This window comes from Pseudomonas sp. Irchel s3h17, from assembly GCF_900187505.1.
GTDB lineage: Bacteria > Pseudomonadota > Gammaproteobacteria > Pseudomonadales > Pseudomonadaceae > Aquipseudomonas.
Map to the genome: position 1 here is coordinate 160,794 of NZ_FYDL01000005.1, position 112,268 is coordinate 273,061.

Below are 112,268 nucleotides of genomic sequence, written 5' to 3' on the forward strand. Positions count from 1 at the left end.
CACCGCCCTTTCACGGCGGTAACAGGGGTTCGAGTCCCCTAGGGGACGCCATTGCGGGAATAGCTCAGTTGGTAGAGCACGACCTTGCCAAGGTCGGGGTCGCGAGTTCGAGTCTCGTTTCCCGCTCCATATTTAACGAAAGCGCCGCTGACTGAGCGGCGTTTTTGTTGGACACCGGAACTGTGTTCCGGTTAGCGTTGTCCCCTTCGTCTAGTGGCCTAGGACACCGCCCTTTCACGGCGGTAACAGGGGTTCGAGTCCCCTAGGGGACGCCATTGCGGGAATAGCTCAGTTGGTAGAGCACGACCTTGCCAAGGTCGGGGTCGCGAGTTCGAGTCTCGTTTCCCGCTCCATATTCAACAAAAACGCCGCTCATTGAGCGGCGTTTTTGTGTGCGTGGTTTTTGTGTGTCCGCAAGGCTGGCGGCGGTTCAGTTGCCCAGGCTGTGTATCAGTTGGTCGAGTATTTGAGCGGTTTCAGCATCGAGCGTCGGTTCTATTACACACGGCACCTTGAGCTGGTGTGCCTGGCGGTATTCGCTGGGTGTGCAGTTGGCGAACTGCTTGAAGGCGCGCGCGAAGTAGGACGGGTCCTTGAACCCGGCTTCATAGCCGATGGTGGTGATGGGCATCTGGCTGTTGTCGAGCAAATCCTTGGCGTAGTTCATGCGCTTGTTCAAGACATAATCCATGAAGCCAAGCCCGTTGGCCTCCTTGAACAGGCGGCTGAAGCGAAATGCGGTCATGCTGAAGCGCTTCGCCAAGTCCCTCTGGTCGATGTTCTCGGTAAAGTGCTGGTCGATGTACAGCAGTATGTTGTTCAGCGCCTGGTGTTTCTGGTGTTCTGACGTCAGCCGGATGCTCCCAGGCAAGGTCGGAGCGTGGTCGATCTGCGACGTCTTGCCCTGGCCGTTGCGACGCAACTCACAGAGCTGCAGCAGGGCCGTCAGGTAACGATTCTTCTCGGCACTGGTGAGGGGCAGCACCATGTATTCCCAGACACTGGAGCGCATGGCCCATACGGCCAGCTCTTCCGAGTGCTGCACGGTGAACATGGTGATCGGGATCTTGGGCTGGGTGTGCTTGATTTCCAGCAACAACCGCAGGCCAGCCGTATCGGGGCGATCGAAGTGCATGCAGATCATGTCGGCCTGTTCCCCGATGGAAAACATCGAGTCTTTGGCCGGTCTGCAGTCGCAAGTCCCCACGAACTGGTTGATGAGTTCATGGGTGGACCGATCATGGGTCAGATCGAACCATAACAGAGATGGTCGCTTGCTCGCGTTGGACGTCATATTTCTCGCTCTGAGGTTCGTCTCCCTACGCTCAGTAGTATTGACAATGTGTTATCACTTCGCAGACTAAATCCTGATAAGAGAATCGGTATTTAGTTCTATGGGTGCTATGTGTCGGTGTGTCGGCGCAACGCCGGTGCCGGGTGGCGGATGCTACGTACTTTGGCTGCACCCGGCATCCGCCGCTGGTCGCTTGCGAATCAGTGGCAGTGACATTCGCGAACCATTCTTTCCTCTGTTTATTCTCTCTGCCCATTTGCAAGCGACTTGCACGGCATTTGGCAGTGCCTGCAAAAAAGTCCTAACGAAGTGCAAAAGACTCCTAACGGCTTGGCTGGGACCTGACTAGGGTAGCAACAGGCAGTGCAACAACGTGCTGTCCCCCGGAAGAACAACATACGAAAAATGAGGTGGGCAAAATGACTCTGCAAACAATCAAGGCTTCGGTACTGAAATTCGTCAAAGACGAAGATGGCCTGACCATTGTGGAATACGCGGTGGCGGGTGGGTTGATTACGGTAGCTGTTGCCGCGACGTTCATTCTTTTAGGCGATGCGGTGGAGAAACAGATCGCGGCATTGTGCAAGGCCGTTAACGGTAACGTGGCTTGCGCTGCAGCAGCACCATAACAATCACGCGCGCACGCAGGGGCAGGTCAGGTAGAGACGCGGTGAAGTTCATGGAGTTACCGGTTGTAAGTGTTTCACTAATAGCACGATCGGATAACTCAATGGGCTTCTCGCGATCTCTGTCTGCGGACTTTCTAAGTGGTGTAGTGATGAATCCGTGTAACGCAAAATAACTCTAAAAACCATTAGTACTTCAGTGCTGAAGTTTGCTTAAGACGACGACGGCTTGGCTCGTGGAATACGCGGTGGCAGGTGGGTTGATTGCCCTATTGGTTACTGTAGCGTTCCTGCTACTGGGCAGTATCGTCACTAGCCAAACATGGGCGGTATGCCAGGTCATGAATAGCAACGTAGCGTGCTCACGAAACTTCCCGGTCGGGAGAGACGAGATGTCCACAGAACTGCTGGTATCTACTGCTTTGTTGATCGGACTGCTGGGCATCGCAGTGGTGAGCGACCTGCGACGCCACCGTATTCCCAACCTGCTGATTCTGGTGGGCCTTGCCTTGGGATTGGCCGGTCAGACTTATTCAGGTGGTGCCAGCGGATTGGGCGAAAGCCTGCTGAGCATCCTGATCTGCTTTGGATTCTTTTTGCCCATGTACGCCCTGGGTGGCATGGCCGCCGGCGACGTCAAGCTGATGGCCATGGTCGGCAGCTTTCTACCGATTCATTACGCCTTGTGGGCCGCAATGTTGAGCCTGATAGCCGGTGGAGTCTGCGGCTTCCTGATCGTGCTGGTTCGCGGTCAGTTGGTACAGACCCTGGGCCGCTACTGGCTGATGCTCAAGGCACAGGCCTATCTGGCGCCGGCCTCGGATGAAGTGGCGGGCAAACCTTTTCCTTATTCGGTCGCGATTTTGCTCGGGACCTTGTACAGCGGTTACTGGCAACTCGTTGCCAGCGGACTGGGAGTCTAGTCATGCACGTCATCGTCGATAGTGATGCCTACCCCAGCGAACGGGATGCGGTACAGCGCCTGGCGCCTCAGCCTTGCACGATCCGCGACACGGGCCTGGCAGAGAGTTTTCTCGGTGAACTGGTGTGCAAGCACTTGTATGACGCCGGCGTGCTGGACATGTCCCGGTTGGTGGAACGCCTGGCGTTGACCGGTGCCGTGATGGAAGAGATCCTGAGTTTTCTGCGCAAGGATGGCCGTGTCGAAGTCCTGGGCCAGACGGGTATGCAAACCGGTGGGCAATCGCTGCGTTATGGCCTGACCGAGCGGGGTCGCAGCGCCGCTCGCGATGCCCTGTCCCGTAGCGGTTACATCGGCGCGGCTCCTTTCCCGGTCAGTACCTACCGCTCGCTGCTGAAATTGCAGACCATTCACCATGGTCGCATCAATGCCGACGATATGCGCGCCGCCCTCGCGGGGGTGGTGCTTACGGACCGGATGCTTGATCAGTTGGGTGTGGCCATGAACTCCGGGCGGGCGATCATGATTTATGGTCCCGCAGGCACCGGCAAGACCTATGTCAGCAGTCGCTTGATCCGCTTGTTCGCCGAGGCAATCTGGGTGCCTCACGCCATTGCGATCAATGAGGCGGTGATCGAGATCTATGATCCCCAGGTGCATCAACGCCTGGATGACAAAGGCCAGCAGGGCAACCTGATGCTCAACGAAGGCATCGATCGCCGACTGCTGTGCTGCAAGCGCCCGATCGTCATCACCGGCGGCGAGTTGAGCATGGAGCAGCTGGATGTGCGCTATGACCCCTTCACTCGTCAGTACCAGGCCGCCTTGCAGCTCAAGGCCAGCAACGGCCTGTTCATCATCGACGACATGGGGCGCCAGCGCATGGCGCCGGCCGAACTGCTCAATCGCTGGATCGTACCGATGGAGGAAAAGCGTGACTTCATCAACCTCGGCGGTGGGCGCCATTGCGAGCTGCCCTTTGACCTGATCCTGGTGTTTTCCACCAACCTCAATCCCCTGGAGCTGGCCGACGAGGCGTTCCTGCGGCGCATTGGCTACAAGCTGCAATTCGGTTACCTGAAACCTGAAGAGTACGAACGGATCTGGCAACAGGAAAGCGAGCGCCTGGGCATTCGTCATGATCCCTTGCTGCTGCGTTATGTGCTGCAGCGGCTGTATGCAAGCGAAGGCATGCCCCTGGTGCCTTGCCATCCCCGCGACCTCCTGAACATGGCGCTCGATCGCCAGCGCTACATGGGTGGTTCCGGACCACTGTCACCGCAAGAGTTGGAGTGGGCCTGGCACAACTACTTCGTCCAGCTCGACTTTCTTTGAGGAGATACAGACATGAGCTCTCGTACTCTTAGCCTGATTGGCGTTTCCCTGGTCTTGGGCCTCGGTGCCGCGTGGATGGCCGACAGTTGGCTGAGCAAACGACTCAATGCCAGCCCGGATGATCATTTGCGAAGCGTGGTGGTCGCCGCGGTGGAGATTCCTTTTGGGCAGTTGGTCGAAGCCCAGCACATTTCGACGGTGCGCATGCCGATAGATACGGTGCCAGATGATGCCTTCGATTCCACCGACAAGGTGCTGGGCAAGATTGCAGCATTCGACATCCTGCGCGGCGACATCGTGCGCGGTGCGCGGGTCAGTGAACACTTGGGCGGCAGCACCCTGGCTTCGCTGATTGCACCTGACAAGCGTGCCGTGTCGGTACGGGTGGACGATGTGGTGGGGGTGGGCGGGTTCCTGTTGCCGGGTAACCGCGTCGATGTACTGGCGACCAAAAACGCGGAAGGAGGGGGCACCACCACGGCCAAGACCATCCTCGAAAACCTGCGGGTGCTGGCGGTGGATCAGACCGCGGGTACCGACAAGACGCAACCGGTCGTGGTGCGTGCGGTCACGCTCGAGATGACGACTACCGAGGCCGAGGCCCTGGTCACGGCGCAGACCGGCGGGAGGTTGCAACTGGCACTGCGCAACCCGCTGAACCTCGAGAAAAAAGTCGCGGCTACTGCACCTGCATTGCCGGCCGTGGCCCAGATCACCCCTCCTTTTACGGCGGCGCCAAAAGCCGTGACGCGCCGTAGTAGTCCAGCAGACGTCACCATTATTCGCGGAGTCGAATCCAAGGTCGTCATCGTACGTTGACACAGCGGTGGGCGCGCCTGGGCTATCGGCCATGGTGCGGATCAGTACCGGTAAACGAGGGCTTGATGATGAATCTCCATACTCAGCGGTCGCTCACGGCGACGGCGAAGCGCCAGAAAGGCGCAGTGAGCGTCTTGATGGCGATTGCGTTGGTGGCGATTACCATGATGGCCGCCCTGGCGCTGGATGGTAGTCATATGCTGCTGAACAAGACCCGCCTGCAGAACGCCGTGGATGCGGCTGCACTGAGTGGTGCCAAAACCCTGAGTCAAGTAACGGGCGGGACCAATGTCGCCAGCGCGACGCGAACTGCCGCGCTCAGAACGCTGACACTAAATGCCGGTGCCGAGGGTAACGACGAGTTGGAGGCGAAGGTAGGTGACAGTCCGGAGGACTTTGCGGTAGTGGAATTGGCCACCAAAGTCGACGGACCGTTTGACTACCCCGGGCCGACGGATGCCAAGTTCGTTCGGGTCTCGGTACCTAATTATCAACTGACAGGCTTTTTCTGGGGCGCTGTCCAGGCATTGGGCGCTGGCGGCCTGGGAGACAAAGCGGTGGCGGCGATTGCCACCGCCGGCCCCAGCCCTACCAGCCCCTGTGATCTCGCACCGCTGATGGTGTGTGGCAACTCGGCTGCATACGACCCGGACGCGGGGATGTTCTGGGGTTATCGCTTTGGAGACCCGGTAGTTTTGAAAACGGCAGCGGGCGATAAATCGCCCATTGGCCCGGGCAACTTCCAGTTGCTCGATTTTGGTTCCGGTGGCAAGAGTGTCGAGGATGGCCTGGCCGGAGGAATCAAGGTGTGCCCGGGGGACACTGTGAAGACTGAGCCGGGCAACAAGGTTGGCCCCACCTCCCATGGCTTGAACACCCGCTTTGGCATTTACAAAGGCTCGGTTAATGCTTCGGATTATCCACCGGACCTGGTGACCACTTCCAGCCAGCCCGGGTTGAAAGCCAACGGCTTGGTACCGGAGTACCAGGGACAAACTGTCACCTCAAGCGATGGTAGCCTCTCGGCCGGCGGCATCGGGATACTAGACTACAACGACTGGCGTGCAAGTACGGCCGACTGTGTGGCCGGCGTCGGCAGTTGTCAGAGCGGTGGGGTGTTCGAGCGCCGGATGCTGAAAATCGTGATTGGCAACTGCACCGGGAAAGATGGGGGATCCAGCTCGATTCCCGTCCTGGGCTTTGGCTGTTATTTCGTGGTGCAGCCAGTCGACGACGGTGGGAAGGATTCGGAGATCTTCGGACAGTTCGTGCAAGAGTGCGAAGGTGACAGTGTTGCCGGTCCTGAGCCGTCGACCGATTCCGGTCCGCAGATCATCCAGCTGTATAAAACCTATATCAACGACCCCGATGACCCCAAGAGTGTTATTCCGAGCACTGATTCCTAGGAGGCGTCATGGCACTTCACGCTTTCAAGCGAGCGCAGAACCAGCAAGGCCTGGCCTTGGTGGAGTTCACCCTGGTCCTGCCCTTGTTGTTGCTGCTGTTGCTGGCTCTCGGCGAGTTCGGTCGCATGCTCTACCAGTACAACGTACTGCTGCAGGCCAGCCGTAATGCCGACCGTTTTGTTGCCAGCCAGGCCTGGAACTCGACGCTGGGTGCGGTGGCGCTAAACGACCCGCTGAAGGCCCAGACGAGAAATGTTGCAGTGTACGGTGTGCCCAGTCAGGACGGGGACAAGGTCTTGTCAGAACTGGAAATAGACGATGTGGAAGTCGAGGCCGTGGGGACCGACCATGTGCGGGTCACCATCACCTACAACTTTTGCCCGGTGATCGGCGCAGGCAATTGTACCGGGACGATGCCGGGTTTCTTTGGCAACGCGTTTTCACTGGGTATCCCGCTGGTCGCCACGACTGTCATGAGGGCACTGTGATGAACCGCAAACAGATGCGCGGCACCTATGTCGTTGAGTTCGCTTTCGTTGGCCTGCTGGTCTTCACGCTGTTATTCGCCGTAGTGGAAATGGGTCGCCTGTACTTCACGGTCAATGCACTTGATGAAGCCGCACGGCGTGGTGTGCGTCTGGCGGCGGTCTGCGATATCAGTGACCCGGTGGTGTTGCAGCGAGCAATCTTCAATGCCGCGGACGACGCCGGGACGAGCCAACTGATCAGCAATCTGAGCACTGACAACCTGGCTTTGATCTATCTGGATGAAAACGGTGTAGAGGTGGCCGACCCCTCCGAACCCATCGGCCTCAATGGCTTCCGCGCCATTCGCTATGTCCAGGTGAGCTTGCAGAATTTCGTTTTCGATCTGTTCATTCCAGGGTTCGGCGTGCCGATTACCTTGCCTGTGTTCAGGGCGACCTTGCCGCGCGAAAGCCTCGGACGTCGCTCCGATTCGACGGAGAAAACAAAATGCTGAGTACAAAGGATATCCCGCTATCTACTGCAACCGGCAAATCCGGGCTGCGTTTGCTGATCAGCAGTCGTGATGCCGTGTCGTTGCGCGACTTGCAAAGCGTCTGCCAGCGACTGCCTGGCCTTGAGGTGAGCACGCGTCTGGTGAGCAACGGTCACGTCGACCCGCTCTATGGCCTGGAGCGCCTACCCGACCTGTTGCTGGTGCGTGTCAGCCATTTGTGGCGTGAGGAGTTGTCGGCGCTGCTACAACGTCCTGCCCATGAGCGTCCGCCGATGCTGGTGTGTGGCTCATTGAGTGAGCAGGATGGCATGCGCCTGGCGATGCAGGCCGGCGCCCGTGATGTGTTGCCGGAGCCGCTGGTCGAGACTGAACTGGTCGCGGCCCTGAACCGCTTGGTGATGGAGATTCGGGATGGCAACGAGGGCGAGGGCAAACTGGTCGCCGTGATGGGCGCCAAAGGCGGGTCCGGCACGACCTTGCTGGCCTGCAACCTGGCCCAGCAACTCAGCACCAGGGGTGGCACTACCTTGCTGCTGGACCTGGACCTGCAATTTGGCAGTGTGACCCATTATCTGGATGTGCAGCAGTCGCACAGTCACCTGGAGGTGTTGCAGCAGATCAAGGGCCTGGATGCGGTGGCGCTTCGCGGTTTCTGCAGTCACTACAGCCCGACCCTGCATGTGCTGGGTGGCCGGGCGGGCGAGCTATGCCTGCCGCAGGATGCCCATACCGACCAGCTCGATGCGCTGTTGCAATTGGCTCGCACCAGTTATGACTGGGTAGTGGTCGACTTGCCACGGCAAATCGATCACCTCACCAGCTCCGTACTGGAACAGGCGGATCGTGTGTTTGTGGTGGCACAGCAGAGTGTCAGCCACTTGCGCGATGCCAGTTCCCTGGTGCGGATACTCCGCGATGACCTGGGGGTGCGCGGTGAAAACCTGCAGGTGGTGGTCAATCGCTATGACAAGGCCGCCGCCGTCAGCGTCAAGGACATTGGCGAGGCGCTGCGCTGCGCGAATCTGTTGAAACTGCCTAACGATTTCAATGCGGTCAGCCAGAGCCAGAACACCGGCGTCCCGCTGGGATTGTGTGCGCCACGGTCACCGATCACCGTTGCGCTGAATCAGATGACCGACGAGTTGGTCGGTGTCCAGATGAGCAACAAACGGGGCTTGCTCAACCGCGCCTTCCACCGTCTTTTCAGGGGATGAATCATGCTCAACGACTTTCGTAATCGCTTGCGCAAACAGTCCGGCAAACCGGTCACCTCGCTGCATGGGCAACAGGATGACAACCTGGAAGACCCGGCAGCGGAACTGATGGCGTGGGAGCGTGCAGCCCCGGACATTGTTTATGAGACCCGCAGCCAGGTCACCGCGGTGGAGGGCGAGTGGCGGGAAAAGATCTATCAGCAACTGCTCAAGGTCATGGACCTGTCGTTACTGGATACCCTTGAACAGGCCGATGCCGCCCGACAGATCCGCGAGATTTGCCAGCGCCTGCTCGATGAACATTCCGCGCCGGTAAGCTCCGCCAGCCGCCAGTTGATCATCAAGCAGATCACCGACGAGGTGCTGGGACTTGGCCCGCTGGAGCCGTTGCTGGCTGATCACAGCGTGTCCGACATCCTGGTCAATGGCCACGCCTCGGTCTATGTCGAACGCTTCGGCAAGCTGCAACGCACTGACGTACGTTTCCGGGACGATCAGCATTTGCTGAACATCATCGACCGGATCGTTTCCAGCCTGGGCCGGCGTATCGATGAGTCCTCGCCGTTGGTGGACGCCCGGCTCAAGGACGGTTCGCGGGTCAACGCGATCATCCCGCCGCTGGCCATCGACGGTCCGAGCATGTCGATTCGTCGCTTTGCCGTGGATCTGCTCAACACCGACAGCCTGATCCAGGTCGGGACCTTGACCCCAGCCATTGCCTTGCTGCTCAAGGCGATTGTCCGTGGGCGCTTGAACGTGCTGATTTCCGGAGGGACCGGCAGCGGCAAGACCACGATGCTCAACGTGCTCTCCAGCTTCATTCCGCAGAACGAGCGCATCGTCACGATCGAGGACTCGGCCGAACTGCAACTGCAACAGCCCCACGTGGTACGCCTGGAAACCCGTCCCTCGAACATCGAAGGGCGGGGCGAGGTGAGCCAGCGGGAGTTGGTGCGCAACAGTCTGCGGATGCGCCCGGACCGCATTGTCATCGGCGAAGTGCGGGGCGCCGAGGCACTGGACATGCTGACGGCGATGAACACTGGTCACGATGGTTCGTTGACCACGATCCACGCCAATACCGCACGCGATGCATTGGGGCGTATCGAGAACATGGTGTCGATGACGGGCGCCACGTTCCCGATCAAAGCCATGCGTCAACAGATCGCCTCGGCCATTGATGTGGTGATCCAGTTGGAGCGTCAGGAGGACGGCAAGCGGCGACTGGTCAGCGTGCAAGAGATCAACGGCATGGAAGGTGAGATCATTACCATGACCGAAATATTCTCCTTTGCCCGCCAGGGCATGGGCGAAAACGGCGAAGTGTTGGGCGAGTACCGGCCCAGCGGCATGATCCCGTCATTTCGCGATGTCTTGGCCAAGCGCGGTATCGAACTGCCGCTGACGATGTTCAGGCCTGAGTGGATGGAGGAACGGCAGTCATGAACCAGATTCCCGGTGAATTCATTCTGGTCTTTCTCGGCATGGTGTTCATTGCCGTGTTCCTCCTGTCCCAAGGGGTGGTGGTGCCGGTGTTTGGCGAGGCTGGCAAGATGCGCAAGCGCATCCGCGGCCGTTTGCATGCACTGGAGAAGGTCAACCAGCAGCCGAACATGCAGACGGTGCTGCGGCAAAAGTACCTCACGCGCTTGTCGCCCATGGAGGCCTGGCTCGAACAGCTACCCTTCATGGAGTCCATTACCCAGATGATCGAGCAGTCCGGGCACGAGTACCGGGCTTATCGGGTGCTGCTGCTTGGGCTGGCATTGGGGGGGGGCGCAGGCATCCTGGTATGGATGATCTCTTCAGTCTGGTGGATGGCACTGGCAGTCTGCGTCGGGGTGTTCTGGCTGCCCCTGCTGAAAATTTCCCGTGACCGTGGCAAGCGTTTCGCTGCATTTGAGGAAGGTCTGCCCGATGCGCTGGATGCCATGTGCCGGGCCTTGCGTGCCGGACACCCGTTCAACGAAACCTTGCGCCTGGTGGGTGAGGAGCACAAAGGGCCGGTGGCGCATGAATTCGGCCTGACTTTTTCCGACATCAACTATGGCAACGATGTGCGCCGGGCCATGCTCGGCCTGCTGGAGCGTATGCCGAGCATGACGGTGATGATGCTGGTGACCTCGATTCTCATCCATCGTGAAACCGGCGGCAACCTGACGGAGGTGCTGGAACGTTTGAGCCGGTTGATCCGCGGGCGATTCCGCTTTCAGCGCAAGGTCAAGACCCTGTCGGCCGAGGGGCGCATGTCGGCCTGGGTACTGGTGGCCATTCCCTTCGTGCTGGCGATCGCGATTGTGCTCACCAGTCCCAGCTACATGCCGGTGCTGTTCAATGACCCCATCGGCCACAAACTGATCATCGGCGCGTTCTGCGCCATGCTGGTCGGAATTTTCTGGATACGCAAAATCATCCGGATTCAGGTTTAAGCGCCGGTCGCTACCGGGAGGTACAGGTCATGGATTATTTGCTCGGGTTGTTCAGTCGGGTGACGGGTAACGAGGAGTTGGCGCGCTTTTTGTTCGTCGGCGCCATCGGTACCAGTACGATTCTGGCGGTGGTCACCGTGGCGTTGCTGTTGCTCGGCCTGCAAGATCCGGTGCAGCGTCGCCTGGCGCTGATCAAGCGTGGTGGTGCGTTATCCGGGCAGGAGGCGCCGGGTAACCTGCAACTGCTGCTGGAGCGGGTGGGGCAACGCTTTGGCACGACCGAATCGACCAAGGCCTCCGCGACCCAAATGCTGTTGATACATGCCGGCTACCGTTCGCCTTCGGCGGTGCAGATGTACTGGGCGGCGCGCTTGCTGTTGCCGTTGGTGCTGGTCGGTGTTGCGCTGCTGGTGTTACCGCTGATCAGCGGGGTCTCCCTGGCCCTGGGCATGTTGGTGGTGCTCCTGGTGGCGGGTATCGGATGGCTGGTGCCGGCACTCTATGTCAGCAAACGCAAGCAACTGCGACAAGCTCGCTTGCGGGCTGCGTTTCCGGATGCCCTGGACCTGATGGTGGTGTGTGTGGAGTCGGGCCTGGCCCTGCCCACAACCATCGAGCGGGTGGCCGAGGAAATGACGGTCAGTCAGATTGAGTTGGCGGAAGAACTGGGACTGGTCAATGCGCAAATCCGTGCCGGGGTGACCAGTACCGAGGCGCTGAAACAACTGGCCGAGCGCACTGGGCTCGAGGATGTCCAGGGCCTGGTCAGTCTGTTGGCGCAGAGTATTCGCTTTGGTACCAGCGTGGCTGACACTTTGCGCATCTATGCCGACGAGTTCCGCGACCGGCGTACGCAGGCGGCCGAAGAGATGGGCGCAAAAATCGGTACCAAGCTGATCTTCCCACTGATCTTCTGCTTGTGGCCGAGCTTCTTTCTGGTCGCCATTGGGCCGGCCATGATCGGAGTGTTCAGGGCGTTCGGGAAAATGTGAGGCAGGCGTTGGTGGCTGTTTGAGGGGTGTGCTATCGGAACATGGGGTGGAATAGGGGAGCGGAACATTCAATCCTGTCACCGTTGCCGCCCTGCGGCTGACCCGCATTACCCTGTCCAGTACTGAAACAGACTTACAGCCATTGCACCCTGACGCCCGATGCACAGCATCGGGCGTTTTGTATGTTGAGGACGTGCGCGCTCGTTCCAGGTTGTAAAAGGTGATTGCCTCTCGCTGCATTCTCCGGGGCTGTGGCGATCACTTGCCGCGGGCTTGACTTCAGTAGGCTGGGGGGCAACGAAAGCGATGATGGCTGGCGCAAGCACTGGTGGCAGACCCGCTTCCTGCGAACTCGCCACGGTGCTCACGCAAGACTTCGAACAAAGGATCCAGGTCTGGGCACTCCTGTCTTTAGCGCTGCTCGTACATCAGTGAGAGCGGCTTGCGAGTGCCGATACAGATGTGGTGTCCTCGGATTTCACCCGCGATCGTTATAAGCTTCTCGCCTTTTCCGACCTGATCAACGACCGACCATTTAAACGTCAGCGAGTCATCTCGTTGGCCGAGCTTTGTACCCTTTCCCATTGCACTTTCCTGAGAAAGAAGCCTCAAGCTGAAAACTCAGCCAGCGCAAAAAAGTTGCCCCGGCCTGTTGGCCGGACAACATTGGAGTGCGCTTACATTGAATGACGTCAGAGGCCGGGCAGCCACTGACGTGACTCAGTCGCTGGAAATGGATCCCGCCATATCCTGCTCATAAAACTCCGGAATCTTGTACGTGTAGCTATCGAGCCAGCGCTGCATGGCCAGGTCACGTTCGGTGGCCGAGGCGGCTTGCAGTTTAGGGGACGCCAGTACGCCACGAATCTGCAGTTGCAACCATTGTTCCGTGCCTTGCTGCGGGACGGATGAGGGGCCCGGATCAATCGCCCAGGCGCTCGTGGACAGGCAGGTGATGCACATCAGAGCCAACCGTTTGGTCTTCATGTCAGTTCCTCGTAGGGTCTACTTGATCGCCGCCGTAGAGGCGCCGACCGCCTCTGCTACGCGATTGGGCGCGGGTTCCGTCGATTTACCCGAGGCCTTGAGCTTTTCCGCGCGAGCGTGAGCCTCCGAGACCTGGCTGGAGGTCAGGCTGGCGCGGGTCGCGAGCTCTGCGGCCTGCTTCCATTTATCCTGATAGATCAGCAGCGTGACCATGTTCAGGGCTGCCGGTGAATCTTCCTGCTTGAGCTCCAGGGCAGTCATGAACTCGAAGCGTGCTTCCTCGATCCGTCGTTGATTGAGGTAGACGACCCCCAGGTCATTGCGGATTTTCTCGTCGGTGGGGGACATTTTCGCCGCGTGCTCAAGGTGCGTTGTAGCGACCGCGTAATCACCGCGGGCTGCCGCCAACTGGCCCAGGCCATGTTCCCCTTCAGCGGTCAGGCAGGTGCCGATCAGGCTCTGATACAGCGGCCCGGCCTCGCTACGGCCGAGCATGCGCAGGACCCGTGCCTTGCGCAGGCGAACCTGGACCAGGTCATCCGGCAACCCGTCCAGGTTCGCCAGGCTGGCATACAGGCGGCCATCGTTGGCCATTTCCTCGGCCAGATTCAGCGACAACTCCTGGTCCGAGGTGGGCTTGGCGCAACTGGCGGGTTTCGAAGAGAAGCCGTTCGAGGCGCACCCTACGAGCATCAAGCTCGCCGTTAGTGCAATGACTGCTTTCATCGAGTGTCCTCTGGTGATGCCCACTTGAGTGCTCGGCCAGCGGTAACACGGTTCGCCGGCCAGGCGCTCAAGGTCACTGTCATGATGGGGGAGGGTGAGAAAAGACTGATTCAGGCATCGGCTCATTGCGATAACCCGGTGCGTTTGTCGAAGTCGCCGTTTTCCAGGAAGAACATGCGGTAGAAATTCGGGTCGTAGTTACGCAGTTGTTCGCCTGGCAACGAAGGCAGCTTCGCGTTGGCGGCCAGCGGCTGGACCAGGTGTGGCGTAACGATCATCAGCAGCTCGCGCTCTTCGCGGTTGATGGAGTTGTCACGGAAGAACGCGCCGAGCACTGGAATGTCGCCCAGTCCTGGAAACTTGTTCACTTGAGAGGAGTTGCGACTGCTGATCAAGCCGCTGATCACGAAGCTTTCGCCATCGGCCAGCGAGATGCTGGTGTCGGTGCGTCGTATGGTGAGCGCCGGCACGGCGGTCCCGGCGATCTGCACGGCGTTGCTGAAGTCCAGTTCACTGACTTCCGGCGCCACTTTCAGGGAGATGCGATCACGCCCGATGATGGTGGGGGTCAGGGTCAGGCGGATACCGAACTCCTTGTACTCGATGGACACGTTGTCGCTGCCCGAACTGGGTACCGGGATCGGCACTTCACCACCGGCGAGAAAGCTTGCGCTCTGTCCGCTCAAGGCGACCAGGCTGGGCCGCGCCAGGGTGTAGGCGAAACCGCTGCCTTCCAGGGCGTTGATCATCACCAGGGTTTTGCCACCGAGATAGGAGAGGTTGAACGAATCGTTGTTGAATGGCAGCCTGGGCTGGACGAGGCCGTTGATGGTGGGCACGGTTCTCGGCGAGCCGAACAGGAAGTTGCCGCGTTCTCCGAAAATCGAGGCCGAGGCTTCCTTGAGTTTGGTACGGCTGACTTCAACGAAGCGGATATCGGTCTGCACCTGGCTGGGCAACATTGAGTCGTCGGTAGGTCCCGTCGCCACACTGGTCAGTGCGGCGGTCGCCTTGCCCTTGACGAATATCATGCTTTGGCGTGGTGTGGAGGAGCAGGCGGTCCAGACCATCAGGCTGGTGGCACCCGGGGCGATACCCGTGAGGATGAATGCGCTACTGCTGCTGGTTTGCACGTCGGCGACTTTCGGGTCGCCCACCGCCAATTGCGTCACCGGGACGGGCATGCGCAGCTCACTCTGCAGCCCCTGGCCGACTTCATACACGGCGGGTAAATTGGCCAGTTGCGCGCAATTGCTCGGCGCAGCCTGGGCGGTATCCACACTAAGGCCCACCCACAGCAGGCCATGGAAAACTCGCTTGAAAGCGGGCAGGGTACGATAGTTCATTAAGTGCATCCTCGCTGAATACGTAGATTTTCCTGGGTGCTGTGCATCGCCGAGCTCCGGACACGGGTCGGGCCGACCGGTGAAGTGATCTCGGTGAACGGGTTGAGAGTGAGAGATATTCCTGGAAACGGGAGCCGTGAGACCTGATTCACACGCCCGGTCAAGCCGACGGCAGTCAGGGGGCGAGCCAGGAACAAACGGGCCAGGATCATAGTGTGGTAGTTCCTTATGCCAATCCGCTAATTGATCACTGAACAAAACGTATGCGACTTGCACCAGCAAGACGTTTGCCTTGTTTGAAAGTAGTTCAAACAAGGCAAACCGCCATATTGCAAAGAAAAGCTTTCGTTAAAAAATCAGGAACACTTCTGAAAGCAGGGACTTGGGGAGAGGTGTTGCCACGGTTTCTGGGCCTTAGCGCAACTGCCCCCCCCATTGCGGTAATGCTGTTCAGTTAAGGATAGGGTTGCTCAATACATCCCCCGTGGCGAGCGAGCTTGCTCGCGCTGGGCTGCAGAGCAGCCCCAAAAACTATCGTCGAGCTCGTTCTGAAAGACCGCAGTCGCTTTGTTGGGTGCGCTTCGCGCACCAGCGCGAGCAAGCTCGCTCGCCACGGGTCTCTCACCCGCTTCAAGCCTTTCTTGACTGAACAGCATTGCCCCATTGCGGGGTATTTCTACACGCCGTGCCGTTCCTCAGGTTGTTACCGAATGCACTGAGTCGGTGCAAAACGCGATGGAGGTAACAGTCGCGAACGCGCCGCAGTGCTCCTCGGAAATCGCTTGTCGATGCTTTAGATCCTTATTCCAGAGCCTCTGATCGTGTTTCGTGCGGAGTGAATCGGCCAATGGTTGATGAGTTGGCTGATTGATTGCATATGCTTGTACGTACAAGTAAGTGTATGTGCGTAGGAGTCGTCGGCAGGCATCGACGTACACCACTGCTTAAAGCATGTGCTTGAGATGGGTTCGGGTTCGGAGGCGTTGCGTGCATTCCGGGAGTAGTACCCGCGCGCACAAGCGCCCTAGTGGTTTTCAGGAGTTTCATAATAATGAAAAAAACATTGCTGACCCTCTCTGCGCTGACGTTGTGCATGGCTGCAGGCCTGGCAACGGCCAAGGAATACAAGGAACTGCGTTTTGGTGTCGATCCGTCCTACGCACCGTTCGAATCCAAAGCGGCCGATGGCAGCCTGGTAGGCTTCGATATCGATCTGGGCAATGCAATCTGCGCCGAGCTGAAGGTCAAGTGCAAATGGGTCGAGAGCGATTTCGACGGCACGATTCCGGGTCTGAAAGCCAACAAGTTCGACGGCGTGATCTCCTCGATGACCGTGACGCCGGCCCGCGAGAAGGTTATCGACTTCTCCAGTGAACTGTTCTCCGGCCCGACCGCGCTGGTGTTCAAGAAAGGCGTCAGCCTCAGCACCGACCCGGATTCCCTGAAGGGCAAGAAAGTCGGTTACGAGCAGGGCACTATTCAAGAGGCCTACGCCAAGAAAATACTGGACAAGGCAGGGGTGCAGACCCAGGCCTACGCCAACCAGGACCAGGTCTACGCGGACCTGATTTCCGGTCGCCTCGACGCCTCGATCCAGGACATGCTGCAGGCCGAACTGGGTTTCCTGAAGTCGCCTCAAGGCGTGGGTTTCGAGGTCAGCCCGCCCGTCGACAGCGAACTGTTGCCTGCCAAGACCGCAGTGGGTATCGCCAAAGGCAATACCGAGCTCAAGGCCCTTATCGATAAAGGCATCAAGGCACTGCACGATGACGGCACCTACGCCTCGATCCAGAAGAAACACTTCGGTGATCTGAATCTCTACAGCGGTAAATAACGCCCTGCGCCCGTCCCCGGATGGGCGCTTTTTTATCGCTATAGGTCCTCAATTATGTTCGAAGCTGTGCTACAGACACTCGGGCTTTCCGCATTCAGCTTGCAGGGTTTTGGCCCTCTGCTGCTGGAAGGCACCTGGATGACCGTCAAGTTATCGATACTGTCACTGTTGCTGAGCGTTGTGCTCGGCCTGATCGGTGCCAGCGCGAAACTCTCCAGCGTCAAGCTGTTGCGCATTCCGGCCCAGCTCTACACCACGCTGATTCGCGGTGTGCCGGACCTGGTGCTGATGCTGCTGATTTTCTACAGCCTGCAAACCTGGCTCACCAGCTTCACGGTGGTCATGGACTGGGAATACATCGAGATCAATCCCTTTGGTGCGGGGATCATTACCCTGGGCTTCATTTATGGCGCCTATTTCACCGAGACCTTTCGTGGCGCGATCCTCGCCGTACCCCGTGGGCAGATGGAAGCGGCTACCGCCTATGGCTTGAGCCGTGCCCAGCGTTTTCGCTTCGTGGTCTTCCCGCAAATGATGCGCTTTGCCCTGCCGGGTATCGGCAACAACTGGATGGTGATCCTCAAGGCCACCGCACTGGTGTCGATCATCGGCCTGGCCGACCTGGTCAAGGCCGCCCAGGACGCTGGCAAAAGCACCTATCAGCTGTTCTTTTTCCTGGTGTTGGCGGCACTGATCTACCTGGTGATTACCAGCGCGTCGAACGTTGTCCTGCGCTGGCTTGAACGGCACTACGCGGCAGGCACCCGGGAGGCAGTACGATGATTGAACTCATGCAGGAATACTGGAAGCCGTTCTTCTATAGCGACGGTTACCACATCACCGGCCTGGCCATGACCCTGTGGTTGCTCAGCGCCTCGATCCTGATCGGTTTCCTGGTGTCGATCCCGCTGTCCATCGCCCGGGTTTCCTCCAGGTTCTACGTGCGTCTGCCGGTGCAGTTCTACACCTACCTGTTCCGGGGGACGCCGCTCTATATCCAGCTGCTGATCTGCTACACCGGGATCTACAGCCTGGCCGCGATCCGCGCGCAGCCGGTGCTGGATGCGTTCTTTCGCGATGCGATGAACTGCACCATCCTGGCGTTTGCCCTGAACACCTGTGCCTACACCACGGAGATTTTCGCCGGGGCGATTCGCAGCATGGCCCACGGCGAAGTCGAAGCGGCCAAGGCCTACGGCCTGACCGGCTGGAAGCTGTATGCCTACGTGATCATGCCCTCGGCGTTGCGTCGCTCGCTGCCGTACTACAGCAACGAAGTGATCCTGATGCTGCACTCGACCACCGTGGCCTTTACCGCAACCATCCCGGATATTCTGAAAGTCGCTCGCGACGCCAACTCCGCGACCTTCCTGACCTTCCAGTCGTTCGGCATCGCCGCGTTGATTTACCTGGCGGTCACCTTTGCGCTCGTCGGTCTGTTCCGACTGGCTGAACGCCGCTGGCTGGCCTTTCTCGGCCCGGCTCACTAAGACTTCCCGTTGAGGATGCTTGCGCACATGTACAAATTGACGATTGAAGACCTGCACAAGAGTTACGGTAGCCACGAAGTGCTCAAGGGCGTTTCGCTGAAGGCCAATACCGGTGACGTGATCAGCCTGATCGGCGCCAGCGGTTCGGGCAAGAGTACCTTCCTGCGCTGCATCAATTTTCTCGAGACCCCCAACGACGGCGCCATGAGCATGGACGGCAAGTCGATTCGCATGGTCAAGGATCACCACGGCATGCGCGTGGCGGACGATGCCGAACTGCAACGACTGCGTACCCGACTGGCGATGGTGTTCCAGCATTTCAATCTGTGGGGCCACATGACCGTGCTGGAAAACATCACCATGGCCCCGCGCCGGGTGCTGGGCGTGAGTAAAAAGGACGCTGAAGAGCGGGCTCGCCGTTATCTGGACAAGGTCGGCCTGCCCGCCCGAGTCGCGGACCAGTACCCGGCGTTTCTCTCCGGTGGCCAGCAGCAGCGCGTGGCCATTGCCCGTGCGCTGGCCATGGAGCCGGAAATCATGCTGTTCGACGAGCCGACCTCGGCCCTGGACCCGGAACTGGTGGGCGAAGTGCTCAAGGTGATCCAGGGGCTGGCCGAAGAAGGCCGGACCATGATCATGGTTACCCACGAAATGAGCTTCGCGCGCAAAGTGTCCAACCAGGTGCTGTTCCTGCATCAGGGGCGGGTCGAGGAACAGGGCGCGCCAGAAGCGGTGCTGGGCAATCCGAAGAGCGAGCGTTTGCAGCAGTTCCTCAGCGGTAACCTCAAGTAACAGGCCGCGCTGTCAGGCCGGAGAGCAACTGCCCGTTGCTCACCGGCCCGAGGATTCACAGCGAGAGCATCAAGCGCCCGGCAAACAGGATCAGGATCACGCCCATGGTCCGTTCGAACCAGTGGCCCATGCGCATGAACAACACCCGCACCCGGTTGCTTGAAAAGAACAACGCCACAATCACGAACCACAGGGCATTGACGAAGCACATCCACAGCCCGTACAGCGCCTGCACCTGCAAGGGCGTCGTGGCGCTGATGAGGGTGGTGAATATCGCCAGGAAGAACAGCGTTGCCTTGGGGTTGGTGGCGTTGGTCAGGAAACCCGTGGTGAATGCCTTGAACAGGGTCTGCTGTTCCAGCGATGGCGCTTGCGCGTTCTCGCCTTCGACCGTCGACTTGGGTTTGCTGCGCAGCAGGCTCACGCCGAGGTACAGAATGTAGGCGCCCCCCACCACCTTGGCCACTGTCAACAGCCAGGGCGTGGTGTGCATCAATGCGCCCACTCCCAGCAAGGTATAGAGCACATGCACCGAAATGCCGGCGCCAATGCCCAGCGCCGTGCAGATCCCGACCACGCGCCCGAACCGCACGCTCTGGCGGATGGTTACCGCAAAATCAGGTCCCGGTGCGACGACGGCCAGAAAATGAATGGTCGCCAGCGCCAGGAATTCGCCTAGGTAATTCGAAAGCATTTCAACTCCAAAAGGTCAGGGGGGAGGCATTGCCGCGATAGCCGACAAAGAACGACAGGCTCAATCGTGGATCGGCCAGTCCCGGTGTCACCGCGTGCATGCGGCGTGAATTGAACATGATGAAATCGCCGGGCCGCGGAACGATCTCCAGGGTGGGCGGGCCTAGCAGGGCCGGGTCGATGCCGTAGCTGTCGCCGCGCATTTCATCGAACCGTTCGGGTGAGATGTCGTGGTCCCAGATCTGCAGGGCGCCTCCTGCGGTGGGCATATTCAGGTAGAGGTTGCAGGCAAATTGCGCTTCCAGGCTGCGGGCCTGAAAACTGTCGGGTGCGTCCTTGGCGAAAATGTCGTGGTGAGCCAGGAAGCACACCCCGGGCTTGACCACTCGGGACAGGCCGGCATACATCTTGCGACCGTACAGGGTTTCCAGGTGTGCGCCGGCTGGCCATGCCTCGTCGAGCAGGCAGCGCAGGGTGTCGATGGGGGAGGAGTAGGGCGCGCACCGGGCACGCAGTTCGGCGGTGTTGGCACTGGCGCGCTCGAAATAGTCTTCGACCAGCGGTGGCTGGTTTTGCGCTTCGTAGAACGCCATGCCGATGCGTCCGATACTGGGGGCATTGATGTAGCCCTCGAAACCGGGGGCGAGAATCTTGTTGCCGATCTGGAGGGCGAGCGGTCCGGGGAGAAAGTGCTTGAGCCGGATGGCGAGCACCTCTTCGTTGGCCAGTTTTTGTAGGCAGGTCTCATCGAGACATCCGACGTCGAGCATCATGTCTTAGGTCCATCTAGCAGAGAGTCATCAAGCCTGCGAGTGCAGGCCCACCGGCTTCAGGCAATGACGCTGGCTCGAGCGCAGCACCGCGTCATCGCCGAATGACTCAGCTCACGTCGTAGCGAACTGAAAGCGCGCCTTTCTTTTGCGAAAGGGAAGCGATAGTGACCGTGCCTAATTCCTGCAGGCGCCGTACATGGGTGCCGCCACAGCCATAGGCGGGCAGCTCGCCGAAACCGATTTCCCGCGCGCCTTCGCGTAGCGAGGTCAAGCGCGGCAGATCATTGGCAATCCACTGGGCCAGGGTGTTCTGGAGTGTCTCGACGTTGAGTTCCTGTGGCGTCTGGCCCGGCATGAACGTCACGCGACCCTCGCCAGGCCAGTGATGGGCCTTGACGGGAATCCAGCCCAGGGATTCGGCACAGTGACCAATCAAGTGCCCGGCCGAATGCAGGCGGGTATTGAGTTGTCGACGCGGCTCGTCGACCCGTATCCGGGTCATTCCCGGGGCAACCGGCTGGTCGACATAGTGCACGATCCGGTCCGCTTCCTGGGTGACGCGCATGACCTGGCTGTCGCCGATCCACCCGGTGTCACAGGGTTGACCTCCACCCTGGGGATGGAACAGCGTCGCTCGCAGCTCGACGGCAAACTCGTTTTCGCAGGGCGTACATTCCAGGACTTCCACGTTGGCCTTGAGGTCATCACTATGGAAAAAGAGGCGAAGCGTCATATTCCACGGCCTTACTAAAAATTCTGGTTTTTATTATATGTATCGCCGAATTACGTGATAATCCGTTTAAACATCAAAGGACTGTTGTGCTGTGAGCATAAATCTACCGCTGCCGTTGCTGGGTGAAATGGCGATTTTCGTCAAGGTCGTCGAGACCGGCAGCTTCTCCGAAGCCGCCCGGCAGATGGGTTCGTCACCCTCAGCGGTGAGCCGCAGCATCTCGCGCCTGGAGAAAGCCCTGGCCACCCGCCTGCTTCAGCGCACCACGCGTAAATTGCGCTTGAGCGACGGCGGTGAGGAGGTGTTCAAGCGGTGCCAGGAGATGGTCAGCGCCGCCCGTTCGGTGATGGAAATCAGTGGTCAGTTCACCCAGGAGGCCGAAGGGCTGGTGCGGGTCAGCGTGCCGAAGGCGGTGGGACGATTCGTGATTCATCCCCACATGCCGGAATTTCTTCGCCGTTATCCCAAGGTCGATGTAGAACTGCTGCTGGAGGATCGCCAGGTTGACCTGATCGACGATCATGTCGACCTGGCCATTCGCATTACCGATCGCCCGCCCGCGGGACTGGTGGGGCGGCAACTGCTGACCATCGACCACATGCTGTGCGCGACCCCCCAGTACCTGTCCGAGCACGGCACGCCCACCCATCCCCATGACTTGCTCAACCACAGTTGTGTTTACCTGGGCGAAACCCCAAGCGATGCGCGGTGGAAGTTCAGGAAGGGCAGCAAAGCGGTCACCGTCGGTGTGCGTGGCCGATATGCGGCCAATCACACCGGCGTGCGCCTGGGGGCCGTGTTGCAGCACATCGGCATTGGCAGCCTGCCGTATTTCACGGCGCGCCATGCCCTGGAACAAGGCTTGATCGTGCAGGTACTGCCGGACTGGACCTTTCTGGCCTCCTATCATGGTGGCGCCTGGTTGCTGCATTCGCCGACGCGCTACCTGCCGCCCAAGCTGCGGGTACTGATCGACTATCTGGTGGAGTGCCTGGAGAAGGAGCCGACCCTGAGCAACCCGGGCAAGTCCGCGGGGGCAGGCAAGCTCGAGGCGCAGTACGAGTTGCCCGAGAGTGAGGGGTTGTTCTGACAGTCAGGATTCAAGCCCATGAAAAAGGCCCGCCGGTCGAACCGTGCGGGCCTGTTGTGTCACTGAGCGCAGATCAGTGCTTGCTGTCCTGGTTCGACAGGGCCAGCAGTTGCTTTTCCTGGTTCCAGTCAAACGGCTCATCGTTCTGCTCGGCTTCATAACGACGTTCTTCGAGGGCCTGGTACAGGTGGATTTCATCGTCTGGCATGTAGTGCAGGCAGTCGCCGGCGAAGTACCACAGCAGGTCCCGTGGTACCAGGTGGGCAATTTGCGGGTAGCGTTGGATCACCTGGCACAGCAGGTCCTGGCCCAGGTACTGGCTTTCGATCGGATCGATCGGCAACGAGGCGCGCAGTTCGTCGAAGCGCTCCAGAAACAGCGCATGGCTTTCTTCCGGGACCTGCTCGGCTTCACCGACAGCGACCAGAATACTGCGCAGGAGGTCGAGCTGGACGAGAGTTTGGTCGAGCATAACGGGAGTCCTCTAGAACTAAAGCAAAACGGGCGCCGGAGTATATAGCCCCGACGCCCGCATTTCATCATTGAACCGCTGGGCGTGCCGTTGCTTTATCGGATCTTGCCCTCTGCCAACTCTAGCTGCTCCTTGGAAAAGTCATCGACATCGATCACTTTACGCCGCGCCACTTCGGCTTCACGCAGGCTTTGCGCTTCAATCAGCTGCAGCACGCCGGCCTCCAGCGCGGCATCGATGAGCGGCTCTCCGGCAGCCGGTTTGAACTGTCCGCTCCTGAGTGCGTTGTGCAGTTTTTGCTGCAGCGGCTGTACGGCGTTCAACAGGTCGCAGGCCTGTTGCAGGGCGCCAACCGGGTCCTCGAGCGATTGTGGACGGTAGCAACCGCCCAGCAGTTCCTCGAGGGTCGGATCGCCTTTGGCGCGACCGATCACCGCCGCTACCTCGGCCGCGAGTGTGTCCGATGGGCCTTTGTGGCGCCGACCGAACGGAAACACGATGACCCGTAGCAGGCAGCCCAATACCTTGCTCGGGAAGTTGCTCAGCAATTCATCGAGCGCGCGCTCGGACTGCCCCAGGCTTTCCTCCATGGCCCAGGTGAACAGGGGCGTCATGTGCGGCGGCGAATCGAGGTCGTGATAACGCTTGAGCGCGGCTGAGGCCAGGTACAGATTGCTCAGTACATCGCCCAGGCGGGCCGACAGGCGTTCGCGACGTTTCAGTTCCCCCCCCAGCAGCATCATGCTCAGGTCGGCCAGCAGGGCGAAGGCCGCGGCCTGACGGTTGAGGGCGCGGCAGTAGCCCTGGCTGAGCCTGTCTCCCGGGGCGCGTTCGAAGTGGCCAACACCGAGATTGAGCATCAGGGTGCTGGCAGCGTTACCCACGGCAAATCCGATGTGCCTGAGCAGCAGGCCATCGAACTCCTTGAGCGCCTGGTCCTTGTCTTCGCGGCTGGCGAGGGCCATTTCCTGGAGTACGAATGGATGGCTGCGGATCGCGCCCTGGCCGAAGATCATCAGGTTGCGCGACAGAATGTTCGCGCCTTCGACGGTGATGAAGATCGGCGCGCCGTTCCAGCTGCGCCCCAGGTAGTTGTTGGGGCCCATGATGATCGCCTTGCCGCCGTGGACATCCATCGCATGGCTGATGCATTCGCGCCCACGCTCGGTGAGGTGGTACTTGAGGACCGCGGACAACACCGACGGTTTTTCGCCCAGGTCGAGCGCGGTGGCGGTCAGCATGCGTGCCGCGTCCATCATCCAGGCGTTGCCAGCGATACGCGCCATGGCTTCCTGAATGCCTTCGAAGGCCGCGAGCGGGACGTTGAATTGCTCGCGGACCTGCGCATACTGGCCCGTCACCAGACTGGTGAACTTGGCGGCACCGGTGCCGACGGCCGGCAGCGAAATCGAGCGCCCGACCGACAGGCAGTTCATCAGCATCATCCAGCCTTTGCCGAGCATTTCCTGGCCGCCGATGATGAACTCCAGTGGTACGAACACGTCCTTGCCTGAGTTCGGGCCGTTCATGAACGAGGCGCCGAGGGGCAGGTGACGACGGCCGATTTCCACGCCGGCGATATCGGTGGGGACCAGCGCGAGGCTGATGCCCAGGTCTTCCTGGTCGCCCAACAGATGGTCCGGGTCATAGGCCTTGAATGCCAGGCCGAGCAGGGTGGCGACCGGTCCCAGGGTGATGTAGCGCTTTTCCCAGTTCAACCGCAGGCCCAGGGTTTCCTGGCCTTGCCATTGGCCTTTGCAGACCACCCCGGTATCGGGCATCGAGCCTGCATCGGACCCGGCCAGGGGTCCGGTCAGTGCAAAACAGGGGATGTCATCGCCGCGAGCCAGGCGAGGCAGGTAGTGGTTTCGTTGTGCTTCGGTGCCGTAGTGCAGGAGCAGTTCGGCCGGGCCAAGGGAGTTGGGGACCATCACGGTGGACGCCAGGTCGCCACTGCGGGTGGCCAGCTTCATCGCCACTTGCGAGTTGGCGAAGGCCGAAAACCCCTTGCCGCCATACTCTTTGGGAATGATCAGGGCAAAAAAGCCGTTCTGCTTGATGTGCGCCCAGGCCTCGGCCGGCAGGTCCATGGTCTGGCCGATTTGCCAGTCGCTGACCATGGCGCACAAGGCTTCAGTCGGGCCATCGATGAAGGCCTGCTCTTCTTCGCTCAACTGCGCCTTGGGGTAGGCCAGCAGTTTGTTCCAGTCCGGGCGGCCGCTGAACAGCTCGCCATCCCACCAGACTGTGCCGGCATCGATCGCGTCGCGTTCGGTTTGTGACATCGGTGGCAGGGTTTTCTGGAACCAACTGAACAGCGGCGCACTGAAGAACTTGCGACGCAGGTCCGGCAGCAGCAGGGGAGCGGCCACGGCCGCGAGCATGATCCAGAATATCAACAGCAACCAGCCGGGTGCGCGATTCACGACGCCCATCGCCACCAGGTAGACCGCAACGATGCCCAGGGCGGGCAGGGGCGCGGTGCGGCGGTGAGCCAGCCAGGCGATGCCGATCGCCAGTACCAGTATCCACAACAGCAGCATAATCAATCCTCCGTGAAACCAAGGGTAAAACCACCTCCAGAGCGTAGACGGCATCTGTAAAGGGGGGGCAGTCCGGCGTGTTTGAATCCGTGAGAGACAGGGGGAGTGGCTAATGTCAGTCAGTTAAGGCGAGGGTTGCTCAATACATCGCCCGTGGCGAGGGAGCTTGCTCGCGCTGGGTTGCGCAGCAGCCCCAAAACGATCGCCGAGTTCATTCTGAAAGACCGCTGTAGCATTGTCTGGAGGGGCTTCGCTTCCTGAGCGGGAGCCAGTTCCCTCGCTTCAAGACATTTTTGACTGGCCCGCATCAGGGTGAGTGGCAGCGTTGCCGGGGCTTTCGAAAACCTTGGAAGAGCACGCAACAAACGCTGATGTTTGGCCGAAATGTCGTTATCTCTGTGCTGAAGGTGTCGCTAGACTCGGGGCTTCTCCAGGAGATTGTTCTCATGCACGAGTATCTGAGTCCCGGCCGCTTCATCGATAGTGACCACCCTGCCGTGGTGGAGTTCGCCGAAAAACATCGTGGCAGTAGCCGTGACCCGGTCGAGCAGGCCATCAACCTGTATGGCGCGGTGCGCGAGGCGGTGCGTTACAACCCCTACACCTTCAGCCGGGATCCGGCGACCTTGCGCGGCAGCTATGCGCTGGCGACCGGCGAAAGCTACTGCGTGCCCAAGGCCACGCTGCTGGCAGGCTGTGCCCGGCATTGCGGCATCCCCGCGCGCATCGGCCTGGCAGACGTCCGCAATCACTTGTCGACGCCGCGCCTGATCGAGTTGCTCAGGAGCGATGTGTTCGCCATGCACGGTTATACCGAGCTGTATCTGCAGGGGCGCTGGGTCAAGGCTACGCCGGCGTTCAATGCCAGGCTCTGCGAGTTGTTCGATGTGCCACCGCTGGAGTTCGATGGGCGCAACGACAGCGTGTTTCACCCCTTCAATCGCCAGGGGCTGCAGTCGATGGAGTACCTGGTCGACCATGGCCAGTTTGTCGATGTGCCCGAGGATTTCTTTTTCAAGCACCTTGAGCAGTGCTATCCGCATTTGTTCGGCGATCAGTCAGCCGCCTTGCTGGGCGACATGCAGAGCGATTTGAGCCGGGCCTGATCCGGCGTAGACTCCCCCGGCATTCATCCATTGAGGGGCGGTCATGCTGAAGATCTGGGGACGGAAGAATTCATCGAATGTCAGGAAGGCGTTGTGGGCGGCCGAGGAGCTTGGCCTGAATTATCAGGCTCTGGACGCAGGCGGCGCCTTCGGTGTGGTCGATACCCCGGAGTATCGGGCGATGAACCCCAATGGTCGCATACCGGTCATGGAGGATGACGGCTTCGTGTTGTGGGAGTCGAACACCATCGTGCGCTACCTCATGGCTCGTCATGCCAGCGGTTCGTCCTGGTATCCGGCCGACTTGCAGGCCCGCGCGACGGCGGAAAAATGGATGGACTGGACCACCGCAAGCTTTGCCGACCCGTTTCGCATGGTGTTCTGGGGTGTATTGCGTACGCCGGCCGAACAACAGGATTGGGTCGCGATCAAGGCCGCCATCGCTACCTGCGAAGGTTTGCTGTCGATGGCCGACCGGGCACTGGCCGACCAGCCTTACCTGTCCGGTGATGACATCGGCATGGGCGACATTCCCCTGGGCAGCTTCATTTATGCCTGGTTCGAAATGCCGATCGAGCGTGCGCCGCAACCGCACCTGCACGCCTGGTACCAGCGGCTGAAGCAACGCCCGGCCTATCAAAAAGCGGTCATGACTGCGTTGACTTAATACTGACTATCAACACAGGTGACTGTACTTGTGCGGCGCCGCCAAGCACCATTGCGCTCATGCGCTACGGTTGCCTTGCTCGCCGCCGCCCTTGCTTGTTCCTTACTTCTCCTTCTTGGTGCGTAAATCCGATATGAGTTCTGCTCTGTCCATCCGGCAGCTAACCAAAACCTACGGCAACGGTTTCCAGGCCCTGAGTGGTATCGATCTGGATGTCGCCGAAGGTGACTTTTTCGCCTTGCTCGGCCCCAATGGCGCCGGCAAATCCACGACCATCGGCATTCTGTCGACCCTGGTCAACAAGACCAGCGGCACGGTGAGTATCTTTGGCCACGACCTGGACCGCAACCCGGCTGCGCTCAAGCGCAGCATCGGGGTGGTGCCACAGGAATTCAACTTCAACCAGTTCGAAAAGACCTTCGATATCGTGGTGACCCAGGCGGGTTACTACGGCATTCCGTCCAGGGTTGCGAAGGAACGTGCCGAGCAGTACCTGACCCAGCTAGGTCTGTGGGACAAGCGTGATGTGCCGTCGCGCTCGCTGTCGGGCGGGATGAAGCGTCGCCTGATGATTGCCCGGGCGCTGGTACACGAGCCTCGCCTGCTGATCCTCGACGAGCCGACCGCCGGCGTGGACATCGAACTGCGGCGCTCGATGTGGAGCTTCCTGACCGAGCTGAACAAGAAAGGCATCACCATCATCCTCACCACCCATTATCTGGAGGAGGCTGAACAGCTGTGCCGCAACATCGGCATCATCGACCACGGCACGATCGTGGAAAACACCAGCATGCGTAACCTGCTCGGCCAGTTGCATGTCGAAACCTTCCTGCTGGACCTCAAGCACGACATGAAGGTCGCGCCACAACTGATCGGCTACCCGAGCCGCCTGCTGGACAGCCATACCCTGGAAGTCCAGGTCGACAAGGCCGTTGGCATCACGGCGTTGTTCGGTCAACTGGCCGCGCAGCACATCGAAGTGCTGAGCCTGCGCAACAAAACCAATCGCCTTGAGGAGCTGTTCGTGTCCCTGGTGGAGAAAAACCTGGCGAAGGTGGCCGTATGAGTTCCGAACTGCAACCCAACCTCGTCGCACTCAACACCATCGTTTACCGCGAGGTCCGGCGCTTTACCCGGATCTGGCCGCAGACCCTGCTGCCGCCGGCCATTACCATGGTCTTGTACTTCGTGATCTTCGGTAATCTGATTGGCCGGCAGATCGGTGACATGGGTGGCTTCACCTATATGGAGTACATCGTGCCGGGCCTGATCATGATGTCGGTGATCACCAACTCCTATGGCAACGTGGTGTCGAGTTTCTTCGGCAGCAAGTTCCAGCGCTCCATCGAAGAACTGATGGTGTCACCGGTTTCGCCCCACACCATCCTGGTTGGCTACACCCTGGGCGGTGTGCTGCGCGGGTTGATGGTCGGGATCATCGTGACCTTGCTGTCGCTGTTCTTCACTGACCTGCAGGTCCATCACCTGGGGGTGACTATCCTGGTGGTGGTGCTGACGGCGACGATCTTTTCGTTGCTGGGGTTTATCAACGCGGTCTTTGCGCGCAATTTCGACGATATCTCGATTATCCCGACCTTCGTGCTGACGCCGCTGACTTACCTGGGCGGAGTGTTCTACTCGATCAGCCTGTTGCCGCCGTTCTGGCAGACGGTGTCGTTGGCCAACCCGGTATTGCACATGGTCAACGCCTTCCGCTACGGCATCCTGGGTGTCTCGGACATCAGGATCAGCATCGCCATCACCTTCATGCTGGTTGCCACCGTGGTGCTGTACGTCGGCTGTGCGCGGCTGCTGGTCAGCGGGCGGGGGATGCGTACGTAACCGCTGGCACCGGGCAATGAAAAACGGCACCCCAGAGGTTAATGCCGATCAGTTAAGCCAAAGACCAGCCGAACATAGTACCCGTGGCGAGGGAGCTTGCTCCCGCTGGGCTGCGTAGCAGCCCAAAAACAGGGCCGCTTTGCGCCCCAGCGGGAGCAAGCTCCCTCGCCACGGGTTTCGTGTTCGGCTTTATTTCTCTTAACTGACTAGCATTAACCCCAGAGGTGCCGTTTTTGCGTTCTACAGCCGACTTTGCTTACGCCGCTTCCATTGCCGGCTGACCCACCAGCGCCAGTAGGTCATGGTCATGCAGTAGGCCATGGCACCCAGCACCAGGCCCGCCACTACCGATCCCAGCAGGAACGGCTGCCAAAGGCTCGCCAGTTCGCCGCTGATCCATTCCCAGGTCAGTTCGTCCGGCAGGCTGCGCGTCGGTACATTCATCAGCCAGGCGCCGGTCTGGTAGGTGCAGAAAAACACCACGGGCATGGTGATCGGATTGGTCAGCCAGACCAGGCTCACCGCAATCGGAATATTGCCGCGCACCGAGATCGCTAGGGCAGCCGCCACCAGCATCTGCATGGGGATCGGTAAAAAGGCGGCGAACAGACCCACGGCCATGGCTCGGGCAACCGAGTGCCGATTGAGGTGCCAAAGGTTGGGATCATGCAGCAGTGTGCCGAGAAAGCGTAAGGATTTGTGTTCCCTGATGCTGGTCGGGTCTGGCATGTAGCGTTTGAATAAGCGCCGGGGCATAGGGCTTCTCGGTCAGATCAAGCGGCAAGTATGCCCGGATTCTACTGAGCGCCAATTCAGACTTTGTGACAATTAATAAACGCGGGCTTCTGTGACTGGGCTAATCCAAGAGAGGGGACTCTCAAGGACGGGCTTATGCGCACAGGGATGTTGGCGCTTGCGTTGGGTCTGTTGACCCTGGTTTTTTTACCGGTGTTACCGTCGGTCGGGCTGTTGCTGCTGCTAGCGGTGCTGGCCTTGATGCTGCTGCCGTTTCGCAGCTGTGCACTGGCGTTTTTTCTGCTGGGTTTCGCCTGGGCATGCGCCAGCGCCCATTGGGCACTGAATGACCGCCTGACACCCGAGCTCGACGGTCAAACCCGCTGGGTCGAGGGGCGGGTGGTCGGCTTGCCGCAAAACACCCCGGGTGTGGTGCGCTTTGAGTTGGCCGACGGCGAGGCACGAGCTACGCAGCTACCGAGCTTGATGCGGCTGGCCTGGTACGGCGGCCCGCCGGTCAACAGTGGCGAGCGCTGGCGCCTGGCGGTGAAGTTGAAGCGCCCGGCAGGTTTGCTCAATCCCCATGCCTTTGATTACGAGGCCTGGTTGTTGGCGCAACGCATCGGCGCCACGGGAACGGTCAAGGACGGTCAATTGCTCAGCCCGGCGCAGGCGGCCTGGCGTGATGCCATTCGTCAGCGCCTGATGGCGGTGGACGCCCAGGGGCGGGCGGCTGCGCTGGCGGCGCTGGTGCTGGGCGATGGGTCCGGATTGAGCCGCGATGAATGGCGCGTCTTGCAGGACACCGGCACCGTGCATTTGCTGGTGATCTCTGGGCAGCATGTCGGTTTGTTGGCAGGCATGGTGTACCTGTTGGTGGCCGGGCTGGCGCGTTACGGGCTGTGGCCCCGACGCCTGGCGTGGCTGCCGTGGGCGTGCGGCCTGGCGTTTGCGGCGGCGCTGGGTTACGGGCTGCTGGCCGGGTTCCAGGTGCCGGTGCGCAGGGCGTGCGTGATGATCGGGCTGGTGTTGGTGTGGCGCCTGCGGTTTCGTCATCTGGGGGCCTGGTGGCCGTTGCTGCTGGCATTGAATGTGGTGCTGTTACTGGACCCGCTGGCGAGCTTGCGCCCGGGATTCTGGCTGTCGTTTGTGGCGGTGGCGGTGTTGATCTTCACCTTTGGCGGTCGGCTGGGTGCGTGGCGTTGGTGGCAGGCCTGGACGCGAGCGCAGTCGTTGATAGCCATCGGTCTGTTCCCGGCGCTGTTGATGCTGGGGCTTCCCGTCAGCCTGACCGGACCACTGATCAATCTGCTGGCCGTGCCCTGGATCAGTCTGCTGGTGTTGCCCCCGGCGTTGCTGGGAACACTGCTGTTGCCGTTGCCTTATGTTGGCGAAGGCTTGTTATGGCTGGCGGGTGGCTTGCTGGACGTATTGTTCAAGGGCCTGGCCCTGGCGGCGGGGAAGGTGCCGGCATGGCAGGCTCCGGCCATTTCACCCTGGGCCTGGGGCGTGGGGGCCCTTGGCGCCGTTTTGCTGTTGTTGCCCAGTGGCGTGCCGCTGCGATGGCTGGGCTGGCCGATGCTGCTGGTGCTGGTGTTCCCGCCGCGAAGCACGGTGCCGGAAGGCATGGCTGAAATCTGGCAACTGGATGTCGGCCAGGGTTTGGCCATGGTGGTGCGCACCCGTCATCACACATTGCTCTATGACGCAGGTCCAGGTTTCGGCGACCTCGACCTGGGTGGGCAGGTGGTCCTGCCGGCCTTGCGTAAGCTAGGGGTTCGCAGGCTGGACCTGATGCTGATCAGCCACGCTCATGCCGATCACGCCGGGGGCGCGGGTTCGGTCTACAGGGGGCTGCCGGTAACACAGGTTATCGGCGGAGAGCGCCAGGGCTTGCCGAAAGTGCTGCGGGCCAGGGCTTGCGTCAGCGGCGAGCGCTGGGAGTGGGATGGCGTGCGCTTTGTGCTGTGGCAATGGTCCGGGGCCGGTGACAGCAATCAACGCTCCTGTGTCTTGCAGGTCGAGGCCGGTGGCGAGCGTTTTCTGCTGACGGGCGACATTGACGCCCATGCCGAACGGGCCTTGCTCAAGAGTCCGCTGGCGGTCGCCACCGATTGGCTTCTGGCCCCCCATCACGGCAGCCGCAGTTCGTCTTCGCAAGCCTTTGTGGAGGCGCTGGCCCCCAAGGCCGCGCTGATTTCCCGCGGTCACAACAACAACTTTGGTCATCCCCATCCCCAAGTAGTGGCGCGTTACCGCGGGTTGGGGGTGCAGGTCCTCGACAGTGTGGAGCAAGGGGCCGTGCGTGTGCGCCTGGGGGCCTTCGGGCCGGCTGAATCCATGCGCCAGCAACCGCGCTTCTGGCGCGCGGCGCCACCCGTCAGCCATTCGCCTTGAGGGAGGCCAGGAATATGACGGTCGTCGGTGAGCCGAGCCTCTATGTCGAGTGTGTATGGTAAAGTGGCGCACTTTTTCGAGGGGACTGTCACTGTGTGGGAATTGGTCAAATCCGGCGGCTGGATGATGTTGCCGATCATTTTGAGCTCCATCGCGGCATTGGGCATCGTCGCCGAGCGCCTGTGGACCCTGCGTGCCAGCCGTGTGACCCCGGAGCATCTGCTCGGGCAGGTCTGGGTCTGGATCAAGGACAAGAAACTCAACAAGGATAAACTCAAGGAATTGCGCGCCAATTCGCCGCTGGGTGAAATCCTTGCGGCGGGCCTGGCCAACTCCCGGCATGGTCGCGAGATCATGAAGGAGTGCATCGAGGAAGCCGCTGCCCGGGTGATCCACGAGCTGGAGCGCTACATCAACGCCTTGGGCACCATCGCCGCCATGGCGCCGTTGCTGGGGTTGCTGGGTACGGTGCTGGGCATGATCGATATTTTCAGTTCGTTCATGGGCGGCGGCATGACCGCCAATGCCTCGGTGCTGGCCGGTGGTATTTCCAAGGCCTTGATCACCACGGCCGCAGGCCTGATGGTGGGTATCCCGGCAGTGTTCTTCCACCGCTTCCTGCAACGGCGCATCGATGAACTCGTCGTCGGCATGGAGCAGGAAGCCATCAAGCTGGTGGAAGTGCTGCAGGGCGATCGGGATGTCGACCTGGCCGAGGGCAAAGCGTGAAATTCCGTCGCAAGCCACGGGAAAATGTCGACATCAACCTCGCGTCGCTGATCGACGTGGTGTTTATCCTGTTGCTGTTTTTCGTCGTGACCACCACCTTTACCCGGGAAACCCAGTTGCGTGTCGACTTGCCGGAAGCGGTCAGTGGATCCCCCGCCGAAGACCAGCAGGCCAAGCAACTGGATGTCGCCATCAGCGCCGAAGGTGCGTTCTCGGTCAACAATCAGTTGTTGCCCAAGAACGACCTGGCAAGCCTGATCGACGCCTTGAAGAAAGAGTCCAATGGCGACACCACGCTGCCGCTGTCCATCAGCGCCGATGGCAAGGCGCAGCACCAGGCGGTCATCACCGCCATGGATGCCGCCGGCAAGCTGGGGTTCACGCATTTGCGCATGACCACCGTTGAGGCGGCGCCGACGCCCTGATGGCCATCTCCGATCGATTGCTCGCTGCGTGGTACGCCGGCCATCCGGCACTCAAGCTCTTGCAGCCACTGGAGTGGTTGTACCGGCGCGTGGTCACGGCCAAGCGTGAACGGTTCCTGGCGGGCGAGGGTGAGATTTACCAGCCACCGGTGCCCTTGATCGTGGTCGGCAACATTACCGTTGGCGGCACGGGCAAGACACCCTTGATTCTGTGGATGATCGAGCACTGCCAGCGAGCCGGCCTGCGGGTGGGCGTGGTCAGTCGCGGTTACGGGGCCACGCCGCCGCAACTGCCGTGGCGGGTCGAGCCAGAGCAGAGCGCGGCGGTGGCGGGTGATGAACCCCTGTTGATCGTCCAGCGCACTGGCGTTCCCTTGATGATCGACCCCGATCGCAGTCGGGCTGTTCAGGCGTTGCTGGCGGCCGAACCGTTGGACCTGATCCTGTCGGATGACGGCATGCAGCATTACCGTCTGGCGCGCGATCTTGAGCTGGTGCTGATTGATGCGGCGCGCGGGCTGGGCAACAAGCGTTGCTTGCCGGCGGGGCCACTGCGCGAGCCGATCGAGCGCCTGCAAAGTGTCGATGCGGTGCTGTTCAATGGTGCCGAGACGGATCGCGACGAGGGGTTTGCCTTCCGCTTGCAACCGACTGCGCTGGTCAATCTGCTGACGGGCGAACGTCGCGGTCTTGAACATTTTCCGCTGGGGCAGGCGTTGCACGCCGTGGCGGGTATCGGTAATCCGCAACGTTTCTTCAATACCCTTGAAACGCTACACTGGCAGCCTGTAGCGCATGCTTTTGCCGACCACGCCGAGTACAGCGCGGCGGCGTTGAATTTCATGCCGCCGCTGCCATTGGTCATGACTGAAAAGGATGCGGTGAAATGCCGGTCCTTCGCGGCACAAGACTGGTGGTACCTGGCGGTGGATGCGGTGCCATCACCGGCTTTCGTGGCCTGGTTCGATACGCAGCTGATGCGGCTATTGCCCGCACGTCTTTTGCCTTAACACGCTTTTTCCAGGGAGTTTTCATGGACACCAAACTGCTCGATATCCTCGCTTGCCCAGTCTGCAAAGGCCCGCTCAAGCTCAGCGCCGACAAAACCGAGCTGATCAGCAAAGGTGCCGGCCTGGCTTTCCCGATCCGTGATGGCATCCCGGTGATGCTCGAAAGCGAAGCCCGTACCCTGACGACCGAAGAGCGCCTGGACAAATGAGTACGGCTTTCACAGTGGTGATTCCGTCGCGTTTTGCGTCCACCCGCTTGCCAGGCAAGCCGCTGCAAATGATCGCCGGCAAGCCGATGGTCCAGCATGTCTGGGAACAGGCCAGCAAAAGCGGCGCCGAGCGTGTCGTGGTGGCCACTGATGATGTGCGCATCGAAGAGGCCTGCAAGGCCTTTGGCGCCGAGGTGGTGATGACTCGGGTCGATCACAACTCCGGCACCGATCGCCTGGCCGAAGTCGCCACCCTGTTGGGGCTTGCGCCGGACGCCATTGTGGTCAACGTGCAGGGTGACGAGCCGCTGATTCCGCCGAGTGTGATCGATCAGGTCGCCGCCAATCTGGCGGCTCATAGCGAGGCCCGCATGGCCACCCTCGCCGAACCGATTGAAGACGCCGAAACCCTGTTCAACCCTAACGTGGTCAAGGTCGTCAGCGACCTGGACGGCCTGGCGCTGACGTTCAGTCGTGCGACCTTGCCATGGGCGCGTGACGCCTTTGCCAAGAGCCAGGAACATTTGCCGGCGGGTGTACCGTACCGCCGTCACATCGGTATCTATGCCTACCGCGTCGGTTTCCTGCATGACTTCGTCAGCTGGGGGCCGTGCTGGCTGGAAGACACCGAGTGCCTGGAGCAGTTGCGCGCCCTGTGGCACGGCGTGCGGATCCATGTCGCCGATGCATTGATTGCCCCACCGCCGGGGGTCGATACGCTTGAAGACCTCGAGCGCGTTCGTCGCCTGCTGGAGGCCTGATGCGGGTTCTGTTTGTCTGCCTGGGCAATATCTGTCGTTCGCCCACGGCCGAGGGTGTGCTGCGGTACAAGCTGCGTGAAGGGGGGCTGGCCGATCAGGTCGAAGTCGCTTCCGCGGGCACGGGTGACTGGCATGTCGGCAAGGCGCCGGACAAGCGAAGCCAGGCAGCCGCCTTGCGCCGTGGCTATGACCTGTCCGCGCAGCGCGCCCGGCAGGTGACGCGTGCGGATTTCTCCAGCTACGACCTGATCCTGGCCATGGACAGCAGCAACCTGCGCAACCTCAAGGCCTTGCAGCCGGCCAAGGGCAGGGCGGAGCTGGATCTGTTCCTGCGTCGTTATGAGTCGAGCGTGGACGATGTGCCGGATCCTTATTACGACGGCGAGCAAGGTTTCGAGCAGGTGCTGGACCTGATCGAGCAGGCCTGCGATTTGCTGGTGATTGAATTGAAGGGACGCTTATGACTTTGCACCTGCAGCCGCAGGTTTCGCTCAAGCCGTTCAACAGCTTTGGCGTGGATGTTCGTGCGCAGCTGTTCGCGCAAGCGCACAGCGACGCCGATGTGCGCGAAGCGCTGGCGTATTCGCACGCGCAGGCGATACCGCTGCTGGTCATCGGCGGTGGCAGTAACCTGCTGCTGACGGCGGACATCCCGGCGTTGGTGCTGCGCATGGCCACCCGGGGCATTCGTCAAGTGAGCGACGATGGCCGTCGGGTAGTGATCGAGGCCGAGGCGGGTGAAACCTGGCACCCATTCGTGCAGTGGACCCTGGCACAGGGGTTGTCGGGCCTTGAGAATCTCAGTCTGATTCCCGGCACGGTCGGGGCGGCACCGATGCAGAACATTGGCGCCTACGGTGTGGAGATCAAGGACGTGTTTGCCGGTTTGACTGCACTGGATCGCCAGACCGGCGAGTTGCGGGATTTCACCCTGGCCGACTGCAACTTTGCCTACCGGGACAGCCTGTTCAAGCAACAGGTTGGCCGCTGGCTGATCTTGCGGGTGCGCTTTGCCCTGGATCGCGTCGAGCATTTGCACCTGGAATACGGTCCGGTGCGTCAGTGGCTGACCGAGCAAGGGATCGAACACCCGACGGCGACGGATGTCAGCCAGGCGATCTGCAGCATTCGCAATGAAAAGCTGCCTGATCCCGCAGTACTGGGCAATGCCGGCAGCTTCTTCAAGAATCCGTTGGTCTCGGCCGCGCTTGCCGCCGAGCTTCGACTCGCCCATCCGGGCCTGATCGGTTATCCGCAAGCCGACGGCCAGGTCAAGCTGGCGGCCGGCTGGCTGATCGAGCAAGCGGGCTGGAAGGGCTTTCGCGAGGGGGATGCGGGTGTGCATCGCTTGCAGTCGCTGGTGCTGGTCAACTATGGCTCCGCCACCGGGCTTGAATTGCTCGGCCTGGCCCGGCGCATTCAGAAAGACATCGCCGAGCGCTTTAACGTCGCGCTGGAAATGGAACCCAATCAGTATTGAGGCAGGCGTTCAGCCGAACGCCGACCTATGTAGGAGCGAGCTTGCTCGCAATGTACTCAAGAGCAACGCGTTCAATCAGAAAGCACGCGTTATCGTTAGCGTCCATCGCGAGCACGCTCGCTCCTACACACGCATGCCCAGCGCGGGGCTTTTTTGGCTGATGTCGGGTTAACCTGGCCTGCTGGCGAAGCCACGGCTTCGCAAGAGTGGCCATTAGCCTGAGTCAATCTGCGCGTACCGAACCGTTGCAGTGCCGCGGTGGATTGCTCGATCCCATAACCCTTCCGATAGGCAGGCGTGCCCATGATTACCCAGAAGCTCAATGGTCAAGATCTTCGACTGGATGTCGCCGAGGAGGTGTCGTTGCTCTGGGCAGTCCGTGACGCGTCCGGATGCAGTGGTCCCCGGTTTGGCCGGCGGCAGGCTCAAGCCTGATGGTGGGCGCAATCATTCTCGCGGCCGGGGAGGGCCGCCGTTATCGTCAGGTCGCGGGTGCCGACCAGGACAAGCTGTTGGCGCTGTGCCAGGGGCGCGACGGTGTTGTCCGGCCGGTGATCGAGCAAACGCTGCGCAATGTGCCTGCATGTGTCGGAAGGCGGGTGCTGGTGACCATGCCGGATCGCCCTGAGGTGGCACGGCTGGCGCGAGCGTATGGCTGTGAAGTACTGCTGCTGGCGTCGACCGGAATGGGGGACAGCCTGGCGGCGGCCGTGGCGGTGTGCCCGGCGCTTGAGGGCTGGCTGGTGGTGTTGGGGGATATGCCGTTTATCTTGCCATCGAGCATCGAGCAGATTGTTGACGGCGTTGCAGTCGACACCATCAGTGTGCCGGTGCAGGGGGGCGAGTTTGGGCATCCCGTGGGATTCGGTAGGGCGTTCGGCAAGGCGTTGATGGCGTTGTCCGGGGATCGTGGAGCCAAGCCGTTGTTTGCTTCGGCAAAGGTGGTGGAGGTGGTCGTGGAGGACCCTGGAGTGCTTTGGGATGTTGATGTGCCTGGGGCGTTGGTCTTCAAGTAGTCCCGGCGCTGTTTCATTGAAGGTCGGCGGTGACGTATAAAAAAGCCCCGCCTGGGTTACCAGGCGGGGCTTTTCAGTGGCGGGCGGAATCAGGCGAGTGGTTTAGGCTCGTGCTCTTTTTCCTGGGCCTCAGGGTGTTGCTCTGCCGCTTCTTCGACGGAACGCAGGTTTTCGTCGGTGGTCGGGGTAGCGGGCTCTGCAGTGACTTCGGCAGCCGGAGCAGGCGCTGCTTCCACCACTTCAGCCACGACGGCCGGTGCAGCAGCGGCTGCCAGTTCGGCTTCCTTCTGCAGGCGCTCGGCTTCACGCTTGCGACGACGCACTTCACGTGGGTCGTTCGGCGCACGACCATTTTCGGTCAGGGCGCTGGCAGGGGCTGCTTCGACAACCGGTGCGGCCACTTCGGCAACCACGGGTGCCTCGACTGGCGCAGGTTCGGCAGCAACGATCACTGGCTCGGCAGCCACTTCGGCAACCGGTGCCGGTGCTTCGACAGCAACAGGCTCGGCAACCCAGTTGAACGCGGTTTGCTCTTCGCGAACTTCCGGTGCCTGTTCGGCGACTGGCGCTTCAACGGCGGCCGGAGCTTCAACCGCAGGCTCAGCAATCGCGACGGGGGCTTCAACCAGGGTTTGCACTTCAGGCTGGGCTTCAACCGCTGGAGCAACTTCTACAGCAGGAGCGGCTGGCGCTTCGACTGGAGTGGTGGCTTCCACGACTGGCGCTTCAACCTGGGCCGTTTCTTCCTGGGCGGGTGCTTCAGTCACGGCGGCAGTCGCACGTTCAGCTTGCTGGTGAGCCTGGGCTTCAGCAGGCGCACTGATCACGGTGCTGGCAACGGCGGCGGTCACGGCCAGGCCGGCAGCCAGTTCAGTGCCTGTTGGCTCTTCGCTGCCTTCGATCTCTTCCGAGCCTTCGATCACGTTGCCGTTGGCATCACGCTGACGCTCGCGACGGTTGCTGCGACGACGCTGACCGCGGGAGCGGCGGCGTGGACGATCGCCTTCGGCGTTTTCCTGACCATCTTCCTGCAGTTGTTCTTCGTTGGTCGGCAGCTCTTCTTCGGCAGCGGCGGCAACAGCCTGTTCAGCACGTGGCTGACGCTCTTCACGCGGTGGGCGTGGCGCGCGTTCTTCGCGTGGCGGACGAGCCGGACGCTCTTCAGCGACGGCAGCAGCGGCAGTAGCGGCTGGCACGGCATCCAGCGGTTCGCGCAGTTCACGCACCGGGCGCTCTTCGCGCTCGCCACGTGGCTTGCGATCTTCGCGTGGAGCACGTGGTGCACGCTCTTCGCGAGGTGGGCGAGGTGCGCGTTCTTCGCGAGCAACCACCGGGGTCTCTTCGCGGGCTTCGCGTGGCTGGCGTTCTTCGCGTGGCTCACGTGGTGCACGCTCTTCGCGCGGTGCACGTTCTTCACGAGGCTTGCGCTCTTCATCGCGGCGGCCGTTACGGCTGCGGCTCTGCTGGCGACCGGTGCGACGTTCTTCGTTGCGTGCCGGACGCTCGGCAGCAGGCTTTTCAACCACAACCGGAGCCGCTGGCTCTTCCTTGGTGGCGAACAGGCTGACCAGCGACTTCACCAGGCCTTTGAACAGGCTTGGTTCAGGGGCGGCAACCGGCGTAGGGGCTGGGGCCGGAGCAGCTACTTCGGTTGGAACCGGAGCATTGGCGCGGGCCGGAGCAGTTTTCACTGCCGCTTCCTGGCGAACCAGGGTGCGGGTTGCAGCGGCCGGCTGGACGTCTTCGACTTCGGCGGCAGCAGCGGCGATTTCATAGCTCGACTGGCCGGTAGCGGCTTCCGGGCTGTCATCGCGCAGGCGCTGAACTTCGAAGTGCGGCGTTTCGAGGTGATCGTTCGGCAGAATGACGATGCGGGCACGGGTGCGCAGTTCGATCTTGGTGATCGAGTTGCGTTTTTCGTTGAGCAGGAACGCGGCCACCGGGATCGGCACCTGGGCACGAACTTCGGCGGTGCGGTCTTTCAGGGCTTCTTCTTCGATCAGGCGCAGGATCGCCAGCGACAGCGATTCGACGTCACGGATGATGCCGGTGCCACTGCAGCGCGGGCAGACGATGCCGCTGCTTTCGCCAAGGGATGGACGCAGGCGCTGACGGGACATTTCCAGCAGGCCGAAGCGCGAGATGCGACCGATCTGCACGCGTGCGCGGTCGGCTTCCAGGCATTCGCGGACTTTCTCTTCCACGGCGCGCTGGTTCTTGGCAGGGGTCATGTCGATGAAGTCGATGACGATCAGGCCGCCGATGTCGCGCAGGCGCAACTGACGGGCGATTTCTTCGGCGGCTTCAAGGTTGGTCTGCAGGGCGGTTTCTTCGATATCGCTGCCTTTGGTGGCGCGCGCCGAGTTGATGTCGATGGACACCAGGGCTTCGGTCGGATCGATCACGATGGAGCCGCCGGAAGGCAGTTCGACGACGCGCTGGAAGGCGGTCTCGATCTGGCTTTCGATCTGGAAACGGTTGAACAGCGGAACGCTGTCTTCGTACAGCTTGATCTTGCTGGCGTACTGCGGCATCACCTGGCGGATGAAGGTCAGGGCTTCGTCCTGGGCTTCAACGCTGTCGATCAGCACTTCGCCGATGTCCTGGCGCAGGTAGTCGCGGATCGCACGGATGATCACGTTGCTTTCCTGATAGATCAGGAACGGCGCGGAGCGATCCAGGGACGCTTCCTTGATGGCCGTCCACAGTTGCAGCAGGTAATCGAGGTCCCACTGCATTTCTTCACTGCTGCGGCCAAGGCCGGCAGTGCGCACGATCAGGCCCATGTCGGCCGGGGCAACCAGGCCGTTCAGGGCTTCGCGCAGCTCATTGCGTTCTTCACCTTCGATGCGACGGGAGATACCGCCGGCACGCGGGTTGTTCGGCATCAGTACCAGGTAGCGACCGGCCAGGCTGATGAAGGTGGTCAGGGCGGCGCCCTTGTTGCCACGTTCTTCTTTTTCCACCTGAACGATGACTTCCTGGCCTTCGCTCAGGACGTCCTTGATGTTGACGCGGCCTTCAGGGGTCTTCTTGAAGTATTCGCGGGAGATTTCTTTGAGGGGCAGGAAGCCATGGCGCTCAGAGCCGAAATCGACAAAGGCAGCCTCAAGGCTTGGTTCGATGCGAGTAATCCGGCCTTTATAGATGTTGGCCTTCTTCTGCTCGCGTGCACCGGATTCGATGTCCAGGTCGTAGAGGCGCTGGCCATCTACCAGTGCAACACGCAACTCTTCGGGTTGAGTTGCGTTAATCAGCATTCTTTTCATGTAGTACCGTCGGTTTCCGGGCTGCCGGAAACGGCGTTCGGCACACACGACTTCTCACGGTCGGTGTCAGGTGCGTCGGGAGTGGTTGGCCATTCCCGTGTCCAGCGATGTCCGGCCAATGTGGGCCTTCGTCGCGACGTACGCGTCCTGCTTGCTGTGGCTACTTAAGCACTCAGTCAGGAGGAGGAATCAACCGGCGACTGTGGACGAGATGAAGCGTCTAAATATAAGCCTAGTGCTACACGGTCCGACGGTTGTGCATCTCCACCCTACACGTATCCCTGATAATTCGGGTGCTGCCGCGCGCAGAATCCGCAGCGGGTTGGCATTTACCGTGTTCTCCAAAGGGGAGTCCACGCTCATGGCTACTCAATACCGGGTGAGGGCGTTTTCGCCAGCTCCCGGCTGTAACAGGCGTTGTTTCCGAAGCATTCGCTCAAGGTCTGATTCGAGACTGACTGCACTTTGTGAACTGGCCGTAAATATCGGCGCAACTGACGAATGGTACCGTCTGGTTGCGCTCGCTTCAGGCCTCATGTCACCTGCGCTTGTTACAATCACGAACCTTCCGATCGATGCGAAAGCCCCGTAGGACGGCCTCGCGTCCTGATGAATTGCGTTGGTCAGGGCCGGCAACTTGCCGTTTGTCCTCTGTCCAGGCCGCTTTTGGCGGCGTTCGCGACTATAGCAGCAATGATTAAGTGCTTCAATTCCATAAAAAATTGTTATCATTCCCGCCATGACGACTACAGCCCCCTCGACCCCAGCCGTACAACTGCTTGAGGTCTCGCCGGAATATGCCGGCCAACGTATTGATAACTTCCTTCTTGCCCGGCTCAAAGGCGTGCCCAAGACCTTGATTTACCGCATTTTGCGTAAAGGCGAAGTGCGAGTGAACAAGGGGCGGATCAAGCCCGAGTACAAGCTGCAGGCGGGCGACATCGTGCGCGTGCCGCCGGTTCGTGTGCCTGAGCGCGACGAGCCGGTGCCGCTGGCGCAAGGCCTGTTGCAGCGCCTGGAAGCCTCGATTGTCTTCGAAGACAAGGCACTGATTGTGATCAACAAGCCTTGCGGTATCGCTGTGCACGGTGGCAGCGGCCTGAGTTTCGGAGTGATTGAAGCCTTTCGCCAGTTGCGTCCGGATGCCAAGGAGCTGGAGCTGGTCCACCGCTTGGATCGCGACACCTCCGGCCTGTTGATGATCGCGAAGAAGCGCAGCATGTTGCGCCATCTGCATACCGCCCTGCGCGGCGACGGCGTGGACAAGCGCTACATGGCGCTGGTGCGTGGCAATTGGGCATCCTCCATCAAGAGCGTCCGTGCGCCGTTGCAAAAGAGCAACCTGCGCTCCGGCGAGCGCATGGTGGAAGTGGACGAGGAGGGCAAAGAGGCGTTGACCTTGTTCAAGGTGCTGCGCCGCTTCGGTGATTTCGCCACCCTGGTCGAGGCCAAACCGGTTACCGGGCGTACCCATCAGATTCGCGTCCATACCCTGCACGCCGGGCACTCGATCGCCGGAGACAACAAGTACGGCGACGAGGATTTTTCCAAGGAAATTCGCGACCTGGGCGGCAAGCGCCTGTTTCTCCATGCCTACATGCTGACCGTGCCGTTGCCCGATGGCGGCGAGCTCAAGCTGCAGGCGCCTGTGGATGAGATGTGGGCCAAGACCGTGGAGCGCCTGAGTGCATCCTGACTACTCGCTGCTAATCTTCGACTGGGACGGCACGCTGGCCGACTCGATCGGGCGGATTGTCGAGGCGATGCATGTCGCCTCTGAGCGGTCGGGTTTTGCATTGTGTGATGACCTGGCGGTCAAGGGAATTATCGGTCTGGGTTTGCCGGAGGCGATTCGTACCTTGTATCCGGAGATCGGCGATGCCGAGCTGGTGGCCTTCCGTCAGCACTATGCCGATCACTACATCGCCCTGGAGTCCGAGCCTTCGCCGTTGTTTGACGGCGTCGCCGAGTCGCTTGAGGCGTTTCGGGCCGAGGGTTATCAATTGGCGGTCGCCACCGGCAAGGCGCGGCGCGGACTCGATCGAGTGCTCAAGTCCCATGGCTGGGAGGCGTATTTCGATATCACCCGCGCCGCCGACGAGACGGCCAGCAAGCCGCACCCATTGATGCTTGAGCAGATTCTGGCGCATTGTGGTGTTGATGCCGGGCGGGCGTTGATGGTCGGGGATTCGTCATTCGACCTGCAGATGGCGCGTAATGCTGGCATGGCGTCCGTGGCGGTCAGTTATGGGGCTCAGTCCATCGAGGCGTTGCGCGCGTTCGAGCCGCGACTGGCCATAGATCATTTTTCGCAATTGCGCGCCTGGCTGGGTCAGCGGGCCAATTAAGTTTGTGTTGGGGTGGATGCAATGACTGACGAATGGAAAGCGCCCGACAAGGCCAAGTCTGAAGGTGGCGAAGACAAGAGCTGGAAGTTGCTGGAGAAGACCCTGCTTGCGGGTGTGCAGGAGCAGCGTCGTTCGCGGCGCTGGGGGATTTTCTTCAAGTTGTTGACCTTTGTTTATCTGTTTGTCGCACTGATTCTGTTCACGCCGCTGATGGATATGGAGAAGTCCGCGGCGCGTGGTCCGGGCTATACCGCGTTGATCGATATTGCTGGCGTGATTGCCGACAAGGAGCCGGCCAGCGCCGACAACATCGTCAGCAGTCTGCGGGCGGCGTTCGAGGACACGAAGGTCAAGGGTGTTGTGTTGCGCATCAACAGCCCGGGCGGCAGTCCGGTGCAGTCGGGTTACGTGTATGACGAGATTCGCCGCCTGCGTGGCTTGCACCCGGATACCAAGGTGTATGCGGTGATTTCCGATATTGGCGCCTCGGGCGCTTACTACATTGCCAGTGCCGCGGATGCGATTTATGCCGACAAGGCCAGCCTGGTGGGTTCCATTGGGGTGACGGCGGCCGGCTACGGGTTTGTCGGTACCATGGAAAAGCTGGGTGTCGAACGCCGGACTTACAATTCGGGTGAGCACAAATCGTTCCTGGATCCGTTCCAGCCGCAAAAACCTGCAGAGACGCGGTTCTGGCAGGGCGTGCTGGATACGACGCACCAGCAGTTCATTGCCAGCGTGAAAAAAGGGCGTGGTGATCGCCTGAAGGACAAAGAGCATCCGGAGTTGTTTTCCGGCCTGGTCTGGTCAGGCGAGCAGGCGTTGCCGCTGGGCTTGATCGACGGCCTGGGCAGTGCCAGTTCGGTGGCGCGGGACGTGATTGGCGAAAAAGAACTGGTCGATTTCACGATCGAGGAATCGCCGTTTGATCGCTTCTCGAAAAAACTGGGAGCGAGCATGGCTGCGCAACTGGCCATGTGGATGGGTTTTCAAGGTCCTGCATTGCGCTGACCGCTGTTTTGTAAAGGAAACCGGCCTTGATGGCTAATGCCAGTCAGTTAAGAGAAATAAAGCCGAACACGAAACCCGTGGCGAGGGAGCTTGCTCCCGCTGGGGCGCAAAGCGGCCCTGTTTTTGGGCTGCTACGCAGCCCAGCGGGAGCAAGCTCCCTCGCCACGGGTACTATGTTCGGCTGGTTTTCGGCTTAACTGATCGGCATTAGCCTTGATGGCCGCTTTTTTTGCATTGGGCTCAGGGGGTTTGCACGCCCTCTGCCAGCAGCATGTCCACCAGGCGTATCAGTGGCAAGCCCACCAGGCTGGTGGCGTCCGGGCCCTCGGTGCTTTGAAACAGGCTGACGCCCAGTCCTTCGGCCTTGAAGCTGCCTGCGCAGTCATAGGGCTGCTCGGCGTGCAGGTAGCGCTCGATGCGCTGCGGGTCGAGGGTGCGCATGTGTACGGTGAAGGGGATGCAGTCGAGCTGGCACAGGCCTGTCTGGCTGTTCAAGAGGGCCAGGCCGGTGAGGAAGGTCACGCTGGTGCCGCTGGCGGCCAGTAGCTGCTCACGGGCCTTCTCGAAGGTGTGGGGCTTGCCGATGATGCGTCCATCCAGTACGGCGACCTGGTCCGAGCCGATAATCAGGTGTGCGGGGTGGCTGTCGGCCAGCGCTCGGGCTTTTTCCTCGGCCAGGCGTTTTACCAGTTCGATGGCGGGTTCGCCGGGCTGGTGGCTTTCGTCGATATCCGGTGACTGGCAGGTGAATGGCAGCTGCAGGCGAGCCAGTAATTCACGGCGATAAACCGAGCTTGAAGCGAGTAATAAAGGCAGCATGCGGCTCTCCAAAAGTCAGTTGATAATTCTAGCGGGGCTTCCAAGTGACGGACAGGGTTGAATTTCCTTTGACATGGGCGGGGGCATCCCTATAATGCTGCGCCTATGTTGAATGACCCGATTCCACCTCACGTTGACCCGCGCAAATTGGCTGATCGTGGCACCACCCTCCAGGGTGAAATGCTGCTAGCCGATTTGGAGAGACTCTGCGACCCGCTTTCCGACACTGTCGGTACGGTGCAGGCTAAATTCGTATTTGAACGAGATGAGCGTAAATCTGTGGTGATCCACAGCTTTATCGACACCGAGGTCAAAATGGTTTGCCAGCGTTGTCTTGAGCTGGTCACCCTGCCGATTCACAGCGAATGCAGTTATGCTGTGGTAAAGGAGGGTGCGAATACCCAGTCGTTGCCGAAAGGTTATGACGTGCTGGAACTGGGCGAAGATCCTTTGGATCTGCAGTCACTGATCGAGGAGGAGCTTTTGCTCGCCTTGCCCATTGTGCCTGCTCATCATCCGGAAGAATGCCAGCAGCCGGCGGGTCTCGATGAGCCCGAACCGAGCGAGGACGAGGTAACGCGGTCCAACCCGTTCAGTGTATTGGCGCAGTTAAAGCGTGACCCAAACGTTTAGGAGTTAATCAATTATGGCTGTTCAGCAGAACAAAAAATCCCGCTCTTGCCGTGACATGCGTCGTTCGCACGACGCTCTCGAGGCTAGCACCCTGTCTGTAGAAAAAACCACCGGTGAAGTTCACCTGCGTCACCACGTATCGCCAGAAGGCGTATACCGTGGTCGTAAAGTGATCGACAAGGGCGCTGACGAGTAATCCTTGTCCGCTCAAGTCATCGCGATTGACGCAATGGGCGGGGACTTCGGTCCCCGCAGCATTGTTCAGGCCAGCCTTGCTTGTCTGTCTGCTACCCCCTCGCTGCACCTGGCCCTTGTCGGTCAACCCTCCCTCCTTGAAGAATTGATCGCCAGCCAGTCGGCCGTGGATCGCGCACGCCTGGCGATTGTGCCGGCCCTCGACGTCATTGGCATGGATGAAAAACCTTCCCAGGCCCTGCGTGGCAAGCCGGATTCCTCGATGCGCGTGGCCCTCGAACTGTTGCGTGATGGCAAGGTCCAGGCGTGTGTCAGTGCCGGCAACACCGGTGCGCTGATGGCGCTGTCGCGTTATGTGCTCAAGACGTTGCCGGGTATTGATCGTCCGGCCATGGTCGCGGCGATTCCGACCCAGCGTGGTTATTGCCAGTTGCTCGACCTGGGCGCCAACGTCGATTGCAGTGCCGAGCACCTGCTCCAGTTCGCGGTGATGGGGTCGGTGGCGGCGCAGATTCTGGGTATCGCTCGTCCGAAGGTGGCGTTGCTCAACATCGGTACCGAAGACATCAAGGGCAATCAGCAGGTCAAGCTCGCCGCCACGCTGCTGCAAAACGCCCGGGGCCTGAACTACATCGGATTCATCGAAGGCGATGGTCTGTATCGTGGCGAGGCGGATGTGGTGGTGTGTGACGGCTTTGTCGGCAACATCCTGCTCAAGTCCAGCGAAGGCCTGGCGACCATGATTGCCGGGCGTATCGAGGCGCTGTTCAGGAAAAACCTGGCCACCAGGGTGGTCGGTGCCCTGGCGTTGCCGTTGATGAGGCGCTTGCGGGCCGAGCTCGCGCCGGCCACGCACAATGGTGCGAGCTTCCTTGGTTTGCAGGGAATTGTGGTCAAGAGTCACGGCTCGGCGGGTGTGCAGGGGTTCCAGAGTGCCATTCAGCGCGCCTTGATCGAGATTCAGGAAAACCTGCCTGAGCGCCTTCACGGGCGTCTCGAGGAATTGTTGCCTTAGGCATTTTCGTCGGACAATGCTTAAATGTGACCGCTCGGTTCAATTGGCCATCCAACTGTCAGTTTCTTGCGCCCCTCAAATGGGGGCGTCAACTCTCCGACGACAAGATCATTAGGGGCTTGTTACATGTCTGCTTCCCTCGCATTCGTCTTTCCAGGACAGGGTTCGCAGTCCCTCGGCATGCTGGCCGAGTTGGGCGCGCAACATCCATTGATCCTCGAAACCTTCAAAGAAGCTTCCGATGCTCTGGGTTACGACCTGTGGGCACTGACCCAGCAGGGGCCGGAAGAGCAGCTCAATCAAACCGACAAGACCCAGCCGGCCATTCTGACCGCTTCGATCGCCCTGTGGCGCCTGTGGCTGGCTGAAGGCGGTGCACGTCCGGCCTACGTTGCCGGTCACAGCCTGGGCGAGTACAGCGCGCTGGTTGCCGCTGGCAGCCTGAGCCTGGGTGCAGCCGTCAAGCTGGTAGAGCGTCGCGGCCAGTTGATGCAGGAGGCCGTACCGGCCGGGCAGGGCGGCATGGCCGCCATTCTCGGCCTGGATGATGCCGACGTGCTGGCAGCCTGTGCTGAAGCGGCGCAAGGCGACGTGGTCAGTGCGGTCAACTTCAACTCGCCGGGCCAGGTGGTGATCGCCGGTGCCAAGGCGGCGGTCGAGCGTGCCATCGAAGGCTGCAAGGCGCGTGGCGCCAAGCGTGCGATGCCATTGCCGGTCAGCGTGCCGTCGCACTGCGAACTGATGCGTCCGGCTGCCGAGCGTTTCGCCGAGTCCATTGCCGCGATCGATTGGCAGGCTCCGCAGATTCCCGTGGTGCAAAACGTCAGTGCTGCGGTGCCCGCTGACCTGGAAACCCTCAAGCGCGACCTGCTCGAGCAACTCTACAAGCCGGTTCGCTGGGTCGAGTCCGTCCAGGCGCTGGCTGCCAAGGGTGCGACCCAATTGGTCGAGTGCGGTCCGGGTAAAGTCCTGGCTGGCCTGAACAAACGTTGCGCCGAAGGCGTGTCGACCTCTAACCTCAATACCCCAGATGCCTTCGCTGCCGCCCGTGCAGCGCTGGCCTGAATTAGGAGAAGCTTGCATGAGTCTGCAAGGTAAAGTTGCACTGGTGACCGGTGCCAGCCGTGGTATTGGCCAGGCCATCGCCCTGGAGCTGGGTCGTCAGGGCGCTATCGTGGTTGGTACCGCGACGTCCGCTGCCGGTGCCGAGCGCATCGCGGCAACCCTGAAGGAAAACGGCATTCAAGGCACCGGCCTTGAGCTCAATGTCACCAGCGACGAGTCCGTGGCGACCGTCCTGGCAAGCATTCAGGAACAGTTCGGTGCGCCGGCGATTCTGGTCAATAACGCCGGCATCACCCGCGATAACCTGATGATGCGCATGAAAGATGACGAATGGCATGATGTTGTCGATACCAACCTGAACAGTCTGTTCCGCCTGTCCAAGGGTGTTTTGCGCGGCATGACCAAGGCGCGTTGGGGTCGAATTATCAGTATTGGTTCGGTTGTGGGTGCCATGGGCAACGCAGGCCAAGTAAACTATGCAGCCGCCAAGGCGGGTCTGGAAGGTTTCAGTCGCGCGTTGGCGCGTGAAGTGGGCTCGCGCTCGATCACGGTCAACTCGGTGGCTCCTGGGTTTATCGATACCGATATGACCCGCGAGCTGCCTGAAGCGCAGCGTGAAGCCCTGCAGACGCAAATTCCGCTGGGCCGGCTGGGGCAAGCTCAAGAGATCGCGTCCGTGGTCGCTTTTCTTGCGTCGGACGGTGCGGCTTACGTTACTGGGGCTACAATCCCGGTGAACGGCGGGATGTACATGAGTTAAATGTGACGGATTGCTTCAAAAAAATGTCATACGAGCTGTCTAAAATCCGTTATAAAGCTGCACTTTATTTGTAGGCGGCGGGTCATCAGGGTTTGAGGAGTGAAGCTTTCAGTTGAAAAACCGAAAAGCCTTTCTATACACTTACCCACTGGCCAGCTGCCTGAATTTGTCCATTAGGAGTGAAAACAAGGTATGAGCACCATCGAAGAGCGCGTCAAGAAAATCGTTGCTGAGCAACTGGGCGTTAAAGAAGAAGAAGTTGTGAACACTGCTTCCTTCGTTGAAGACCTGGGTGCCGACTCCCTTGACACCGTTGAGCTGGTGATGGCTCTGGAAGAGGAATTCGAGACCGAAATCCCTGACGAAGAAGCTGAGAAGATCACTACTGTACAAGCTGCCATCGACTACGTTACCAGCCATCAGGCGTAATAGTTTGTAATCGTTGTTAGCTGTCATGGAAAAACCGCACTGCCATCATGGCGTGCGGTTTTTTCTTTAGGTCCGATGCAAAGTCGTCATTTGAAAAAAGGAGAGTGCTGTGTCGCGTAGACGCGTCGTAGTCACCGGTATGGGTATGTTGTCGCCACTGGGCACGGATGTGCCGAGCAGTTGGCAGGGCATTCTGGCTGGCCGTAGTGGCATTGGTCTGATCGAACACACCGACCTTTCTGCCTATTCCACCCGTTTTGGCGGCTCGGTAAAGGGCTTCAATGTCGAGGAATACCTGTCGGTCAAGGAAGCTCGCAAGCTCGACCTGTTCATTCAATACGGTCTGGCGGCCGGGTTTCAGGCAATGCGCAATGCCGGCCTGGAAGTGACCGATGCCAACCGTGAACGCATTGGCGTGGCCATGGGTTCGGGTATTGGCGGTCTGACCAATATCGAAGAAACCAGCCGCACCTTGCATGAATCGGGGCCGCGACGGATTTCTCCGTTTTTCGTGCCGGGCTCGATCATCAATATGATTTCCGGTTTCCTGTCCATCCATCTGGGTACACAGGGGCCGAACTACGCCATCTCGACAGCGTGTACCACCGGTACGCACTGCATCGGCATGGCGGCGCGCAACATCGCTTACGGCGAAGCCGATGTGATGATTGCCGGCGGTTCCGAAATGGCGGCGTGCGGCCTGGGCATGGGCGGCTTCGGTGCCGCGCGTGCGCTGTCGACCCGCAACGATGAGCCGACCCGCGCCAGTCGTCCATGGGACAAGGGCCGTGATGGCTTCGTCTTGTCCGACGGTGCCGGTGCATTGGTGCTCGAAGAGCTTGAGCACGCCAAGGCCCGTGGCGCGACCATCTATGCCGAGCTGATCGGTTTTGGCATGAGCGGTGACGCCTACCACATGACCTCGCCGCCAGCTGACGGTGCGGGTGCTGCGCGCTGCATCACCAACGCGTTGCGCGATGCGCAGATCAACGGCGACCAGGTGCAGTACATCAACGCCCACGGCACGTCGACCTCTGCTGGCGACCTCGCCGAAGCCCGGGCGATCAAGACCGTGTTTGGCGATCACGCCTACAAGCTGGCGGTCAGTTCGACCAAGTCCATGACCGGTCACCTGCTAGGTGCGGCGGGCGCGGTCGAGGCGATCTTCAGTGTGCTGGCGATCAATGGCCAGGTGGCGCCGCCGACCATCAACCTTGATGAGCCGGACGAAGGTTGCGATCTCGATTTCGTGCCGCACACGGCGCGTAACATGGACATCGACGTGGTGCTGTCCAACTCGTTCGGCTTTGGCGGTACCAACGGCTCCCTGGTGTTCCGCCGGTTCGCCGGTTGATGGACAGCTGGGTCGACGGTCGGCCGGGTGACGCACTGTCGCTGAAAGACCGCGGCCTGGCTTATGGTGACGGCCTGTTCGAGACCATAGCGGTCAAGGGCGGGCAGCCACTGTTGCTGGATCGGCACCTGCAACGCCTGGCTGAAGGGTGTTCGCGCCTGGCAATGGCTGCGGATCACGGGTTGATCCGCAGCGAACTGCTGGCATACGCCGCCGTCCTGGGCGAGGGTGTGCTCAAGCTGATCCTCACGCGTGGCGACAGTCTGCGCGGTTATGCCGCCGACCCCGCGGCTGCGCCCCGGCGAATCCTGCAAGGCAATCCCCCGGTGGTTTACCCACCTGCCCATGGGCAGCAAGGTGTACGGTTGTTTCCTTGCGCGACGCGTCTTTCGATCCAGCCGGCCCTGGCCGGTCTCAAGCATCTCAATCGCCTTGAGCAGGTCATTGCCCGTGCCGAATGGCAGGGAACTGATTGTGCCGAGGGCTTGATGCTGGACCTTGAGGGGCGAGTCATCGAGGGGGTGTTCAGTAATCTGTTCCTGGTGCGCGATGGCGTGTTGGTCACGGCCGATTTGAGGCGCTGTGGCGTCGCTGGCGTGATGCGTGCCGAATTATTGTTTCAAGCCAAGTCTTTGGGAATCCCCACTGAAATCACCGATATCAGCCTCGAACACCTGCAACAGGCTGATGAAGTCTTTGTCTGCAACAGCGTATACGGCATTTGGCCGGTATCCGCTTGTGCTGCGCTGAGCTGGCCGGTTGGGCCGCTCACCCGTAAACTGCAAGGCATTGCCTGCGCGCTACTGGATGCTTGATTCGTGAGACGTAAACTCTTGCTGCTGCTGGAAACCGGACTGGTTCTGGCGGGGCTGCTGCTGGGCGCTTCGGCCTGGAAAATCAATTCGGCGCTGGAGCAGCCGCTCAACATTACTCAGGAAGAGTTGCTGGACGTACCCAATGGAACCACGCCGTCCGGGACGTTCAAGCGCATGGAGGCAGACGGTATCCTCGAGGATGCCTTCTGGCTGCGCCTTTACTGGCGCCTCAACCTCGCCACCCAACCCCTGCACAGCGGTGAATACCGCATGCTGCCCGGCATGACTGCGCAAGGCCTGATCGGCCTTTGGCAGCGCGGCGAAGTGGTTCAGTACAGCCTGATCCTGGTGGAGGGCTGGAACTTCCGTCAGGTTCGAGCAGCGTTGGCGAAAACCGACAAGCTGGAACAGACCCTCGATGGCTTGAGCGACGGCGAACTGATGGAGAAGCTCGGCCATGCCGGCGTGTTCCCGGAGGGGCGGTTTTTTCCGGACACTTACCGCTTCGTGCGTGGCATGACCGACGCGCAGGTACTGGCAAAAGCCTATGACCGACTGGATGAAGTCCTGGCCGCGGAGTGGGGCAAGCGTTCTCCCGATGCACCGTACACCGAACCCTATCAGGCGCTGATCATGGCCTCGCTGGTGGAGAAGGAGACGGGTGTGCCCCAGGAGCGCGGGCAGATTGCCGGCGTGTTCGTGCGTCGCCTGCAGCTGGGCATGCTGTTGCAAACCGACCCGACCGTGATCTACGGGATGGGTGAGCGTTACAACGGCAAGCTGACGCGGGCGTACCTCAGGGAGCCGACGCCGTACAATACCTACGTGATTTCCGGATTGCCGCCGACGCCGATTGCGATGGTCGGCCGTGAAGCGATTCATGCGGCACTGAACCCGGTACCTGGCAGCAGTTTGTACTTCGTGGCACGGGGCGATGGCAGTCATGTGTTCTCCGATGACCTGGATGCCCACAACAATGCCGTGCGCGAGTATCAGATCAAGCGCCGCGCGGACTATCGTTCCAGTCCTGCGCCGGACAATGGCGCGGCAGCACCCGATGCGGGCGCGGCTGATACCGCCCCGGAGATGGAGCTCGAAGTGCCATCAGCGCTGCCGGCACCTGATGTGCAAGCACCGCAAAGCCCGCAATGACTCTGACTAAGGACTGCCTGTGACTGGCTTGTTTATAACTCTGGAAGGCCCGGAAGGCGCTGGCAAAAGCACCAATCGCGAGTACCTGGCCGAACGCCTGCGTGCCGAGGGTATCGAGGTCGTGCTGACTCGCGAGCCTGGCGGTACGCCGCTGGCCGAGCGCATCCGCGATGTCTTGCTGGCGCCCGTCGACGAAGTCATGAACCCGGATACCGAGCTGTTGCTGGTGTTCGCCGCGCGTGCGCAGCACCTGGCCGAGGTGATTCGCCCGGCGCTGGCTCGCGGGGCCGTGGTGCTGTGCGATCGCTTTACCGATTCCACGTACGCCTATCAGGGCGGTGGCCGCGGGTTGTCCCTGGAGCGTATTGCTGCCCTGGAAGCCTTTGTCCAGGGTGACCTGCGTCCAGACCTGACGCTGGTGTTCGACTTGCCGATTGAAATCGGTATGGCGCGCGCCAGCGCCCGTGGTCGGCTCGACCGTTTCGAGCTGGAAGGCCGGGTGTTTTTCGAGGCCGTGCGCAATGCGTTCCTCAAGCGCGCGGCCGCCGATCCCGCGCGCTACCTGTTGGTGGATGCTTCGCAGCCACTGGCCCAGGTCCAGCGGGCGCTGGACGCGCTGATGCCGCAACTGTTGGAGCGTCATCGTGGCTGAAGCCTATCCGTGGCAAGACAGCCTCTGGCAGCAACTGGCCGGACGTACGCAGCACGCTCATGCCTACCTGCTCCACGGTCCTGCGGGCATTGGCAAGCGAGCCTTGGCCGAGCGCCTGATGGCGCGTTTGCTGTGCCAGCGGCCTGACGGTCTGGATGCGTGCGGGCAGTGCAAGTCCTGCCTGTTGCTCAGGGCCGGCAGCCACCCGGATAACTACATCCTGGAGCCGGAAGAGGCGGACAAGGCGATCAAGGTCGACCAGGTCCGCGAGCTGGTGGGTTTCGTGGTGCAAACCGCGCAACTGGGCGGGCGCAAGGTGGTGCTGATCGAGCCGGCGGAGTCGATGAACATCAACGCGGCCAACGCCTTGCTCAAAAGCCTCGAAGAGCCTTCGGGCGATACCGTGTTGTTGTTGGTCAGTCACCAGACCAGCCGGTTGCTGCCGACGATCAAGAGTCGCTGTGTACAGCAGGCCTGTCCGCTGCCAAGCGAGGCCATGAGCCTTGCGTGGCTGGCCACGGCCTTGCCCGACTGCAGCGAGGACGAGCGCGTCGAACTGCTGACCCTGGCGGCGGGCTCGCCCCTGGCGGCGGTCACCTTGCAGGCCCAGGGTGTGCGCGAGCAGCGTGCGCTGGTGGTCGACGGCGTCAAGAAGTTGCTCAAGCAGCAGCAGTCGCCCACGCAACTGGCTGAGGGCTGGAATGCGATCCCGTTGTTACTGCTGTTCGACTGGTTCTGTGATTGGTCGAGCCTGATTCTGCGTTATCAATTGACCCAGGACGAGGCCGGGCTTGGCCTGGCCGACATGCGCAAGGTGGTGCAGTACCTGGCGCAGAAGTCCTCGAAGGACAAGGTCCTGACTATTCAGGACTGGATCCTTGCCCAGCGACAGAAAGTGCTGAGCAAGGCTAATCTCAATCGTGTGCTGCTGCTTGAAGCCTTGCTGGTGCAGTGGACAGGTTTGCCTGGCCAGCGATGATCCGGGACGCCTGCATGAATGAATACCGTCCGGTCGCCATAGCCTGGTCGACCGCCCCTCTCACAGGATGTAGTTCCAGCCTTTTATGCTCGTAGATTCCCATTGCCATCTCGACCGTCTCGATCTCGCCGCGCATGACGGCTCCCTGGATGCCGCACTCGAAGCGGCCCGCCAGCGTGGGGTCGGGCATTTCCTGTGCATCGGCGTCAGTGTCGATAACGCCGCCGACGTCAAGGCGCTCGCTGAACGCTATGACGACGTCGACTGTTCGGTGGGGGTTCATCCCCTGGACGTGCAGCCGGACGCAGCTCCCGCGCTGGACTGGCTGCTGCGTGAGCTCAACCACCCGCGGGTAGTGGCCATCGGTGAAACCGGCCTGGACTACCACTACGAGCCGGAGGCGGCCCACGTGCAGCAGGCGTCTTTCCGACTGCACCTGCACGCCGCGCAGCAGACGGGCAAGCCGGTGATTGTCCACACCCGCGGCGCGCGTGCCGATACGCTGGCGTTGTTGCGTGAAGCCGCGCTGCCCCAAGCCGGCGTGCTGCATTGCTTCACTGAGGACTGGGACATGGCCAAGGCCGCGCTGGACCTGGGGTTCTACATTTCGCTGTCGGGGATCGTGACCTTCCGCAATGCCGATGCCCTGCGCGATGTGGCCAGCAAGGTGCCCGCAGACCGGCTGTTGGTCGAGACCGATTCGCCGTACCTGGCGCCGATTCCGTATCGTGGCAAGCCAAACCTGCCGCAGTACGTGCGGGAAGTGGCAGAGTTCCTGGCGATGCTGCGCGGCGAGTCTTATGAGCGTTTCGCCGAACAGACCACGGAGAACTTCAAGCGGCTGTTTCCGTTGGCGCACGTCAGGTCGGTAGTCTGAAAGACCGTCTGGCGCTCAAATCGCAGGCAAAAAAAACCCGGGTTCTGGGGGGTGAATCCGGGTTAAGACCATTAGGAGTAAAACAAAGGCACACAGTCCATTGGTACCTATATCGACACGCCACTTGGGGGAGATGACGCGTCGACATTTCAAGTATTGATCAGTATTGCGCCTCGTCCAGTTTGCCCTCCGCGTTTCTTAAACAAATTTGGAATACCGGCGCTTCGCTTGAGTTCTCACTGCTTGGCGATGGACGCAATAATGGCAATTGTTTCGTCGATCACGCGTTTTTCTGTGTAGAAGTGCGGAGAAAAACGAATGCCGGGGCCGCGCGGAATGCACACCACTTGCTCGGCTTTCAGGGCCTCGTAAAGCACCTGATTATCGATGCCGTCGATACTGAATGAGACAATCCCGCCGCGCCGGGCCGGATTCAACGGGCTGTGCAGTTTCACCCCGGCAATGGTGCTGAGCCCCTCCTGTAGCCATTGCACCCGCTCGGCAATCAGGGCGGCAACCTGTTCCATACCGACCTCTTCCAGTAATGACAGGCTGGCTTCCAGGGCCATGGCTCCCAGCATGTTCGGGCTGCCGCACTCAAAGCGTCGGGCACTTTTGGCGGGTTCCCAGGTGGTGCGATTGTAATCGCCCATGTGTTCGAGCATGTGCCAGCCGAATTCGTGCAGTTTCAGCTGTTCGCGCAGGTCGCTACGCACATAGAACACCCCAAGACCTTCTGGCCCCAGCATCCATTTGTGGCCGTCGGCCATGGCGAAGTCGCACTGATAACTCTGGACATCGAAGGGCAGGGCGCCCAGTTGCTGGATGGCGTCGATGCAGAACAGCACATCCTGCTGCTTGCAACCGGCGCCCAGGCGCTGCAGGTCCAGGCGCAGGCCGCTGGCGAATTGCACTGCGCTGACCGACATCAGGCGGGTCCGTGGACCGCAGGCAGTCAACAAGGCACCTTCCGGGTCGTCGCCCTTGAGGCTGACCTGGACCACTTCCACGCCTTGGGCGGTCAAGGCCTCCCAGACGATACGGTTGGACGGGAATTCTTCATCGCTGATAACGATCTGGTCACCGCTGGCCCAGGTCAGTCCGAAGGCGACAAAAGACAATGCCTCTGAAGTATTTTTGACCAATGCGATATCATCCGTCGACGGCGCGTTTAGCAGTCGTTTCAGGCGTTCGCGCAGGCGTTGCTCCAGCGCCATCCAGTCCGGATAGTCACGTGCGCCCAGCAAAACGTTCTCTTGGGCGAAGCGCGACACGGCTGTCGCGGCGCGGTTTGGCCAGGGTGCGACGGCCGCATGATTCAAATAACGCAGGCCCGGAGCCTGTACAAATTCATCAAGAAACGTAGTCATGGTCGGATGATCCGTGCAATTTGGCGCAATTTAGGCATAATACGCGGCTTCGAATTTTGACCCCTACAGACCTTTTTCTTATGCATAAAGAACCTCGTAAGGTCCGTGAGTTTCGTCGCCGCGAGCAAGAAATTCTCGACACCGCGCTCAAGCTGTTCCTCGAACAAGGTGAAGACAGTGTCACCGTCGAGATGATCGCTGATGCCGTGGGTATCGGCAAAGGCACCATCTACAAGCACTTCAAGTCCAAGGCGGAGATCTATCTGCGCCTGATGCTCGACTACGAGCGTGACCTGAACGAGCTGCTGCACTCTGCCGATGTCGACAAGGATAAGGAAGCCCTGTCCCGGGCCTACTTCGAATTCCGCATGCGCGATCCGCAGCGCTACCGGTTGTTCGATCGCCTGGAAGAGAAGGTGGTCAAGGGCAACCAGGTGCCGGAGATGGTCGAGGAACTGCACAAGATTCGCGCCTCCAATTTCGATCGCCTGACCTTGTTGATCAAGGGCCGCATCAGCGAAGGCAAGCTCGAAGACGTGCCGCCGTATTTCCACTTCTGCGCATCCTGGGCGCTGGTGCACGGCGCCGTGGCGCTGTATCACTCGCCGTTCTGGAGCAATGTGCTGGAAGATCAGGAAGGTTTCTTCCAGTTCCTGATGGATATCGGCGTGCGCATGGGCAACAAGCGCAAGCGCGATACCGACACGCCAGGCAGCTGATCCATTCAGCAGCTTTATTGCGCCATGTTTCCCTGTATGGCGCAGTGCCCCGGGAATATACTCAGGCTTAGGTATTGCTAAAACTTGATTTATGAGTCAAGTTTTAGCTTTTCCGCATCGACTTCCGCCGGAGTGATCCATGATCGTTGACCGACAAGGCAGGCGCTTCCGCAATTTGCGGGTCAGTCTGACTTCCGCCTGCAACTACGCCTGTACCTACTGTGTGCCTAATGGCAAGCGGCTGGTGGCTGCGCAGGATGAACTGTCGGCCGAAGCCATGGCGCGCGGCGTTGCCTATCTGATCGAAGCCGCCGGCATCGAGCGTCTGCGTATCACCGGTGGCGAACCGCTGGTGAGCCCCAAGCTGGAAGCCTTCATGACGGCGGTGGGGCAGATGGGGCTTGAGGACATCAGCCTGACCACCAACGGCCAATTGCTGGCCAGGAAGCTGCCCCTGCTGGTGGATGCCGGCATTCGGCGGATCAACGTTTCCCTTGATACCCTGAACGCTGCCGCGTTTCGCGGTATTGCCCGTGGTGGCGATCTGGCGACCGTGCTCGATGGCATGGAACAGGCCCGTGCGGCCGGCATCAAGATCAAGGTCAACATGGTGCCGTTGCGTGGGCAGAACCTCGATCAAGTGTTGCCATTGCTGGATTACTGTCTGGAACGTGGCTATGAGTTGCGTTTCATCGAGCTGATGCGCATGGGCCATCTGGCCAGTGATTCAAACGCGTTCCTGCAACAGTTCGTCAGCCTTCAGCAGTTGCTCAGCCTGATTGGCGAGCGGTACGAGTACCTGCAAGCCGACGCCCCCGTGGATGCCACGGCGGTGCGTTATGAAATCCCCGGCCATGGCCATTTCGGCGTGATCGCCAACGAAAGCGTGCCGTTCTGCCGCACCTGTTCGCGTTTGCGCCTGTCGTCCACGGGCTGGCTGCACGGCTGCCTGTCATCGAGTAACCGCCACTACGTGGGCGACTTGCTGGACAAGCCGCGCCACCAGGCATTGCCCGCGCTCCAGCGCCTGCTGGTAAAAGCCTTGGGCGACAAGCAGGAGGTGGCGTTTTCCGGTGGGGCCACGGTGATGAAGATCATTGGCGGCTGACCGGGCTTTTGTGGCGAGGGAGCTTGCTCCCGCTGGGTCGTGAAACGGCCCCAATAAAGCCATTCTCCCGCGTGTTGTCAGAGATACCGCATTCCCCCGGTTTACGACGGCTGCGCCGCCGAGCGGGAGCAAGCTCCCTCGCCACAAGTTCGTATTATCAAACCGGAATTTTCCATGGACTCAAGGACTGGCGCGGAAGCTGCATCCCGCAAAGATTCGCCGGTTTTCCGTCACCGGCTTCTGGAGGGTAGGATGCGTAGCCTGGTTTTGCTGCTGGCCGTTTTGGCACTTGGCGGCTGCATGAATGTCAGCGACATGGGCGAAGAGGCTCGCTACCACATGAGCGATGCGGGTCTGCTCGATCACAGCGACAGCCGTCGCGTGAATAACCTGCGTATTCAGCCAGACTCGTTCATCTACATTGCCCAAGGCCCGTTCGCGCCGCCGGGCACTGCCGAACCGCGACAGAACGTGGTCGCCGAAGAGGCCTTCAAGGGCTTTATCGAATATTTCCCGATGGTGCGCCGTGCCGCCGGCCCTGAAGGCCTGGATGCCGCCATGGGCGAGGCTCGCGGCCTCGGTGCCCATTACCTGCTGTATACCCGCTTCGCCAATGCCGATGACCGTATCGGCAACTCGGACGAGTGGCTTGACCAGGAGGCCGTGGACCGCCTGGGGATCGACAGCGGGGTGATTCAGATCATGTTGATCGAGACCAGCACCCGGTATTTGATTGATACTGCACGGATCAAGAGTCGTGGCGGTTTACTGACGTTCCACGACAACAGGCCAGAAGATCTGCTGGGCCCGCCGCTTGCGCAATACGCTCGCAGCCTGCTGGGCCTGAGCGATCAGTAGTTCACCCGGAGAGCAACATGAGTGGTTCGCAAAAAGCTAACGATCTGCTGGGGCAAATCCCCAAGTCCAAAGGCTTGCCGCCCGTTCATTTGTGGAACCCCGACTTCTGCGGCGACATTGACATGCGCATCGCCCGCGATGGCACCTGGTTTTACCTGGGCACGCCGATCGGGCGCAAGCCGATGGTCAAGCTGTTCTCCACCATCATTCGCCGTGACGGCGATGATTACTTCCTGATCACTCCAGTGGAGAAGGTCGGGATCAAGGTCGACGACGCCCCCTTCGTGGCGGTGACGCTGGACGTCGAAGGAGAGGGCCAGGCCCAGGTGCTGCGCTTCACCACCAACGTCGACGAGCTGACAGAGGCCGGGCCTGAGCACCCGTTGCATGTCGTGATCGACCCGGTCACTCAGGAGCCCGCGCCCTATGTGCACGTGCGCACCAATCTGCAAGCCCTGATCCATCGCAACGTGTTCTATCAACTGGTCGAGCTGGCCGTGACCCGCGAGATCGACGGCCAGCGCTGGTTGGGCGTGTGGAGCGGCGGCGAGTTCTTCCGTATCGGCCTGGAACCCTGATCCGGACTACACCGTTTGCAGCGCCTTGCTGGCGGTTGCCCGGCGCCATAACAAGCGGCCCAGGGTAATCGACCAGTTCAGCAAGGCCAGCGCCAACACGCTCAGCAGCAGGCTTGGCAAGCCCTGTTCGACGATGATCCTGCCCGCCAGCAACGGAAAACCGAATACTCCCACGAAGTAGCCAAGGCTGAACAACAGCAAGGCTTGCGACGTGCTGCCCGCCGGTGCTTCGTTGGCGGCCAGGCCATTGATCACCGAGTAGGTCAGGCCGTAGCCGACTCCCAGCACCACAGCTGCCATCCAATACGTGAAGGCATCGTCGACGACGAAGCAGAACATCAGCAGCGATACCACCATCAGCCCCGACAACAGGCAGGACGCCCAGTATGGATCGCGCTTGACCACCCAGCCGGCGATCAGCAGGCGGCTGGCGATGGCGGCGCCCGTGAAGCCAAGGAAGAACAGTGAATAGTCCAGCGAGCGGGAGGCGGCGTAGCTGGTCTGGAAGCTCGACAACCCACCAAACACACAACCGCCGAGGCCGACCATGATGATGGGGAACAGAGCCCTGGAGGTCAGCACGCGTGTGGCGGACGTCCAGCTAATCCGTGAAGTCGCCGTCGTGCCCAGCTGGTTCGGGCGCTGTTTCAGCGTGGCACCCAGGCGCCAGAACAGCACGGCGCCAATCAGGCTGGCCAGTGCCGCGAGGTAAAACGCGCTGGTGACCGGATAACCCAGTGCACTGGCTGCGCGTCCCAGCAGTGGCCCGGAACCGATACCGGTCATCATGCAGCCTGACAGCAGTGCGAAGTATCTGGCGCGTTGTACTGGCGCGACCAGCATCGCCACGATGATCGGCCCCAGGGTGTAGAAAACGCCCCAGCCCAGCCCGAGCGTCAGCCCGAAAAACAGCAAGGTATCGCCAAATCCCGGTGTTAGGGCAAAGCCCAGGCTAGCCAGTACCAGCAGCCCGCCGAAGAGCGCAATCGAGCGCGCCGCGCCGAGCAGGTCCGACAAGTGTCCGGAAAGGATCACGGCGGCGAAGGTGCTGAGCATCGCAGCTGAAATCACACTGCCGGCATCGTGCTCGTTACCGCCCCGAGAGCTGATCAGCAGCGAGAGCAGAAAGGTCGAACCGTAAGACAACGACAACAGGTAGCTGGCAACGCAGAACAGGCCAAACAGCTTTCCTGATACGCCAGCATCCGGGGTGGTGCGAGTGGGCATGGGCAAGTCTCGTGAACGGTGGGTGCTATCGGAGGCTTGGATACCACGTGCGACGCTGGCGTATGTTCTGCGGTTGGCGGTTTCAGGATTAGCAGAATGCGGAGTAATGCGTTCAGGCGTTACTGGCGGTCAAGCCGATTTCTTCGAGCAGGTCGTCGCGAAAACGTTGCAGGCGTTCGTGACGCGCGCGCGCCAGACGCTGGCCGGAGGGCGTCTGAAAACCGTCGGCAAGGTGCAGCAGCTTGGTCTGGAAGTGATCGAGGCAGAACCGCTTATCGTCGTATTCACGGTCGCTGGCCAGTGGATCCTGTGCGTCGTACAGCGTGCTACCCATGCGCCCGGCTGTGTAAAACGTGCGCGCCACGCCCAGCATGCCGAGGGAGTCGAGGCGGTCGGCATCCTGGAGAATCTTCGCTTCCAGGGTGACGGGGGCGATGTTCGCCGAAAAACTGTGGGCCTCAATGGCGTGGACAACGGCTCGTACCCTGGGCTCTGGCCAGCCCAGTTGACGCAGGAGGGGCATGGCTTTTTCTGCCGCCAGTCGCGAGGCCTGTGAGCGCAGCGGCGAGTTTTTCTCCACCGCGACGCAGTCGTGCAGCAGTACGCCGGCCAACAGCACCTCAAGATCGCCGCCTTCTTCGGCTTGAAGCCTTTGGGCGTTGTGCCACACCCGCTGCAAGTGCGAGAGATCGTGAGCACCGTCTTCGGACGGCTCAAGGGCGTGGGGCAGCAAGGCTGAGGCGAGGCTTTGCAGTGGCGCGAAGGTGGCGAGGTTCATGAAAATCCTTTTGTGCAGAACACATGTGTGGCGAGGGAGCGGACTCCCGCCCGGCTTCGCTGAAACACTGCGGTGACTGGCTTTGGGGTCGCTACGCAACCCAGCGGGAGCAAGCTCCCTCGCCACGGTTGTTCATTGATGTCTGTATCAAGTTTTGCAGCGGTATGTGACGAACGTTGATTGCCGACATAGTATGGCGTTTTCAATCGTTCTCAAGGGACGTTCATGTCGATCGAGATCCGCCCGGCCACACCCAGCGATGCCCCCCAGATCCTGGCCTTCATCACCGAGCTTGCCGACTTCGAGCGGGCCCGTCATGAAGTCATCGCCAGTGTGGCCGACATCGAGCGCAGCCTGTTCAGTGAGGGGGCCACCGCCCATGGGCTGATCTGCCTGCGCGACGGATTGCCGATCGGCTTCGCGGTGTTTTTCTTCAGCTATTCGACCTGGCTGGGCAGTAACTGCCTGTACCTCGAAGACCTGTACATCACCCCCGAGCAGCGCGGTGGTGGCGCCGGCAAACTGTTGCTGCGCCACTTGGCGAAAATTGCCTGCGCCAACGACTGCGGCCGTTTCGAGTGGAGTGTGCTGGAGTGGAACAAGCCGGCGATCGAGTTCTACGAATCCCTCGGCGCGCAGCCACAGGAAGAGTGGGTGCGCTATCGCATGGATGGCAACGTGTTACGCGACTTCGCCGAGGGTCGTTGATTGTCGGCGGTGCAGTATCTGAAGCGTTTAACGCCAGGCGCGGCGCAGGTCGCGCATCAGGCGGCGTGAAACCCGGCAAGCCCGGTCAATCCAGGACCGTCCAACAAAAAAGGGTCCCCGTTCGGGGAATGCCGGTCAGTTAAGAGAAATAAAGCCGAACACGAAACCCGTGGCGAGGGAGCTTGCTCCCGCTGGGGCGCAAAGCGGCCCTGTTTTGGGGCTGCTACGCAGCCCAGCGGGAGCAAGCTCCCTCGCCACGGGCTCTATGTTCAGCTGGTCTTTGGCTTAACTGACTGGCATTGCCCCGTTCGGGAGCCCTTCTTGTTCAGGCGTACGACTTACATGTTCGGGTAAGTCGGGCCACCGGCACCTTCCGGTGCCACCCAGGTGATGTTCTGCGCAGGGTCCTTGATGTCGCAGGTCTTGCAGTGCACGCAGTTCTGGGCGTTGATCTGGAAGCGTTTTTCGCCGTTTTCCTGGGTGACCACTTCGTATACGCCCGCCGGGCAGTAGCGTTGCGCCGGCTCGTCGTACAGCGGCAGGTTCTTGCTGATCGGGATGCTCGCGTCGGCCAGCTTCAGGTGGCAAGGCTGTTCTTCTTCGTGGTTGGTCCCCGAGATGAATACCGAACTGAGCTTGTCGAAGCTGAGTTTGCCGTCCGGTTTCGGATAGTCGATCTTCTTGCTGTCGGCCGCCAGCTTCAGGCAAGCGTAATCCGGCTTGGTGTCGTGCAGGGTGAACGGCAGTTTGCCGCCGAAGATGTTCTGGTCGATCCAGTTGAAGCCGCCACCGACGATGGCGCCGTACTTGTGGATCGCTGGGCCGAAGTTACGGCTGGCGAACAGTTCTTCGTAGAGCCAGCTGGACTTGAACGACTCCACGTAGCTGGTCAGTTCGTCCGCGCCTTCGGAACCTGCGAACAGGGCATCGGCCACCGAATCAGCGGCGAGCATGCCGGATTTCATGGCGGTGTGGCTGCCTTTGATCTTGGCGAAGTTCAGGGTGCCCAGGTCGCAACCGATCAGTGCGCCGCCCTTGAAGACCATTTTCGGCAACGAGTTCAGGCCGCCTTTGCAGATGGCGCGCGCGCCGTAGCTGATGCGCTTGCCGCCTTCCAGGTATTGCTTGAGCACCGGGTGGTGCTTGAGGCGCTGGAATTCGTCGAACGGCGACAGGTAGGTGTTGCTGTAGGACAGGTCGACGATCAGGCCGACCACCACCTGGTTGTTTTCCAGGTGATAGAGGAAGGAGCCGCCGGTGTTTTCGGTGCCCATGATGTCCAGCGGCCAGCCGGCAGTGTGCACCACTAGGCCTGGTTGATGCTTGGCCGGGTCGATTTCCCAGATTTCCTTCAGGCCAATGCCGTAGTGCTGGGCGTCGGCATCGCTGTCGAGGTTGAAGCGCTTGATCAGTTGTTTGCCGATGTGGCCACGGCAACCTTCGGCGAACAGCGTGTACTTGCCGCGCAGTTCCATGCCCGGGGTGTACAGGCCTTCTTTCGGATTGCCTTCACGGTCAACGCCCAGGTCGCCGGTGATGATCCCGCGAACCACGCCGTTTTCGTCGAACAGGGCTTCCTGGGCGGCGAAGCCCGGGTAGATCTCTACACCCAGGTTCTCGGCCTGCTGGGCCAGCCAGCGGCACAGGTTGCCCAGGGAGATGATGTAGTTGCCTTCGTTGTGCATGGTCTTGGGCACAAAGAGGTCTGGAACCTTGATCGCGCCATCTTCATTCTTCAGGACGAAGATGTCATCGCGGGTGACCGGAGTGTTCAGCGGTGCGCCGAGCGCTTTCCAGTCAGGGAACAATTCATTCAGGGCCCGAGGTTCGAACACCGCGCCGGAAAGAATGTGAGCGCCGACTTCGGAGCCTTTTTCGACCACGCAGACGCTAATTTCCTTACCGGCTTCGGCGGCCTTCTGCTTCAATCGGCAGGCGGCGGAAAGACCAGCGGGGCCGGCACCGACGATGACCACGTCGAATTCCATGTATTCGCGTTCCACAGGTTATCTCCTACTCAAGGCTCAACAGTTTTTTTTCTAATTGGAGGTTTGGCGTCGCATCGATGAATTGCTCCGCATTGCGGGGCAGGGGACAATCGATTAACCACCTTTCTCTCTAGGTGGCGCATTATATCTACACCACTCCCAGCGTCCAATACAAACGTTTGTTTGAATTTGCTGAAAGCCAGATAAATCAAAGAAGCGCGGCTTATAACTGACCATTTTGCCGTATTGACCAGAATAGGCGTTCCGGTCAAGATACGGGCGGTTTTGCGCTCACCGTAGGCTGACTGTTGGTTTCAAGAGCACCTCTAAAGACAGGGCGAAGGCTGTACAAGGTGACGCGCAACGAGGGTTCGGTGCGAAGTTTACACGCTGCGAAAAGACCTGGCCGATCAGTCGTCGCTGACGAACGGTCATCCCTCTCGTGAGCAGGGTCACCCATTCACATGCCGGCGTTTTTAGAGGTGCCCTTGCGCCGTTGAGCATCAACCGCCAGGTTCGCCTAGGCGACTTTCTTTTCACCGGAGAGTAACGAGGAATCCATGAAGGTTCTTGTAGCTGTCAAACGAGTGGTCGACTATAACGTCAAGGTTCGCGTCAAAGCGGACAACTCCGGCGTCGATCTCGCTAACGTCAAGATGTCGATGAACCCTTTCTGCGAAATCGCAGTGGAAGAAGCCGTACGCCTGAAAGAGAAAGGTGTTGCGACTGAAATCGTCGTCGTCTCCATCGGCCCGTCCACCGCTCAAGAGCAACTGCGCACCGCGCTGGCTCTGGGTGCCGACCGCGCCATCCTCGTCGAATCCGCCGAAGACCTGACTTCCCTGGCCGTTGCCAAGCTGTTGAAGGCTGTTGTCGACAAGGAACAGCCTTCGCTGGTGATCCTTGGCAAACAAGCCATCGACAGCGACAACAACCAGACCGGCCAGATGCTGGCTGCCTTGAGCGGCTATGGTCAGGGCACTTTCGCCTCGAAAGTCGAAGTCGCTGGCGACTCCGTTGCCGTGACGCGTGAAGTCGACGGCGGTGCACAGACGGTTTCCCTGAAACTGCCGGCCATTGTCACCACCGACCTGCGTTTGAACGAGCCGCGCTACGCGTCCCTGCCAAACATCATGAAAGCCAAGAAGAAGCCGCTTGAAGTGCTGACTCCTGAAGCTTTGGGCGTTTCCACCGCCTCTACCAACAAGACCCTGAAAGTCGAAGCGCCGGCTGCACGCAGCGCGGGTATCAAGGTCAAGTCGGTGGCTGAACTGGTCGAGAAACTGAAAAACGAAGCGAAGGTAATCTAAATGACTATCTTGGTTATTGCTGAACACGACAACAAAGTGCTGGCTCCGGCCACGCTGAACACCGTTGCTGCTGCTGCCAAAATCGGCGGCGACATCCACGTTCTGGTTGCAGGGCAGGGCGCTGGCGCCGTGGCAGAAGCCGCTGCAAAAATCGCTGGCGTGACCAAAGTACTGGTCGCCGACAACGCAGCCTACGCACACCAGTTGCCGGAAAACGTGGCACCGCTGGTCGCCGCTCTTGCCCAAGAAGCAGGGGCTGCGGGCTACAGCCACATCCTGGCTGCCGCCACTTCCAACGGCAAAAACATCCTGCCGCGCGTTGCCGCAGCACTGGACGTTGACCAGATCTCCGAGATCATCTCGGTAGAAAGCGCCGATACCTTCAAGCGCCCGATCTATGCCGGTAACGCCATTGCTACCGTGCAGTCCAACGCTGCAGTCAAAGTGATCACCGTGCGTGCCACCGGCTTCGACCCGGTAGCGGCTGAAGGTGGTTCGGCGGCTGTTGAAGCCGTTGCCGCTGCCCACGACGCGGGAATCTCCAGCTTCGTTGGCGAAGAGCTTGCTAAATCTGATCGTCCGGAACTGACCGCTGCCAAGATCGTCGTTTCCGGCGGCCGAGGCATGCAGAACGGTGACAACTTCAAGCACCTGTACGCGCTGGCCGACAAGCTGGGCGCTGCTGTTGGCGCTTCCCGCGCCGCGGTCGACGCAGGTTTCGTACCCAACGACATGCAGGTCGGCCAGACCGGCAAGATCGTTGCTCCACAGCTGTACATTGCCGTCGGTATCTCCGGCGCGATCCAGCACCTGGCCGGCATGAAAGACTCCAAAGTGATCGTTGCGATCAACAAGGACGAAGAAGCGCCGATCTTCCAGGTGGCCGATTACGGCCTGGTGGCGGACTTGTTCGAAGCCATCCCTGAGTTCGAGAAACTGGTCTAATCCAGCGGCTTGACTTATAAAGAGCCCGGCCTTCTGGCCGGGTTTTTTATTGTCTGCGATTTACAGAATGGGGAAACATGCCATGGAGATGCATCGCTTGAGCGGCTGGTCGATGCTGGTGAGCCTGTTGTTATGGCCGGCGCTGTCGGTCGCAGCCGGCAAGTGCGAACGCCTGGTGGTGACCGGCAGCCCGGATGCGCCACCGTATCTGTGGCAGGACCCGCAGGATCCCGCGCACTTGATCGGCAGCAACGCCGACCTGCTGCAGCAGGTGGCGGGGGAGTTGGGGCTCACTGTCGAGCTGCGCTACGCCGGCAAGCGCTCACAGGCACTCGAGGAGGTGCGCAGCGGGCGCATCGACATGCTGGCGGACGCGTCATTGATGACCCAGCAGCTGGAGTCGCTGGATTACATTCACCCGGCGCTGGCAGGCAACGACTACCTGGTGTGGACTCGCATTGGCTCGACCCTGGACTACACCGAGGCGAAGGACTTGAGCGGGCACACGGGCGCTATGTCGCAACAGGCGCGGTTGACCCAGGCCTTCGAGGCGTTCGCACGGTCGCAATTGACCCTGGTGAGTACGCCAAACCTGACCCAGGCCTTTCAGAAGCTGGTGCTGGGTGAAGTGGAGTACGTCCTGGCCGGACGCTATGCCGGAATGGCCATGGCGCAGACATTGAGCATCGCCAACGATGTGCAGGCTGACCCGCAACCGATCGACAAGCCCGGGCTGTTCCTGGCCATTTCTCACAACTCGGCCTGCAACGATCCATGGTTGCGCGGACAGTTGGCCAAAAAGATGACAGAATTGCCCGCGTCCGGTCTGACGGAGGCTGTGCTACAGCGCAATCTGGAGCGCTGGAAAGCACATTTGAAACAGCCCGTCAGCACCCCAAAACAGTAGGGATTTTTAGTGACTATTCGACCTCTTTTCGCTGCCCTGGCCGTTACGGCTCTGGCGGGTTGTGCAGCCGATCCGGCGCCGAATGAACAAATGCGCCTGACCGGGCAGGCCCTGGAACAGGCTGCCGCCGTCGGGGCAACCGCCGGGGAAGTGCCCGAGCTGAAACTGGCTGAAGACAAGTACAGCCGGGCCAAGGCCGATATGGCCGATCAGTCGTTCAAGGACGCCCGCATGCAGGCCGAACAGGCCGAGCTGGATGCGCGCCTGGCAGAGGCCAAGGTTCTGACCCTGAAAAGCCAGGAACAACTCAACGTGCTCAATACCCGCATCGCTCGCCTGCGCAAGCAGCTGGGAGACGCCCAATGAACCTGAAGAGCGGAGTATTGGGTGGGGTGTTGCTGGTCGGCCTTTACGGTTGCGCGGGCCAGCACAGTGACGTCGCCTTGCAACAGGCCAGCGCCGATTTCCAGAAGGTCAAGGAAGACTCGAACGTATTGCGCATTGCCCCCAAGGACGTGATTCGTGCCGGTGAATCCCTGGCGCGGGCCGATCGCCTGTCCAGCTACTGGGGCAGTGGTGCGGATGTGCAGCACTACGCCTACCTGAGTCAGCGCTACAGCGAAATTGCCCGCCAGCACAGCGAGAAAGTGCTCAATGAGGAGCGGGCGGCCAAGCTTGAGCTGGAGCGTCAGCGCCTGCAACTGGCGTTGCGCGAAGCCAAGTTGCTCAGCGTGCAGCAACAGGGCAAATGGCTGGAGGAGCAAATCATCAGCCTGGCGACGACCCAGACCGATCGCGGCCTGGTGATGACGCTCGGGGATGTGTTGTTCGACACCGGTGAGGCGGAGCTGAAGAGTTCGGCCAACCGGACCGTATTGAAGATTGTGCAGTTCCTGCAGCTCAATCCCAAGCGCGTGGTCCGCATCGAGGGTTACGCCGACAGCACGGGAGGCAAGCAGGAGAACCGTAAACTGTCCCGCGATCGCGCCCAGGCAGTGGCGAACATGCTGATGGACCTGGGGATTGACGACAAACGCATTCAGGTCGAAGGCTACGGCGATGAATACCCGGTGGAGGCCAACGCGTCCGAGCGCGGCCGCGCGCAGAACCGTCGGGTTGAAATTGTCTTCTCCGATGAAAAAGGCCAGCTAGGCGCCGCCCGCTAAGGTCGGCGTCACTGGAAAACCCGGCCCCCTCAGAGGTGCCGGGTTTTTTTATGCCTGCGAAAGGCTCCACAAAACAGTACAGTTTTTGCTGACACTGCACTGTATGGTCGACTATTGTAGTAACTGTCCCAGTACACTTCCAAACTGTTCCGGTAGTGTTTCACACAAGAATAAAATGCCCGTGAAATCGAGTGCTGCGTCATGACCAATCTTTTGCTCTATCAACGTATCGCTCAGCAGCTCGCTGAGGATATCCGGCGCGGGGTCTATCAGCCCGGCGAACGCGTTCCCTCGGTACGCAAGATGAGTTCGCAGCTCAATGTCAGCCATGCGACCGTGCTTCAGGCGTATGCCAATCTCGAAGATCAGGGTCTGATCCGCGCGCGTCCGCAATCGGGCTATTACGTGCACCAGACTCCGGCACTGACAGCGCCGACCCCGGATATCGCCCGTGTCGAGCGTCCTGGCCTGGTGACCCGCAGCAGCATCATTCAGCAAGTGTTGGTGGAATCGCGCCGCGAAGGGGTGTTCCCGCTGGGGGCCGCGGTGCCCAGTGTCGACTACCTGCCGGTACGGGCACTGCACCAGCAATTGGCCAAGGTCACGCGCTTTCACAGTCCGCGGGCGTTCAGTTACATGTTCAGCCCGGGCTTCGAGCCCTTGCGGCGCCAGGTGGCGATCCGCATGCGTGATGCCGGGGTAGTGGTTGATCCTAGCGAAGTGGTAATTACCCACGGCTGTGTCGATGCCTTGCAGATGTCCCTGCGGGTATTGACCCGTCCCGGCGACTTGATCGCCGCGGAGTCGCCGACCTACTACGGTTTGTTGCAACTGGCCGACCTGCTCGGGCTCAAGGTGATTGAGATCCCCAGCGACCCCGCCACGGGCATGAGCCTGGAAGCACTTCAGCTGGCCGCCAACCAATGGTCGATCAAGGCGTTGGTGCTGACCACGCGCCTGAGCAACCCATTGGGTGGCACCATGCCTGAAGAGCGGCAGAAACAGCTGCTGCGCCTGGCGTCGGATTTCGATATCCAGGTGGTCGAAGACGATATCTACGGCGAATTGATGTTCGAGCAGGGGCGCACCAAGTCCCTGAAGGCCTATGACCGGCTGGATCGGGTGATCTACTGCTCGAGTTTTTCCAAGACTTTGTCGCCGGGCGTGCGTATCGGCTGGATGATTGCCGGCAAGTATCAGCAGGAAATCCAGCGCTTGCAGACCTTCAGCACGCACTCGGCGTGCAGCGTGACGCAGATGGGGATCGCGGCTTATCTGGAGAACGGCGGTTACGATCGGCACCTGCGTTACATTCGCCAGGAATACCGCAAGAACCTCAGCGCCTTCCAGTTGGCCGTGCAGCAGTATTTTCCGGAAGGCACGCAGATGACCCGGCCCACGGGCGGATTCATCCTGTGGGTCAGCCTGCCGGGGCGGGTCAATACCCAGGAGCTGCATGTGCGGGCGTTGCAGCAGGGCATCAGCATCGCGCCAGGGCTGATCTTCAGCAATACCGAGCAGTTCAACCACTGCATCCGCCTCAATTGCGGGACCCCCTGGAACCGTGAGGCCGAGCGGGCGCTGATGACGCTCGGCATGCTTGCCACCCAGCTTTGCCAGGAAACCGCCAGCGGCTTTTGAGGGGCGGACCGGGTCAATCGCGATGGACGCTTGTCAGCGACCTTGCAACAAGCGAGCATATGGCCCTCTGCCGTTAGTGCTGTAGGGTCATGAACGCGATTTTTCCTGCTGGTCTGGTGTTGGCTTGTCTGTTGAGTGTCTTGAGCCCGGATGAGGCGCTGGCGGCATCCGCTGAGCAAAGTACAGTGAGCACTGCTGCAACGACAGTTGAGCCGGTGAACCAGGCGCATGCGGCGAAGAAACCGGCGCCGCAAAAAGAGCGCCCGCCTATTGCCTCCAAATCCAGGGCCGCCAGTGAGGTGGTCAGGACCACTGAGCTGCCATCGACCAATGTGGATTTGAGTCTGCCATCCGATATGGTCAGGCAATTGCAGCCGATTGGCAGCCTGCCCCTGGTCAGGCGAGCCCCCTTGCTGCCGCCGCTGTTTGGTGAAAAACCCAAGGAAGAAAGCAAATTTCAGCTCAATGGCCGGCTGATTACCAACGAACTGCAATTGCAGATGCGCAATGAGGATCGGCGGGAAGTCGAGGGCGCGGCGCTGGAATTTCAGTTCAATCAGTGAGCGGTGTGACCCAACGCCCCGACGCTTTGTCGCACGACTGACCGGTCACGCGCATTTGCGTGAAAAACCGCGATCGAGCCAATTTCAAACGACTGTTTTAGCGGTTACTCTAGCCCATGTCATTCAACACATTAGCCGTCGCGAGGAACTTGACGTCATGAAATGCCGAGAAGGCTGTGGCGCCTGTTGCATTGCCCCTTCCATCAGCACCCCGATTCCCGGCATGCCAAATGGCAAGGCTGCAGGAGAACGTTGCGTGCAACTGTCTGTCGATAATCTGTGCAGCATTTTCGGCCAGCCCGAACGACCCGCAGTGTGCGGTTCGTTTCAGGCGGATGTCGAAGTCTGTGGTACCAGCAGTGAAGAGGCGATCAGGTTGCTCGGTTGGTGGGAGCAAATGACCGCGGCGTAGTGTGTTCAACGAACGGACTTTCAACAATAAGGAATAAGACTATGGGTTCGCTGCATCGTATCGCTGTGTTGTGTGGTTTGACCGCCGTACTGGCCTCGACCGCCGCTCAGGCTGAAAGCTGGACGGTCGCCAAGAATGAAGACGGTATCAAGATCTCCCTGAGTGAAATGCCCGGCTCCGACTACAAGTCCTATCAGGGCGTCACCCTGATGAAGACCACCGTCGCCAAGCTGCGCGCGCTGCAGGATGACGTGTCAGGCGCCTGTGCCTGGATTCATGAATGCAAGACCCAGAAACTGCTCAAGCATGAAGGCGATCAGAGCTGGACCTACACCCAGTTCAATACACCTTGGCCGGTCACCCCGCGTGACTCGGTACTGCAGGTCACTACCGTCGAGAGCGCCGATGGCAGCCTGACCCGTAACCTCGAAGGTATGCCGAAGTACATTGCGCAAGAAAAAGGCTTTGTCCGGGTCGCGCAGGTCAAGGGGTTCTGGAAGTTTGTCCCGAAAGGCGACCAAGTCGAAGTGACCTATCAGGTGCATACCGAGCCGGGTGGCAGCGTGCCGGCGATGGTGGCCAACAAGTTTGTGGTCGATGCACCGTTCAATACCTTGAAGTCCCTGAAAGAGCGCGCCGAGAAGTGAGGACTGGGTGTAGGCGCGAGCGCTTGCGATGGACGTCAACGATAACGCGTACTGTCTGAATAAACGCGTCGCTATTGGGTACATCGCGAGCACCCGCGCTCCTACAGCCATCGACAGTGGGAACGATTACCGGCAATTCGGTGTCGAGATGGTAGTAAGCCCATATGAGGGGTTTATCGAGGAGGTACCGATGCAAAAGTGGGCAATCACCTTTGTTGATAATCATGGTGTGCAAACTGTCGAGCATTTTGACTGTGAGCAAAAGCCTGATATGGAAAAGGCGGCGCAATTGATCCGCACCAGATTCCTCCCGGTCCCGGCCGAACTGGACCTCAATGATCTGGAGGGGCGTATCGAGGATCCCACGCTCAAAAGCCTGAAAGAGCAGAACAGCATCCAAATCCTCAGCATCTCCCTGATTTCTTGAACCCTTCCCGCAACCAGGCCTTGGCAGGCGCTCTGACTTGAGGCTACTCTGCAATCGAGATCAGCGAATGGATCGCTAAGGTCTGGTCTTGTCAGCTACATGCTTGTTTCCCGGCGGCATTTTCTATGCCGTATCGCTCTCACCATTCGGTTGCGGGCGCAGGGAGTACGGAAAGTCTATCCATGGTTTAAGGAGGACGTTTCATGAGCACAGCCTATCAAGAAGACATCAGCAGCAGCGTGCTGCGCCGCATGAAAGAAGGCGGTTTTGATTTTTCCCGGTTCCATCCCATCGAGTTCTACGCCATTTTCCCGGACGAGGAGCGGGCACGCAGGGCGGCAGGACATTTTCGCGGTGAATCCTTGAATGCACAGATCAGTGTGCGCGACGACGGCGCCTGGCATCTGGAGCTGAGCAAGGTGATGTACGCCACCTATGGCGGCATCGGTGATTTCGAACAGGACTTCGAGGCGGTGGTCGGGCCATTGGGCGGCATTATCGAGGGTTGGGGCGTCAAGCAGGAGGTACGAGGGCTACTCGCATAACACTATGAACAGCGACAACACTCAGCGACGGCTGACCTCAGGGTCGGCCGTTTTCATTTGCCATTACGGTTTTACCTTTCGTCCCGCCATATGCTTCAGATAGTCCACCAGCATCGTCAGCTCCTCATCGGTCAACACGCTGGCCGAAAACCCCGGCATTTTCGCCTGTGGCCATTGACGCAGGCTTTGCGGGTCGCGGATATAGCGCTTGAGGAAGTCCGTGCCAAAGTACTCGGTCGGGCTGTAGGGAATGTTCAGGTCCGGGCCGAACTGCGCATCACCGGCACCATTGAGGCGATGGCAGGCCAGGCAGTTCTTCTGGAACAGCGCGAAGCCCCGGTTCACCGGGTCACTGGTAGCCAGCGCGGGATCCGGCAGCAGGGCAGGGAAGCGTTGTGCGACCGGCGCCAGGCGCTGGATGCGAGCCACCTGGAAAGGCCACTGCTCGGGGCTGATACGCCCGGCCTCAGGGTCGGTCCACACCAGGTAGAACGGACCGGCGCCCGGTTTGCCCTCCGACAATGCCGGCCACGGCTCGGCCGGGTCTTCGATCGCCAGCCACGCCCGCGAGCCGGTGGTGCCGAGCAGGGGTGCTGCCGACAATTCGGCGGCGAACCCGTCCAGGGCCACCGCCTGCACATGGTCGTTGGCCTGTACGCCGGTCAACAACGCCGCCAACGGCACCGCGCGATAACTCATGGTGCGCTTGTAGGAGACGTCGTCAGCGATGGTGATGGTTTGCACCCGAGGATGCTTGAGCAGTTCCTCGGTTTTCCAGGTACGACTGCCGGTGCCCAGGTCGAGCACCAGTTGCGCGGCATACAAGGGCGTGCTGAGCAGCAAGGCCCCAAGCAAAAGAAGCGCTCTCAAGTGATCGCCATCCGGTTGTGGTCGTGTCACCAAGGTTGGCACACGCACACGGAGCCGGAAAGCGAGCACTTCGGTTTTTTCAGAAAGGTACCGCAAACAATCCTGCCCGATTATCCGATGACCTTGGTCAGGTTCGGCAAAATGAGGAGCAGCGTGGTGGCGAATAGAATGAGCCCGGCTTGACGCACTTTCGATTGTTTGAACATGGCTGACCGCCTTTTTTTGTTATTTCCTGAGCGTCGAATGCTTGCCTGCATTTCTCCATGACGGCAAAGCGCTGTAATTCCCTTCTCATCACGGGTGCCTCGGCAAAACCCGACGACAACCTCGTACGTTTCACCTTAGGGGCCCCGCCGGCTGTGGTTTAGATCCATTTCGTATCAAGCAAGCGCAAATTGCTACTAAAAAAGCATGAGGCCTATTGCCAGCTGCTTTGCCGCCCTTTTGCTAGACAGTTCGCTGACCTGAAACGGTTAATCCGATAGCAGACTACCGTCCGTCTGAGCGTGACCGTCAAGGCCGTTGAGCGCTTCGGTCATTGAATCCGCCGCTGCTGGGCCTAAGGTGAGGACTCGCTGATCTTTCACCTGCCCGGCAGTATGAGGATGTCATGACCCAAGCTTTGATTTTCGATGCAATACGCACGCCCCGTGGCCGTGGCAAGGCGGATGGCGCCCTGCACGGTGTCAAGCCGGTGAATCTGGTGGCCGGTCTGCTGGTGGCCCTGCAGCAGCGTACGCAGCTCGACACCAGCCAGGTCGATGACATCGTACTGGGCTGTGTCACGCCGGTGGGCGACCAGGGTGCCGACATCGCCAAGACCGCGGCGCTGGTAGCGGACTGGGATGTCAGCGTCGCCGGGGTACAGATCAACCGGTTCTGCGCATCGGGCCTCGAGGCGGTGAACCTCGGCGCGATGAAAGTGCGCTCCGGCTTCGAGGACCTGGTGGTGGTCGGTGGCGTCGAATCCATGTCCCGCGTGCCGATGGGCAGTGATGGCGGTGCCTGGGCGTTGGACCCGCAGACCAACCTGCACACCCATTTCACCCCGCAAGGCGTGGGCGCCGACCTGATCGCCACGCTCGAGGGCTTCAGCCGGCATGACGTCGACACCTTTGCCCTGCATTCCCAGCAGAAGGCTGCACGGGCGCGGGCAGACGGCTCGTTCAGCAAGTCCCTGGTGCCCGTACAGGATCAGAATGGCATTGTCCTGCTCGATCATGACGAGTTCATCCGCGCCGACTCGACCCTCGAAGGCCTGGGCAAACTCAAGCCGAGTTTCGAGATGATCGGGCAGATGGGCTTCGACGCCACGGCGTTGCGGGTCTACAGCCACGTGGAGCGCATCCATCACGTGCATACACCGGGCAACAGTTCCGGGATTGTCGACGGTGCGGCACTGATGCTGATCGGCTCCGAAGCCTGTGGCCGGACGCTGGGGCTGCAGCCGCGGGCACGAATCGTCGCCACGGCCGTCACCAGCACCGACCCGACCATCATGCTCACCGGCCCCGCGCCGGCCACCCGCAAGGCGTTGGCCAAGGCCGGGCTGCGGGTCGAGGACATCGACCTGTTCGAGGTCAATGAAGCCTTCGCCTCGGTGGTGCTCAAGTTCATCAAGGACATGGCCATCGATCCGGCCAGGGTCAACGTCAACGGCGGCTCTATCGCCATGGGCCACCCGTTGGGCGCCACCGGCTGCGCGATTCTCGGCACTTTGCTCGATGAGCTGGAAGTGCGTCAGCTGCGCTACGGCCTGGCAACTCTCTGTGTGGGCGGCGGCATGGGCATTGCCACCATCATCGAACGCTACTGAGCCCCCCGACTTCAAGGAAACCTGTTGATGACTGATGCCATTCGTTACGAAAAGGGGTCGGACCGGATTGTGGTCCTGACCATCGACATGCCGGGCCAGAGCGCCAACACCATGAACGCGGTGTACCGCGAGGCCATGGCCGACTGCGTCCAGCGTTTGCTGGCCGACAAGGATTCCATCGCCGGGGTGATCATCACCTCCGGGAAAAAAACCTTCTTTGCCGGCGGCGATCTCAACGAACTGATCAAGGTTGGCAAGCCTGAAGCCAAGGCCTTCTACGACAGTGTGTTGCAGCTTAAAGGCCAGCTGCGCGCCCTGGAAACCCTTGGCAAGCCGCTGGTAGCCGCGATCAATGGTGCAGCGCTGGGGGGTGGCTGGGAGATCTGCCTGGCCTGCCATCACCGTGTGGCCCTGGACCACGGCTCGGTGCAGATCGGGTTGCCGGAAGTGACCCTCGGCCTGCTGCCGGGCGGTGGCGGGGTGGTGCGCATGGTGCGCATGCTGGGCCTGGAAAAGGCGCTGCCTTACCTGCTCGAAGGCAAGAAAGTCCGCCCGTCGCAAGCCCTGCAAGCCGGGTTGATCGACGAACTGGCGGCGGATCACGCTGAATTGCTGGCCAAGTCCCGGGCCTGGATTCTCGCCAACCCGGCGGCAGTGCAGCGTTGGGATGTGAAGGGCTACCAGATCCCGGGCGGTACGCCATCGCACCCTAAAGTCGCGCAAATGCTGGCCATCGCACCGTCGATCCTGCGCAGCAAGACCCAGGGTTGCATGCCGGCGCCTGAGAAAATCCTCTGTGCGGCAGTCGAGGGCGCCCAGGTTGATTTCGACACCGCGCAGTTGATCGAAGCCCGTTATTTCACCGAACTGACCACCGGCCAGGTGGCGAAAAACATGATCGGCACCTTCTGGTTCCAGCTCAACGAAATCAACGCCGGTGGTTCGCGCCCCGCAGGGTTTGCACCGCACGTGACGAAAAAGCTCGGGGTGCTGGGGGCCGGCATGATGGGCGCCGGGATTGCCTATGTCAGCGCGGTGGCCGGGATAGATGTGGTGCTCAAGGACATCAGCCTGGCGGCTGCCGAGAAGGGCAAGGCCCATTCGGCAGCGTTGCTGGACAAAAAAGTTGCCCGTGGCCAACTGAGCGCCGAGCAACGAGACGCCACCCTGGCGCGGATCCAGACCACCGGGCAGGATGCCGACCTGGCCGGTTGCGACCTGGTCATCGAAGCGGTGTTCGAAGACCGTGAACTCAAGGCCCGCGTGTCGTCGGCCGCACACAGCGTCGTCGGTACGGACGCGGTGATTGCCTCGAACACCTCGACCTTGCCCATCAGCGGCCTGGCGACCGCGGTCCCGGACCAGTCGAAATTCATCGGCCTGCACTTCTTCAGTCCGGTGGAAAAAATGCCCCTGGTGGAGATCATCAAGGGTGCCAATACCAGCGACGAAACCCTGGCCCGTGGTTTCGATTTCGTCCTGCAAATCAAGAAAACCCCGATTGTGGTCAACGACAGCCGGGGTTTCTTCACTTCGCGGGTGTTCGGCACGTTTACCAACGAAGGGATCGCCATGCTCGGCGAGGGCATAGCGGCGCCGATGATTGAAACCGAAGCGCGCAAGGCCGGGATGCCCATTGGTCCATTGGCGATTTCCGACGAAGTTTCCCTCAGCCTGATGAGCCACATTCGGCAGCAGACCGCCAAGGACCTGCAAGCCGAAGGCAAACCGCTGACCGAACATCCGGCGTTTGCCGTGATCGATCTGCTGCTCAACGAGTACAAGCGTCCGGGCAAGGCGGCGGGTGGCGGTTTCTACGAGTACCCGGCGGGTGCCCAGAAGCATTTGTGGCCGGGACTCAAAACGCGTTTCGAGCAGGCTGACGGGCAGATTTCGCCACAGGACGTGCGTGATCGCCTACTGTTCGTGCAGGCCATCGAAACCGTGCGCTGCGTGGAGGAGGGCGTGCTGCTGTCGACCGCCGACGCCAACATCGGCTCGATCTTCGGCATCGGCTTCGCCGCGTGGACGGGGGGCGCGTTGCAGTTCATCAACCAGTACGGCGTGCAAGACTTCGTCGCCCGTGCCCGGTATCTGGCACAACAATATGGCGAGCGCTTCACACCGCCGGCCCTGTTGCTGGAAAAAGCGGCCAGCGGCGAACGGTTCTGACCGGTTAGCGGCATGCGCCGGGCTTGCCTTGACCCCGGGTTTCAAGGCAGGCTCTGGTGTGTGCGCTATTGCCTTTATCGTGTCAGGTACTTTCTATGTCGTTACGCATCTGCATTCTGGAAACCGACATCCTGCGTCCGGAACTGGTCGATCAATATCAGGGTTACGGGCAGATGTTCCAGCGTCTGTTTTCGCAGCAACCCATCGCTGCCGAGTTCACGGTCTACAACGTGATGCAGGGCCAGTACCCAAGCGACGAGCTGAGTTTCGACGCTTATCTGGTCACCGGCAGCAAGGCCGATTCGTTCGGCACCGATCCCTGGATCCAGACCCTCAAGACTTACCTGCTGGCGCGCTATGAGCGCGGCGACAAACTGCTGGGCGTGTGCTTCGGCCATCAACTGCTGGCCCTGTTGCTGGGCGGCAAGAGTGAGCGGGCAACCCAGGGCTGGGGGGTTGGCACCCACAATTACAAACTGGCGGCCAAGGCGCCCTGGATGAACCCGGTGAGAGAAGAGCTGACGCTGTTGATCAGCCACCAGGACCAGGTCACCGCGCTACCGGAAAACGCTACGGTGATCGCCTCCAGCGATTTCTGCCCGTACGCGGCGTACCACATCAACGACCAGGTGCTGTGCTTCCAGGGGCATCCGGAGTTCATTCATGACTACTCCCGGGCGTTGCTGGACATCCGCCAGCAGAACCTTGGCGAGCAGATCTACCAGCAGGGCGTGGCCAGCCTGGTCCATGACCACCACGGCGCGACCGTCGCCGAATGGATGATGCGCTTTGTCGCACACAAGCCCGACGCCGCCGCTTCCTGAGGTATCAACCCCTCGCGGGCCTGCCCGCGAGGGAGTTCTACGGCCTGAATCTGAACCTGTGCTGAACACCAACGATATTGATACCCGGGGTGTTTATCCAGGTTTGCTCTTGGTGTACCTGCGGCGTAAGCTGCGCGCGTTTTCATCCTGTTCGGAGGCCCACAATGGCCACGTGTTCCAGTGACAGTTGTCGGCCGGTTTCGATAGCCGGCCACTCCCCGGCAAGATAACGCGCAACGTTCTGTGCCGTTGTCTCGCCACCCAAGCGAGCAGCGGCATCCCGCTCACGGCCTATGCCGGCCGTCCCCGATGCCCCTCTCATCGACAGTCTTTATTGTCGACACGCCAGTTGTTCATGACCGTTCCCCACACTGCGGATGGAACCGTCGTGGGCGCTCAGCGTCCGCTCCCGGGCATGACGCGAAACGAGAAGGGAATACCCCATGCAAGCCATCAATAACATCAACCTGACCTCGATGGTCGACACCCTGGTCAGCCTCAGTGCCGCGTTCATTCTCGGCGGGCTGATCGGTTTCGAACGCCAGTACCGCCAGCGTACCGCCGGCCTGCGCACCAATGTGCTGGTCGCCGTGGGCGCGGCGATTTTCGTCGACACGGCCAACCGACTCGGTGGCGCCGACGGGGCGGTCAGGGTGATCGCCTATGTGGTGTCCGGCATCGGATTCCTCGGTGCGGGGGTGATCATGCGCGAAGAGGGTAACGTTCGCGGCCTGAATACCGCCGCCACCCTCTGGGCTTCGGCAGCGGTCGGCGCCTGTGCCGGTGCCGACCTGGTGCTGGAAGCCTTGCTCGGCACCTTGTTTGTGTTGGCGGCAAACACCTTGCTGCGACCGATCGTCAACAACATCAACCGCCAACCGCTGGACGTCATTTCGGCCGAGGTGACCAACATTGTCTATGTGATTGCCCAACGCTCCCGGCAAAAGGCGGTGTTTGCCTTGCTCGAGGCTGAGCTTGAGCGCAGCAACTATCCGGCCAGCGATGTCGACGTGCATGCGTTTGGCAGCGAAGAAGTGGAAATCGAAGCCACCCTCGCCACGACATCGGTGGATGGCGATGAACTGGACGCTCTGGTGGCGCGGCTGAGCCTCTCGCCGTTGGTGCAACAAGCGTTCTGGAGCCCGAGTACCACGGACTGATGCATTGCTTGGGAAATTTCCTACGTTTCTGTAGGACAGATCCTTCCTGCAAATAGGGTTCAGATTGCCAGTATCTGCACATTCGATTTTCAATGTACTTGAGGCCTATGGACACTCCCCGGGTGCTGGTGCTGGACAATCAGGGATTTCAGCGTGACACACTCACCCACATGCTACATCGGCTGGGGGTGGGCGAGGTCTTGCACGCCTGCACGGCGGAACAGGCATGGGTGCGGCTCCATGAGGCGGACGGTGTGGACCTGGCCTTGTGTGATGTGAGCAACCGGGCGCTGGAGCGTTTGGAGTTCCTGCATGGCGCCAGTGCCTCGGGCCGGGTCCGCGCGGTGGCCTTGTACGGTGAGCTGCCATTGGAGCTGCACCGTGCCGTCGGGCAAATGGTTTCGCTGTCCGGCCTGGAAATGCTCGGCGTGCTGGGGCAAACCATGCTGTTGCGGGAGCTGCAGGCGGTGTTGCATCGCTATCGCCACGGCCGACGGATGCCCTTGTCTGCACGGCGGACGGAACCGGCACTGCCCAGCGAATCGGAGGTCAGGCACGGCCTGGACCGGGGTCAGTTTCGCGCCTGGTATCAACCCAAGGTGATGTTGAACGGTGGCGCCCTGGTCGGGGCCGAAGCATTGGCGCGCTGGGAACACCCTTCGCGAGGGGTGCTGCTACCCAATGATTTCCTGGCGGCCGTGCTGGCGTACGACCTGATCGACGATATGTTCAAGCAACTGTTCGATCAAGGCTTGAGCCTGGTCAAGACCTTGCGTGCTCAAGGCCGGGCGCTGGAACTGGCGTTCAACCTGCATGCTTCTCAATTGGCCAGTGCTGAGTTGATCGAGCATGTCCGGCGAGCCTTGCAACATCATCAGCTTCCAGGTGCTTCCTTAACGTTCGAGCTGGCCGAAAATGGCTTGCTCGATTTACCGGCGAGCGTCGAGCACAACCTGTTGCAATTGCGTGGCCTGGGCTGCGGCTTGGCGATCGATGATTTTGGCTCGGGTTTCTCTTCGCTCAAGCAGCTATGCCATCTGCCGTTCAGCCAGATCAAACTGGACGGTGGGTGCGTGCAGAGGCCCCTGGAACCCCACAACCGGGCAATCATTGCCAGCACCTTGGCGCTGGGGCGCTCATTGGGGATGGACCTGGTCATCGAAGGGGTCAGTAGCCGGGGTATCTGTGACGCCCTGATCGCGATGGGCTGTCAGACCGGTCAAGGCTACTTTCTGGCACGGCCCATGACCTGCCAGGCCTTTGAGCGATGGTCAGCGGGTCGCACTTGGGCATCGGGGCGGGAGCGACGGACTCACTGAAAAAATCGGGAAACTTCCTACACTGCGCTTAGGAAGGTACTTCGAGTTCATGCATGATGGGCGGTTTTCAGCCAGGAACGCTTTCCCTTTTGGTCTGTTCCGGCCAGTTTTACAGAGGTTTGTATGTATAAAGCGATGGTTGTGGACGATCATCCGTTCATTCGTTCTTCAGTCAGGATGCTGCTGGAGCAGGTGCATTTCAAGGTGGTCGCCGAGGCGGATAACGGCGCCGATGCCGTGCAACTGGCTCGCGAGCACACTCCGGATCTGATAATCCTCGACATCGCCATGCCCAAGCTGGACGGCCTGGAGGTCATCAGCCGGATCAGCGCACTGCGCCTGCCCGGCAAGATTCTCGTGTTGACGTCACAGGCGCCGCAGCTTTACGCCATGCGCTGCATGAAGGCGGGCGCCGCGGGCTATATCTCCAAGACCGAGGATGCGGACGAACTGCGCAGGGCCATCTCGGCGATCATGGATGGCTACAGCTTTTTCCCGAACCTGTCCTGCAGTTCGGTCCGTCGCAGCGATATCCAGGCCACCGATCTTGAGTTGATCCAGAGTCTGACCGACCGCGAACTGACCATTTTGCAGCAACTGTCGAACGGCCTGAGCAACAAGCAGATCGGCGACGCCATGTTGCTCAGCAACAAGACCATCAGCACCTACAAAACCCGATTGATCGAGAAGCTCAACGTCAAGTCGGTGGTCTACCTGGCCGACTTCGCCAAACGTAATAACCTGATCTAGATGCCCTCCCTTCGAAAGTGTCTGCCGGTTGCCGTGTTTGTGCTCTTGTCGCTGTCGGCCGGTATGTTGCGGGCCGGACCGCAAGCCTACAACCTGGTGGGGCGCTCCAGTGTCGACGGCTATCACGTTGTGCTCGACGACAGTGACTGGCTCTGGTTACGCAGTAAGGGAACGCTGGTGCTGGGCGCCTCGGCCCCGGAGTACCCACCGTTCGGTATTACCAACAATGGCAATGACTACGAAGGCCTGAGCGCTGACTACGCGCAGTTGCTCGGTCAGCTACTGCAGGTTGACATCAAGGTACAGGGCTACGGCTCCCGTGAAGAAGTGATCAAGGCGCTGAAAACGCAGCAGATCGATTTTCTCGGGACCTCCAACGATTTCGAGGCCGAAGATCCGCAACTGGTACTGTCCAGCGCCTATGCCGATGACCAGCCAACGCTGGTCAGCCGCACCGACGAGACACAGGATGTCACGGCGGACCTGGCGGACAAGCGCCTGGCGATGGTCTATTACTACCTGCCTCCGGCACAGGTGCAGGCCTTCTATCCCAAGGCCCGCCTGCAACTGTATCCATCGACCCTGAGCGCTATCGGTGCGGTCGCGTTTGGCCAGGCAGACGTGTACATCGGTGATGCCATCGGTGCGAATTACCTGATTCTCAAAAACTACCTGAACAACGTCCAGTTGGTTGATTTCTCGCGCATGGAAGTCAACGATTTTTCCTTCGCCTTGAGGCGCGACGACCAGCGTCTTAGGCGAATCATCAATGCTGCGCTGGCAGCCATTCCCACGGACGAGCGGCTGAATATCCTGCGTCGCTGGAATGCCGGCGGTGCCAGCCTCTCAGGAAGAAATCGGGTGCATTTCACTGCCAGCGAGCAGCGTTGGCTCAACGCCCACCCCCGGGTGCGAGTGGCGGTGGATGGCAGTTTTGTGCCCCTGTCGTTCTTCAGTCGCGAAGGCGAGTTCCGAGGGGTTGCGGCCGATGTGCTGGCCCGGCTGACGCTGCGTACGGGCTTGAAATTCGATATTCAACAAGGCTTTTCGGTGCCCGAACTCATCGAGCGGATCGAATCGAAGCAAGCGGACGTGCTGGTTTCCCTGACCCCCAGTCTCGAGCGCGAACACGCGTTGCGTTTCACCCGTCCTTACCTGAACACGCCCTATGTACTGGTGAACCGGACCTTCGCCGACGCCCCGGCGACCCTGGACGACATGAACGGTCGGCGACTGGTGCTGACCCGCGGCAGCGCTATCAAGGACATGGTTGCCGAGCGCTATCCCGGCATTCGCGTGCTGATCGCGGACAATGCCCAGATAGCCATGAACATGGTTGCCAGTGGCGAGGCCGATGCGACGGTCAGTTCGCTGATCAGTGCGCGTTACATGATTTCCCGGCAATTTCGCGATCAGTTGCAGATCACCAGCACAGTGGGCACTTCGTCGGCCCATATGGCCTTTGCCACGGCTCGCGACTCGCCAGAGTTGTTCTCGATCCTCGACAAGGCGATGTTCAGTATCCCGCCGGAGGAGATGGACGAACTGACCAATCGCTGGCGCAGTGGGGCGGTGGTTGATGACAGCTATTGGTTGCGTTACCGATCGACGATCATCCAGGGGTTTTCCATTGCCGGGTTGTTGTTGCTGGTGGCGCTGGGCTGGATTGGCTACCTGCGGGTGTTGATGCGCAAGCGCGAGCAGGTCGAGCGTGCGCTCAACGATCAGTTGGAGTTCATGCGTGTATTGATCGATGGCACGCCGCATCCGATCTATGTGCGGGATCGGCAAGGGCGCATGATGGCCTGCAACAACGGTTATCTGGAAGTGTTCGGGGTTGAGCGCGAGGCGGTGATCGGCCAGACGGTGATTACCGGCCAGCTCAAGAACGTGGTCGAAGCCAGGGCTTTTCACCAGGAGTACCTGCAGGTGATGGAGGAGGGACTGCCGCGTGTGCGGGACCGCCAATTGACCCTGTCTGAACACGACGTGCGCACGATTTATCACTGGATGTTGCCGTATCGCGGCAGCGACGGGCATGTCAGCGGCATGATCGGTGGCTGGATCGACGTCAGTGAGCGCCAGCAGCTACTGGAGCAATTGCGTGAAGCCAAGGATGCAGCCGACGAGGCCAACCGTGCCAAGACCACGTTCCTGGCCACCATGAGCCACGAGATCCGCACGCCGATGAACGCGGTGATCGGCATGCTTGAGTTGGCGATGAAAAAAGCCGATCAAGGGGTCATGGATCGTTTCGCCATCGAGGTGGCATCGGGGGCTGCGCGGGGATTGCTGGAGCTGATCGGCGATATTCTGGACATCTCCCGTATCGAATCGGGCCATCTGTCGCTGGCGCCTGAGCGTGCCAACCTGCGCTCGCTGGTGGAGTCGGCGGCAAGGATTTTCGACGGGCTGGCCCGACAGAAACAACTGCACGTGCACCTGGAGGTGGATGCCGCCGCCAACCAGGATGTGTTGATCGACCCGCTGCGTTTCAAGCAAGTCGTGTCCAATCTGTTGAGCAACGCCATCAAATTCACGGCAGAGGGCCAGGTGCGCCTGAGTGTGAGAGGCGAACCCGTTGACGATGGGCAAGGCCTGCGGGTGGTGGTGCGTATCGAGGATTCGGGCAGCGGGATATGCGAGGCGGACCAGCAGCGGCTGTTCAGTCCGTTCAGCCAGGCCAGTAACAACCTTCAATCGGCTCGCAGCGGCTCCGGCCTGGGGTTGATGATCAGTCGCACCTTGTGCGAAATGATGGGGGGGACGCTGGAGCTGTCCAGTGTGTTGGGGCAGGGCACGCAGATTGAAGTGACGTTGGTGCTGCCCGTCCTGGAACCCTTGGCCCGAAGCGTTCAGGCCAAGAGCCAGGCCTCCCCCCAAGGCCAGATGTTGAACATTCTGGTCATCGATGACTACCCGGCCAATCGCCTGCTGGTCTCACAGCAGCTGACGTACCTGGGGCACCGGGTCAAGGAGGCGCAGGACGGTGCCCACGGCCTGCGGGCCTGGCGCAGTCAGCATTTCGACGTGGTCATCACCGACTGCAACATGCCCGTCATGAATGGCTATGAACTCGCGCGGGCGATTCGCGGCGAGGAGCGCACCCGGGGCATTACACCGGGGCTGATTCTGGGGTTTACCGCCAACGCACAACCGGAGGAGAAACAACGCTGTAGCGAAGCCGGCATGGACGGTTGTCTGTTCAAACCCATCAGCCTGCGTGATTTGAGTGCGCGCCTGATGAGTGTTGCACCGGACACCGTGCCGGTCCCGACTGAAGAGGAGCGCCGCGCGCCGGCAGATACCATCGACCTCACCAGTCTCGAGCAACTGACCCGCGGCGACGAGGCGTTGATCAAGAGCCTGCTGGGGGACCTGGCCAGCAGCAATGAAGAAGACATGTCGCGGCTCCTCAGTCTGTTTACCCGGCACGATGTTTCGGGGCTTGCGGAGCTGGCTCATCGGGTAAAAGGCGGGGCACGGATCATCAAGGCCCAGGGGCTGATTCAATGTTGCGAACGCCTCGAGAGTGCTTGCGAAGGGGTAGATGGCGAGCAACTGACGGCGGCGGTGGATGCGTTGCAACAGGCCATGGAGCGGCTGGCCGATACACTTGAGCAGCGGGCTGGCTGAGAGGGTGTCAAGTGGCGCGCGGGCAGTTGCTCTTGCAATCGACGTACTTGGGAAATTTCCTACAAGCTTTAGGACGTTTCCTAAATAGTTTTGGCAGGCATACCGGGATAATTGCGTCACCTTTCTACGATGCGGGCCGCCAAAATGATACTGCCGATCAGGGTGCTGGTGCTTGAGGATCATGCCTTTGTGCGAGCTGTGGCGGTCAAGACGCTCCAGCAACTGGGGTGCGAGGAAGTGTTCCAGGCCGCCGACGGGGCTCAGGCGCTGGCCGTGCTGCAAACGGTCGGCGCGGTCGATATTGCCCTGTGCGACCTGTGCATGGACGGCATGGACGGCCTGGAGTTCTTTCAGCGCGCGGGACGTTCGGGGCTGGTCGGGTCGATCATCATCAGCAGTTCGTTGTCAGCCGATTTGCGTCGTGCCGTCCGCCAGATTGTTTCGCTGTCGGGGCTCAGGCTGTTGGGAGATGTCGGTAAGCCCTTGCACGCGCAAGCGCTGGGACTGTTGCTGGAAAAACACCTGACGGGGCCTCGAGACGACGTGATTGCGCCGCCCATGCCTGAGCCTGCCAGTGAAAGCGAGGTACGTAGTGCCTTGCGAGAAGGGCAATTGCAACCGTTCTACCAGCCCAAGTTCAATCTGCTGACCGGCGAAGTCTGCGGCGTGGAAGTATTGGCCCGCTGGCTTCACCCCTTTCGCGGGACCTTGTCGCCAGCGGTGTTCATGCCCGTGCTGGAGCGCTTCGGGCTGCTGGATGAGTTGCTGTTCAGCCAAATCGACCAGGCCCTGACCTTGCTGCGGCCCGTGCATGAGCAGGGCGCTACACTCAATATTGCCTTCAACCTGCACGCCATGCAGTTGGCCAATCCCGAGCTGGTTTCTACCATCAAGGGCATTCTTGCGGTGCACGATACCCCCGGCAGCTGCCTGACGTTCGAGCTGACCGAGAGCGGCTTGCTGGAGGCGCCGGCCGCCAGTATTGAAAGCCTGGTGCGCCTGCGCATGATGGGCAGCCGCTTGTCCATCGATGACTTCGGTGCCGGCTTTTCATCGTTGCAGCGCCTGTGCCAGTTGCCATTCAACGAAATCAAGTTGGACGGTGAGTTTGTCCGCACGCTGGACGACGAGCCACGTTGCCGCGCCGTGATCGGCAGCACCCTGGCGCTGGGCGAGGCATTGGGCATGTCGGTGGTGATCGAGGGCATTGAAACCGAAGCGCAGCGCCAGCAACTGCTGGCATTGAACTGCCGCCAGGGGCAGGGTTATCTGTTTGCCCGACCCATGAGCGGCCCTGACCTGCTGCGCTGGCTGCAGGTGTCATCGGTCCCGCAGAAAAAAAGTTAAATGGAAATGGAACTGTTCCTTTCAGAATAGTCCTACATAAACCCTGCGCTGCTGCCCTTAGTCTCACACTATCTCGAAATGGCTGAGTGCAGACTGGCCGCATTGTTATTGCAGAGTTGATCAACTATGCCGAATAAAGCCTTACGTATCCTGATTGCCGATGAAGAGCATTTTCATCGTATGAAAATCGAGCGCCGCCTGAATCAGTTCGGTTACTACCGGATTGCTCCCGTGCAGTCACTCGATGAGCTGCTCAGTGTCGTCGAGTACGGGTGTGAGCCCTTTGACCTGGTGATCATCAATGCCACCCTGACGACCGGCACCGGGCTGGATCCCCTGGCATTCTGCCAGGACAACCAGCAGATTCGTCATGCACTGATCTACGATGCCCAGCAGGCCGGGCTGCCAGCGTTGTTTGTCGCGCAGCCGGGTAACGTGCGGATCAGCCAGGACCGGGTTCCAGACCAGGAAACCCTCGAGGGCTTGATGAGCCGTGTGGATCTGCCCATCCCCCTTTCCGAACGCCCTCAACCCTGGCACCAGGGTGGTTTGCGCGCCTGAAAACCTCCAGGTGACGTAGTGCCGTTCGTCTGAACTGTCATATCTGACAGGTAGTCGTTCCTCTTTTCCCGTGCAATAGTCATTGCGCGGCCGTGTCTATTCGGCCCATGTTTTTGCCGTGGGCGATACTTTTACAGGAGTTGCCATGAGTTCACTGTTGATCGCAGATGATCATCCGGTTGTTCGGGCTGCTCTGCAAATGGTGCTTGGGGCACTCAAGGACGCTAACAACAAGCCGCTGTTCCAGGCCGTCGAGCAGGCAACCAATGCCATTGATGCCCTGAAAACGATTCGCGAGCATTCGCCCAGCCTGGTGGTGCTGGACCTGCAGATGCCCGGGCTCAGCGGACTGGAGTTTCTTGCTCGTCTGCAGCGCGAGCGCTTGCCCTCGCGCGTCGTGGTCTTCACCTCCCATGAGCCGAGGTTTTATGTCGAGCGTTGCATGCGGGGCGGGGCCATGGGTTTTGTCGAAAAGTCCAACGACCTGGATGAACTGTGTAAGGCCGTCAAGGCGCTGATGTCTGGCTATACCTATTTCCCCCGGCTGGAGACCAGTTCGGTGAACCAGAGCCTGCTACAGATGGACGAGCAGAAAATGATCGACAGGCTCTCCGACCGCGAGTTGACCATTTTCCAGCACCTGGCCCGTGGCTCCAGCAACAAGGAAATTGCCGAGCGCATGCACCTGAGTCACAAGACCGTCAGCACCTACAAAACCCGCTTGATCGAAAAGCTCAACGTGCAGTCCCTGGTTCATCTACGGGATTTCGCCCAACGCAACCATCTGCTTTGACTGCCCGTGAGCACGCGCGCCTGGCGGGTCGTGTTGACAGGAGTCAGCCTGTGTTGGGCGCTGAGCTGCCTTGGCGTCACGCCGGAACCCCTGCGGCTGCAGGGGCGATCGAGTGTCGAGGGTTACCGGGTCAACCTGGATGAAGCGGATTGGCGCTGGCTGAGGGAGAAAGGCCGCTTGCGCCTCGGCGCCTCGGCACCGGACTACCCACCGTTCGAAAACACCATCAACGACCAGTACTTTGAGGGCATCACCGCTGACTTTGCCGGTCTGATCGCCCAATTACTGCACATCAAGGTAGAAGTGGCGCGTTATGACTCGCGCGAGGCAGTGATTGACGCGTTGAAGCAGGGCGAGATCGACCTGCTGGGGGCGGCCAACGGATTCGAAGCCGCCGACTCGCAATTGTTGATGTCACGCGCCTATGCCGAGGACGCGCCCATTCTGGTCACGCGGGTGGGCGACAGCGCACGTTTGTCTGCTGATCCGGGCAACCTGCGGGTGGCGATGCTGGATCACTATTTGCGGCCAGAGACCGTCCAGGCCGCTTACCCCGATGTCCGGCTGGAGTTGTACCGCTCGACCCTGAGCGCCATGGGGGCTGTGGCCTTCGGGGGCGCGGATGCTTACCTGGGCGACTCCATCAGTGCCAGCTACCTGATCAACAACGACTACCTGAGCAATGTGCAACTGGCCCAGTTCGCCCGGATGGAGGTCAACCCGTTCGGCTTTGCGGTCAGTGCCGACAACGTCCGCTTGCAGGGCATCATCGATGCAGCGCTGGCGGCGATTCCAGAGCAGGAGCGCACGACTATCCTGCGCCGCTGGAGCTCTGGCAGCAGTTTCATTAACACCCAGCGGGTGCAACTGAGCTCCCGCGAGCAGCGCTGGCTGGATCAACATCCACGGGTCAGGGTCGGTTTCATGCGCAACTTTGCGCCCTTGTCGTTCGAGGACGAACACGGCCGGTTCACTGGACTCAGCGCCGAGGTATTGGACCGGATCAGCCTGCGCACGGGGTTGCGTATCGAGCCGGTGCGTGGCGAGTCGCTGAACCAGCAGATTGACCAGTTGAAGCGTGGCGAGATCGACCTGATGGCCGTGATCACCCCCAGCCTCGAGCGCCAGGCCGAGATACGCTTCACCCGACCGTACCTGATCAACCCCTTTGTGCTGGTCTGTGCCATCGGCAACAAGGCTCCGGTGACCCTGGATGATCTGGCGGGTAAACGCGTGGCAGTGGTCGGCCGCAATGCGTTGCGTGAACTCATTCGCGCCCATGCGCGGGATGTGCGTTTCATCGAAGTCGACAGTCCTGCCCAGGCGATGGCCATGGTGGCGAACAGGGAGGCCGATGCCGCGCTGCCATCGTTGATCAGTGCGCGTTACATCATTGCCCGGCAGTACCGTGACACCCTGCAAGTCGCCAGTACCGTGGGCACTGAACCGACCCACATCAGTTTTGCGACCAACCGTGGCGAGCGTGAGCTCTACTCCATCCTGAACAAAGCCCTGTTGAGCATTCCCCCGCAGGAGCTGGACGAGCTGGCCAGTCGCTGGCGCAACGAAGTGCCTGTCGACGGCAGCTACTGGTCACGACACCGCACTTCCATCATTCAGGGATTCGTCGCGGCAGGCCTGCTGTTATTGCTGGCGTTGGCCTGGATCGGTTACCAGCGCAATCAGATTCGCAATCGCCAGCAACTGCTGCAACAAGTGCAGCAGGCCAAGGATGCCGCTGACGATGCCAACCGGGCCAAGACCACGTTTCTGGCCACCATGAGCCATGAAATCCGCACCCCCATGAATGCGCTGATTGGCATGCTGGAACTGGCGATGACCCGGGCGCAACAGGGCGTGACCGACCGTTTCGCGATTGAAGTCGCGTCCAGTGCGGCGCAACAACTGCTGGAGCTGATCGGCGATATTCTGGACATCTCGCGGATTGAGTCCGGGCATTTGTCCCTGGCCCCGGAGCGGGCCAACCTGAGGGAACTGGTCGAGTCGGTGAGCAAGGTATTCGAGGGCCTGGCACGGCAAAAGAACCTGCAGTGGCTGGTTGACCTGGACGTGCACAGCCAGCGCGACGTGCTGATCGACCCCATGCGCTTCAAACAGATCCTCTCCAATCTGCTGAGCAACGCCATCAAGTTCACTCGCGCTGGACACATTCGCCTGACGTTGCAGGTCGAGCCCGGTACGGTTCAGGGGCATGTGGCCGTCAGGCTGCTGATCGAAGACACCGGGATCGGTATCAGCAACGCTGATCAACAGCGCTTGTTCAGCCCTTTTGTCCAGGCAGCCAATACCCCTCAGGATGGTCGCAGCGGTTCGGGACTGGGCCTGGTCATCAGTCGCTCGCTGTGCGAGATGATGGGGGGGCAGCTGCAGCTCAACAGTGTGCTGGGCGCGGGTACCCGGGTCGAAATCCAGCTTGATGTACCGGCCTTGCAACCGTTGGCCGAGGTGCCGCCAGCAGCGGCTGCTGCGCTCGAACCGGGGCGTTCGTTGCAGGTGTTGGTGGTGGATGACTACGCGGCCAACCGTCTGCTGCTGGCGCAGCAATTGAGCCATTTGGGGCATCGGGTACAGGACGCCAGGGACGGGGAGGAGGGGCTCGGTTACTGGCGTGAGCATGTGTACGACGTGGTCATCACCGATTGCAACATGCCGGTGCTCAGCGGCTATGAACTGGCGAGGGCGATCCGTGAGGAGGAACGATTCCACGGATTGAAGCCCTGCCTGATCCTTGGCTTCACCGCCAACGCCCAGCACGAAGAAAAGATCCGCTGCCGGGAAGCCGGGATGGACGATTGCCTGTTCAAGCCCATCAGCCTCAAGGACCTGAATGCCGGGCTGACAGGAGCACCGATCAGGGCCAGTGCGCCGGTGCCGGTCGAAACACCCGCGGGTCCAAACGTCGAGATGGACCTGAGCGGCCTTGAACAGCTGGCCGGGGATGATCGTCACCTGATCGATCATCTGCTGGCCGACCTGGTGGCCAGCAATGCCGAGGACCGGGTGCGTCTGCAGGCGTTGCATGCCGACAGTGACCGCATCGGTTTGCGGGATCTGGCCCATCGGATCAAAGGGGGGGCGCGAATGATCAAGGCTCAGCGCCTGATTCTCTGGTGCGAGCAGTTGGAGGCCGCGTGCAGCGAGCACGACAGCCACTCCCTGAACCAGGCCGTGCAAGGGTTGCACGACGCCATGCAGCGGCTGGATCGGTATCTCAAGCGTTAGGCGCTCAGCTACAAGCTACTTGCCGCTGCCCCTAAGCAATATCGCTCTGGCTGAACTCCTCACCCAGGAAGTCGATCAGCGTGCGCACCGACGGCAGCAGGCCGCGGCGCGAAGGGAAGATGGCGTGGACGATCCCGCTCTTGGGGGCCCAGCCCGGCACCAACTCCACCAGACGCCCCGCAGCAAGATCGTCGCGCACCACGACGGCCGGCAGGTGGGCGACACCCAATCCCGCCAGCACGGCGGTGCGCAAGGCAATCAGGTCGTCGGTCACCAACCTGGGATGATGGCGGATCACTGCGCTGGCGGCGTCCGGGCCGAACAGCTCCCATTGGTACTCCCGTTGTGCGGCGCCCCAATGCAGGCTCGGCAATCCGCTCAGGTCCGCGGGTGAGGCGGGGGTCGACAAGCGTTCGACAAAGGCCGGGGCACCCACCAGGCATTGGGTGCTGTTGCCCAATACTTTCATCACCAGGTCGGTGTTTTCCAGCGGCGGGAAACGCACCCGTAGAGCAATGTCGAAGCCTTCGTGGATCAAGTCCACGCGGCGGTTGGTGCTCTCGATGAACAGCTCCACCAGCGGGTACTTGAGCATGTAGCGCGTCAGCATCGGCCCGACCCAGGAGTTGAGCAGTGCCGTCGGGCAACTGATGCGCACCAATCCCTGGGGTTCGGAGCGATTGCGTTCGATCAGTTCGGCGGCGCTTTCGGCTTCGACACGCATCGCCAGGCAGCGCTGGTAGTAGGCCTGACCGATTTCAGTGAGCGAGCAGTGCCGGCTGGTACGGTGGATCAAACGCACCCCGAGGCGTTCCTCGAGCTGGGCAATACGTCGGCTGAGTTTCGACTTGGGCATGTCCAGCGCCCGTCCCGCTGCGGCGAAACCGCCGTGTTCGACCACTTGGGTGAAGTAGTACAGGGTGTTCAGGTCTTCCACTATCGTTCTCCAAATAGAACGCTAAGGGTGATTTTTGCAGTCTACCGGATCAAAGGTGTCGGATTTAAGCTTTGTCCATGTTCTGACTCACCCCACATTCGGAGGCACCATGAAAAACATCATCGGTATCTACACCAGCCCAAGGGCGCACTGGGTGGGCGACGGCTTTCCGGTCCGCACGCTGTTTTCCTACGACAGCCTGGGCAAACACATCAGCCCGTTTCTGTTGCTCGACCATGCCGGCCCTGCTGAATTCACCCCGACCACCGCACGACGCGGCGTGGGTCAGCATCCGCACCGCGGGTTTGAAACCGTGACGATCGTCTACAAGGGCGAACTGGAGCACCGCGATTCCACCGGCAGCGGCGGCAAGATCGGCCCTGGCGATGTGCAGTGGATGACCGCGGCGTCCGGGATCCTGCACGAGGAGTACCACTCCGAGGCATTCGCCAAGACGGGCGGCACCCTGGAAATGGTCCAGTTGTGGGTCAACCTGCCCGCCAAGGACAAAATGGCCGAGGCCGGCTACCAGACCCTCCTCGATGGCGATATCCCGAGCATCGCCCTGAATAACAAGGCCGGCAGCCTGCGTCTGATTGCCGGTGAGTTCGACGGTCACAAGGGGCCGGCGCGCACCTTCACCCCGATCGATGTCTGGGACATCCGCCTGAATGCCGGCAAGTTGCTCAACCTGGACCTGCACGAAGGTCGCAATACCGCCCTGGTGGTACTGCGCGGCACGGTTCAGGTCAATGGCCTGGAACTGGTGCGCGAAGGGCAACTGGCGCTGTTCGAACGCAATGGCGACCAGTTGAGCCTGGAAGCCAACAACAACGACGCGGTGGTGCTGCTGCTCAGCGGTGAGCCGATCGACGAGCCGTTCGTCGGTCACGGCCCGTTCGTGATGAACACCGAGCAGGAGATTCACCAGGCGTTCGCCGACTTCCAGTCCGGTCGCTTCGGCCAGATGCACGGTTAAGCCGTACCCGTTCAACCACCCGCTCTACACAGGATGCGTAGGCCGGTTCCCGGGCCAGGGAGGGCTGTTGCCTAAACGAAAGAGGAAACGCACATGAGCACCCACAACGCGGCCAACTTCAACGGCCTGAAACCGACCATCGACCCCAACGACAGCGCGCTGCTGTTGATCGACCACCAGAGCGGCCTGTTCCAGATCGTCAAGGACATGGACGTGCCGCAACTGCGTGCCAACGCCATTGCCCTGGCCAAGGCCGCGACTTTGCTGAAGATGCCGGTGATCACCACCGCTTCCGTACCGCAGGGGCCGAACGGACCATTGATTCCGGAAATTCATCAAGAGGCACCGCACGCCCGGTACGTGGCGCGCAAAGGTGAAATCAACGCCTGGGACAATCCTGAATTCCGCGCGGCGGTCGAAGCCACCGGCAAGAAAACCCTGGTCATCGCGGGCACCTTGACCAGCGTTTGCCTGGCGTTCCCGTCGATTGCGGCGGTGCATGAGGGCTACAAGGTGTTTGCGGTGGTCGACGCTTCCGGTAACCACTCGAAACTGGCCACTGATCTGACCATTGCCCGTTTGGCACAAGCCGGGGTGGTGCCGATCGACATCATGGCTACGCTATCTGAGCTGCAAGGCTCATGGAACCGTCCAGATGCCGAGCAGTGGGCTGCTGTCTACGCCCAGGCCATGCCGCATTATCAATTGCTGATCGAGAGCTACATCAAGGCTCAACAAGTGGCGAACGAACACGAAGTGCTGGACTCCCAGCGCTAACCGGGCACCCCCACGCCGACATTCACTCGGCATCGATAACACGCGAGGACTACTGCAATGACTACTTCTTACAAGCGTCTGGACAAGGATAACGCTGCCGTTCTGTTGGTTGATCATCAGGCGGGCCTGCTGTCGCTGGTACGCGACATCGAACCGGATCGTTTCAAGAACAACGTGCTGGCGCTGGCCGACCTGGCCAAGTACTTCAAACTGCCGACTATCCTGACCACCAGCTTTGAAACCGGCCCCAACGGCCCGTTGGTACCCGAGCTCAAGGCAATGTTCCCCGAGGCGCCGTACATCGCTCGCCCTGGCCAGATCAATGCCTGGGATAACGAAGACTTCGTCAAGGCCATCAAGGCCACCGGCAAGAAGCAACTGATCATTGCCGGTGTGGTGACTGAAGTGTGCGTGGCCTTCCCGGCACTCTCGGCCCTGGCCGAAGGGTTTGAGGTGTTCGTGGTCACGGATGCCTCCGGTACCTTCAACGAACTGACCCGTCAATCGGCCTGGGATCGCATGTCGTCCTCCGGCGCCCAACTGATGACCTGGTTCGGCCTGGCCTGTGAGCTGCACCGCGACTGGCGCAACGACATCGAAGGCTTGGGGACCTTGTTCTCCAACCACATTCCTGACTACCGCAACCTGATCACCAGCTACAACACCTTGACCTCCGGCAAGTAAGCCGGGTCCGGTGGTGTACACAGCCTCTGTGTACACCACCCATCAACTAATGGAATGGCTACCCCCGCTGCCCCGTGGCGAGCGAGCTTGCTCGCGCTGGGGAGCGAAGCGCCCCCAACAAGACGATTGCAGGCTTTCAGATAAACCTCGGTGACCGGCTTAGGGGCTGCTGTGCAGCCCAGCGCGAGCAACAAGGCATGTGTTCGACATCCTCGCGCCTGATGAGAGTTGCCATGTGATCAAGACGGTATCTCCCACATCGGTTTTTCAGCGTTTTGCAGACGGCGTTTATCTCGCAAAAACAATTGCTCCTACACTGTGGCCAATGTGTGTGATCTTCCGTTCATCGGCCTTCGCTGGAGTTGCTCGATGCTGTCACTGCTCACCGACCATCCCCTTTACGCCGCCTTGGCGCTGATGCTGCTCGACCTGTTGCTGTGGCGCGTGATCAGCAGCAGCGGCAGTCAATGGAAGCTGTTGGTGCGGCTGCTGATGTTCTTGTTGTTCAGCGCGGTGCTGTTCAATGAGGGGCTGAACCCGATGCAGGCGGCGCCCTGGCCGGAGAACGTGCCGCTGCACCTGGCGGCGACCGGTTTGCAGATCGCCTGGTGGCTGTTCGCGGCGCGCACCCTGACCGTGCTGATCGGTGCGGTGATGATGCAGCGGGTAGGGCACACCGGCCGGCTGTTGCAGGACCTGCTGGGGGCGGTGATTTTCCTGATCGCGATCATTGCCGCGCTGGCCTATGTCCTCGATCTGCCGGTCAAGGGCGTGCTGGCGACGTCCGGTGCGGTGGCAATCATCGTCGGCCTGGCCTTGCAAAGCACCCTCAGCGACGTGTTTTCCGGCATCGTGCTCAACACCACCAAACCCTATCAACTCGATGACTGGATTTCCATTGACGGCACCGAAGGCCGGGTCATCGACATCGACTGGCGCGCCACGCGCCTGCAAACCGCCCAGGGCAGCATGGCGGTGATTCCCAACTCGCTGGCGGCCAAGGCCAAGATCATCAACTTCAGCCGGCCCAGTGACATTTTCGGCATTGCCATCAGCTTGCAGTTGAGTCCCCATGCGCGGCCGCAAACCGTGATCGAGGCGCTGGAGCGGGCGATGCAGGGTTGCCGGCCATTGCTCAGCCAGCCAGTGCCGAGCGTCGCCTTGAAAAGCGCCAGCAGCAGCGGCGTGGAGTACGAGATCAGCGGTTTCGTCAGTTCGATGGCGCAAAAGCGTGAAGCACGCAATGCGCTGTTCGACCTGGCATTCCGCCATTTGCAGGCCTCGGGCGTCAGCCTGTTGTCGACGGCCGAGAGCGATGCCCCGGTGAACCTGTCGCGGCCCCGGGCGTTGCTGGAAAGCTCGACTATCTTCTCGACCCTGCGCCAGGACGAAAAGGACACCTTCAGCCAGAACATGGAACTGATCACCTTCCGCGCGGGCGAGATGATCCTGCCCGCGGGCCAGGTCAGCGATCATTTGTTCATCATCGAGTCGGGCGTGGTCTCGGTGACCCTGAGCCGGGCGGGCAACCAGTTCGAAGCCGGGCGCATGGGGCCGGGGGAGGTGATCGGCGAAGCCGGGATCCTGTCCGACGACTCGGTGCCGGCGGACTTCTACGCCAAGACCTACTGCACCCTGTACCGCATCGAGAAGGAGTACCTCAAACCCTGCCTCGACGCCCGCCACGACATCCATGAGTCGATGAAGGCCTTGCTCGACTTCCGCCTGCAAACGGCGCAGACCTTGACCCGCGAAGTGCCGGCGGTTGCGGTGAAAAAGGGCTTCTTGCAGTGGCTGCGTCACCGTAGCTAGCGAGTGACGGGCGCTACGGGATCATACAAGCCCTGTGGCGAGGGCGTCCGGGGTCCTCCGGCAAGCGCCGAATTGGCTTCCTCGACTTCGCAACTATTGGTCATTGGTGGTCGGCCCAAGCGGGGCTAACGTATGCCTCACCCACTTGTTATGGAGCTGACCATGCAACCTCGTATCGACTTCTACACCGCTTCTCCGGAGGCCCTCAAAGCCATGATCACCCTGGAAGGGGCGGTCTCGAAACTGCCGCTGGAAAAGTCCCTGATCGAATTGGTCAAACTGCGTGCCTCACAAATCAACGGCTGCGCCTTTTGCATCGACATGCACACCGCGGATGCCATCAAGGGTGGTGAAACACCCCGTCGTCTGTTCGGCGTGAGCGCCTGGCGTGAGACGCCGTTTTTCACCCCCCGTGAACGCGCGGCCCTGGCCTGGACCGAGTCCCTGACCCTGCTGAGCCAGACCCATGCTCCGGATGAAGACTACGAACAATTGAGCGCCGAGTTCGATGCGCGGGAAATGGTCGACCTGACCGTCGCGATCACCACCATCAATGCCTGGAACCGCCTGGCCGTGGGCTTTCGCAAAATGCCCCAGGCCTGATCAATGAGCATCGCTTGGTATCCCATAGCCTTGCGAAGCCGCGGCAGTGGCGTGTGTCAGGCGACCGGCGTGCAAAGTTCCACCAGTGTCCCATCCGGGCAGCGCACGTAGGAAACGATCTGGCCCCAGGGTTTGCTGGCAGGCTCGGCGATTTCGCGGGCGCCGGCGGCCAGCGCTCTGGCGTGAGCCGCGTGAACGTCGTCGGTGACCAGGGCGACTTCCATGCCCAGTGGTTGGGCGCTGGCGTGGGCTGATACGTGGCCGGTACTGAAATTCATGGCGGCCAGTTCATCGGCGGCGAAGGCCAGGGCGGTCTCGCCGGTTTCCAGTTCGCCATAGGTGCCTGACTCATGGACAAAGCGCACGGCGAACCCGAAGGCCGAGGAGAAAAAATCGAGCGACGCGCTAACGTCGGGGACGTAGATGATCAGGTAGCCGAACTTCATCAGTGAACACTCCTTGTCGTGCCGATTGAAGCGCGAATCTAGCACGTTGCCCAGCAGGCTGCCTGTCACCGGTAAAAGGTGTACTTGAGGCCGGTCATCAGGTTACGCGGTGTTCCCGGGTGACCGGTTTGGCCGACAAGGATCCTGCTGCCGAATGACCAGGATGAGCGGTCACGGGATTCCATTGCTGGCATTAATAGGAAGCATTACTATTCACGCCCTCGCCACCACAGCACGCCGCGATGACCCCCAAGCTGCCCCGCACAAGCGGATTTTTCGAGCATTACGAAGAGTTGGTCGGAACCTGGACGCGCCGGTTGAGAAATCGCCAGCAAGCCGAGGACCTGGCCCACGACACCTTCGTGCGGGTGCTTGAATCCGACTCGGTGACGGTGCAGCAACCGCGGGCCTATTTGCATCAGACCGCCCGCAATATCGCGGTGGACGGTTATCGGCGTGAGGACCGGCGGGGTGCCATGGAATCCGAGGCGGTCGATCTCAGTGTGTCGTCGGTAGATGACCCGGAGCATTACATGCATGCGATGGGTTCTGACAAGGCTGTTCAGTCAAGCGCCGGTACGCCCCCTGTGGCGAGGGCGCGTGCTCCCTCGCTACGTAAACAGTGCTCGTGCGCTTGTCAGACCTTCAACACCTTGCCACTGGCCGCAACGGCCAGCAGCAACAGCGCAATCAGGCCGAAGGCCACGCTCAGGCTGCTGCCGTGGGCGATGAAGCCGATCACCGCGGGTCCCGCCAGAATGCCCGCGTAGCCCAAGGTGGTGATGGCCGGTACGGCGATGTTTTCCGGCATGACCTTCTGTTTGCCAACGGCGGTGTACAGCACCGGTACGATGTTCGAACACCCCGCCCCGACCAGCGCGTACCCGATCAACGCGGCTTGCCAGGCGGGCGCCAGCGTGGCCAGCAACAACCCGGCTGCAGCCGTCAGGCCGCCCAGCACAATCACCCGTTTGGCCCCCACTTTATGCACGATGGCATCGCCGGTCAGGCGCCCTGCGGTCATGGTCAGGGCAAAGGCGGCATACCCCAGGCCGGCATAGGCGCTGTCGACATGGCGCTCGGCGGTCAGGAACACCGCACTCCAGTCCAGCACCGCGCCTTCGGCGAGAAACACGATGAAGCACAGGCAGCCGATAAACAGCACCACGCCGTGGGGCATGGCAAACGCCGGCCCCGAGCTGTCGCTGCCATAGGGCAGCCAGTGGGGCGCAGCCTTGAACAGTGATACCAGCACAAACACGATCACCACAGCCATCGCACCGAGTGGCGACATGCCCAGGCCGAGCAGGGCGCTGACACCCGCCGCGCCGACAATGCCGCCCAGGCTGAACAGTCCGTGAAAACCCGACATCATGGTTTTGCCGCTGGCCCGCTCGACGATCACCGCTTGCAGGTTCACCGTCGAATCCACCGTGCCCAGCCCCGCGCCGAACAGGAACAAGCTGGCAATCAGCAGCGGCACTGTCGACACCGTTGCCAGCAATGGTAACGCCAGGCAGATCAGCAGCGTGCCGCCACTGAGTACCCGCCGACAGCCAAAGCGCGAGGCCAGCGCACCGGCGATGGGCATCGCCAGGATCGACCCCACGCCCAGGCTCAGCAACAGCACGCCCAGCGTGCCTTCATCCAGCCCGGCCCGCGCCTTGGCGTACGGCACCAGCGGTGCCCAGGCGGCGATGCCGATGCCGGCGATGAAAAACGCGATGCGCGTCGACATCTGTTCGAGACGCCCGGGTAGCACCGGGGCGGGAGGGATGAGGGCAGTCATGGGCAATCCTTGGTATTTCGGGGCACGCGGCAAACAGGGCGACATCCTTGCACATCACGGAGGCTCAGACGACCCTGGCGTCCAGGCCTGGGTGCCCAGTCCCGTGACCAGGTGTATCCGCTTGCATTTATCGGCGCATCGCTTGAGTTTCGTGGTGCCGACGCCGCGCCGATTTGCCCGGTGGCGTTGCCGATCCACTCGCCGCATGCCCTCGGACAGGAGCCCATTGATGACGTGTTTTTTTGATGCTCGCGGCAATGTCTATGGGGTTGTCAGCCCGATTGAGTTGCGCCGGCGCGGGGTCGAGTTGCCTGTGGACCCGCACCAGGCGGCGCAACAGCGTGCGCTCTGGGCCGCGGCCGCGATCGAGGCGTGCTGCCAGTGGGCCCCCGGTACCCAACCGGCCGGGGGCAAGCAGCACCGTTCGGACGGGTTGCTGGTTGGCCCGTTCCAGGCCGCGCCGCCGTATGACCTGCTGATCGTCAATACCGACGGCACACTGGCGGAACGCAGCGGTAACGGCCTGACGATTTTCGCCCAGGCGCTGACCGAGCAGGGCTTGATGCCGGCGCAGGGGCATTGTGTGCTCAAGGTCCATCACGACCAGCACGATACGCCGTCGCCTGTCGCCACCTCGGTCGAGCCAGCTCCGGTCGAGGGTGTGCAGGGCTTCTGGCTGGACCTGGGCAAGCCGGCGTTCGGGCCGCAGGCGGTTGGTGCTCGAGGTGTGGAGGGGGCGTTGCTCGATCAGCACGCGGTGAGTCACGTGCCGATGCTGTCGCGGCTCGATCCGCAGTGGTACCACAGTCAGTTCGTGCGTATTGGCAACCCGCATTGCGTCACGCTGGTGGCCCGGGCGACTGCGCTGCCGGGTAATGAACAGATGAACCATCCCCCGTTAGCGGATGAGCTGACCCGCATCGCCTACGCACAACCTGTCGGGGCGGGTGCGCCGTGTGGGGCGGGCGTCAACCTGCAATGGGCCATGCTCGAGTCGGAAAACCGCCTCGCCGCCCGGGTGTTCGAACGTGGCGAAGGCCCCACTGCGTCATCCGGTACCAGCGCCAGCGCCGTGGCCTGTGCAGCCTGGAGCGTGGGTTGGGTGAATGCAGGGGAGGTGCTGGTGGTGATGCCCGGCGGAACGGCACTGATTCTGCTGGAAGCACAGGGCGGCGTGTTGAGCCGGGTCAGGCTGTTTGGTGTGGCGCGGAGGGTGGGCCGGGTGTGAGACCGCTATCGCGAGCCGGCTCGCGATGGGGGCATATTGATCAATCCGGGCCAGTCATTTCTACCACCGGCATCTGCCGTTTCATCAGCACCTTGCCTGCGCGAACGGAGTACAGGGGCAAGCCCTGGCTGCGAATCACCTCGTAATCGCTGTCGGCCGACAGGATCAGCAGGTTCGCCGGGCGTCCCGGTTCCAGCCCGTAGCGCTCACCCAGGGCCATAGCCTTGGCGCTGTTGTCGGTCACCAGGTCCAGGGCGCTTTGCAGGTTGCGGTAGCCGAGCATATGGCAGATGTGCAGGCCGGCTTCGAGCACCCGCAGGATGTTGCCGTTGCCCAGTGGGTACCAGGGGTCGACGATGGAGTCCTGACCGAAGCACACGTTCATGCCGGCCTCCAGCAATTCGTTGACCCGAGTCACGCCCCGGCGTTTCGGGAAGGTGTCGAAACGCCCTTGCAAGTGAATGCTTTCGGTCGGACAGGAGACAAAACTGATCCCCGAGTGTCCGAGCAAGCGAAACAGCTTGGCGCAGTAGGCGTTGTCGTAGGAGCCCATGGCCGTGGTGTGGCTGGCGGTTACCCGTGAGCCCATGTCGCGGCTACGAGCCTCTTCGGCCAACACTTCCAGGAACCGCGAATGGGGATCGTCGGTTTCGTCGCAATGCACGTCCACCAGGCAGCCGGTGCGTTCGGCCAGGTCCATCAGGAACTTCACCGAGCTGACACCCTGGTCGCGGGTGTACTCGAAATGGGGAATCCCGCCGACCACATCGGCGCCCAGGCCAATCGCTTCCTCCATCAGCTCACGACCGTTGCGAAAGGACTCGATACCTTCCTGCGGGAACGCGACGATTTGCAGGTCGATCAGGTGCCGGCTTTCCTCGCGCACTTCCAGCATCGCCTTGAGCGCGGTCAGTTGCGGATCGGTGACGTCGACGTGGGTGCGCACATGCTGGATGCCGTGGGCGGCGAGGGCGTTGATGGTTTTTTTCGCCCGGCTCTTGGTGTCCTCCAGAGTGATGGTCGCTTTACGCTCGCCCCAGCGCTCAATGCCCTCGAACAGGGTGCCGCTCATGTTCCAGCGCGGCTCACCGGCCGTCAGCGTGGCGTCGAGGTGGATGTGCGGTTCGACAAAGGGCGGCACCACCAGGTTACCGCCAGCGTCGAGGTCGTCAGGGCCGAGGGTCGGCGCCTCGGTCTGGCGGGCAATGCTGGCGATCAGGCCGTTTTCCAGGTGCAGTTCATGCAAGCCTTCACGGTTGCGCAGGCGGGCGTTGATGATGTGCATGGGCGAGTCCTTTTGTCGGTCGATAGCGCCGGGCGGTTCCTGAATCATAGGCATAAAAAAACCACCGGTCTCGGTGGTTTTCTCGATCGCGCCGGCTTACTCGCCGTGGTAGATGCAACCGCTGGTGCAGGTCTCGTGGATGCGAATCGCGCTGAGTTCCGGCAGCAGGGGCTTCATTTCATTCCAGATGAATTTGGCCAGGACTTCGCTGGTCGGGTTTTCCAGGCCGGGAATGTCGTTCAGGTAATTGTGGTCCAGGCGCTCGTAGAGCGGCTTGAAGATCGCCTTGATCTCGGAGAAATCACGGATCCAGCCGGTGTGCGGGTCGAGGTCGCCACTCAGGTGAATCGCCACCTTGAACGAGTGACCGTGCAGGCGACCGCATTTGTGGCCTTCCGGCACATGGGGCAGGCGGTGGGCGGATTCGAACGTAAACTCTTTGAAAATTTCCACGGTGGTTTGAGCTCTGTCAGGTGGCTATCGCCCGCGGCGATGGGGCAGGCCGCGAGTTTAACAGCTTGAAATAACGCTTGCGGGAAAACACTGACTAAAGGGTCAACAGACGGTCGCCCAGGCGTCCACTGGCGCACAGTTCGAGGAATTCGTCGCCCAGGCGCCGGCTCTCGTCCATGGCGGTCTTCCAGTAGTGCTGGCGGCCGGTCGGATCGCCCATGAAGCGTTTGAAATCGTTCCTGTCAGGCAGCTTGCCGTAGGGCAGGCGCGACAGGTATTGCCTGGACGGTGCCAGCAACAGGACATCCTGCAAGCGTGCAGGGCAGGCCCGACGCCAGGGCAGCGTTTTATCGAACCAGCCGGGAATGACCCGGTCGGTGAAGTGCGGGTAGAGCACGATGTCGGTGCCGCTGTAGGGCAGGTCGAGGTGGTAATCGAGCAAGCCGCCGTCACGGAAAGTGCCGGCACCGGCGCCTGGCAGGTCACGCACGCCTTCCATGACCATCGGGATCGAGCCCGAGGCGAGCAGTGCCTGGCGCAGGTTGCCGGCGTTCAGCGGCACAAAGCGCGAGGGGAAGTCGTCGAGCGCGTTGAGCGGTGGTGCCAGGCGTGGGTCATGGACGATCAGTCGTTCGAAATGTCGAGACAGGCGCGAGCGGCCGCGCAGGTTGTCGGCGATCACCGAGGACAGGCCCAGCCCGAGCCGGCCGCGATGGTCATCGGCCAGCAGGCCATGACTTTTCACCACCATGATGTTCAACCGATAGAAGGGGTTGTCCAGCAGCAAGGCATCGCGACCGTCGAGCAGGTCATCGAGCATGCGCCGGGAGCTCTGGCTGATCTGCGCCATGCTCACGCCCTTGGCGAAACGTTGGGCGTTGTACAACTCGCCCAGGCGCCTGATGCCTTCGGCGGCGTCCGGCAGGCAGGCACTGGCGAAGCGCCAGGAGCCTACCGACGCGCCGATCAACGAGCGCTCGCGGGGCGCGGCCGGCAGCCATTCGCCGAACAGCGCCAGGTCCAGGCCCTGGATGCCCAGGGCCTTGGGCCTTGGGCCCTCCGGCGGCACCGGGCAGGGTGCCGACATCGTGCGCCTGCAAGCCGTCCTGGCGAATCCGGGCGAAGGCCCGTAGGCCTGCCTTGAGGGTCAGTGCCGGGAATTTGATGTGGATAGCGGTCATGCCGGCCTCTGTACTGGCGAGTAGGGGATTATATGCCTGTGTGGCGGGACAGCGTGTTACGACCATCGACGATGGCGATTCAGGTTCAATTAAGTTCACAGGGTTAGGCTGATGCCCATACTGACTCGGAGACGCTCCATGAAAACCCTGACCGCAGCGTTCGCCGCCGCCCTCGTCAGCCTGACCGCCAGCCTTGCTCACGCCCGCGACCTGGGGCCGGATGAAGCCCTGAGACTGCGCGACGCTGGTACCATTCAATCTTTCGAAACACTCAACGCCACGGCCCTGGCCTTGCATCCGGGGTCAAGCGTGCAGGAAACCGAGCTGGAAGAGGCCTATGGCAAGTACCTCTACCAGATCGAGTTGCGCGACCGGCAAGGCATCGAATGGGACCTGGAATTGGACGCCGTCAGTGGGCAAGTACTCAAGGATCATCAGGATACGTAATGAAGGTTAATCTGCGCGCTTATGGCCTGACGGCCCTGGCGCTGGTGTTTTTCTGCTCGGTGGGCGTGGCGCGTGACCTGGATCAGGACGAAGCCTTGAGCCTGCGTCAGCAGGGCGTGATCCTGCCGCTGGAGCAGCTGTTGCAGCAGGCGCTGGACCGCTACCCCGGCGCCAAGCTGCTGGAAGCGGAGCTTGAGGAGAAACGCGGCCTCTACATCTATGAAGTTGAACTGCTCACCCCCGAAGGCGTGGTGCGCGAGCTGGACCTTGATGCCACTACCGGCCGTTTACTCGAAGACAAGGAAGATTGATCAATGCGTTTGCTTCTGGTGGAAGACCACGTGCCACTGGCCGACGAGTTGCTGGCCGGCCTCAATCGCCAGGGTTATGCCGTGGACTGGTTGGCCGATGGCCGCGATGCGGTGTATCAGGGCAGCACCGAACCCTATGACCTGATCGTCCTCGATCTGGGCCTGCCGGGACTGCCGGGGCTTGAAGTGCTCAGCCGCTGGCGTGCCGCGGGCCTGGCCACGCCGGTGCTGGTGCTGACCGCACGCGACTCCTGGGCCGAACGCATCGAAGGCCTCAAGGCAGGGGCCGATGACTACCTGACCAAACCCTTTCACCCGGAAGAACTGCACCTGCGGATTCAGGCTCTGCTGCGCCGCGCCCACGGCCAGGCCAACCAGCCGACACTCAACGCCGCCGGGTTGCAGCTCGATGAGGGCCGCCAGTGCGTGATACGTGACGGTGCCGATATTCAGCTGACCGCCGCCGAGTTCCGCCTGCTGCGCTACTTCATGCTGCACCCCGAGCAGATCCTGTCCAAGAGCCACCTCGCCGAACACCTCTACGACGGTGAAACCGAGCGCGATTCCAACGTCCTGGAAGTTCACGTCAATCACCTGCGGCGCAAGCTGGGGCGCAGCGTGATTGAAACCCGGCGTGGCCAGGGCTACCTGTTCGGTGGGCAAACCCGGTGAAATCGATCCAGCGGCGTTTGAGCCTGGGGTTGATCAGCGTGATGTTGGTCGTTGGCCTGGTGCTGGCGCACACCAGCCTGTGGTTGTTTGAAGACAGCATGCAGCGTTATCTGGAAGCGGGCCTGCGCAATGACAGTGAAAACCTGCTGGTAGCCATGGTCCGTGGCCCGCAGGGGTTGCAGCTGGATGAGCGACGGTTGTCGCCGGCTTATCTGCGGCCCTTTTCCGGGCAGTATTTCCGCATCGACTTTGGCGATACCCATTGGCGTTCACGCTCGCTGTGGGATCAGGAGTTACCGCTGCTCGATAAACCGGGGCTGCACGATAACCTGCAGCTGGGCCCCGATGGTCAGCAACTGCTGGTATTGCGTTCGGACTACCGGCGCCTGGGGCAATCGATTTCCATCAGCGTGGCCCTGGACTACACCCCGGTGCGCGCGAGCTTCCAACGCATGCGCCAGGTTGGCCTGGGGCTTGGGTTGGCGGGTTTGCTGGTGATTCTGCTGTTGCAGCGCGTCACGGTGCGGCGCGCCTTGCGCCCGCTGGAAAGCGCTCGCGAACAGATCGCCCAACTGCAACAAGGCCAGCGCTCGCAACTGGACGCACACGTGCCCCGGGAGCTGGAGCCTTTGGTGGCACAGATCAACCATTTGCTGGCGCATACCGAAGACAGCCTCAAGCGCTCGCGCAATGCCCTGGGCAACCTCGGCCATGCGTTGAAGACGCCGCTGGCGGTGCTATTGAGCCTGGCGTCGAGTGAAAAACTCGACGCCCACCCCGACCTGCGCAGGATTCTGCAAACGCAATTGGAGCAGGTGCAGCAGCGCCTGCACCGGGAACTCAACCGTGCGCGGCTGGCCGGTGATGCCTTGCCCGGCGCACAGTTCGATTGCGCTGCCGAACTGCCGGGGCTGTTGGCCACCCTGAACATGATCCATGGTGAACACCTGCATCTGAGCTACACCGCCGCCCCGGGCCTGCAGCTGCCATGGGACCGGGAAGACTTGCTGGAACTGCTCGGCAACCTGCTGGACAACGCCTGTAAATGGGCCGACGCCGAGGTGCGCTTGAGCGTGGTGCAAGCGGGCGAAGGTTTTGTGCTGGCCGTGGAAGACGACGGTCCGGGGATTCCCGAAGCGCAACGCGACCAGGTGTTCAGCCGCGGTACTCGTCTCGATGAGCAGACCCATGGGCATGGCCTGGGGTTGGGCATCGTGCGCGATATCGTCGACGCCTGGGGCGGGCAATTGCGGCTGGAGGAAAGCGAGTGGGGTGGGTTGAAGGTGACGATCGAATTGCCCGGGCACTGATCATGGTAGTAAGGAGCGCAACGGTCTTAGTGGAGAGTAGGCTCCCTCGCCACAAAGACCGACATCGAACCGTGGCGAGCGAGCTTGCTCGCGCTGGGTTGCGCAGCAGCCCCCCGAAGGTCACCCATGCCTTTCTGAAAGACCGCAATGGCCCTGTCAGGGGCCACTGCGTACTGGAGCGCCAGCCCGGCCCAGCGGGAGTAAGTTCCCTCGCCACAAAGTCAGGCATCGAACCGTGGCGAGCGAGCTTGCTCGCGCTGGGTTGCGCAGCAGCCCCGTAAAGGTCAGCCATGCCTTTCTGAAAGACCGCAATCGCCCCAGTCAGGGGCCACTGCGTACTGGAGCGCCAACCCGGCCCAGCGGGAGCAAACTCCCTCGCCACATGAGCAATATTCAAACGCGGAACTGATCCATCAGGCTCTGTTGCTGATTGGCCAGGGTGTTTAACGACTGGCTGACCCGCGCCGATTCATTGGCCTGGCCCGACAGCGACTCCGTCACGTCACGGATGGTCGCCACGTTGTTGTTGATTTCCTCGGCCACGGCGCTCTGCTCTTCGGCAGCACTGGCGATCTGCAGGTTCATGTCGCTGATCACTGTCACCGCATCGCCGATCTGCCGCAGGGCGGTGACCGCCTGGCCGACTTGCTCGACACTGCCTTGTGCCTGGCGATGGCTGTTGCTCATGGAACCGACCACCTCCCGGGTGCCGCTTTGCAGCTGCTCGATCACCTGGCGGGTTTCTTCCACCGACTCCTGGGTACGGCGTGCCAGGTTGCGCACTTCATCGGCCACTACGGCGAAACCACGACCGGCTTCACCGGCGCGGGCCGCTTCGATGGCGGCGTTGAGCGCCAGCAGGTTGGTCTGTTCGGCGATGGCGCGAATCACTTCCAGTACCGAGCCGATCTTCTCGCTGTTGGCAGCCAGGCCTTCGACCTGCGTCATGGCGGTGCTCATGTCGGCCGCCAGGCTGTCGATGCTGTGGGTGGTGCGGTCGATCACGGTCAGGCCCTGGCGGGTGGCCTGGTCGGCGTCCCGTGCGGCCTGCGCGGCCTGGGCGGCGCTGCGGGCAACGTCCTGTGCGGTCGCACTCATCTCGTGGGAGGCGGTGGCCACCTGGTCGACCTGGCGGTACTGCTGCTCCATGCCGGCACTGGTCTGGGTGGCGATGGCCGATGATTGATCGGCGGTGCTGCGCGCGTCCTGCACCGAGCGTTTGACCTCGGCGATGATCGGCTGCAGTTTGTCGAGGAAGCGGTTGAACCAGCCGGCCAACTGACCGAGCTCGTCGTGTTTGTCGTAGGCCAGGCGGCGGGTCAGGTCGCCTTCGCCGCTGGCGATGTCTTCGAGCATGTGCGCCACGCCGAGAATCGGCCGGGTGACGCTGCGCGCCATCAGCCACACCAGCAACAGGCCGATGACCGCCGCCAGCAGGCCCAGGCTCAGTTCAATCAGGGTGCCGGTGGTGGTGCGCTCATCGAGTTCGTGCTTGAGGGCTTCCGCCGGGCCTACCAGCACTTTCTCCGGCACGTCGAGCAATACGCCCCAGGCTTTACCGCCTGGAATCGGTTCGAACGGCGACAGCACTTTGAGTTGGCCGTTGCTGTGCAGGCTGTGGGTCTCGCGGCTGCCGCCGAGCATGCGCAGCAATTCAGTACCGCTGGTCTTGTCCACAGTGTCCAGGCGCTGGCTGAGCTTGCTGGCGTCGGGGCTGTAGCCGGCGAGCAGGCCCACGGGGCTCAAGATGCTGACGCTGGTCTGGCCATCGTAGAGCTTGTGGCTGGCTTGCTGGCTGATCGCCTGCAGGCTGTTGAGGTTGATGTCGACCGACAGCGAGGCGATGACCTTGCCGTTCACCATCAGCGGGAAGACGATGCTGGTCATCAGCACGTTCTGGCCATCAATTACATAAAAGTACGGTTCGATCACACAGGGCTTGAGGGTGGCGCGAGGGCAGGTGAACCAGGCGTTGGCCGGCTCGCCGCTAGGGCCGGTGCGGGTGTCGGCCATGTCGCTTTCGGGCAGCGACATCGAGTTCAGCTTGCCGGCGGTCGGTTGCGACCAGTACAGGGCAAAGCGCCCCTTGTCGTTGCTGCCCAGCTCATCCTGGCCGATGAACAGCTCGTCCTTGCCGTCCAGGGCATCGGCTTCGAACACCAGCGACAGGCCGAGCAACTGTGGGTTGGCCTGCAGCGCCGACTTGACCTGCCGGGTCAGGTCTTCACGCAGGTCGAAGGCATCCAGGAAGCGCTTCTCGGCCTGTTCGCGCAGGAACAACACCTGACGCGAGAACCCGTGACCATATTGATAGGCGTCCATGAACTGCTGACGAATCCCCAGCGCCTGGACTTCACCCTGGGCTTCGATGCGTGCCTGGGCGGCTTCGGTGAGCATGGTCATGCTCGACGCCTTGACCAGTTGCGAGCTGTGCTCCATGCGGTACAGCGAAAGACCCACCAGCAGGGTCACGATGCCGGCCAGGCACAGCCCGGCGAGCAGCGTGATTTTCCATTGAATGGAAAGTTGTCTGAGTGACATGGACGCATCCTTATTCGATAAATATCTGCGACTTTGCACTGTAACGGCATCAATGCAGCTTTCTTGAGCGACCGGCGTGAGGCGACCGATGACGAAAAAGCTTGCCGCTCGGCACTTGCAGCTTGCCGCTGCTTGCTTCACAGTGCGCGCCCTCTAATAAAACCTCCTTCAATCCGACGTCGGCGCCTGCAGCCGGCTGGCCGGACTCATTCCGTTTGCGCAGGTTTTACCTGCGACTGTGCTCTGAGGTAACGATGATTAATGCTGTAATTGCCGCGGTTGGCATCATGCTGGTACTCAGCCTGTCCCGCGTGCATGTGGTGATCGCGCTGATCGTGGGGGCGCTGGTGGGTGGTCTGACCGGCGGCCTGGGGATGGAGGGGACGCTGAAGGCCTTCAACGGCGGCCTGGGTGGCGGTGCCACCGTGGCGTTGTCCTACGCCTTGCTCGGCGCCTTCGCGGTGGCGATTGCCAAGTCGGGACTGGCCCACGCCCTGGCCGACAAGGCCCTGGCCCTGGTCGACCGTCAGGACGCCAACGGCGGCGGTCAGGTCAAGTGGCTGCTGATCGGCCTGCTCTGGGTGGTGGCGATCGCCTCGCAGAACATCCTGCCGATCCATATCGCTTTCATCCCGTTGCTGGTACCGCCGTTGCTGTATGTGCTGACCAAGCTGCAACTGGATCGCCGGTTGATTGCCTGTGTCATGACCTTTGGCCTTATTACGCCGTACATGTTTCTGCCAGTAGGGTTCGGCAACATCTTCCTGAACGAGATTCTGCTGGCCAACGTGGCCAAGAGCGGTGTCGACATCAGTGGCATCAACGTCACCCATGCCATGGGCATTCCGGCCTTGGGCATGGTCTTTGGTTTGTTGATGGCGTTTGTCAGCTACCGCAAGAAACGCGTGTATGACCTGGAGAAAATCGAGCGGGTCGAACAGGTCACGGTGCAATACAACCCGTTGACCCTGATGGTTGCCGGGCTCGCCATCGCCGCTGCGTTCATCATTCAACTGCTGCTGGATTCGATGATTATCGGCGCGCTGGCCGGGTTTCTGATCTTCTCGGTATCGGGCGTGGTGCGCTGGCGCGAGACGGACGACCTGTTTACCGAAGGCATGAAAATGATGGCGATGATCGGCTTCATCATGATCGCCGCCTCGGGGTTTGCCGAGGTCATGAAGGCCACGGGTGAAGTGCAGACCCTGGTGCAAACTTCGGCCGCGTGGATCGGCCACAGCAAGGGGGTTGGCGCGTTGTTGATGCTGCTGGTCGGCCTACTGGTGACCATGGGTATCGGCTCATCGTTTTCCACGGTGCCGATTCTCGCCGCGATCTTCGTGCCGCTGTGCGTGCAACTGGGGTTCAGCCCGCTGGCCATCGTCTGCATTGTCGGCACCGCGGGGGCGCTGGGCGATGCCGGCTCACCGGCCTCCGATTCGACCCTGGGCCCGACCTCCGGCCTGAACATCGACGGTCAGCATCACCACATCTGGGACACCGTGGTCCCGACCTTCCTCCATTACAACCTGCCATTGCTGGCGTTTGGTTGGGTGGCGGCGATGGTCTTGTAAGCGCATAGCACAGACCTTTCTCGCCTTGATCGTTCCCGCGTGGGAACGATCAAGCGCGGTGGCGACACTCACGAAACTGCCCCGGGTTTCACCCCTCGCGCACATCGCGCATCAACAACCCGAACTGTAGATCCACCGCATCCGGAATCGGCAGGTAGACGGTGTGCCCGTCGCCGGGCGCCACATCAACGGCTTCACCCTTGGTGTTCTGCAGTTGCTGCAGGTCGAAGTGGAAGTTGCCCTTGGGGGTCATCAGTTCCATGTGATCGCCCAGGGCGAAGCGGTTCTTCACCTTGACCTCGGCCAGGCGCTCGTGGCGCTTGCCGGTCAGTTCGCCGACGAACTGCTGGCGTTCCGAGACGGAGCTGCCGTTCTGGTAGTTCTGGTATTCGTCGTGTACGTGACGACGCAGGAAACCTTCGGTGTAACCACGCTGGGCCAGGGACTCCAGGTCCGTCATCAGGTTGCGGTCGAGGGGCCGGCCGGCGACGGCATCGTCGATTGCACGGCGGTACACCTGAGTGGTGCGGGCGCAGTAGAAGTGGGATTTGGTCCGGCCCTCGATCTTCAGCGAATGCACGCCCATCTGGGTCAGCCGTTCAACGTGCTGTACCGCGCGCAGGTCCTTGGCGTTCATGATGTAGGTGCCATGTTCGTCTTCGAAGGCGGGCATCAGCTCATCCGGACGGTTGGCTTCCTGCAACAGGAATACCTGGTCGGTCGGCGCGCCAATGCCCAGCACAGGCTCCGGCACGAAGCTCTGGACGATGTCCCCCGTGGCATTTTCCGTGGCCGGTTGCGCCGAGTACTTCCAGCGGCAGGCGTTGGTGCAGGTGCCCTGATTGGCGTCGCGCTTGTTCATGTACCCCGACAGCAGGCAGCGCCCGGAGTAGGCCATGCACAGCGCACCGTGCACGAACACTTCCAGCTCCATGGCCGGTACGTGCTGGCGGATCTCGGCGATCTCTTCCAGCGACAACTCCCGGGACAGGATGATCCGGCTCAGGCCTTGCTGCTGCCAGAACTCCACGCTCGCCCAGTTCACCGTGTTGGCTTGTACCGACAGGTGGATCGGCATCTGGGGGAAGTGTCGGCGCACCAGCATGATCAGCCCGGGGTCGGACATGATCAGCGCGTCCGGGGCCATGGCGATGACCGGCTCCAGGTCCTTGAGGAAGGTTTTCAGCTTGGCGTTGTGCGGGGCAATGTTCACCACCACGTAAAAACGCTTGCCCTGGGCCTGAGCCTCGCGAATGCCGAGGGCCAGGTTGGCGTGATCGAACTCGTTGTTACGCACCCGCAAGCTGTAGCGCGGCTGGCCGGCGTACACCGCATCGGCGCCGTAGGCGAAGGCATAGCGCATGTTTTTCAGGGTGCCGGCAGGGGCGAGCAGTTCAGGCGTGGCGAGGGTCATGGCGGCATCGATCGCAAAAGCCCGCGAGGGTAAAGCAGCCGCGCCAGGTGATTATTGATCTGGATCTATGCCGGGCGAACAAAACAGGGCATTTGGGCGTGTCGCGGCAGACTAACCTTTAAGGCGTAGCGGTCGTCTGCATCTACCTGACCTGGACCGGACATGAACCATTCCTCTGTGCAGAATAAA

The 112,268-nt window shown here is 60.9% G+C and carries 107 protein-coding genes, 3 tRNA genes and 4 pseudogenes (1 of these 114 only partly in view); 88 read left to right on the plus strand and 26 right to left on the minus strand.

Features of this window, described 5'->3' with window-relative positions; genetic code table 11:
- Positions 1-53 precede the first annotated feature (53 nt).
- The 3 genes from CKW25_RS08705 to CKW25_RS08715 all read left to right on the plus strand — a co-directional run bounded on the left by CKW25_RS08705 (position 54) and on the right by CKW25_RS08715 (position 353).
- Positions 54-129: transfer RNA gene (locus CKW25_RS08705), tRNA-Gly, on the plus strand.
- Positions 130-199: 70 nt separating this feature from the next.
- Positions 200-275 (plus strand) — tRNA-Glu (locus CKW25_RS08710).
- Between the two features lie 2 nt (positions 276-277).
- A tRNA-Gly gene (locus CKW25_RS08715) sits at positions 278-353 on the plus strand.
- Between the two features lie 77 nt (positions 354-430).
- Here the strand turns inward: CKW25_RS08715 and CKW25_RS08720 are convergent.
- Positions 431-1,294 carry a DNA-binding response regulator gene (locus CKW25_RS08720; RefSeq protein ID WP_095078772.1) on the minus strand — a complete coding sequence of 288 codons (864 nt, stop codon included), beginning with the start codon at positions 1,292-1,294 and terminating at the stop codon, positions 431-433.
- Positions 1,295-1,713: 419 nt separating this feature from the next.
- Here CKW25_RS08720 and CKW25_RS08725 point away from each other — a divergent pair, with 419 nt between their 5' ends.
- The 12 genes and pseudogenes from CKW25_RS08725 to CKW25_RS08775 all read left to right on the plus strand — a co-directional run bounded on the left by CKW25_RS08725 (position 1,714) and on the right by CKW25_RS08775 (position 12,019).
- The gene (locus tag CKW25_RS08725; protein ID WP_095078773.1) at positions 1,714-1,923 is read left to right on the plus strand and encodes a Flp family type IVb pilin; all 210 of its coding nucleotides are present in this window, start codon (positions 1,714-1,716) and stop codon (positions 1,921-1,923) included.
- A gap of 169 nt (positions 1,924-2,092) precedes the next feature.
- Positions 2,093-2,282, plus strand: a pseudogene (locus CKW25_RS26980) (Flp family type IVb pilin); the annotation flags it as partial.
- A gap of 30 nt (positions 2,283-2,312) precedes the next feature.
- Positions 2,313-2,843 (plus strand): prepilin peptidase, encoded by a 531-nt coding sequence (locus CKW25_RS08730; protein ID WP_095078774.1) that lies wholly within the window; start codon positions 2,313-2,315, stop codon positions 2,841-2,843.
- A 2-nt stretch (positions 2,844-2,845) separates the two neighbouring features.
- Positions 2,846-4,177, plus strand: a complete 1,332-nt coding sequence (locus tag CKW25_RS08735; protein ID WP_095078775.1) for an AAA family ATPase — start codon at positions 2,846-2,848, stop codon at positions 4,175-4,177.
- Between the two features lie 12 nt (positions 4,178-4,189).
- Positions 4,190-4,996, plus strand: coding sequence for a Flp pilus assembly protein CpaB (gene cpaB, locus CKW25_RS08740; protein ID WP_095078776.1), 807 nt, complete (start codon positions 4,190-4,192; stop codon positions 4,994-4,996).
- Between the two features lie 65 nt (positions 4,997-5,061).
- Complete coding sequence (locus CKW25_RS08745) at positions 5,062-6,402, plus strand: TadE/TadG family type IV pilus assembly protein (RefSeq protein ID WP_095078777.1); 1,341 nt, start codon at positions 5,062-5,064, stop codon at positions 6,400-6,402.
- 8 nt (positions 6,403-6,410) lie between these two features.
- The gene (locus tag CKW25_RS08750) at positions 6,411-6,890 is read left to right on the plus strand and encodes a TadE/TadG family type IV pilus assembly protein (protein WP_095078778.1); all 480 of its coding nucleotides are present in this window, start codon (positions 6,411-6,413) and stop codon (positions 6,888-6,890) included.
- Positions 6,890-7,384, plus strand: a complete 495-nt coding sequence (locus CKW25_RS08755) for a TadE/TadG family type IV pilus assembly protein (protein WP_095078779.1) — start codon at positions 6,890-6,892, stop codon at positions 7,382-7,384. Before CKW25_RS08750 ends, CKW25_RS08755 begins: the two co-directional genes overlap by 1 nt.
- Positions 7,378-8,598 carry an AAA family ATPase gene (locus CKW25_RS08760; protein WP_095078780.1) on the plus strand — a complete coding sequence of 407 codons (1,221 nt, stop codon included), beginning with the start codon at positions 7,378-7,380 and terminating at the stop codon, positions 8,596-8,598. Before CKW25_RS08755 ends, CKW25_RS08760 begins: the two co-directional genes overlap by 7 nt.
- Positions 8,599-8,601: 3 nt before the next feature.
- Positions 8,602-10,044: a CpaF family protein gene (locus CKW25_RS08765; RefSeq protein WP_095078781.1), complete on the plus strand. Its 1,443-nt coding sequence runs from the start codon at positions 8,602-8,604 to the stop codon at positions 10,042-10,044.
- Positions 10,041-11,027, plus strand: coding sequence for a type II secretion system F family protein (locus CKW25_RS08770; RefSeq protein ID WP_095078782.1), 987 nt, complete (start codon positions 10,041-10,043; stop codon positions 11,025-11,027). The genes CKW25_RS08765 and CKW25_RS08770 overlap by 4 nt, the downstream gene beginning before the upstream one ends.
- 29 nt (positions 11,028-11,056) lie before the next feature.
- Positions 11,057-12,019: a type II secretion system F family protein gene (locus CKW25_RS08775; RefSeq protein WP_095078783.1), complete on the plus strand. Its 963-nt coding sequence runs from the start codon at positions 11,057-11,059 to the stop codon at positions 12,017-12,019.
- A 720-nt stretch (positions 12,020-12,739) separates the two neighbouring features.
- Here the strand turns inward: CKW25_RS08775 and CKW25_RS08780 are convergent.
- From CKW25_RS08780 to CKW25_RS08790, 3 genes are all read right to left on the minus strand, one after another.
- On the minus strand, positions 12,740-13,006 hold the full coding sequence (locus tag CKW25_RS08780) for a DUF3613 domain-containing protein (protein ID WP_095078784.1): 267 nt from the start codon (positions 13,004-13,006) through the stop codon (positions 12,740-12,742).
- 18 nt (positions 13,007-13,024) lie between these two features.
- Entirely contained in the window at positions 13,025-13,732 is a 708-nt protein-coding gene (locus tag CKW25_RS08785; RefSeq protein ID WP_095078785.1) for a tetratricopeptide repeat protein, read from the minus strand.
- A gap of 122 nt (positions 13,733-13,854) precedes the next feature.
- Entirely contained in the window at positions 13,855-15,078 is a 1,224-nt protein-coding gene (locus tag CKW25_RS08790; protein ID WP_095078786.1) for a type II and III secretion system protein family protein, read from the minus strand.
- 1,051 nt (positions 15,079-16,129) lie between these two features.
- Here CKW25_RS08790 and CKW25_RS08800 point away from each other — a divergent pair.
- Genes CKW25_RS08800 through CKW25_RS08815 form a run of 4 tightly spaced genes read left to right on the plus strand, consistent with a single transcriptional unit; the run spans position 16,130 to position 19,194 of the window.
- The gene (locus CKW25_RS08800; protein ID WP_095078788.1) at positions 16,130-16,912 is read left to right on the plus strand and encodes a transporter substrate-binding domain-containing protein; all 783 of its coding nucleotides are present in this window, start codon (positions 16,130-16,132) and stop codon (positions 16,910-16,912) included.
- Positions 16,913-16,966: 54 nt separating this feature from the next.
- On the plus strand, positions 16,967-17,695 hold the full coding sequence (locus CKW25_RS08805) for an ABC transporter permease (protein WP_095078789.1): 729 nt from the start codon (positions 16,967-16,969) through the stop codon (positions 17,693-17,695).
- A complete protein-coding gene (locus CKW25_RS08810) occupies positions 17,692-18,402 on the plus strand; it encodes an ABC transporter permease (protein WP_095078790.1) in 711 nt (236 codons plus the stop codon). The genes CKW25_RS08805 and CKW25_RS08810 overlap by 4 nt, the downstream gene beginning before the upstream one ends.
- A 27-nt stretch (positions 18,403-18,429) precedes the next feature.
- Positions 18,430-19,194: an ABC transporter ATP-binding protein gene (locus CKW25_RS08815; RefSeq protein WP_095078791.1), complete on the plus strand. Its 765-nt coding sequence runs from the start codon at positions 18,430-18,432 to the stop codon at positions 19,192-19,194.
- Positions 19,195-19,249: 55 nt separating this feature from the next.
- Here the strand turns inward: CKW25_RS08815 and CKW25_RS08820 are convergent, their stop codons facing one another.
- The 3 genes from CKW25_RS08820 to CKW25_RS08830 all read right to left on the minus strand — a co-directional run bounded on the left by CKW25_RS08820 (position 19,250) and on the right by CKW25_RS08830 (position 21,393).
- Entirely contained in the window at positions 19,250-19,888 is a 639-nt protein-coding gene (locus CKW25_RS08820) for a LysE family translocator (protein WP_095078792.1), read from the minus strand.
- Between the two features lies 1 nt (position 19,889).
- Positions 19,890-20,660: a 2OG-Fe(II) oxygenase gene (locus tag CKW25_RS08825; protein ID WP_095078793.1), complete on the minus strand. Its 771-nt coding sequence runs from the start codon at positions 20,658-20,660 to the stop codon at positions 19,890-19,892.
- 106 nt (positions 20,661-20,766) lie between these two features.
- The gene (locus CKW25_RS08830) at positions 20,767-21,393 is read right to left on the minus strand and encodes a hypothetical protein (RefSeq protein WP_095078794.1); all 627 of its coding nucleotides are present in this window, start codon (positions 21,391-21,393) and stop codon (positions 20,767-20,769) included.
- A gap of 91 nt (positions 21,394-21,484) precedes the next feature.
- Here CKW25_RS08830 and CKW25_RS08835 point away from each other — a divergent pair, with 91 nt between their 5' ends.
- A complete protein-coding gene (locus CKW25_RS08835) occupies positions 21,485-22,483 on the plus strand; it encodes a LysR family transcriptional regulator (protein ID WP_095078795.1) in 999 nt (332 codons plus the stop codon).
- A gap of 73 nt (positions 22,484-22,556) precedes the next feature.
- Here the strand turns inward: CKW25_RS08835 and CKW25_RS08840 are convergent, their stop codons facing one another.
- The gene (locus tag CKW25_RS08840; protein WP_095078796.1) at positions 22,557-22,955 is read right to left on the minus strand and encodes a PA2817 family protein; all 399 of its coding nucleotides are present in this window, start codon (positions 22,953-22,955) and stop codon (positions 22,557-22,559) included.
- Between the two features lie 95 nt (positions 22,956-23,050).
- The gene (locus CKW25_RS08845) at positions 23,051-25,498 is read right to left on the minus strand and encodes an acyl-CoA dehydrogenase (protein WP_095078797.1); all 2,448 of its coding nucleotides are present in this window, start codon (positions 25,496-25,498) and stop codon (positions 23,051-23,053) included.
- Between the two features lie 446 nt (positions 25,499-25,944).
- Between CKW25_RS08845 and CKW25_RS08850 the strand changes: the two genes are divergently transcribed.
- The 4 genes from CKW25_RS08850 to CKW25_RS08865 all read left to right on the plus strand — a co-directional run bounded on the left by CKW25_RS08850 (position 25,945) and on the right by CKW25_RS08865 (position 29,113).
- Positions 25,945-26,604: a transglutaminase family protein gene (locus CKW25_RS08850; RefSeq protein ID WP_095078798.1), complete on the plus strand. Its 660-nt coding sequence runs from the start codon at positions 25,945-25,947 to the stop codon at positions 26,602-26,604.
- Between the two features lie 43 nt (positions 26,605-26,647).
- Positions 26,648-27,271 (plus strand): glutathione S-transferase family protein, encoded by a 624-nt coding sequence (locus CKW25_RS08855; protein ID WP_095078799.1) that lies wholly within the window; start codon positions 26,648-26,650, stop codon positions 27,269-27,271.
- 133 nt (positions 27,272-27,404) lie between these two features.
- Positions 27,405-28,337 carry an ABC transporter ATP-binding protein gene (locus CKW25_RS08860; protein ID WP_095078800.1) on the plus strand — a complete coding sequence of 311 codons (933 nt, stop codon included), beginning with the start codon at positions 27,405-27,407 and terminating at the stop codon, positions 28,335-28,337.
- Positions 28,334-29,113 (plus strand): ABC transporter permease, encoded by a 780-nt coding sequence (locus CKW25_RS08865; protein ID WP_095078801.1) that lies wholly within the window; start codon positions 28,334-28,336, stop codon positions 29,111-29,113. Before CKW25_RS08860 ends, CKW25_RS08865 begins: the two co-directional genes overlap by 4 nt.
- Positions 29,114-29,353: 240 nt before the next feature.
- Here the strand turns inward: CKW25_RS08865 and CKW25_RS08870 are convergent, their stop codons facing one another.
- The gene (locus CKW25_RS08870) at positions 29,354-29,869 is read right to left on the minus strand and encodes a DUF2062 domain-containing protein (RefSeq protein WP_095078802.1); all 516 of its coding nucleotides are present in this window, start codon (positions 29,867-29,869) and stop codon (positions 29,354-29,356) included.
- A 135-nt stretch (positions 29,870-30,004) separates the two neighbouring features.
- Between CKW25_RS08870 and CKW25_RS08875 the strand changes: the two genes are divergently transcribed.
- From CKW25_RS08875 to CKW25_RS08920, 9 genes are all read left to right on the plus strand, one after another.
- Complete coding sequence (locus tag CKW25_RS08875) at positions 30,005-32,245, plus strand: DNA internalization-related competence protein ComEC/Rec2 (RefSeq protein ID WP_095078803.1); 2,241 nt, start codon at positions 30,005-30,007, stop codon at positions 32,243-32,245.
- 93 nt (positions 32,246-32,338) lie between these two features.
- A complete protein-coding gene (locus CKW25_RS08880; protein ID WP_172736474.1) occupies positions 32,339-32,974 on the plus strand; it encodes a MotA/TolQ/ExbB proton channel family protein in 636 nt (211 codons plus the stop codon).
- Positions 32,971-33,399 (plus strand): biopolymer transporter ExbD, encoded by a 429-nt coding sequence (locus CKW25_RS08885; RefSeq protein ID WP_095078804.1) that lies wholly within the window; start codon positions 32,971-32,973, stop codon positions 33,397-33,399. Before CKW25_RS08880 ends, CKW25_RS08885 begins: the two co-directional genes overlap by 4 nt.
- Positions 33,399-34,409 (plus strand): tetraacyldisaccharide 4'-kinase, encoded by a 1,011-nt coding sequence (gene lpxK / locus CKW25_RS08890; protein WP_095078805.1) that lies wholly within the window; start codon positions 33,399-33,401, stop codon positions 34,407-34,409. Before CKW25_RS08885 ends, lpxK begins: the two co-directional genes overlap by 1 nt.
- Before the next feature lie 23 nt (positions 34,410-34,432).
- Positions 34,433-34,618: a Trm112 family protein gene (locus CKW25_RS08895; RefSeq protein WP_095078806.1), complete on the plus strand. Its 186-nt coding sequence runs from the start codon at positions 34,433-34,435 to the stop codon at positions 34,616-34,618.
- A complete protein-coding gene (gene kdsB, locus CKW25_RS08900) occupies positions 34,615-35,379 on the plus strand; it encodes a 3-deoxy-manno-octulosonate cytidylyltransferase (RefSeq protein WP_095078807.1) in 765 nt (254 codons plus the stop codon). The genes CKW25_RS08895 and kdsB overlap by 4 nt, the downstream gene beginning before the upstream one ends.
- Complete coding sequence (locus tag CKW25_RS08905) at positions 35,379-35,843, plus strand: low molecular weight protein-tyrosine-phosphatase (RefSeq protein ID WP_095078808.1); 465 nt, start codon at positions 35,379-35,381, stop codon at positions 35,841-35,843. The genes kdsB and CKW25_RS08905 overlap by 1 nt, the downstream gene beginning before the upstream one ends.
- The gene (gene murB / locus CKW25_RS08910; protein ID WP_095078809.1) at positions 35,840-36,859 is read left to right on the plus strand and encodes a UDP-N-acetylmuramate dehydrogenase; all 1,020 of its coding nucleotides are present in this window, start codon (positions 35,840-35,842) and stop codon (positions 36,857-36,859) included. Before CKW25_RS08905 ends, murB begins: the two co-directional genes overlap by 4 nt.
- Before the next feature lie 392 nt (positions 36,860-37,251).
- On the plus strand, positions 37,252-37,875 hold the full coding sequence (locus tag CKW25_RS08920) for an NTP transferase domain-containing protein (RefSeq protein ID WP_256577947.1): 624 nt from the start codon (positions 37,252-37,254) through the stop codon (positions 37,873-37,875).
- 89 nt (positions 37,876-37,964) lie between these two features.
- On the opposite strand, the gene rne is transcribed toward CKW25_RS08920, so the two are convergent.
- Complete coding sequence (rne, locus tag CKW25_RS08925; RefSeq protein ID WP_095078812.1) at positions 37,965-41,144, minus strand: ribonuclease E; 3,180 nt, start codon at positions 41,142-41,144, stop codon at positions 37,965-37,967.
- A 739-nt stretch (positions 41,145-41,883) separates the two neighbouring features.
- Here rne and rluC point away from each other — a divergent pair.
- Genes rluC through CKW25_RS08940 form a run of 3 tightly spaced genes read left to right on the plus strand, consistent with a single transcriptional unit; the run spans position 41,884 to position 44,503 of the window.
- Positions 41,884-42,840, plus strand: a complete 957-nt coding sequence (rluC, locus tag CKW25_RS08930; RefSeq protein ID WP_095078813.1) for a 23S rRNA pseudouridine(955/2504/2580) synthase RluC — start codon at positions 41,884-41,886, stop codon at positions 42,838-42,840.
- The gene (locus tag CKW25_RS08935; protein WP_095078814.1) at positions 42,830-43,492 is read left to right on the plus strand and encodes an HAD-IIIA family hydrolase; all 663 of its coding nucleotides are present in this window, start codon (positions 42,830-42,832) and stop codon (positions 43,490-43,492) included. Before rluC ends, CKW25_RS08935 begins: the two co-directional genes overlap by 11 nt.
- Before the next feature lie 21 nt (positions 43,493-43,513).
- Positions 43,514-44,503: a S49 family peptidase gene (locus tag CKW25_RS08940; protein ID WP_095078815.1), complete on the plus strand. Its 990-nt coding sequence runs from the start codon at positions 43,514-43,516 to the stop codon at positions 44,501-44,503.
- Between the two features lie 240 nt (positions 44,504-44,743).
- On the opposite strand, the gene CKW25_RS08945 is transcribed toward CKW25_RS08940, so the two are convergent.
- Positions 44,744-45,322 carry a nucleoside triphosphate pyrophosphatase gene (locus CKW25_RS08945; protein WP_095078816.1) on the minus strand — a complete coding sequence of 193 codons (579 nt, stop codon included), beginning with the start codon at positions 45,320-45,322 and terminating at the stop codon, positions 44,744-44,746.
- 105 nt (positions 45,323-45,427) lie between these two features.
- Between CKW25_RS08945 and CKW25_RS08950 the strand changes: the two genes are divergently transcribed.
- The 12 genes from CKW25_RS08950 to CKW25_RS09005 all read left to right on the plus strand — a co-directional run bounded on the left by CKW25_RS08950 (position 45,428) and on the right by CKW25_RS09005 (position 55,248).
- On the plus strand, positions 45,428-45,955 hold the full coding sequence (locus CKW25_RS08950) for a YceD family protein (protein ID WP_008152342.1): 528 nt from the start codon (positions 45,428-45,430) through the stop codon (positions 45,953-45,955).
- 13 nt (positions 45,956-45,968) lie between these two features.
- Complete coding sequence (rpmF, locus tag CKW25_RS08955; RefSeq protein WP_095078817.1) at positions 45,969-46,151, plus strand: 50S ribosomal protein L32; 183 nt, start codon at positions 45,969-45,971, stop codon at positions 46,149-46,151.
- Between the two features lie 3 nt (positions 46,152-46,154).
- Positions 46,155-47,165, plus strand: coding sequence for a phosphate acyltransferase PlsX (plsX, locus tag CKW25_RS08960; RefSeq protein WP_095078818.1), 1,011 nt, complete (start codon positions 46,155-46,157; stop codon positions 47,163-47,165).
- Between the two features lie 126 nt (positions 47,166-47,291).
- Positions 47,292-48,230, plus strand: a complete 939-nt coding sequence (gene fabD / locus CKW25_RS08965) for an ACP S-malonyltransferase (protein WP_095078819.1) — start codon at positions 47,292-47,294, stop codon at positions 48,228-48,230.
- 16 nt (positions 48,231-48,246) lie between these two features.
- Positions 48,247-48,990 (plus strand): 3-oxoacyl-ACP reductase FabG, encoded by a 744-nt coding sequence (fabG, locus tag CKW25_RS08970; RefSeq protein WP_095078820.1) that lies wholly within the window; start codon positions 48,247-48,249, stop codon positions 48,988-48,990.
- Between the two features lie 192 nt (positions 48,991-49,182).
- The gene (gene acpP, locus CKW25_RS08975; protein ID WP_003175607.1) at positions 49,183-49,419 is read left to right on the plus strand and encodes an acyl carrier protein; all 237 of its coding nucleotides are present in this window, start codon (positions 49,183-49,185) and stop codon (positions 49,417-49,419) included.
- Between the two features lie 109 nt (positions 49,420-49,528).
- Positions 49,529-50,773 (plus strand): beta-ketoacyl-ACP synthase II, encoded by a 1,245-nt coding sequence (fabF, locus tag CKW25_RS08980; protein WP_095078821.1) that lies wholly within the window; start codon positions 49,529-49,531, stop codon positions 50,771-50,773.
- A complete protein-coding gene (gene pabC, locus CKW25_RS08985; RefSeq protein ID WP_095078822.1) occupies positions 50,773-51,588 on the plus strand; it encodes an aminodeoxychorismate lyase in 816 nt (271 codons plus the stop codon). The genes fabF and pabC overlap by 1 nt, the downstream gene beginning before the upstream one ends.
- 3 nt (positions 51,589-51,591) lie before the next feature.
- Positions 51,592-52,740 carry an endolytic transglycosylase MltG gene (mltG, locus tag CKW25_RS08990; RefSeq protein ID WP_095078823.1) on the plus strand — a complete coding sequence of 383 codons (1,149 nt, stop codon included), beginning with the start codon at positions 51,592-51,594 and terminating at the stop codon, positions 52,738-52,740.
- Between the two features lie 19 nt (positions 52,741-52,759).
- Positions 52,760-53,392 carry a dTMP kinase gene (tmk, locus tag CKW25_RS08995; protein WP_095078824.1) on the plus strand — a complete coding sequence of 211 codons (633 nt, stop codon included), beginning with the start codon at positions 52,760-52,762 and terminating at the stop codon, positions 53,390-53,392.
- On the plus strand, positions 53,385-54,371 hold the full coding sequence (locus tag CKW25_RS09000) for a DNA polymerase III subunit delta' (RefSeq protein WP_095078825.1): 987 nt from the start codon (positions 53,385-53,387) through the stop codon (positions 54,369-54,371). Before tmk ends, CKW25_RS09000 begins: the two co-directional genes overlap by 8 nt.
- A gap of 85 nt (positions 54,372-54,456) precedes the next feature.
- The gene (locus CKW25_RS09005) at positions 54,457-55,248 is read left to right on the plus strand and encodes a TatD family hydrolase (protein ID WP_095078826.1); all 792 of its coding nucleotides are present in this window, start codon (positions 54,457-54,459) and stop codon (positions 55,246-55,248) included.
- Positions 55,249-55,484: 236 nt separating this feature from the next.
- Here CKW25_RS09005 and CKW25_RS09010 read toward each other — a convergent pair whose 3' ends face one another.
- Entirely contained in the window at positions 55,485-56,618 is a 1,134-nt protein-coding gene (locus tag CKW25_RS09010; protein ID WP_095078827.1) for an aminotransferase class V-fold PLP-dependent enzyme, read from the minus strand.
- 80 nt (positions 56,619-56,698) lie between these two features.
- Between CKW25_RS09010 and CKW25_RS09015 the strand changes: the two genes are divergently transcribed.
- The 4 genes from CKW25_RS09015 (at position 56,699) to CKW25_RS09030 (ending at position 59,881) form a co-directional block, all read left to right on the plus strand.
- Positions 56,699-57,337 carry a TetR/AcrR family transcriptional regulator gene (locus tag CKW25_RS09015; RefSeq protein WP_095078828.1) on the plus strand — a complete coding sequence of 213 codons (639 nt, stop codon included), beginning with the start codon at positions 56,699-56,701 and terminating at the stop codon, positions 57,335-57,337.
- 139 nt (positions 57,338-57,476) lie between these two features.
- Entirely contained in the window at positions 57,477-58,445 is a 969-nt protein-coding gene (locus tag CKW25_RS09020) for a GTP 3',8-cyclase MoaA (protein ID WP_095078829.1), read from the plus strand.
- A 252-nt stretch (positions 58,446-58,697) separates the two neighbouring features.
- A complete protein-coding gene (locus CKW25_RS09025) occupies positions 58,698-59,303 on the plus strand; it encodes a DUF4823 domain-containing protein (RefSeq protein ID WP_095078830.1) in 606 nt (201 codons plus the stop codon).
- 17 nt (positions 59,304-59,320) lie between these two features.
- The gene (locus CKW25_RS09030) at positions 59,321-59,881 is read left to right on the plus strand and encodes a DUF1285 domain-containing protein (RefSeq protein WP_095078831.1); all 561 of its coding nucleotides are present in this window, start codon (positions 59,321-59,323) and stop codon (positions 59,879-59,881) included.
- Between the two features lie 6 nt (positions 59,882-59,887).
- Here the strand turns inward: CKW25_RS09030 and CKW25_RS09035 are convergent, their stop codons facing one another.
- Together CKW25_RS09035 and CKW25_RS09040 are read right to left on the minus strand one after the other, a co-directional pair.
- Positions 59,888-61,108 carry an MFS transporter gene (locus CKW25_RS09035; RefSeq protein WP_095078832.1) on the minus strand — a complete coding sequence of 407 codons (1,221 nt, stop codon included), beginning with the start codon at positions 61,106-61,108 and terminating at the stop codon, positions 59,888-59,890.
- 112 nt (positions 61,109-61,220) lie between these two features.
- Complete coding sequence (locus CKW25_RS09040; RefSeq protein WP_095078833.1) at positions 61,221-61,886, minus strand: HD domain-containing protein; 666 nt, start codon at positions 61,884-61,886, stop codon at positions 61,221-61,223.
- A gap of 225 nt (positions 61,887-62,111) precedes the next feature.
- Here CKW25_RS09040 and CKW25_RS09045 point away from each other — a divergent pair, with 225 nt between their 5' ends.
- Positions 62,112-62,594, plus strand: a complete 483-nt coding sequence (locus CKW25_RS09045) for a GNAT family N-acetyltransferase (RefSeq protein ID WP_095078834.1) — start codon at positions 62,112-62,114, stop codon at positions 62,592-62,594.
- 338 nt (positions 62,595-62,932) lie between these two features.
- Here the strand turns inward: CKW25_RS09045 and CKW25_RS09050 are convergent, their stop codons facing one another.
- Positions 62,933-64,597 carry an electron transfer flavoprotein-ubiquinone oxidoreductase gene (locus CKW25_RS09050; RefSeq protein WP_095078835.1) on the minus strand — a complete coding sequence of 555 codons (1,665 nt, stop codon included), beginning with the start codon at positions 64,595-64,597 and terminating at the stop codon, positions 62,933-62,935.
- A gap of 545 nt (positions 64,598-65,142) precedes the next feature.
- Here CKW25_RS09050 and CKW25_RS09055 point away from each other — a divergent pair.
- The 11 genes from CKW25_RS09055 (at position 65,143) to CKW25_RS09105 (ending at position 73,145) form a co-directional block, all read left to right on the plus strand.
- Positions 65,143-65,892, plus strand: a complete 750-nt coding sequence (locus tag CKW25_RS09055; RefSeq protein ID WP_095078836.1) for an electron transfer flavoprotein subunit beta/FixA family protein — start codon at positions 65,143-65,145, stop codon at positions 65,890-65,892.
- Positions 65,893-66,837 (plus strand): electron transfer flavoprotein subunit alpha/FixB family protein, encoded by a 945-nt coding sequence (locus CKW25_RS09060; protein WP_095078837.1) that lies wholly within the window; start codon positions 65,893-65,895, stop codon positions 66,835-66,837.
- 82 nt (positions 66,838-66,919) lie between these two features.
- Positions 66,920-67,744, plus strand: a complete 825-nt coding sequence (locus tag CKW25_RS09065) for an ABC transporter substrate-binding protein (protein WP_095078838.1) — start codon at positions 66,920-66,922, stop codon at positions 67,742-67,744.
- Between the two features lie 9 nt (positions 67,745-67,753).
- Positions 67,754-68,110, plus strand: coding sequence for a DUF4398 domain-containing protein (locus CKW25_RS09070; protein ID WP_095078839.1), 357 nt, complete (start codon positions 67,754-67,756; stop codon positions 68,108-68,110).
- Positions 68,107-68,910, plus strand: coding sequence for an OmpA family protein (locus CKW25_RS09075; RefSeq protein ID WP_095078840.1), 804 nt, complete (start codon positions 68,107-68,109; stop codon positions 68,908-68,910). The genes CKW25_RS09070 and CKW25_RS09075 overlap by 4 nt, the downstream gene beginning before the upstream one ends.
- 201 nt (positions 68,911-69,111) lie before the next feature.
- Entirely contained in the window at positions 69,112-70,551 is a 1,440-nt protein-coding gene (locus CKW25_RS09080; protein WP_095078841.1) for a PLP-dependent aminotransferase family protein, read from the plus strand.
- An 89-nt stretch (positions 70,552-70,640) separates the two neighbouring features.
- Positions 70,641-71,114: a translation initiation factor 2 gene (locus CKW25_RS09085; RefSeq protein WP_095078842.1), complete on the plus strand. Its 474-nt coding sequence runs from the start codon at positions 70,641-70,643 to the stop codon at positions 71,112-71,114.
- A 157-nt stretch (positions 71,115-71,271) separates the two neighbouring features.
- Positions 71,272-71,526 carry a YkgJ family cysteine cluster protein gene (locus tag CKW25_RS09090; protein WP_095078843.1) on the plus strand — a complete coding sequence of 85 codons (255 nt, stop codon included), beginning with the start codon at positions 71,272-71,274 and terminating at the stop codon, positions 71,524-71,526.
- 41 nt (positions 71,527-71,567) lie between these two features.
- Entirely contained in the window at positions 71,568-72,173 is a 606-nt protein-coding gene (locus CKW25_RS09095) for an START domain-containing protein (RefSeq protein WP_095078844.1), read from the plus strand.
- 190 nt (positions 72,174-72,363) lie between these two features.
- Positions 72,364-72,600, plus strand: a complete 237-nt coding sequence (locus CKW25_RS09100) for a hypothetical protein (RefSeq protein ID WP_095078950.1) — start codon at positions 72,364-72,366, stop codon at positions 72,598-72,600.
- A gap of 203 nt (positions 72,601-72,803) precedes the next feature.
- Positions 72,804-73,145, plus strand: a complete 342-nt coding sequence (locus tag CKW25_RS09105) for a ribonuclease E inhibitor RraB (RefSeq protein ID WP_095078845.1) — start codon at positions 72,804-72,806, stop codon at positions 73,143-73,145.
- A gap of 63 nt (positions 73,146-73,208) precedes the next feature.
- On the opposite strand, the gene CKW25_RS09110 is transcribed toward CKW25_RS09105, so the two are convergent.
- Positions 73,209-74,015, minus strand: coding sequence for a cytochrome c (locus CKW25_RS09110; RefSeq protein WP_095078846.1), 807 nt, complete (start codon positions 74,013-74,015; stop codon positions 73,209-73,211).
- 610 nt (positions 74,016-74,625) lie between these two features.
- Between CKW25_RS09110 and CKW25_RS09115 the strand changes: the two genes are divergently transcribed.
- The 11 genes from CKW25_RS09115 to CKW25_RS09165 all read left to right on the plus strand — a co-directional run bounded on the left by CKW25_RS09115 (position 74,626) and on the right by CKW25_RS09165 (position 91,636).
- Positions 74,626-75,831: an acetyl-CoA C-acetyltransferase gene (locus CKW25_RS09115; RefSeq protein WP_095078847.1), complete on the plus strand. Its 1,206-nt coding sequence runs from the start codon at positions 74,626-74,628 to the stop codon at positions 75,829-75,831.
- Positions 75,832-75,858: 27 nt separating this feature from the next.
- Complete coding sequence (locus CKW25_RS09120) at positions 75,859-78,003, plus strand: 3-hydroxyacyl-CoA dehydrogenase NAD-binding domain-containing protein (RefSeq protein WP_095078848.1); 2,145 nt, start codon at positions 75,859-75,861, stop codon at positions 78,001-78,003.
- Between the two features lie 95 nt (positions 78,004-78,098).
- Positions 78,099-78,827, plus strand: a complete 729-nt coding sequence (locus CKW25_RS09125; RefSeq protein ID WP_095078849.1) for an amidotransferase — start codon at positions 78,099-78,101, stop codon at positions 78,825-78,827.
- A gap of 443 nt (positions 78,828-79,270) precedes the next feature.
- Complete coding sequence (locus tag CKW25_RS09130) at positions 79,271-79,987, plus strand: MgtC/SapB family protein (RefSeq protein WP_095078850.1); 717 nt, start codon at positions 79,271-79,273, stop codon at positions 79,985-79,987.
- Positions 79,988-80,094: 107 nt separating this feature from the next.
- Positions 80,095-81,306: an EAL domain-containing protein gene (locus tag CKW25_RS09135; RefSeq protein WP_256577948.1), complete on the plus strand. Its 1,212-nt coding sequence runs from the start codon at positions 80,095-80,097 to the stop codon at positions 81,304-81,306.
- Between the two features lie 123 nt (positions 81,307-81,429).
- Complete coding sequence (locus CKW25_RS09140) at positions 81,430-82,056, plus strand: response regulator transcription factor (RefSeq protein ID WP_095078851.1); 627 nt, start codon at positions 81,430-81,432, stop codon at positions 82,054-82,056.
- On the plus strand, positions 82,057-85,692 hold the full coding sequence (locus tag CKW25_RS09145; RefSeq protein ID WP_095078852.1) for a transporter substrate-binding domain-containing protein: 3,636 nt from the start codon (positions 82,057-82,059) through the stop codon (positions 85,690-85,692).
- A 144-nt stretch (positions 85,693-85,836) separates the two neighbouring features.
- Entirely contained in the window at positions 85,837-87,039 is a 1,203-nt protein-coding gene (locus CKW25_RS09150; RefSeq protein ID WP_095078952.1) for an EAL domain-containing protein, read from the plus strand.
- A 126-nt stretch (positions 87,040-87,165) separates the two neighbouring features.
- The gene (locus tag CKW25_RS09155; protein ID WP_095078853.1) at positions 87,166-87,600 is read left to right on the plus strand and encodes a response regulator; all 435 of its coding nucleotides are present in this window, start codon (positions 87,166-87,168) and stop codon (positions 87,598-87,600) included.
- Positions 87,601-87,745: 145 nt separating this feature from the next.
- Entirely contained in the window at positions 87,746-88,393 is a 648-nt protein-coding gene (locus CKW25_RS09160; protein ID WP_095078854.1) for a response regulator transcription factor, read from the plus strand.
- 30 nt (positions 88,394-88,423) lie between these two features.
- Complete coding sequence (locus CKW25_RS09165) at positions 88,424-91,636, plus strand: transporter substrate-binding domain-containing protein (RefSeq protein WP_256577950.1); 3,213 nt, start codon at positions 88,424-88,426, stop codon at positions 91,634-91,636.
- A gap of 31 nt (positions 91,637-91,667) precedes the next feature.
- On the opposite strand, the gene CKW25_RS09170 is transcribed toward CKW25_RS09165, so the two are convergent.
- The gene (locus CKW25_RS09170) at positions 91,668-92,576 is read right to left on the minus strand and encodes a LysR family transcriptional regulator (protein WP_095078856.1); all 909 of its coding nucleotides are present in this window, start codon (positions 92,574-92,576) and stop codon (positions 91,668-91,670) included.
- 106 nt (positions 92,577-92,682) lie between these two features.
- On the opposite strand from CKW25_RS09170, the gene CKW25_RS09175 reads away from it, so the two are divergent.
- The 5 genes from CKW25_RS09175 (at position 92,683) to CKW25_RS09195 (ending at position 97,428) form a co-directional block, all read left to right on the plus strand.
- The gene (locus tag CKW25_RS09175) at positions 92,683-93,552 is read left to right on the plus strand and encodes a pirin family protein (RefSeq protein WP_095078857.1); all 870 of its coding nucleotides are present in this window, start codon (positions 92,683-92,685) and stop codon (positions 93,550-93,552) included.
- A 93-nt stretch (positions 93,553-93,645) separates the two neighbouring features.
- Positions 93,646-94,329, plus strand: coding sequence for an isochorismatase family protein (locus CKW25_RS09180; RefSeq protein WP_095078858.1), 684 nt, complete (start codon positions 93,646-93,648; stop codon positions 94,327-94,329).
- Between the two features lie 57 nt (positions 94,330-94,386).
- On the plus strand, positions 94,387-95,013 hold the full coding sequence (gene ycaC, locus CKW25_RS09185) for an isochorismate family cysteine hydrolase YcaC (RefSeq protein WP_095078859.1): 627 nt from the start codon (positions 94,387-94,389) through the stop codon (positions 95,011-95,013).
- Positions 95,014-95,382: 369 nt separating this feature from the next.
- Positions 95,383-96,825, plus strand: coding sequence for a mechanosensitive ion channel family protein (locus tag CKW25_RS09190; protein WP_095078860.1), 1,443 nt, complete (start codon positions 95,383-95,385; stop codon positions 96,823-96,825).
- 162 nt (positions 96,826-96,987) lie between these two features.
- The gene (locus CKW25_RS09195) at positions 96,988-97,428 is read left to right on the plus strand and encodes a carboxymuconolactone decarboxylase family protein (RefSeq protein WP_095078861.1); all 441 of its coding nucleotides are present in this window, start codon (positions 96,988-96,990) and stop codon (positions 97,426-97,428) included.
- A gap of 56 nt (positions 97,429-97,484) precedes the next feature.
- On the opposite strand, the gene CKW25_RS09200 is transcribed toward CKW25_RS09195, so the two are convergent.
- Positions 97,485-97,874, minus strand: a complete 390-nt coding sequence (locus CKW25_RS09200) for a VOC family protein (RefSeq protein WP_095078862.1) — start codon at positions 97,872-97,874, stop codon at positions 97,485-97,487.
- Between the two features lie 242 nt (positions 97,875-98,116).
- Between CKW25_RS09200 and CKW25_RS09205 the strand changes: the two are divergent.
- Positions 98,117-98,464, plus strand: a pseudogene (locus CKW25_RS09205) (sigma factor); the annotation flags it as partial.
- Positions 98,465-98,511: 47 nt separating this feature from the next.
- Here the strand turns inward: CKW25_RS09205 and CKW25_RS09210 are convergent.
- Positions 98,512-99,663 (minus strand): MFS transporter, encoded by a 1,152-nt coding sequence (locus CKW25_RS09210; RefSeq protein ID WP_095078863.1) that lies wholly within the window; start codon positions 99,661-99,663, stop codon positions 98,512-98,514.
- Positions 99,664-99,892: 229 nt separating this feature from the next.
- Between CKW25_RS09210 and CKW25_RS09220 the strand changes: the two genes are divergently transcribed.
- Positions 99,893-100,891 (plus strand): diaminopimelate epimerase, encoded by a 999-nt coding sequence (locus tag CKW25_RS09220; protein WP_095078865.1) that lies wholly within the window; start codon positions 99,893-99,895, stop codon positions 100,889-100,891.
- A gap of 40 nt (positions 100,892-100,931) precedes the next feature.
- Here CKW25_RS09220 and codA read toward each other — a convergent pair whose 3' ends face one another.
- From codA to CKW25_RS09235, 3 genes and pseudogenes are all read right to left on the minus strand, one after another.
- A complete protein-coding gene (gene codA, locus CKW25_RS09225; protein WP_095078866.1) occupies positions 100,932-102,176 on the minus strand; it encodes a cytosine deaminase in 1,245 nt (414 codons plus the stop codon).
- Positions 102,177-102,272: 96 nt separating this feature from the next.
- Positions 102,273-102,629: a 6-carboxytetrahydropterin synthase QueD gene (gene queD, locus CKW25_RS09230; RefSeq protein WP_095078867.1), complete on the minus strand. Its 357-nt coding sequence runs from the start codon at positions 102,627-102,629 to the stop codon at positions 102,273-102,275.
- Between the two features lie 94 nt (positions 102,630-102,723).
- Positions 102,724-103,810, minus strand: a pseudogene (locus CKW25_RS09235) (patatin-like phospholipase family protein).
- A 138-nt stretch (positions 103,811-103,948) separates the two neighbouring features.
- Here CKW25_RS09235 and CKW25_RS09240 point away from each other — a divergent pair.
- The 4 genes from CKW25_RS09240 to CKW25_RS09255 are packed head-to-tail and all read left to right on the plus strand — an operon-like array spanning position 103,949 to position 106,550.
- Positions 103,949-104,257: a PepSY domain-containing protein gene (locus CKW25_RS09240; protein WP_095078868.1), complete on the plus strand. Its 309-nt coding sequence runs from the start codon at positions 103,949-103,951 to the stop codon at positions 104,255-104,257.
- On the plus strand, positions 104,257-104,568 hold the full coding sequence (locus CKW25_RS09245; RefSeq protein WP_095078869.1) for a PepSY domain-containing protein: 312 nt from the start codon (positions 104,257-104,259) through the stop codon (positions 104,566-104,568). The genes CKW25_RS09240 and CKW25_RS09245 overlap by 1 nt, the downstream gene beginning before the upstream one ends.
- Before the next feature lie 3 nt (positions 104,569-104,571).
- Positions 104,572-105,240 (plus strand): response regulator transcription factor, encoded by a 669-nt coding sequence (locus CKW25_RS09250; RefSeq protein WP_095078870.1) that lies wholly within the window; start codon positions 104,572-104,574, stop codon positions 105,238-105,240.
- A complete protein-coding gene (locus CKW25_RS09255) occupies positions 105,237-106,550 on the plus strand; it encodes a sensor histidine kinase (protein WP_095078871.1) in 1,314 nt (437 codons plus the stop codon). Before CKW25_RS09250 ends, CKW25_RS09255 begins: the two co-directional genes overlap by 4 nt.
- 393 nt (positions 106,551-106,943) lie before the next feature.
- Here CKW25_RS09255 and CKW25_RS27370 read toward each other — a convergent pair whose 3' ends face one another.
- Together CKW25_RS27370 and CKW25_RS27375 are read right to left on the minus strand one after the other, a co-directional pair.
- Positions 106,944-107,699 carry a methyl-accepting chemotaxis protein gene (locus CKW25_RS27370; protein ID WP_371854922.1) on the minus strand — a complete coding sequence of 252 codons (756 nt, stop codon included), beginning with the start codon at positions 107,697-107,699 and terminating at the stop codon, positions 106,944-106,946.
- 102 nt (positions 107,700-107,801) lie between these two features.
- Positions 107,802-109,091, minus strand: a pseudogene (locus CKW25_RS27375) (HAMP domain-containing protein); the annotation flags it as partial.
- 257 nt (positions 109,092-109,348) lie between these two features.
- Here CKW25_RS27375 and CKW25_RS09265 point away from each other — a divergent pair.
- Positions 109,349-110,665 (plus strand): Na+/H+ antiporter family protein, encoded by a 1,317-nt coding sequence (locus CKW25_RS09265; protein ID WP_172736476.1) that lies wholly within the window; start codon positions 109,349-109,351, stop codon positions 110,663-110,665.
- Positions 110,666-110,753: 88 nt separating this feature from the next.
- Here CKW25_RS09265 and yegQ read toward each other — a convergent pair whose 3' ends face one another.
- A complete protein-coding gene (gene yegQ, locus CKW25_RS09270) occupies positions 110,754-112,079 on the minus strand; it encodes a tRNA 5-hydroxyuridine modification protein YegQ (protein WP_095078874.1) in 1,326 nt (441 codons plus the stop codon).
- A gap of 162 nt (positions 112,080-112,241) precedes the next feature.
- On the opposite strand from yegQ, the gene CKW25_RS09275 reads away from it, so the two are divergent.
- A protein-coding gene (locus tag CKW25_RS09275) for an AI-2E family transporter (RefSeq protein ID WP_095078875.1) crosses the window boundary here: on the plus strand, positions 112,242-112,268 show its 5' end (the start). Its footprint extends 1,035 nt past the window's final position; only the first 27 of its 1,062 coding nucleotides appear in the window; its start codon is at positions 112,242-112,244; the stop codon falls past the right edge of the window.

What these genes read in the sequence shown, in the direction of transcription:
- CKW25_RS09060 (WP_095078837.1), top strand. Translation starts at nt 65,893, where the DNA reads ATGACTATCTTGGTTATTGCTGAACACGACAACAAAGTGCTGGCTCCG.
- CKW25_RS08800 (WP_095078788.1), top strand. Translation starts at nt 16,130, where the DNA reads ATGAAAAAAACATTGCTGACCCTCTCTGCGCTGACGTTGTGCATGGCT.
- CKW25_RS09080 (WP_095078841.1), top strand. Translation starts at nt 69,112, where the DNA reads ATGACCAATCTTTTGCTCTATCAACGTATCGCTCAGCAGCTCGCTGAG.
- CKW25_RS09095 (WP_095078844.1), top strand. Translation starts at nt 71,568, where the DNA reads ATGGGTTCGCTGCATCGTATCGCTGTGTTGTGTGGTTTGACCGCCGTA.
- kdsB (WP_095078807.1), top strand. Translation starts at nt 34,615, where the DNA reads ATGAGTACGGCTTTCACAGTGGTGATTCCGTCGCGTTTTGCGTCCACC.
- rne (WP_095078812.1), bottom strand. Translation starts at nt 41,144, where the DNA reads ATGAAAAGAATGCTGATTAACGCAACTCAACCCGAAGAGTTGCGTGTT.
- CKW25_RS09100 (WP_095078950.1), top strand. Translation starts at nt 72,364, where the DNA reads ATGCAAAAGTGGGCAATCACCTTTGTTGATAATCATGGTGTGCAAACT.
- CKW25_RS09040 (WP_095078833.1), bottom strand. Translation starts at nt 61,886, where the DNA reads ATGAACCTCGCCACCTTCGCGCCACTGCAAAGCCTCGCCTCAGCCTTG.
- CKW25_RS09160 (WP_095078854.1), top strand. Translation starts at nt 87,746, where the DNA reads ATGAGTTCACTGTTGATCGCAGATGATCATCCGGTTGTTCGGGCTGCT.
- ycaC (WP_095078859.1), top strand. Translation starts at nt 94,387, where the DNA reads ATGACTACTTCTTACAAGCGTCTGGACAAGGATAACGCTGCCGTTCTG.
- CKW25_RS09150 (WP_095078952.1), top strand. Translation starts at nt 85,837, where the DNA reads ATGATACTGCCGATCAGGGTGCTGGTGCTTGAGGATCATGCCTTTGTG.
- CKW25_RS08950 (WP_008152342.1), top strand. Translation starts at nt 45,428, where the DNA reads ATGTTGAATGACCCGATTCCACCTCACGTTGACCCGCGCAAATTGGCT.
- CKW25_RS08720 (WP_095078772.1), bottom strand. Translation starts at nt 1,294, where the DNA reads ATGACGTCCAACGCGAGCAAGCGACCATCTCTGTTATGGTTCGATCTG.
- CKW25_RS08790 (WP_095078786.1), bottom strand. Translation starts at nt 15,078, where the DNA reads ATGAACTATCGTACCCTGCCCGCTTTCAAGCGAGTTTTCCATGGCCTG.
- CKW25_RS09125 (WP_095078849.1), top strand. Translation starts at nt 78,099, where the DNA reads ATGTCGTTACGCATCTGCATTCTGGAAACCGACATCCTGCGTCCGGAA.
- CKW25_RS08870 (WP_095078802.1), bottom strand. Translation starts at nt 29,869, where the DNA reads ATGCCCCGGCGCTTATTCAAACGCTACATGCCAGACCCGACCAGCATC.
- CKW25_RS09010 (WP_095078827.1), bottom strand. Translation starts at nt 56,618, where the DNA reads ATGACTACGTTTCTTGATGAATTTGTACAGGCTCCGGGCCTGCGTTAT.
- CKW25_RS08735 (WP_095078775.1), top strand. Translation starts at nt 2,846, where the DNA reads ATGCACGTCATCGTCGATAGTGATGCCTACCCCAGCGAACGGGATGCG.
- rluC (WP_095078813.1), top strand. Translation starts at nt 41,884, where the DNA reads ATGACGACTACAGCCCCCTCGACCCCAGCCGTACAACTGCTTGAGGTC.
- CKW25_RS09015 (WP_095078828.1), top strand. Translation starts at nt 56,699, where the DNA reads ATGCATAAAGAACCTCGTAAGGTCCGTGAGTTTCGTCGCCGCGAGCAA.
- CKW25_RS09220 (WP_095078865.1), top strand. Translation starts at nt 99,893, where the DNA reads ATGACGTGTTTTTTTGATGCTCGCGGCAATGTCTATGGGGTTGTCAGC.
- murB (WP_095078809.1), top strand. Translation starts at nt 35,840, where the DNA reads ATGACTTTGCACCTGCAGCCGCAGGTTTCGCTCAAGCCGTTCAACAGC.
- CKW25_RS09115 (WP_095078847.1), top strand. Translation starts at nt 74,626, where the DNA reads ATGACCCAAGCTTTGATTTTCGATGCAATACGCACGCCCCGTGGCCGT.
- CKW25_RS08745 (WP_095078777.1), top strand. Translation starts at nt 5,062, where the DNA reads ATGATGAATCTCCATACTCAGCGGTCGCTCACGGCGACGGCGAAGCGC.
- CKW25_RS08775 (WP_095078783.1), top strand. Translation starts at nt 11,057, where the DNA reads ATGGATTATTTGCTCGGGTTGTTCAGTCGGGTGACGGGTAACGAGGAG.
- CKW25_RS08850 (WP_095078798.1), top strand. Translation starts at nt 25,945, where the DNA reads ATGCACGAGTATCTGAGTCCCGGCCGCTTCATCGATAGTGACCACCCT.
- yegQ (WP_095078874.1), bottom strand. Translation starts at nt 112,079, where the DNA reads ATGACCCTCGCCACGCCTGAACTGCTCGCCCCTGCCGGCACCCTGAAA.
- CKW25_RS09075 (WP_095078840.1), top strand. Translation starts at nt 68,107, where the DNA reads ATGAACCTGAAGAGCGGAGTATTGGGTGGGGTGTTGCTGGTCGGCCTT.
- CKW25_RS08755 (WP_095078779.1), top strand. Translation starts at nt 6,890, where the DNA reads ATGAACCGCAAACAGATGCGCGGCACCTATGTCGTTGAGTTCGCTTTC.
- CKW25_RS08805 (WP_095078789.1), top strand. Translation starts at nt 16,967, where the DNA reads ATGTTCGAAGCTGTGCTACAGACACTCGGGCTTTCCGCATTCAGCTTG.
- CKW25_RS08865 (WP_095078801.1), top strand. Translation starts at nt 28,334, where the DNA reads ATGAGTTCCGAACTGCAACCCAACCTCGTCGCACTCAACACCATCGTT.
- CKW25_RS09140 (WP_095078851.1), top strand. Translation starts at nt 81,430, where the DNA reads ATGTATAAAGCGATGGTTGTGGACGATCATCCGTTCATTCGTTCTTCA.
- CKW25_RS08855 (WP_095078799.1), top strand. Translation starts at nt 26,648, where the DNA reads ATGCTGAAGATCTGGGGACGGAAGAATTCATCGAATGTCAGGAAGGCG.
- CKW25_RS09190 (WP_095078860.1), top strand. Translation starts at nt 95,383, where the DNA reads ATGCTGTCACTGCTCACCGACCATCCCCTTTACGCCGCCTTGGCGCTG.
- pabC (WP_095078822.1), top strand. Translation starts at nt 50,773, where the DNA reads ATGGACAGCTGGGTCGACGGTCGGCCGGGTGACGCACTGTCGCTGAAA.
- CKW25_RS08770 (WP_095078782.1), top strand. Translation starts at nt 10,041, where the DNA reads ATGAACCAGATTCCCGGTGAATTCATTCTGGTCTTTCTCGGCATGGTG.
- CKW25_RS08905 (WP_095078808.1), top strand. Translation starts at nt 35,379, where the DNA reads ATGCGGGTTCTGTTTGTCTGCCTGGGCAATATCTGTCGTTCGCCCACG.
- CKW25_RS09155 (WP_095078853.1), top strand. Translation starts at nt 87,166, where the DNA reads ATGCCGAATAAAGCCTTACGTATCCTGATTGCCGATGAAGAGCATTTT.
- acpP (WP_003175607.1), top strand. Translation starts at nt 49,183, where the DNA reads ATGAGCACCATCGAAGAGCGCGTCAAGAAAATCGTTGCTGAGCAACTG.
- CKW25_RS09025 (WP_095078830.1), top strand. Translation starts at nt 58,698, where the DNA reads ATGCGTAGCCTGGTTTTGCTGCTGGCCGTTTTGGCACTTGGCGGCTGC.
- CKW25_RS09045 (WP_095078834.1), top strand. Translation starts at nt 62,112, where the DNA reads ATGTCGATCGAGATCCGCCCGGCCACACCCAGCGATGCCCCCCAGATC.
- CKW25_RS09240 (WP_095078868.1), top strand. Translation starts at nt 103,949, where the DNA reads ATGAAAACCCTGACCGCAGCGTTCGCCGCCGCCCTCGTCAGCCTGACC.
- CKW25_RS09105 (WP_095078845.1), top strand. Translation starts at nt 72,804, where the DNA reads ATGAGCACAGCCTATCAAGAAGACATCAGCAGCAGCGTGCTGCGCCGC.
- CKW25_RS09030 (WP_095078831.1), top strand. Translation starts at nt 59,321, where the DNA reads ATGAGTGGTTCGCAAAAAGCTAACGATCTGCTGGGGCAAATCCCCAAG.
- CKW25_RS08820 (WP_095078792.1), bottom strand. Translation starts at nt 19,888, where the DNA reads ATGCTTTCGAATTACCTAGGCGAATTCCTGGCGCTGGCGACCATTCAT.
- CKW25_RS09135 (WP_256577948.1), top strand. Translation starts at nt 80,095, where the DNA reads ATGGACACTCCCCGGGTGCTGGTGCTGGACAATCAGGGATTTCAGCGT.
- lpxK (WP_095078805.1), top strand. Translation starts at nt 33,399, where the DNA reads ATGGCCATCTCCGATCGATTGCTCGCTGCGTGGTACGCCGGCCATCCG.
- CKW25_RS08725 (WP_095078773.1), top strand. Translation starts at nt 1,714, where the DNA reads ATGACTCTGCAAACAATCAAGGCTTCGGTACTGAAATTCGTCAAAGAC.
- CKW25_RS09020 (WP_095078829.1), top strand. Translation starts at nt 57,477, where the DNA reads ATGATCGTTGACCGACAAGGCAGGCGCTTCCGCAATTTGCGGGTCAGT.
- CKW25_RS08780 (WP_095078784.1), bottom strand. Translation starts at nt 13,006, where the DNA reads ATGAAGACCAAACGGTTGGCTCTGATGTGCATCACCTGCCTGTCCACG.
- CKW25_RS09055 (WP_095078836.1), top strand. Translation starts at nt 65,143, where the DNA reads ATGAAGGTTCTTGTAGCTGTCAAACGAGTGGTCGACTATAACGTCAAG.
- CKW25_RS08810 (WP_095078790.1), top strand. Translation starts at nt 17,692, where the DNA reads ATGATTGAACTCATGCAGGAATACTGGAAGCCGTTCTTCTATAGCGAC.
- rpmF (WP_095078817.1), top strand. Translation starts at nt 45,969, where the DNA reads ATGGCTGTTCAGCAGAACAAAAAATCCCGCTCTTGCCGTGACATGCGT.
- CKW25_RS09250 (WP_095078870.1), top strand. Translation starts at nt 104,572, where the DNA reads ATGCGTTTGCTTCTGGTGGAAGACCACGTGCCACTGGCCGACGAGTTG.
- CKW25_RS08940 (WP_095078815.1), top strand. Translation starts at nt 43,514, where the DNA reads ATGACTGACGAATGGAAAGCGCCCGACAAGGCCAAGTCTGAAGGTGGC.
- CKW25_RS08815 (WP_095078791.1), top strand. Translation starts at nt 18,430, where the DNA reads ATGTACAAATTGACGATTGAAGACCTGCACAAGAGTTACGGTAGCCAC.
- CKW25_RS08860 (WP_095078800.1), top strand. Translation starts at nt 27,405, where the DNA reads ATGAGTTCTGCTCTGTCCATCCGGCAGCTAACCAAAACCTACGGCAAC.
- CKW25_RS08760 (WP_095078780.1), top strand. Translation starts at nt 7,378, where the DNA reads ATGCTGAGTACAAAGGATATCCCGCTATCTACTGCAACCGGCAAATCC.
- fabD (WP_095078819.1), top strand. Translation starts at nt 47,292, where the DNA reads ATGTCTGCTTCCCTCGCATTCGTCTTTCCAGGACAGGGTTCGCAGTCC.
- CKW25_RS09175 (WP_095078857.1), top strand. Translation starts at nt 92,683, where the DNA reads ATGAAAAACATCATCGGTATCTACACCAGCCCAAGGGCGCACTGGGTG.
- fabG (WP_095078820.1), top strand. Translation starts at nt 48,247, where the DNA reads ATGAGTCTGCAAGGTAAAGTTGCACTGGTGACCGGTGCCAGCCGTGGT.
- CKW25_RS08730 (WP_095078774.1), top strand. Translation starts at nt 2,313, where the DNA reads ATGTCCACAGAACTGCTGGTATCTACTGCTTTGTTGATCGGACTGCTG.
- CKW25_RS09200 (WP_095078862.1), bottom strand. Translation starts at nt 97,874, where the DNA reads ATGAAGTTCGGCTACCTGATCATCTACGTCCCCGACGTTAGCGCGTCG.
- CKW25_RS09180 (WP_095078858.1), top strand. Translation starts at nt 93,646, where the DNA reads ATGAGCACCCACAACGCGGCCAACTTCAACGGCCTGAAACCGACCATC.
- CKW25_RS08825 (WP_095078793.1), bottom strand. Translation starts at nt 20,660, where the DNA reads ATGATGCTCGACGTCGGATGTCTCGATGAGACCTGCCTACAAAAACTG.
- CKW25_RS08765 (WP_095078781.1), top strand. Translation starts at nt 8,602, where the DNA reads ATGCTCAACGACTTTCGTAATCGCTTGCGCAAACAGTCCGGCAAACCG.
- CKW25_RS09090 (WP_095078843.1), top strand. Translation starts at nt 71,272, where the DNA reads ATGAAATGCCGAGAAGGCTGTGGCGCCTGTTGCATTGCCCCTTCCATC.
- CKW25_RS09130 (WP_095078850.1), top strand. Translation starts at nt 79,271, where the DNA reads ATGCAAGCCATCAATAACATCAACCTGACCTCGATGGTCGACACCCTG.
- CKW25_RS08920 (WP_256577947.1), top strand. Translation starts at nt 37,252, where the DNA reads ATGCAGTGGTCCCCGGTTTGGCCGGCGGCAGGCTCAAGCCTGATGGTG.
- CKW25_RS09120 (WP_095078848.1), top strand. Translation starts at nt 75,859, where the DNA reads ATGACTGATGCCATTCGTTACGAAAAGGGGTCGGACCGGATTGTGGTC.
- cpaB (WP_095078776.1), top strand. Translation starts at nt 4,190, where the DNA reads ATGAGCTCTCGTACTCTTAGCCTGATTGGCGTTTCCCTGGTCTTGGGC.
- CKW25_RS09195 (WP_095078861.1), top strand. Translation starts at nt 96,988, where the DNA reads ATGCAACCTCGTATCGACTTCTACACCGCTTCTCCGGAGGCCCTCAAA.
- CKW25_RS08895 (WP_095078806.1), top strand. Translation starts at nt 34,433, where the DNA reads ATGGACACCAAACTGCTCGATATCCTCGCTTGCCCAGTCTGCAAAGGC.
- CKW25_RS08750 (WP_095078778.1), top strand. Translation starts at nt 6,411, where the DNA reads ATGGCACTTCACGCTTTCAAGCGAGCGCAGAACCAGCAAGGCCTGGCC.
- CKW25_RS08840 (WP_095078796.1), bottom strand. Translation starts at nt 22,955, where the DNA reads ATGCTCGACCAAACTCTCGTCCAGCTCGACCTCCTGCGCAGTATTCTG.
- codA (WP_095078866.1), bottom strand. Translation starts at nt 102,176, where the DNA reads ATGCACATCATCAACGCCCGCCTGCGCAACCGTGAAGGCTTGCATGAA.
- CKW25_RS27370 (WP_371854922.1), bottom strand. Translation starts at nt 107,699, where the DNA reads ATGGAGCAGCAGTACCGCCAGGTCGACCAGGTGGCCACCGCCTCCCAC.
- CKW25_RS09065 (WP_095078838.1), top strand. Translation starts at nt 66,920, where the DNA reads ATGGAGATGCATCGCTTGAGCGGCTGGTCGATGCTGGTGAGCCTGTTG.
- CKW25_RS09210 (WP_095078863.1), bottom strand. Translation starts at nt 99,663, where the DNA reads ATGACTGCCCTCATCCCTCCCGCCCCGGTGCTACCCGGGCGTCTCGAA.
- CKW25_RS08875 (WP_095078803.1), top strand. Translation starts at nt 30,005, where the DNA reads ATGCGCACAGGGATGTTGGCGCTTGCGTTGGGTCTGTTGACCCTGGTT.
- CKW25_RS08830 (WP_095078794.1), bottom strand. Translation starts at nt 21,393, where the DNA reads ATGACGCTTCGCCTCTTTTTCCATAGTGATGACCTCAAGGCCAACGTG.
- CKW25_RS08945 (WP_095078816.1), bottom strand. Translation starts at nt 45,322, where the DNA reads ATGCTGCCTTTATTACTCGCTTCAAGCTCGGTTTATCGCCGTGAATTA.
- CKW25_RS09005 (WP_095078826.1), top strand. Translation starts at nt 54,457, where the DNA reads ATGCTCGTAGATTCCCATTGCCATCTCGACCGTCTCGATCTCGCCGCG.
- CKW25_RS09085 (WP_095078842.1), top strand. Translation starts at nt 70,641, where the DNA reads ATGAACGCGATTTTTCCTGCTGGTCTGGTGTTGGCTTGTCTGTTGAGT.
- CKW25_RS09145 (WP_095078852.1), top strand. Translation starts at nt 82,057, where the DNA reads ATGCCCTCCCTTCGAAAGTGTCTGCCGGTTGCCGTGTTTGTGCTCTTG.
- CKW25_RS09245 (WP_095078869.1), top strand. Translation starts at nt 104,257, where the DNA reads ATGAAGGTTAATCTGCGCGCTTATGGCCTGACGGCCCTGGCGCTGGTG.
- CKW25_RS09035 (WP_095078832.1), bottom strand. Translation starts at nt 61,108, where the DNA reads ATGCCCACTCGCACCACCCCGGATGCTGGCGTATCAGGAAAGCTGTTT.
- CKW25_RS08845 (WP_095078797.1), bottom strand. Translation starts at nt 25,498, where the DNA reads ATGCTGCTGTTGTGGATACTGGTACTGGCGATCGGCATCGCCTGGCTG.
- CKW25_RS08785 (WP_095078785.1), bottom strand. Translation starts at nt 13,732, where the DNA reads ATGAAAGCAGTCATTGCACTAACGGCGAGCTTGATGCTCGTAGGGTGC.